Origin of the sequence: Desulfobulbus alkaliphilus (assembly GCF_016918545.1) — a bacterium.
Taxonomy (GTDB): domain Bacteria; phylum Desulfobacterota; class Desulfobulbia; order Desulfobulbales; family Desulfobulbaceae; genus Desulfobulbus; species Desulfobulbus alkaliphilus.
Genome location: NZ_JAFFQC010000012.1, coordinates 1 through 113,036 on the forward strand (window position 1 = coordinate 1; position 113,036 = coordinate 113,036).

Below are 113,036 nucleotides of genomic sequence, written 5' to 3' on the forward strand. Positions count from 1 at the left end.
CCCCCATATCCCCCCCCGCCGATTCGTCCGCCGATTCGTCCACCGATATCATTGATCTCCTCACCCTGCTCAAAGGGCAACCCGCTTCCGACTCTCTGTATCTGGGGTTGTGGAGTTGGCACTTCATCAACAATGACGACAACTACCGAAGTCGCCATGACCTCATTGGTCTCTCTCTGCAAGGTATCTTCCTCGGAACTTTTCTCAATTCCCACAACAATCGAACATGGGCGGCAGGTTGGCAACGGGATATTTATTCCCAGTGCTATGATAAACTATCGCTGCAAACCGGATATCGCATCGGCCTGATGCACGGCTACGAAGAACTCTCTTTGGGAAACAGCAGACTGTTTCCTCTGCTGCAGGTGTACAATGACATCAGCTACCGGAATATAGGCGTCCAGTTTTCCTGGGCCGGCAGCGTTATTTTAGCTGGATTCTTCCTCCGCATTTAAGATATCCATCAGGAGCTGTTCCCCGGATCCGTGAGCATCGGGATAAAAAAGTGTTCATCGCCGTCCTTTTCCTGTAGTATTTCCGGGGAGAAAGGGGGGAGGGTAACCGATCAGGGTGTTTGACCTGCTTGTTTTATAAAGCTCCGGCATTGTAAACGGTCACATGTGCTCCAGATTTGTGCAGACGCGGTTGCCCGATCTAGCCCTTCTATGCGGGCAGCCGTGTTCGTGCAAAGATGGGGGGTGCCTGTCATCGCTTACGCGGGAGGAGCTGATACTGTTGCCAAGCAAAAGAAAGAGGAACCATGACTGCTGTATTGCGAGTGTTGATCGTTGACGATGAGGACGATTTAAGGGAAACTATGGTCAAGAGACTGAAAGCACGGAAAATTATCGCCGAGGGCGCCAACAGCGGTCCACAAGCCTTGAAGATCCTGGAAGACAAGAGCTTCGACGTCATAGTCCTTGATGTCAAGATGCCGGAAATGGATGGCATCGAAACACTGCGGCGTATTAAAGACATGAAACCGGAGATTGAAGTCATTGTACTCACCGGCCACGCATCTGTAGAATTTGGTACTAAAGGGATGCAACTGGGGGCCTTTGACTTTATGATGAAACCAGCTCCTCTGAGCGAACTGCTCGATACCATTGAGCAGGCTTATAACAAAAAACGTACTATGGACCGATAAGACACAGCACTCGCTGCAACCATCCGTCCAGCGCAACGCCGGACGAACCTACCGCTTTCCTCCTCAACGACGTGGAGCCAAACGGTGAGAGCCTCGGACCGGTTTCGTCCTGGAGAAGACGATGAGAGTGTTCGACACCAGTCATCTGCAAAAACATAAGGCAACAGATGATCAACCAACCTATGAGCATGTGTACGACTATGCCGACAGCCAGGCCAACATTGCTCGCATCCGACGGCATTTTATAAAACTGCGGACCAGGTTGATCCTCGGCCTGGTCGTCATTTTCCTCCTGCCCAGTACCCTGCTGTCCTTTTATTTTCATTTTCAATTTGCCCACACCTTGAAAAAAAGCGCCATACTGAACCTGGCCGCTGTTGCCGAAACCCAGAAAAACACCATCGATCTGTATCTGCAGGAGCGGGTTATCAACCTGTACAACCTCTTGCACAGTCGGGAATTCACCCTGTCCCCGACCCCGGAGAACATGGATAATTTCCTGCAGAGCCTCAAGCACTTCAATGACGGTTTCATCGATATCGGCTTCATCAACCCGCAAGGTATACAGACAGACTATGCCGGGCCATATCCCTTTCTTCGAGACACGGATTACCGTCAGGAATCCTGGTATCAGACGCTGGTTACGGAAAACAGAAATTATATTATCAGTGACATCCGCCCTGGAATACGAGGAATTCATCACTTTGCCGTCGCCATCAGACAATTGATCGATGGCCACACCTATGTTATTCGGGCGGCTCTCGATCCCGAAAAACTCTCGTCATTGCTCAAGACGATCAGCCAGGGCAAGGAGGTCGAATCGATTCTGATCAATCGCCAGGGACAATACCAGACGTTGGCCTCCGGCCAGAAAAGGTTTCCGGATCACAGCGACTATGTCCCCAGCCATGCCCTCACCTCGGGAGTGGAGGAAGTAGAGCATGGCCAGCAGACGCTGTTTGTTGCCCATGCCTGGCTCAAGGAACCCCAGTGGGCCCTGCTGGCTATGCAGCCGATGTCTACCGCCCAGGCCGGGATGCAGCAAGCCCGCCTGACCCTTCTCATCAGTCTCGCCGGATTCAGCATGTTGATTTCCGCCATTATTTATTACACCATCAACAAACTCGTCGATAATGCCCGGCGTATGGCGGAAAAAGGGCAACAGCTCGAAGAAATGCTCGCCCATGCCGCCAAGCTCGCCTCCACAGGCGAACTGGCCTCGGGGGTTGCCCATGAAATCAACAACCCTCTCGCCATCATCATGGCCACCAGCGGAATTATCCGGGATATGCTCAACCCCGAATTCGGTCTTGACCACAGCCCTGAGGCCATTCGTAAAGAATTGACCACCATCGATACAGCTGCGGTCCGGATCAAGGGAATTACCCGCAAACTCCAGGATATGGGTCGAAGTCGAACCCTCAGCACAACCCACTGCGACGTCAACGCCCTTCTCGACGAAACCCTGGCTCGCCTGAAAAAAGTCGAATTCAAAACAAAACATATTGAAACCGCGACCCGGTACCTCCCCGACCTCCCTCGGATTCCCGGCGAGCCCAATGCCCTGCGCCAGGTGTTCAGCAATATTCTCATCAATGCCGCCGACGCCATCGATCAGAAAGGCACTATTACCATTTCAACAGCAATGCAGGAAAGCATGGTCTCCGTCACCATTGCAGATACCGGCAAGGGCATTCCGCTTGAAAATCTGAAACGTATTTTCAACCCATTTTTCACCACCAAAGAGAACGGCAAGGGAACGGGCCTGGGGCTCAGTATCGCTGCCAGTATTGTCAAATACATGGGTGGCACCATCAAGGTCAACAGTGTCCAGGGTGCAGGAAGTTCGTTCACCATACTGCTGCCCAGCAAAGAACGAAGCGAGTGATATGCACATGGAAAAGAAAAAAGGTATCAAAGTACTTCTGGTGGATGATGAAGATGTCTTCCGTGAAACAACAGCCCGTCAACTCGCTATTCGCGGTTTTGACGTCCTCACCGCGGAGAGCGGCGAGGCCGCCCTGGCCTTAGTGAAAAACGACCCTCCGGAGGTCGTGGTGCTTGACCTGGAGATGCCGGGAATGCATGGATCGGAAACCTTTGTCGAAATCAAAAAAAACGATCCTCATGTGGAAGTGATCATTCTCACCGGTAATACCAATGTTGACAGTGCAATTGAATTGATACAGCAAGGCATCTTCGATTATTTGATGAAACCGATCAATATCGATGAGCTTCTCTATAAAATTGAAGACGCCTTCACCCGTAAAAAGCTCAAGGAAAAACAGCACTATGATTTTGGTATGTAACCAGTACCTATCCAAACACGAGATATTTTACGCTCAATCGAGACGCGCTGACGGATTGAGCCGCAGGCATAGGCGTATATGCCGAGAATGAATTTAAAAGCGCAACAAGAAGTCAGGGGAATAGAGCCGCTTCCGGTCAGGCACGGATCAGCAGAACGGCATAACGCTTTCTCCACATTGTCTTTCCTTTTTTCGGGCCTCAGGAGCACTTCATGCTGAAAGCAATCACCTCTTTTTCCAGGCAGCTTCTGGCCAGGTTCCGGGAACCGGTGCTACCGGCGCCTGACCCCCCTGAAGTGGAAGCACTGCGACTCACCTTCAAATCTCGTTTTCACAGCTTCAAATTACTGCTGGCGGCCAATACCAGGGTGCTTGAGTCCATGGCCGACCTCCAGCGGGCTCTCCAGGGAGAGGAACCATTCAGCACAGCCTTTGTCCAGGCGAGATGCACCTCAATTTCAGTCAATGTTTTCCGTATGATCAATGACATGGAAAACATTGCCCCGGCAAAATACAGCGAACTTCGCCAGAGCTTTGCTGCCATTCAACGCCGGATAGACGCCCTGCTCAGCGCCAGAAAACATCACAGCGATCCCCGTCTTGTTATCCCGCTCGAAGCGGTGAACAGTGACATGGCCGACCTGGTTGGTGGTAAAATGGCGAATCTGGGTGACGTGAAAAACCGTTTACACATGAGGGTGCCCTCAGGCTTTGTGATTACTGCCGCAGCCCATGAGATGTTCATGGCCGCCGACGGTCTGCAAAAGGAGGTGGACCGACTCTTCCAGGTGGCCGGAAGCGATGCGGACCGGAATCTTGATCTGGTCAGCTCGCAAATCCGTCAACGGATCATGTCGGCCGATGTTCCCGAGCCCATTTATCTGGCCGTGGTTGAAGCCTACGAACAGATGAAGAAGCAAACCAATGGCCAGGAGGTTCGGATGGCTGTTCGCAGCAGCGCCCACGGTGAGGATGCCGAAAACAGTTCTTTTGCCGGTCAGTACCGCAGTGAACTTAATGTCACTTTCCATCAATTTTTTTATTATTACAAACAGATAATGGCCAGCAAATACAGTGTGCAGGCCATTGCCTATAAATTGAACCGGGGCTTTCGGGATGAAGATATCGCCATGTGTGTTGGCTGCCTGACCATGATCGATGCCGTCGCCGGCGGTGTCATCTATTCGAAAAATCCTTTAGACAGCTGGGATGACGCTATCTATATCAACTCTACCTGGGGCCTGCCCAAATCGGTGGTTGATGGCGATGATCTCAGTGATCTCTTTGTGGTGGCAAGGGATGAACCCCTCACTATTCTCCGGCGGGAAATACAGGAAAAGGGATATCAGATTGTCTGTTTTGAGGATGAGGGCTGCATCAGAAAGCAAACCAGGGACGAGTTGAAGAACAGACCTTCGCTGACCGATGACCAAGTGCGAATGCTCGCCGACCATGCCATCCGCATCGAACAGTATTATGAAGGACCTCAGGACATTGAATGGACCCTGAACAGTAACGGCGATATCTTCATCCTCCAATCCCGACCTCTGCAACAGGTGGAATCAATCCAGCCGCCAGCTGATTTGGACCTCCAACCCTTTGCAACCTCCTTGCTGATCGATGGGGCCATCAATGTCAGCCCCGGGGTGGCCAGCGGCAAGGTGTTCAAGGTTGCCAAACGCGTTGACATTCTTCAATTTCCAGAAGGTTCGGTACTGGTGGTGGAACAGGCCCTTCCCGCCTGGGCGCCTTTGATCGCCCGAGCCGCTGCCGTGATTTCCGAGCAGGGCGGTTTTGCCGGCCACCTGGCCAATGTCGCCAGGGAGTTTGGCGTTCCGGCCCTTTTCGGTGCCCGTGGCGCCATGACTACTCTGGAGAATAAGGAGATTATCACCGTTGCCGCCGATCTCGGCCGGGTCTACCGTGGCAGTCTGGACGTCCTTCTACAATGGCGCCGTCCGACACCCAGACTGATGATCGGCAGTCCGGTGTATGAGATGCTCCGGGCGGTCAGCGACCATATCATTCCCTTGCATCTGCTTGATCCGGAATCCCCTGATTTTTCCCCGAATAAATGCCAAACTTTCCACGATATCACTCGTTTCATCCATGAAAAATCGGTCCTGGAAATGTTCAGTTTCGGCAAAAACCACAGTTTCTCGGAACGGTCCAGCAAACAGTTATATTACCACGTCCCCATGAATTGGTGGATCCTGAACCTTGACGATGGATACACCCATGAAATCAAAGGAAAGTACGTCAAACTGGAAGAGATCGCCTCCATTCCCATGCTGGCCTTCTGGGATGGTTTTGCCGCCGTTTCCTGGGATGGCCCCCCGGCTATGGACGGCCGTGGCCTGACCTCGATCATGTTCAGATCAACCATGAATCCAGCCCTGGCTCCCGGGATGCGGTCCAAGTACGCTGATCGCAACTATTTCATGATTTCAAAACACTACTGCACCCTAAGTTCACGACTGGGCTACCACTTCTCCACCATGGAGGCCATGGTCAGTGAACGTTCAAGGGAAAATTACCTGGGATTCAAATTCAAGGGAGGAGCAGCTGATTTCAAACGCTGCCTGGGACGCCTGCATTTTATCAAAGAGATCCTGGAACGATATGGATTCCAGGCTGTGGTAAACGCCGATAATCTCAATGCCCGCATGGAAGGTCATGACATGGAATACATGCTCAGTCGGCTCAAAATCCTTGGCTACCTGACCCTGCATACACGACAGTTGGATATGATCATGAACAACACCGCTGCGGTCAACTATTACCTCACCAAACTCACCAAAGATATAGACACTCTCCTTGGCGAGCACCTGAATCCGTGACGGGTAATGATTGTTGAAAGACAACCGCCTCTCCCCCTTGAGGGCCATACGGAAAAGGGTCTGCTCCCGGATGAAGCCCCGGTCGCAGACCCTGAAAAATTCTCTGGCCTTTGCGAACGTCGATCAATGTTCGAGTTTTATCCCCCAACCCTCAAACATGAACAGAATGGAAAAACCAAACCACAAGGTGTAGAAGACATAACCAGCCAGGGAGAGAACCACTATGAGGATATTGCTTTGAATCGGCTGGGCCTCGATCCCATAAAAATTAAAGGCCGGCTCGATTGCCCGGCTCATTACCGTAAAAAAGACCTTACCCTCGGCAAACAATTCCCGATGATTGAGGTCGTCTTGACCTCTCTTTAAAACGGTCCACCAGTCATAGAGTACCAAGCGCTCATGTGTACCATATTTCTGCGCAATGGGTGCTCCATTGTTATGATACATCAGGGTGGCATCTTCAAGCATGGCGGTCAACATCCTTCCCATGTCTCCGGTGATCTTGACCGAGTTGCCCACAGCCATGGCCTGCTCGCCGATCGTCACAAAATTTCTTGCTATGCGCGCCGCCTGATCCTCATCCTTGGCCTTGACGGTGAAGGAAATTTCCCTGCCGATATGTGCGGTAGCTCTATCCCTGGCAGCGGGAATGTAGTACGCGGAATGCTTGGAGATCGAGTTAAACAGATTATCCATGTAATCAAGCAGATTCTGACCGGCAAACACCGGTGACATCAGGACCACGAACACGACCCAGAAACCGGCAAACAGAACCAGACCCAAGCTGAATTCTTTTTTATTATAAATCATGTCAATGCCCTCCTGATTCTTTTACTGCCTTCGCATCGGGTTTGCGTTTCAATGTTTTCAGATTGGTGAAAAACACCCAGAAGACCCAAAGGGAAAAGACCGAGATAACGACAAAGAAGAGATAGATCCCGATCTGCTCCAGTATGCGTCCGGTTTGGGTCGTAATATCAAGATACCCCATGGCTGCCAGCTTGGATGGCAGGGCAAAGAACCGGTTGACAAAACCGGCCAGGACCGCCACAGCATAAAAACCACAGATTGTGGTTCCGGACACCACTTTGGTCACCACCGAGCCGACCTGAATGCCAATCAGGGAGCCGAGCAACATCCCCATCGCCAGGGTATAAAAAATGAAACCGTAAATGGCGTACTGCACCAATCCAGCGTACCCGGCGGTGAAAATGATCTGGAAAATATCAGTACCCACGGTGGTGGACGAAGAGACCCCAAGAACATAGACAAAAATAGGGAACGTGAGGAAACCGCCGCCTACTCCCATGATGGCCGCTGCGAGACCGACAAGGGCACCTGAGAGAATGAGAAACACGGCTGAAATTTTCCGTCCGCCGGGGACGACAGCCTGATCAAAATGAAGCATCGGCGGGATGCTGACACTCTGTAATTTCTTGGAGAGTGCCGTCATGGCCTGGACATCGCGCTCACCAGCGCCCGCGGATGCCTCCCTTCTTCGGGATTTGAAAAAATCCATTAATGCGTAAAAACCAAGAAATCCGAGCATAAACACATACACGGTGGTGATGAAGGCATCACTGAGCACCGGATTGAGTTCATACAGGGTTCGGTTCAACAGCCCTCCCACGGTCGCACCGCCGATGGCGCCGATGAGAAAGGTCAGCGCCAGGGAGACGGAAATATTCCCCAGTTTTCGATGCAGCACGCTGCCCATGATAGCCTTGGCAAAGATATGGAACAGGTCCGTGCCAACCGCCATGATGCCTCTGACACCGGCGCTCATCAACGCCGGGGCAATGATGAAGCCGCCGCCGGCACCGATACAACCGGTGATCAGACCAGCACCCAAACCGATGCCTATGGAAGCGAAAAAAATGGTCGGCGTATAGAATGCCGGACTGTAGGCCATTTTCCCCCCGAGAATAGCCGGTAACGAGGCCGTAAGATCATCGGCGTACACTATTCCGCCCAGGAGAATGGGCAGTAGCAGCAAACCGAGAATAATCAAGCGTTTGCGATCACCGAGAATGCGATCTGACATCTCTTTTTCCCATTTGGCATGGGCCCTGGCGCCAGCCATCATAAACTGACCGGCTAACTTGAATTTACTCATAGCACGTTCCTCCTTTCAAAATGTTATGGTCCAAATTTAAACTGAGCGATCAGTCAGTTTGACTATGACACAAAAGAGCCCCCGTTATCCCTCACCCGCATGACACAGACAGGACTCGATAACCTCCACCCGCCCCAAGGAGTCGGATGAACCCCTGCTACCTATCTTGCAAACAACATACAGCTCTTAAGAACCGATAAAACAAGCCCACCGGAAAGCACACGAAAAATCCTGAAAAAGTTTCTGCTCCGCCTGTCCAGGGAAGGACGTATCGCTTTCCCCCGCTTCCTTAATCAGATATCAAACCGTTGATTGTGTCGATCAGCACATCTATATCCACTGGTTTAACAAGATAGGTTAATTTTTTACCAATCCCACGGAATTCATCCTGCAAGGCAGCTGTGGCTCCGTGACCAGACATGAAGATAAACTGCAGCCAGGGGCAATGGACCTGCATGGTGCGCATGAGCTCCCTGCCATTGACTTTGGGCATTTTCATGTCAATTACCGCAATATCGTAGCGTTGCCGCTGCACCATATCCAAGGCGTCTGCGGGTGAGCTTGCCCAGTCGGTGTTAATACCACGCAGGGTAAGCCGCTCAGCCAAAGTGGACACCAGTTCCACCTCATCGTCGACCAGTATAATTCGCATGCCATCTCCTCGTCCCTCTTTGGTGCGCTGGGATTACTGACCATATCGGTGTGACCAGGGCAGCCACCACTGGCATTTCTGTTCTCTGTCCTCTGGACTACAACTTCAGCAAGAAACGTCTGCAGGAATGATGGAATTTGCTACCTCTTTTCAGCCCTGCAACGGCAGAGACAGGTAAAAATCCGTACCCCTCCCTACAGTACTTTCCACCCATATTTTGCCATGCAACTCATTGACCAGTCCATGGGTGATGAAAAGTCCCAGACCGGTACCGCCTTTGCCCGATTTGGTTGTGTAAAACGGCTCAAAAATTCTTTGTAAATTATCCTCACTGATTCCATGGCCATTATCACTGACGACAATTTGTACCTGACCCTGCCCCTCCCTGGTGACGGTTATACGCAAACGGTCACCATCGGCCAGGGCGGCAAAAGCATTACTTATCAGGTTCAAAAAAACCTGCTGCAGTTTGTTACGGTCACTGGACAAGGGCGGCAGATCATCGGGGATTTGGACCTGTAAATCAATATCGCGGTGTTCAGCTTCCTTTTGGAAAAACTCCAGTACTTCTGTGATAATTGCCTGCAGATCGACTGCTTGATTTCTTTTTTCTCCCGGCCGAGCAAAATCCAGCAACCGATGGGTGATGCTTGCGCAACGTTCCACCGCACGCTGAATGGAATCGATCAGTCCGAGCATTTTAACCGTCTGGCCATCATCCTCCGCCTGCTGGCTCAGCAGATCTCCCAACAGTCCGGCCTTCTCATTAATGATAGCGAGAGGATTATTGATCTCGTGGGCGACTCCAGCAGCCAGTCGACCAATGGAAGCCAGTTTACCCGCATTTGCAGCCTCACGCACGGCCACAGCAGCCTCACGCATGGCCACAGTGCGATCAAGATCAGCATGATAAATATCATTGACCAGACTGGTGGCCACCCAGGGAATGACCAGCAGGATCAGTAAGCTGCTGCCCAGCAGGAAGGCAATAATTTTCATGCGGGCACTGTACCAGCTCCGCATCAGTTCATCCTTGTTCCCGACTACGAGAAGAATGAAGGAGGTATAGGGAATATAAGAATAGCCCATGATGATATCCCTTCCATGCCAGTCCGTCGTGTCCAAAGGCTGATTTTCTTTGGTGACCAGAGGAAAAGACAAGGCCAGACGTTTCAACTCTCCCGTGGGAAACACATCCAGCACCTCGCCATAGAAAAGAGACGGCGTTTGTAACACCCCTTGATGGTTAATCAGAAAAGAATCACCAAAAGCACTTTCCTTGGCATAAACAAGCTGATCATTAAACGTGGCCGTGTTCAGGGTAGCCCGCAGGATAAAAAAAGTTCCGTCAGCCATATCTTTTCTGACGGCGATAACCATGTGTGGCTCTTCGCGAAAGCCCAGATACACATCGCTGATATAACTGCCGACATTCAACACGGCCTGAAACCAGAGTTCCTCACCGTAATACCTGTCTTTCAGGTCATACGGTCCAATATAGCGGACCTGACGGCCAGTCGAATCGAACAGGCCCAGGTCGATGAATCCACCGATGGTTTTGCTCAATCTTTGAAGAATGCTGTTGAGACGCTGATCGTTATCAAGTTCGGCGAAACTGTTATCCTGGACGATAAACTGCAAGGCAGCCTTCCGTTCCTCAAGAAAAAAAGAAACATTTCTTTTGGTATTGGAGACAATACGGTCAGTTCGCAGAAGAATTTCATTTTCCAGATGCTGCCTGCTGATCCGGTAGTCAAAATAGGCAAGGGCCATCAGGGGCACAAGGGCAACGCAGAGCATGAGAAGGATAGCCCGTTTCCAAATTCGCCGAAAGTCGAAAGAGGAATCGGTTAACCGTTCTGGCCCCATTTCACTACGCCAGAACTCCGGGAGAATCTTCAATTTCCTTGCCATATTGGGTGCTCTTTATGAGTTTGCCCTGCTGTTTTTCACCCGCTCATGCGCTTCCGTGAGCTTGCCGCTGAGCAGATCAATATCAACAGGTTTCTGCAGATAGGCAAAAGCCCCCAGTTCCATACAGGCTTTCCGGTCGATATCTGATCCATGGCCGGTGAGAATGATCACCTCAACGGCAGGACGAATTTTCTTGACCCGGCGTAACACCTCGATCCCATCCATCCCCGGCATTTTCAAATCAAGGACCAGAACATCAGGATCGTCATCCACGAGCATTTCCAATGCCGATCGGCCATCATGGGCCACGGCAGTCCCCACGTTACGAAAGAGCAGCCGCTCGGACAGCGTTTGCACAAACTCCTGTTCATCATCCACCAGGAGCACCTTTGAGGGAACGTTCTGGTCATATTTGCGATACATGCCAGCGTTTCGAGCTTCGGGTTCTATCTGAACCTTCACCGATTTCACACCCGGCAGAGAATGCAGCAGGGTGTGCAACTCTTCCTGAAGGCGATTGAACATCAGCACTTTCATGGAAATTGAAACAGTGAGCACGCCATCATCCGCTTTGACTTCACCGTCATGTCCGGCCCGAACCAGGACAACGGAAGCCCTTGCCGCCAATTGAAAATCGGCCAAGGCTTGCCGTGATGCCTGCGAAGGCTGCATACCTTGTCGGTTCAATTGATCACAAAGCATGGATACCGCTTGCTCAACGTCAAATTGTCCCATGGGCAGCAATATATCGTACAACTCCGCATCCCAGGGGTTGTTATTTTGCAGGTAGGTGGCTGTCCACTGGGACTTTTCCGCGTCATCGGCGATGATGCGCGCCTCTGCCTCTGCCTGTGACATTGTCCCGGCCCGGATGGCCTGTTGGACCCTGAACGGGGTATTGGCGATCAAACAGGACCGAAGCAGATGGGTGAGTCCCCAGGGCACAAGATGCGTACAATAGCCGGTCAACAACAATCGGGACTCATCCATCAATTCAGCCAGGACCAGGCGCAGATAAGCATGAGCACGTTTTTTTTCGTGGGTAAATTTATCGAAAACCGATTGTTTGGAGGAAAAAACCCGTGCAATAGTCGACTCGGGAAACCCGGAACGATTTGCCGCCGCCAAGATGAGATCATGGTCACCAACCACCCGTAACCCGGTTTCTCCAGCAAGGGCCGAAACCACTTCTTCGCCGAGGCAATACAGGCCGCTGAAAACAGCAAGGCTCGATTCAGTTTTGCTCATCACCATTTTTCCACCCATATCAATCCTCTGATGGCAGATTGTTCAGTCTTTCTGTACTCAAGACCATCCGAGGCAGCAAGGTAGACGGTCTGTATTCTCACGGGTTCCGCCGACAACGATTGTTCACGCTCCTTCCTTTTTCTCGAGCATACGGCGACAGGATGCTGTCAGCTCCTCGTACAGGGCGCTGGGTTGATACAACCGGAAAGTTCCGATTCGCACCAGACCATCGACCATGGTAAAGAGAATCAAGGCAACTTTGTGAGCCGGTATCTCGATAATGGAATCATCCCTTTGCCCAGCAAGGATGGCGTCCTCAAAAACCCTGGTGAAAAAATCATAAATATCTTCAAGATGCCGCCGACATCCCGGGTTATCCTCGGCGAGTTCATACGGATAGTGCCGGTGCAACAACAAAAAACGCTGCTCCAGTTTTGCTGCCAGGCTGATATAAAATGAAATCAATCCTTCAATTCGCTCCAACCCGTTGACTTCGCCCCGACCAGCCAGATATTCTCTGGTTTCCCGGATGAGTTGCTCTTTAAAATTCTCCATAACGGCGACAAACAGGTCTTCTTTGGTCTTGTAGTGATAAAAAATCGTCCCATCCGCCACTCCAATCATGCGGGCTATATCGCCTATGGCTGTATCGCGAAAACCTTTCTCAGCAAAAAAAACGGTTGCCATCTCTAGAATAGCTTCTTTTCGGGAAGCCCCCCCTGCTTTCCTTCGTCCCATCAGCAGATCCTGTTACGATTGATTGCCCCATCTATTTTTCCGCCCTGAACAAACTGAGCGATCAGTTAATTTTTTATATATCCACCTGCGCATCCTGTCAATAATATTTTACTCCCCAGACTTCAATTATTGCTTTCAAGCACAGCACGGCTCTCTCCGGCAAAAGCCTTCTCTGACAGGAATACAGGAACAAAAAGACCACATCGTGGTTCAATTTCACATAAAAAAGCAGCAGCGCCCCAGCATTTATTCAACTGCTTTTCCTTTCTTTTTTTTACTATGGCATAATATTGAATATATGCTTATAAGTTGAAAATATTTTTTTGCAACAGATTGTCTCCGGACAGCGCATGACCCGGCCGCAAGGCAATCCACAATCCAATCCAGGAGTCAAAGCGAGATGACCGATTCCAGCGGCACGCCCCCCAACCCCCTGCTGGTCAGCCGTAATTACTTTACCTTTGCTCAACCGCCCAATGAAATGATCCTGGATTGCGGCTACCGGCTGGGGCCGATTACCCTGGCCTACGAGACCCTGGGTGAACTCAATGCCGAAGGAAGCAATGCTATCTTAATCCTCCATGCCTTCTCCGGCGACTCCCATGTAGCCGGCTACCTGCACGAAAACGATGACCGCCCCGGCTGGTGGGACAACATGGTCGGTCCTGGCAAGCCGGTGGACACCAATCAGTATTTCGTCATCTGCTCCAATATTCTTGGAGGCTGCTCCGGCTCCACCGGCCCTTCGTCCATCAACCCGGAGACCGGCAGACCCTATGGCCTCGGTTTTCCCATGGTCACCATCAAAGATATGGTTCGGGCCCAAAAACACCTCATCGATCACCTTGGCATCAACAAATTGATGTCTTTGATCGGCGGCTCGGTGGGCGGCATGCAGGTGCTGCGCTGGTGCGCTGATTATCCGGAAATGATCGCATCCGCCATCCCCCTTGCCACCACCACCCGTCATTCCGCTCAGGCCATTGCCTTCAACGAGGTGGCCCGGCAGGCGATCATGGCCGACCCCAACTGGAATAACGGCGATTATTACAGCGGTCCGGGGCCTGTCCATGGCCTGGCGGTGGCGCGCATGATCGGCCATGTCACCTACCTCTCCGATGAGGCGATGCGGGATAAATTCGGCCGCCGCCTGCACCGCAGCAGCCTGTCCTTTGATTTCACCGGCGATTTTCAGGTGGAGAGCTACCTTCATCACCAAGGGAAAAAATTCGTGACCCGCTTTGATGCCAATTCTCTGCTGTACATCACCAAGGCAGCAGATTATTTTGACCTGGAGCGGGGAAACGGCAGCCTGCTGATTAACGAAACCCTGGCTGATGTCTCTTTCCTGGTCATCTCGTTCAGCTCTGACTGGCTCTACCCCACCTACCAATCCAAGGACATCGTTTCCTCCTTGAAAAAAAACGGCAGTGATGTCAGCTTCTGCGAAATCGAAGCCCAGTGGGGCCACGACGCTTTTCTTCTTCCCAACAAACGGCTGAATGGGTTGATCAGCGGCTTTCTTGATCGGGTCTATCATGAACACTGTCTTTAATCAGGACCTGGGCACCATGCGTTTTGACCTCCAGGTGATCGCTTCCTGGATTGATCCCGGCTCCCGAGTTCTCGATCTGGGATGCGGCAACGGTGATCTGCTCGACTATCTCAAAAAGCACAAACAGGTCAACGGCACGGGCATTGAATACTCAGAGGACAAGGCAGCACGCTGCATCGAACGGGGTCTCACTGTCCTGCAAGGTGACTTCCGCAAGGAAGTTCTCGATTACCCGGAAAATCGCTTTGATGTCATTATTCTCAGCCAGACCCTGCAACAGGTCCACGACCCCAAGGAACTGCTAGTTGACCTGCTCAGAATCGGCAAACGGGTGATCGTCAGTTTTCCCAACTTTGCCCACTGGTCCGCTCGCCTGCAGATCCTGTTCACCGGCATGGCACCGGTCACTGACCAATTACCCTACGAATGGTACAATACTCCCAATATCCGGGTCATATCCATCAAGGATTTTAAACGTTTTCTTCGTATCACCGGGATTCGCGTCGTTCGCGAGGTCGCCATCAATACGCATCATCACGACTACAAAGGCCACATTGTCCGCTCTTTGACCAACCTGCGGGCTACCTACGGTATTATGATGCTGGAGCGTGTGTCATGAATCGTCTTCTTGAGGAGCACTACATCATGGGTCAGAAAGAGATACAGGACGGTTCCTGCGGCACTGAAACCAGGGCCGCAATCACCACGGTGCGCAACCCCATCCCCGAAGCAGTGAGCGCTTTGAGCAAGGGATTCAAGCAGGGCCGCTGGGCCAGCCACATCGAACCGGTACCGATTCCCTCGAAAAGCGAGGTGATCGACCTGATTGAACAACTGCAGCGCATCCTTTTCCCCGGTTTTTTCTCCCCGGTCATTCTCCGGCCGGAAAATCTGGACTACCATCTAGGGCAGCAGGTCAGCCTGCTCTATGAAAATCTGGCGGAGCAGATCAGTTCCGCTGTCCGTCATGACTGCTTTCGCCACGATCAGTCCTGCAGTCGCTGCGGCGAACGGAGCTACGAAACCGCCGCGGACCTGATAGAAAGTCTGCCGGAAATCCGCAATCTGCTCGAATCGGATATCGAGGCCACCCTGACCGGTGATCCGGCGGCAGCCAATTCCGATGAGGTTATTTTCAGCTATCCAGGCCTGTTCGCCACCATGGTCTATCGCCTTGCCCATCGCCTTCATCAACTGGAGGTGCCGCTTATTCCCCGGATCATGAGCGAACATGCTTATCACCGCACCGCCATCGATATCAATCCCCGGGCCAATATCGGCTCCCATTTTTTCATCGATCATGGCTCCGGCGTGGTGGTCGGCGCGACCTCCACCATCGGCAACCGGGTGCGCATCTATCAGGGGGTCACCCTGGGTGCGCTGTCTCTACCCAGGGATGCGGGTGTACGACTCCGCGACATCAAACGTCATCCCACCATCGAAGATGATGTCATCATCTATGCTAATGCCACCATCCTCGGCGGCGAGACCGTGGTCGGAGCCCGCTCGATCATCGGCGGTAACGTCTGGTTGACCGAATCGGTCGGCCCGGATACCCGGGTGATGCTGGAACCTCCCCGGCTGGTTTATATCGGCCCTGATCGGGAAACAAAATGAAAACAAAACTGTATAGCGATTTCACCGCCACCGTTGGCGGCACCCCCCTTGTGCGCCTGCCTCGTTTGTCAGCCGAATTCGGCGTCCAGTTGCTGGGTAAGGTCGAGTCCATGAATCCACTGGGCAGTGTCAAGGACCGGGTGGCCGCCGCCCTGATCAATGATGCGGAACAAAGGGGCCTGCTCCAACCTGGCGGCACAGTCCTAGAACCAACCAGCGGCAATACCGGCATTGGCCTGGCTTTTGTCTGTGCCAACCGCGGCTACAGACTGCTGCTCACCATGCCGGAAAGCATGAGCATCGAGCGGCGTCAACTGCTGGCCCACCTGGGGGCGGAATTAATCCTGACCCCGGCTGGCGAAGGGATGAAGGGTGCCATTAACAGGGCACGGGACATTCAACAACAAGTCCAGAATGCCTGGATGCCTGATCAGTTTGCCAATCCAGCCAACCCGGCCATGCACCGACGAACCACCGGACCGGAAATCTGGCAGCAAAGCGGGGGCCGGATCGATGTCCTGGTGGCGGGTGTCGGTACCGGCGGCACCATCAGCGGCACCGGAGGATTCCTTAAGGAACAACATCCCACTCTGCACATCGCGGCGGTGGAGCCGGCGGCATCTCCAGTCCTGTCCGGCGGGCAGGCAGGACCACACAAGATTCAGGGCATTGGCGCCGGGTTTATTCCGAAGAATCTTGACCGATCGGTGATTGATGAAATAATCACCGTGGAGAATGATGAGGCCATCGGGCAGGCGCAAATCCTTGCCAGAAAGGAAGGCATCCTCTGCGGTATATCCGGTGGCGCAGCTTTGGCCGCAGCCCTGCGGCTCGCCGGCCGTTCACAATGGACGAACAAAAACATCGTGGTCATCCTGCCGGACTCCGGCGAACGATACCTGAGCACTGATCTTATTGCCTGAGAGATTCGACAATGGGGAAAATTATCTCACTGAACATCAGCCGGGAAAAAGGCGTCCACAAGGAACCGGTGGAGCGTGCTGAACTGAAAATCGATCATGGCATGGTCGGCGATGCCCACGCCGGCGACTGGCATCGGCAGGTCAGCCTGTTGGCTGAGGAATCCATCGCGCTCATGCGTGCCCAGGGCCTGGAACTTGACCCTGGCTCTTTTGCCGAGAACATCACCACTGAAGGCCTTGCGCTGTCCTCCCTGCCCATCGGCACCCGCCTGGGCAATGGCGAGATAGTCCTTGAGGTCACCCAGATCGGCAAAAAGTGTCACCATGGCTGTGCCATTTTCAAACAAGTCGGCGATTGCATCATGCCCAGGGAAGGTATTTTTGCCAAGGTGGTTACCCCCGGAATACTTCATCGGGGCGACAGCCTGGATATTCTCACGTAGCCGAGTGTTTCAGCGAGAAGCGCCTCCGGCAACAATCGCAATCACTCCCCGTACCATCCGTCGGGCAAGCCTGAGAATCGAGGCTCTGTTCGAACCTCATCGGCGAACCTGTACCAATCCGGGGCCGGTACGCTGATATCCGCTGATTAATTCCCCCCTTTCAGTGTATCGGGCCTCCTCGCCGGCATTGTTCCATCCGCTTCTTCTTCCACTCTCTTTTCTTCGGTAACGCTTTATCCATTGCGATCCATTGCGCCGGGGGTCCAGGAAAGCAGGAGCCACCTTGAGGGAAATACCCCGCAACACATTGACGTCAGAAGAAAAAATAGGTATCTTGCCCCACTACAAAAAGAAGGGCCAATACAATCCCCACCCACAGCATCCTGAAACAAAGCAATGAAAAGCTCCAGTTCGCGGAAAAAAACATCAAGACCCGTATGCATCGAAGGACCTCTCGACGTGGGCAAGTGGACCGAATCCGTGCAAGCCGGTTTTCATGCCATCGGCCTGGCCTCCACAGTGCATTACCATAACGCCATTGACCCTTTGTCGCGGATTTCCAACCGGGTCCACGCTTTTTTCAAACGCCGCGGTCTCCCTGGCATTTTTGTTACCTGGAAACAGATGTCCAGCCATCGGCTGCAAGCTCTTGTCCGACGCCACAAACCCAAAATCCTCATGTGCCTGCAAAGCACTATTGAAGCCAAGGATGCAGAGGAGTTACGGAAAATCAGTCCTGAAATAAAAATCATCTACTGGTGGGGACCGCCGGTAGACCAGGAGGATCAGATTCCCAGGTTGCTGGAACTGGCCTCTTTTGTCGACATCCTGGCACTGACGCACAAAGGGGATTGTGAGCACCTCCGCGCCCAAGGCGCCACCGATGCCATCCACCTCCCCTTTGCTGCCTGTCCCTATGCTCATCGGGTGCAGCTCACCCCGAGAATTCAAAAAAAATGGGGCCGTGATGTTGTCCTGGTTGCCCCCCATGATGCATACCTGGAGAATTTGGTCTGTAAAACAAGCGAGGCGATACAACAACCGGTGGATGTCTGGGGATCAGGATGGACCAGCAGTCGGTGGGTCAAATTTAATGGCCAGGTTCACCCCCCAAAAACTCAATATATCTATGCGGCTTCGACCATTGTTCTCAACCTTTATAGGGCGGCAGGCACAAAGCATAACGGTTTGAATGCGGCTTGTTACGAGATCGCGGCCGCTGGTGGATTTCAGATCACCGAAGAGCAACCTGTCCTTGCAGGTCAACCATTGAACCGCCACCTTGCCACCTACAACGGGGTCAAGGAACTGGGCAAAAAAACGCGTTATTACCTGGAGGAAGCCGGAGCACGCGAGTCCATGCGCACAAAATTGCAAAAGCATGTTCTTGAACAGGAAACATACGGGCACCGTATGTTTGCACTGCTCAAGTCCATGGGGTACTCCTGACCCTGTACCGTAGCTGACAAACGATGGCCGTCCAGTGATGGCCGGTATGTTTACATCCTCCAGACCGGGCAACCCGGAACGCGACCCGATCAAGCAGCAGGGCAAAAAGCCTTATCCGCCCGCGGATCGGTTTGAAAAAAACCAGGAAGATTTCAACAAACAACTCGTTGAAATAAAATTAATAAAACGGCTTCGCCCCCTCATGCCAGCCCTTTGAGTTTGCCTGCATTTCTTCAGAGAACGACTTGAATTTCTTGACTTAAAGTTTGTTGTATTGTATGACAGGGCCCGTTGTCCTGCAGGCACTCACACCTGTGAAGTAGTGTATTATCTGATCGGGTTCTCTTGGGAGCCCGCGCCGGCAATGCAATCGAGCATGAACTCGAGCCTGAGGCAGCAGGTTCCATCGTTTAAAGACTCCTTTGGGTTCCACTGCCAGGAAGGGGTTCCTTACTACCAAAACCGATAGCAACCACCATGTCCGTTATCATTACCTTTTGCGTGATGTTCGCTCTCTGGATCGTGATGTCCGGAAAGTTCGACCTGTTTCATCTTGGGATGGGTGTGCTTTCCACCGGTCTGGTCACCTGGCTGTCCCATGATCTGCTTTTCAGCGGTCGTCCCCGGAAATTAGGAAAACTGCTTGCGGAAATCGGGCGATTTCTCCGCTATATGCTCTGGCTGTTTTGGCAGATTGTCCTGGCAAATATCCACATCGCCTCGCTGGCACTATCACCTCGCAGCAACGAGACCCTCGATCCCCGGATCATCAAGTTCAAGACCGTATTGAAAACCGATTTCGCCCAGTTTGTCTTTGCCAATTCCATTACCCTGACCCCTGGCACAACCACTATCCGCATCCAGGACGGCTTCTTTTATGTGCACGCCATCACCGTGCAATCGGCCGGTGACCTCGCGGGGGGAGAGGGACCCGGAGAAATGGAGCGCTGGGTGGCCTGGGTTTTTGAAGGAGGCAAACGCTGATCATGGAACAATTCTTCATCACCATCGGCGTGGCCCTGCTGCTTCTGATGCTGGCCACTCTGTATCGGGTCATCCTGGGCCCCACGGCCATCGATCGGATCCTCGGGGTGAATATCATCGGGATCAAGACCGTTGTCCTCATTATCCTGGTCGGTATCCTTGATGGCCGGGTTGAGATGTTCATCGATATCGCCTTTGCTTACGCACTGCTCAATTTCATCACCACCATCGCTGCTTCTCGATTCTTCCAGCGTCACTCGCAAAAAGCCCTGACCAAGGTCGAAGAAAAGGACAGTGCCCCTTCGGCCCCTCTGGAACGCCCGGGAACGGAAGGATAAAGGAGGAACTTCATGTTGCTTAATACCGTGGTCATTATCCTCATGTGCAGCGGTCTGGTGCTCTTTCTCGCCACCACCGTGGGCCTGCTTCGGTTCCCTGATTTTTACAGCAGGGTCCACGCCGCGGGCAAAGGAGACACCCTGTCCACCGCCTTGCTGCTTGCCGGACTGATTCTCTATATGTTGCGGGACTTCAACGGTGAAACCCTGCTGACAGCCGTCAAGCTGTCCCTGATTGTCTTTTTTGTTTTCATCGCCAGTCCAACGGCCACCCATGCCATTATCGATGCCGGTTACGAGGCTCGGGTTCCCTACTGGTCAAAGACCGGAGAGAAAACGGATGCCGAGCATTCGATTCCCGATGAATCCGTGGAACATCGGGAAAATCGCTAGATTCAAGGGGGAGTTATGTTTTGGGATTCGAGTCTGCTCTGGCAATTTGACCTGCTCATTCTGCTGATGATGGTTATTTGCGCCATTGCCGCCCTGTCTATCAAGGATCTGGTCAGCAGCGCGGTGGTCACGGGCGCTTACAGCTTTCTGATTTGTCTGATGTGGACAGAGATGCTGGCCGTGGACGTGGCCTTTACCGAAGCAGCGGTTGGGGCTGGAATCAGCACGGTCATCATTCTCGGTACCGCCCAGTTCATCAAGCGGAGGAGTAAGGATTGAAGCAGCTCACTTTCATCATTTTAATAGTCTGCGCCCTGCTCATGCTCAAGGCAGCGGCGGATCTCCCGGACTGGGCCGATCCCGCCTCACCGGCCAGTACACACCTGTCCCCGGATTTTCTTGAACAGGGCTATGTAGAAACCGCCACGCCCAATATCGTCACCGTGGTCCTGGCTGATTACCGAAGCTATGACACCATGTTCGAGGCGGTGGTTGTCTTTGCTGCCGCTCTCATTGTCATGGTGATCCTCCGCCATACCCCGCGGAAACGAGGCAAAACAATTCTGTACCGTCCCAAAAGGGAGGGGAGAGACACCATTCTGCAGGGTGCGGCCCAGCTGATCATTCCGGTTATGCAGATTTTCGCCCTCTATGTTGTCGGTCATGGGCATTACAGTCCCGGCGGTGGGTTTCAAGGTGGCGTCATCTTTGGGGCCAGTTTCATTCTCATTGCCCTCTGCTTTAATCTGCGATTCGCAATACAGCGTTTTCGGGAACAGGGCGTCCTGGTGTGCGTTGCCGGTGGCGTCCTGCTGTACGCGGCCATAGGTGCCATCTGCCAGGTCATGGGCTATAATTTCCTTGGATACACCGGGCTGGCCAGCATCCTGGGAGCAAGTGATGTCATGGCCCGCTCCTACGGGATTCTCGCTGTTGAAGTCGGCGTCGGTATAACGGTCATGTCGGTTATGGTTTCGCTCTATTACGATCTCGCTTCCAGCGGAGATCTTGACGAGGGTCTGTAAAATCATGGATGAGCTTTTTCACTATATCATCGCAAAATATAACTATTGGGCCTCCCTGGTACTGCTCTTCATTGGCTTGTATGGGATGATTGCCAAAAACAACCTGATGAAAAAAATCATCGGCATGGTCATCTTTCAGACCGCGATCCTGCTTTTTTTCGTCTCCATTGGTGCCAAACGGGGGGCGTCGGTGCCCATCATCAAATTTACCGCGGACAAGCAACCCTTGCTTGAAGCCACGGCCTATGCCAATCCCCTACCGCATGTGCTGATCCTCACCGCCATCGTTGTTGGCGTGGCGACCCTGGGTGTGGCACTTGCCATTCTGCAAAAAATCCAACGGGTGCATGGCACCATCGAAGAGGATGAAATTCTGGAGGATCAACGCTCATGATGGATCAGGCCCCAATCCTCATCATCATCATTCCGCTTTTCGCCGCCCTGTTCCTGACTCTGGTCGGGCCGTTGGGTCCCCGTTTTGCGTACGGCCTGCTCATCACCGGCCTGGTCGGGTCGCTGGGATGCTCTCTCCTCTCCCTTGGTCTGGTTCTGGATGGCAATCAGGCGGTGCAATACCGTTTAGGAGACTGGCCTCCCCCCCTGGGTATCGAGTTGGTCATCGATCATCTCAGTGGCGTGGTGCTTGTACTCATAGCAGGTTGTGCCTTGCTCACGGCCATTTATTCCCTGCGCACCGCGGAACAGGACAACCCGGACCGACTCAACCACTACTATGCACTTTTCTCGCTGCTGGTGACCGGGCTGTTGGGGATGGCCGCCAGCGGAGACGTTTTTAACATCTACGTACTGCTGGAAATCTCCGCCCTTTCCAGCTACGGCCTGCTGGCCCGGGGACAAGGTCCAGCCTACTTCGCCACCTTTAAATACTTGATCGTCGGCACCATTGGGGCCTGCTTTTACCTGCTGGGAGTCGGTTACCTCTACATCATGACCGGCTCTCTCAATATCGCCGACATGGCCGCAATACTCAGCCAACCTGAGTTGCAGGAATCGGTGAGCGTGCGCATCGGCTTCACCCTGATTATTCTTGGAGTCTGGATCAAAATGGCGCTCTTTCCACTCCATGCCTGGATGCCCAACGCCTACAGCAAGGCAGGGACCACAACGGCTTGCCTGATTGCGCCCCTGATGACCAAGGTCAGCGTCTACATCATGCTGCGCATGATGTTCACCCTCTTTTCCGCGGATTATGTCTTCTCCGCCATTGTCTGGAGCCCCTACGTTATTTATCTGGCCTCCGCGGCTGCAGTGATCGGCATGATCGCTGCACTGGCCCAGAGGGACCTGCGTAAGATGCTGACCTTCATCATTGTCGCTGAAATCGGTTACATGACTGGTGGTGCCTGGATCGCCACCGCCAGCGGCTTTATCGGCGCAACCTACCACATCCTGGCCGATGGGTTGATGACCCTCTGCCTGTTCATGGCTGTGGGGGCCATCATCTACCGCACCGGTGAAACCAGCATGGCCGCCATGCGCAATATTTTTCAGAAAATGCCTGTTACCGCGGTCATATTCGTGATCGGCGCCGCTTCAATCATTGGCGTCCCCCCCACCTGTGGATTTTTCTCCAAGTGGTACCTGATCCAGGGGGCGGCTGAAGCTGAAGCCTGGGTGTTTGTGGCCGCCCTGTTGATAGCCAGTCTGGTCGCGGCCATCATATTTTTTCGGCTCCTTGAAATCGCCTTTTTCGGCGATCTCGATACCACTGGTGCAAGCGGAGACCACGGCCATTCCCATCAACCCGTTGCAACACTTCGTGCCGAAGCTCCACTGTCCATGCTTATCCCCATGGTGATCACCGCAGCCAGCGTCATCATCCTGGGACTGTATACTAAGGAAGTGGTGAATTATTTCATCAGCTGGTCGGTTCCCCTAGGAATTTAGGGCTTTGTCCGCACTGCTTATTTCGCGAGGTTACAAGACAGGATGTACTCTCCATCATTTTATCAAATAGCGCCGGTTATCGCCGTTTGTGCATCTCTGGCCGCGGTCCCTCTGATCGCACTCAGTGGCAGCCGACCCAATCTGCGCGAATTCTGGACTTTCCTTGCCGCCGGAACCAAGTTTGCCATGGTCTTCTCCCTGGCGGGCTATGTTCTGGCCGGCAATGTGGTCGAAGTGGACTTGATTCGTGTGCTCCCCGAACTGTCCATCAGCTTCAGGGTGGACAGCTTTGGCATCGTTTTTGCCTTGGTCTCATCCTTCCTCTGGATTGTTGCAGCGACCTACACCATCGGCTACATGCGGGGACTCGATGAGCATGCGCAAACACGATTCTTTGTCTGCTTTGCACTGTCGCTCTGTGCGGCCATCGGGGTCGCCTTTTCCGGCAATCTGCTCACCATGTACATCTTTTATGAGATGCTCTCTCTTTCCACCTATCCACTGGTCGCGCATCATCAAGACCTGGAGGGTCGCGCCGGAGCCAGGAAATATCTTGTTTTCCTCCTGGGAGGATCTGTCGGCCTGGTCCTGCCGGCCCTGATCATTCTGTTCGCCCTCGCCGGTACCCTCGATTTCGCGTACAACATCCAATCTGGAATCGTTCCCGAGGGCACCGGGCCCACCATGGTGGTCATTCTCTTTTTCGCCTTTTTGTTCGGATTTGCCAAAAACGGTGTCATGCCGATGCATGCCTGGCTTCCCGGCGCCATGGTCGCCCCTACCCCGGTATCGGCCCTGCTGCATGCCGTAGCAGTGGTCAAAGTCGGGGTCTTCTGTACGACCCGCGTGATGCTCTACGTTTTCGGGATCGACCTGATGGCTGACCTCAACCTCGGTATAATTACCGCGTACATCGTTTCCTTTACCATTATCATGGCCTCGATCATTGCCCTGACCAAGGACAACCTCAAGGCAAGACTGGCCTACTCAACAGTCAGCCAGCTTTCCTATATTATCCTCGGGGTCGCTCTGCTGGCGCCCGCGGCCATTCAGGGCGGTATCATTCATATCGTCAACCACGCTTTTGCTAAAATCACCCTCTTTTTCTGTGCCGGAGCAATTTACGTCGCTACCCACAAGAAGAACATTTCCGAAATGGGTGGACTGGGCAGGGTTATGCCCTTCACCTTCGGCGCTTTTGCCGTGGCCTCGCTATCGATGATCGGAGCACCACCGGTGGCGGGATTCATCACCAAATGGTACATACTTGTCGGCTCGCTGGATGCCGGCCAGATGGCCATCATCCTGGTCCTGATTGCCTCCACCATGCTCAATGTCGGCTATTTCGCTCCGATTACCTACAAGGCCTTCTTTGGCAAGCCTCCTGCCGGTGTCTCCTATGAACCGGGAATCAAGGAAGCGCCTCTTATCATGGTTGTGCCCATAATGGTCGCGGCTACTATCTCGGTCTTCATAGGCATTTTCCCAGGTTTCATGATGCAGTTCGTGCAAATGGTGATCCCATGATTGTCAAATTTATCGATTATTTGCGTGATCGACTGAAACTTGTCATTCGCCTCTGTTTTGGGGTGCTGGTACTGCTTGTACTGTATGACGCATTGTTGCTGGACAAAAGTTACGCGCACACCGCGGCTGAAAAGCTGCCGGGGTTCTGGTCTCTTTTCGGGTTCATTGCCTGCATCCTGCTCATTGTCTTTGCCAAATTGTACGGTTATCTGGGCATCCAGACCCGCGAGGATTACTATGATCGGTAATCAACGACCGTCATTCCATATTTTCCACACCAGGGCCAATCGTCACATGCCTGCGCAGACCACCTGTCTGCCAGAAAAAAATGCGGCGTTGGCAAACATATACTTTTCCCCGGTGTGGGAAAGTAGCTAACTTACCTGTTCGTAGAGGGATTTGATGTTTACTGAACTCTGGTTACATCCTGCTCTGATTTTGATTGTCGGGGCGCTGATCTTGCCCCTGGTTAAAGGAGTGGCTCGCAAACCTTTCCTGATGCTGGTGCCTGTGCTCGCCTTTGCCGCAGTCCTGCTGATGGAACAGGGCACCTACGGAGTCTTCCCCTTTCTTGACTGGAACCTGACCTTTGGGCGGGTAGATAAGCTCAGCCTGGTCTTTGCCTATATCATGACCCTGATGTGCATCATCGGCACCTTGTTCGGTCTGCACGTGGAAAATGATTATGAGTACATGGCCGCCTGGTTTTATGTAGCCGGCTCCCTCGGGGTTATCTTCGCCGGGGACTTCCTGGTCCTGTTCCTGTTCTGGGAAGTCATGGCCTTTTCCTCCGTGTTTCTGGTCTGGTTCCGCGGACGGCAGCAATCCCTGGCCGCGGGATACCGCTACCTGCTGGTCCACACCGCCGGGGGGCTCGCTCTCCTTGCAGGTATCGTTCTCCAATATCAGGCTACAGGCGACCTGAGTTTCAATCTTCTCGATGTCAGCAACCCTACGCTGGCGCTCTACCTGATCCTGATAGGTTTTATCCTCAATGCAGCAGCGCCGCCTTTCCATGCCTGGCTGCCCGATGCCTATAGCGAGGCAACGGTGAGCGGTGCGGTCTTCATGTGTGCCTTCACCACCAAAACTGCGGTCTATGCCCTGGCTCGGGGATTTGCCGGTATGGAAATTCTTATTGCCCTGGGCGTCATGATGACCCTGTACGGGGTTATCTACGCTACACTGGAAAACGATGGACGCCGATTGCTCTCCTATCATGTCATCAGCCAGGTAGGATTCATGGTTGCGGGAATAGGGATCGGTACCGAATTGGCTATTAACGGGGCCTGCGCACATGCCTTTGCCCACATCCTCTACAAGGCGCTGCTTTTTATGGGGGTTGGATCGGTCCTGTACATGACCGGTAAAAGTAAGCTCACCGAATTGGGTGGCTTATACAAAAAGATGCCTCTGGCCTTTCTGTTTACCCTGATCGGTGGTTTGTCGATCTCCGGGTTCCCCCTGTTATCCGGTTTTGTCAGCAAGTCAATGATTATTGCCGGTGGATTCGACGATCATCTGTACTGGGCCGCCTTTTTAATGATGCTGGCATCAGTGGGCACCTTTCTCTCCGTTGGCCTCAAAATGACGTACTTCATCTGGTTCGGCAAAAACAACTGTTCTCAGGAGACCTGGGATAAGGCCGCTGACCCCCCCATGCACATGAATTATGCCATGGGGTTCACCGCCTTCCTTTGTTTCTTTATCGGCGTATACACACCCTATCTCTACAATATGCTGCCCTATGCAGTCGAGTACCGGCCTTATACCGCTTATCATCTTGCCGAAGTGATACAGATTCTCCTCTTCACCGCGCTGGCTTTTTTCCTCGTTGTCAAAAAGCTGGCCCCTAAACCGATGATCAGCCTCGACGTCGACTGGTTCTATCGGATGAGTGGCAGCGTGTTCAAGGTCACCGCCGATCGCAGCATGACGTATGTCAACCAATGGGGACAGGAAACCCTGGCCGAAGCCATCCCCCATCGTCTCAATCGATTTTTCCTTGAAGGACCGGCCCGCCTCTGTCTGCTGGTGGTCAAGCCGATCTGGCAGTTGACTGGAGTTCGCATCGACGGTCCTGATGGTGCTGAACATCGCTTTCTGGAAACTTTCAGTCGTTCTCTGTTCACCATCGGTTCCAGTGCCATCTTTACAGTGATCGTGTTGCTGGTGCTGCTGTATTCAATTATGTAGACCAATAGGCCGTACTGTATTGGGCTGAAGGAGACGGACCAGATAACTGACCGTCTCCTTCAGCCTTCTTCTGCCCGAATAAAACACTTGGTCTTCTTTGCTCCCTCTGGCCCCACCATGACACAGGCAGCTTATCGCGAGTGTGGTGGGTTACCACATCCTCCATCTCTCAATTTAGCAAGAAATAACTCAGCCTCTCCAAAGGACTTTTTTTTTACCCAGTTGCATACAATCCCGCCGATCCGACAATCCTGACTCCGGTCGGCCGGTGCTACCGCTGAGCGACAATAACAGAACCAGCGTCCACCAGACCGAGCGTCAAAGCCATACCCCTGCCAATAAGCACCTGTCGACCGACAATACGCTGCTACTCCTACTCTTATCCTTCCACCACCCTTTTACTATTCCCAGAGACTGTTCACGGTCACTCCGCCGTTTCCTTGCACTTTTTATCGCAAATGCCTCTTTATCGCCCTACCGGTTACGACTGAAATCCTTCACCATGGCAAGGGAATGGCAAACTCGTTTCTTCTAATCCTATACTTGTTGTTCCGCGTTTCTTATCAGGGCATGCAGACACTTTAGTTCAACTTACCCCAGGCACGACAGGCTTGATGGCAAAGTTTCAACCAATCTGCTCTGGAAAGTTAACGGCAACATGGGCAGTAAATAAAAAAAGGGATGCAGAAAGGCTGCCTGGCAGCCCTCCGCATCCCAGTCTCAATCATGGTGATAAGGGGGGTGAGGATTTCAGGGCCCGATTATGCTCGGCCTCACAAAGTCCTTTACTCCCCCTTTATGTATTAAAAACTAACTATCCCCGATGCAGCGATGAAGATAAACACTGCAACAAAAATACAAAACCCCGCATAGAGATAAATTTTCTCCATCGCATAGACAATGGCGGCTATGATCAGGGCAAAACCTGCCGAGGAGCACCCCAGAGCCAGTCCGAACTGGGTAAACCCATCACCGGTGAAAAAATTGTCCATCCAGAAGTGACCACCAGGAAAACCGCCGGCGACTATCATCCACACCTCTTCGGCAGAGTGTCCCTGGAAGATAGCTGCAAAGGTAAAATAAGGGTTCATCACATTGTCGTCAGGGTTGATCAAGGCGATCAACGGTCCGACTATGCAGATGAGGCAGGCAACAACGGTCAGGTAGTAGACGGCTTCGCCGTACACAATCTGGCCCTTGGGCATAATAGGTCGATCCGAACTCATAACAATATCCTCCTAAGAAGTAACGCACTTCAAATGGCGTTATAAATCAGTCAGTTGACTTGAGCACCTTGACAACATTGAAGATGACCCAGGTAAAAATAACAACAAAGACAACTCCGGTCATCCAGTTCGGTACCGGTTGAATGTAATCCAAACCGGTCAAACCTCTGGTCACCAGACCCCAGCAGGAGAATATCATAAAACCAATAAGCAGGTAGCGGACAAATCCAGCCTTGACCCGAATGAGGACGATAGCGCCCAACAAGCCACCCATAACCTGGCCGACGAGCCAAGGAGCAGCGAAGATGGGAATGATGGCGCCCATCATGATGTAGGGCCAGACCGCGATGCAGTCACCCATGCCCAGTAACACACCGGAGTTGGCTGCAGCCACTTTCAAGGGCACACCCATGACCAGATTCTGGGCCGGGACAATGGCCCAGCCGGCACCCAGGCCGAAAAAACCTGAGAGGAGGCCAACACCGATGATACAGAGGAAAGCCCAGGGAGAACGTTTCAGGCCATAGTCCACGACCTTATTCAGGGACGGCTCGTAAAAAGGTTGGCGTAACTGCAGCGTTTCGGTAAGTTTGTCGGACTTGTCAACCTGTGGCCATTCGATCTTTTTACCGCCAAAGATAAAATAGAGCGCCAGAGTGAAGAGGATGACACCCAGAACGATGCGGACAAATCCCTCGCCAGCCTCACCCATGTGTTGCGCCACCAGAATGGCACCGTTGGCACCGCTAAAAGCACCGATGGCGAAAGCGCAGCAAAGAAAAACGCAGATGCGCATATTGGCAAGACCACTACGCATAAAAGGTCCAGTGGAGATGAGGCCACTGAACATGGCCACGATGAGACCGGTACCGCGGATAATCAGGCTGTCCACCGGGGTAAAGGCCAGCATGACCGGGGTGAACATGACCCCGCCACCAATGCCGCCCAACACGCCCAAAAGAGCGATCACCAAACTCAATACGAAAAATGCGAAAAGCCAACCAACCACCGCTCCAGTGGCCATGCCCCCTTCAGGGGCCTCCGAGACGAACGAGATGGTCGTCATAGCGGTGTACGTCAAGACCGTGACCAGAACCATTACAAATGTTTCCGGCCAGGGCGATTTCAACATTCTGCCCATAAACTTACCTCCAACTGTCATGTAAAATTTTATTTCAACCTGTCAAAAAAATCACCGTGGTTGTCCACATCCGCTTGCACCTGTTCCGCTCGACGAATGCCTCTGCCCAAGGCGATTGCACGCTGCTCATACGAACACCTCCAACTGATTAATCTTTCGTTTCTAAATAAATTTATAATGAATATCCATTCATCTTTTACCGTAATTTGCGTAATTATCTTTTTTCACAGAGATTTGCAACGCAAAAAATGTCTTGTGTAAATATTCGCAACTTAACATATAAATATTTGATGTTTTTTTACTTGTCTTAAGTGGTTGTTTCTGAAAGCCCACTGGAGCCAACCCGCCATGCCGCAGTCCAGCAGCCAGGCAAAATACTGCTTAAAAAGTGCCGGGCCATTGATCACATATTGCGGCCCCCGTTGATTGTCTGGATTTGCTAAAGCGAGGCAACCTGATCAGGCTCAAAAAAAAAGGACGCAGAGAAGCTGCCTGGCAGCTCTCTGCATCCTGGTCTCAAGCGTGAAAAGTGTGTAAAATACTGGAAGGACTATGTCCTCCGCGCAACACCCCTTGCCTGCTCTTTATGGATTAAAATTGAACCAGCCCCGATGCGGCGAGAAAAATAAAGGCTGACACAAAAAGACAAAATCCCGTATAAAGATAAATTTTCTCAAAGGCATAGACAACGGCGGCCACGATCAGGGCAAAACCCGCCGAGGTGCACCCCAGGGCCAGACCGAACTGGGTAAAACCGTCACCAGTGAAAAAATTGTCCATCCAGAAATGACCGCCCGGAAAGCCTCCGCCCACAATGGTCCAGACCTCCTGAGCGGAATGCCCCTGGAAGATGGCGGCAAAGGTGAAATAGGGGTTCATCACATTGTCTTCAGGGTCGATCAAGGCGATCAATGGCCCGACGATGCAGACAAGACAGGAAACAACGGTCAGGTAGTAGACGACTTCGCCATACACAATCTGACCTTTGGGCATAATGGGTCGATCCGAATCCATACCAACGTCCTCCTAATTAATAACGTATACTTAATGTGTTAAAGATCAGTCCTTTGCCTTGAGCATTTTGATAACATTGTAGAGCACCCAGGAAAAGATAATGGCAAAGACAATTCCGGTCATCCAGTGCGGTACCGGCTTAATGTAGCCCAAACCGGCCAGACCTCTGGTCACCAGACCCCAGCAGGAGAATATCATGAAGCCGATGAGAAGGTAGCGGACGAATCCGGCCTTGACCCGGATGAGGACGATGGCACCCAAAAGGCCTCCCAGCACCTGACCCACAAGCCAGGGAGCGGCAAAGATGGGGATAATGGCACCCGTCATGATGTAAGGCCAGACCGCGATGCAGTCCCCCATGCCCAGCAGCACACCGGAGTTGGCCGCAGCCACTTTCAAGGGCACACCCATGACCAGGTTCTGGGCCGGGACAATGGCCCAACCGGCACCCAGCCCGAAAAAACCGGACAGGAGGCCAACCCCGACGATACAGAGAAAAGCCCAGCGGGAACGTTTCAGACCATAATCCACAACCTTATTCAGGGACGGCTCGTAAAAAGGCTGTCGCAACTGCAGCTTCTCGGTAAAATTATCCGCCTTGTCAACCTGCGGCCACTCGATCTTTTTGCCGCCAAAAATAAAATAAAGGGCCAGGGTGAAGAGGATGACTCCCAGGATCAGGCGGACAAATCCCTCACCAGCCGCGCCCATGTGCTGCGCCACCAGGATGGCGCCGTTGGCACCCGTAAACGCACCGATGGCAAAGCCGCAGCAGAGAAAGACGGAGATGCGCATATTGGCCAGACCGCTGCGCATGAAAGGCCCGGTGGAGATGAGACCGCTGAACATGGCCACGATGAGGCCGGTGCCACGAATAATCAGGCTGTCCACCGGAGTAAAGGCCAGCATGACCGGGGTGAACATGACCCCGCCGCCAATGCCGCCCAGCACAGCCAGGAGAGCAATCACCAGACTCAAAATGAAAAAAGCGAACAGCCAACCAACCACCGTACCGGTGGCCATACCCCCTTCAGGGGGTTCCACGACGAATGAAATGGTCGTCATGGCAGTGTACGTCAAGACCGTGACCAGAATCATGATAAATGTTTCCGGCCAGGGCGATTTCAACACTCTTCTCATATAATTGCCTCCAACACTCATGTAAAATTTGGTTATCAACCTGTTGAAAAAATCGTCACGGTTGGCCACATCCGTTTGCTTCTGTTCCGCTCAACGAATGCTTCTAGCCAGGGCGACCGCTCACTACCCATGCACTTTCCTCCCTTTGTTAATTTTTCTATTGAGTTATCCATCCCAAAACGGATCCGTGGTTCTGTCTCTTGGCTGCGCTTGCAAATTGAATCTCGGGAACAGCAAGCAGATACCCGTGGTTCAATGCATCCGCGCGCCTCGATTCAACATGAAGCGTGCGGACGGACGCCCCGAAGGACGAATGATAAAGGGTACCATCAAGGATTCCACTGCAATTACAATGTGATTACAGCAAGATATTCCCAAAACAAGCGTCCAGCCGTCACGGATTCAGAGCGTGAATGACAGACGACAAATTGCAAAGATCAATCCTGACGAAGATTTCTCGGCAGGTCGGACGACCAACACCGCCCGTGACGCACGGTTTTCAGTGGTTTGTCCGATCACAACAAGAGCCAGATCTGAATCTTCCCCGGCGAGGGGGCACAGGCCTGGCTGCATTAGACTTGCGTCAATGGAGAATCGGTTCCCGTTTAAAAACGGGAACCGTTGTTCCTCCACGATAGCAACCGTCACAGACATCGAGATCGCGGCATGAATTTACATGTTGACCGCGTTTTCGGATGTACTGTACAAATTTTTAGTAGTGGGTTGTTACTCGATCCGCTTGAAGAAGAGTTCGACCTACCATCAACTGCGAGGTACGTGGGCTAGGGGTAAGGTCGAAAAGGTGAAATTGTTGGTCAGGAAAACCAGTATGTTGCCCGATTGCGGATCGTTGAATTTGATAGGTCTGAGTTACACGGGTTCATCCGCGACCAGGCCATTGTGCTCAGCGGCCTGGCTGCGGATGAACCCGGTTGCCCGATTACTTGAAAGAGAGTACTACCTCCGACAAATCTGCAGAGTTATAAACCAAACGGCATAAAGTTTTTTCGTTTTTTATTACCATCGTCGGTCGTTGGCGCGAACCGCAAATGAATCGCGATTCAGATATTTAGGTTTTCGCCTTTTAACGATAAATTACCTTTTTCCAAGGAAATTAGCAAGACATAAAAACACGATTTCCAGCAGCAACGCCCGGCATAAAACCTTTTGAAATTATTGCTTTTTTAACTGCCACCCTTTTTACCTTGATCGTTTTCCGCCAGAAGCCAACATCTCCTTTCCCGGAATCCGACGGGTCTAGGGAAAAACCATGGGCATCAAACGAAAAGCAGCCACGGGCACCCGCAAATTACAATTGCAATATATTGATTTGCATGCTAATCATTTGCAACCATGATGCCGGTGCCGCATTGACGGTCATCCTTCCTGCAGTGCGACCACTGCCTGAGACCTCGACAACGTAGCCCCTGACGCAACCAATTTCGACGACAACCATTTCCAACCGTTTGGAAGAAGGAGGCTTTATGCCAGAAATCAAAAGAATACTTTTGCCCCTGGTGTTTTCCGAGCATGACACATACGCCGCCGAATACGCCCGTCAAATCGCTCTGTGCGCCGGGGCCGAGGTCGACCTTGTCCACGTGACGCCTGAGGTCGATTTCGTCTATGGTCATGAGATGGCGTTGCAGGCCCTGCACAAGGATTTCAAAGGCTATGAAAAAGAGGTGGCCGATAAACTCATGACCGCCTTTGCCGAAAAATCCCTGGCCGGGGTAGCCGTTGGGAACAAAGTCGTTCTGCAAGGCAACCCTTTTGATGAAATCATCAATTACGCCACCCACAACGATATTCAAATGATCATTATAGCCACCCATTGCCGCAAGGGCCTCGAAGCCCTGACCGTCGGTTCCGTTGCCGAACGGGTGATCAAAGGCTCCAGCATCCCGGTCCTGGCCGTCCATCCGCCTTGCCGTATTGGAGATTGAGGCAGCCACACCCTTCATCCCCTGCAGTCAATCGATCCATCAACAGGCCTGACCGTGTACTATTGCATGGTCAGGCCTGTGTTCATCCAGGATCTTCAAGCGGCAGGAGGTCACCGGGGAGCTTTCCCGAAAAACACCGATAGACCTCCTGCGCGGATCACGTCCATGGATCAACTCCTTGACTGCTTCCAGCAAAAATATCACTCCTGAATCCAGGACGGAGGGACTCTGTTTTAGGATATATCTTGCCGTAAGCAAGTTATAATTGCAACTGAATCCTTGGCAATAAATATCAGCAGCCGCCCTTCGGGGCATCCGTCCGCACACCATTTTCATTGCCCGTAGCCGTCCGATGAAGTGTCCATTACTCGAACGGCCACGAACAACGAAGATGACGTACGGACGAACGCTCACGGATTCAGGCACTGTCCCGGACTCCGCGTCCTTTCCCTGTCCACAGAGAGGCCCACAGGCATGAGCAGTACCGATATCCAGACCCTGCTTGCGAATTTTGATCGACTGAGCGACACCTATATGCGGGAGGAGGTGGAAACCGCCCTGACCTGTCAGGATGCCATCACCCCTCACCTGCTGGCCATCATCGAAAGCGTGGCGGCAAACCCGCTGGTATACTCCCTGGAAGGGCACAACGGCCATGTCTATGCCGCGGCATTGCTGTCCCATTTTCAGGAGCCCGACGCCCACCTGCCCCTCATTCGTGCCTTTTCCATCCCCGAGGAACTGTTGGTGGAACTCTGGGGGGATCTCACCACGGAAACGTTGCCCACGATGCTCTACCGAACCTGCAACGGGTCCACGACAGCCATCAAGGAGCTGGTTGCCAACCGGGATGTCGATCAGTACGTCCGCTGTGCCGCCATGGAAGCCCTGTCCTATATTGTTGCCTTCGATCCATCCAGGCGGGACGAGGTGATCTCCTTTTTCCATGGGCAGTTCACCGGGGAAGAAGCGGACAGGGAATCCTATTTCTGGGGCAACCTGGCCGCAACCCTTTGCGACCTCCACCCAGGGGAATCCATGGAGGTTCTTCGCAAGGCCTATACCAAAGACATTATCCCCACCCGTTTCATCGAACAAAGAGATGTTGATGAGGCCAACGACAAGGACAAGGACGCGACCCTGACCGCCCTGCGTTCCTGGGTCATCAAACGGATGCCCGCGGATGTCCACGGCTATATCTCCTGGTTCGCCGAGTTTCAAGACCAGGATGCGACCCGGGCCTTTCCTGTACCGGATAACCAGAAAAAATCACCGGCTGGTGCTAAAAAAACTGGAACTGGAAAAAAGAAAGATAAGAAGAAAACCGGTAAGAAAAAACAACGGTGAGCGGGGACGCGCCACCTGAAAATTTCGACAACATTAAAATCCTGTGCCTCCAGGAGACGCAGGATTTTAACCAGACAATCAAGGAGGGATACGGCATCATTTTCTCTTGCCGTATCCCCCCTTGATTTAGTCCTGAATCCATGAGCGGCTGGTGAAGGGTATTATCAAGGATTCCAATGCAATTAGAATCTGATGACAGCAAGATACCCTCAAGACAAAAGTCCAGCCATCACGGATTCAGGGTAGTTTTTTACCGATTGCACGAGCACTGAGTGGGCCTATTTTTTCCGATGCGCCTCAATTGGTGATTTCTGCCCGCTATCGCCTGAAGTAACCACCGCATAATGACCAGTGCTGCGTATCACCAGCGTTTTTTATGGCTCCCACTGCACAACCAAGTCTTGCGCAGGTTCGCTTGTAACAATGTATCCTATTGCCTGCAAACAAAACATCTCATCACATATCCTACTGGTGCATGAGCTGGTCGACCCTGCCCTTCAGGTGGGTATCAAAACTGACCTGATTGGCAATGGCATTATAGGTCCCTACATCCAGCCCCACACCGTTGACGGCTTCCACCATCTTATCGTTCATTTCCTGATGTATTTCAACGGCTTCAGCCTGATCCTGAATCCCTTCTAATTTTTCTGTATAATCATTTCTTATATCTCTCACCTCACTGTTCGCTGCCACGAACTGATGCAGCTGGTCATCCGAAAAATCCTGGGCAGTATGGGCAGGAGGGGTACCGGCCGGACCTTGCCCGGCGTCACCACCGTAGCCCTGCTCACCATAACCTTGTTGGGCTAGTGCAGTGCCACTCATCAGTAAAATAAGTATGGCTAAGACAGAACCGGCAAAGGGTAAGCTATTGTTGATTCCATTTGTTCTTTTCATGTCAATCCTCCAATAATAAGATTTCTCCAAGACGTTTTCCATCATGGTTAAACGCCGAAAGTCGATGTACCGCTGACAATGCATCGGACCATTGTTCGCAGTGGTACCGATTCAGCAACAAGAGTGCCATTCCACCAATCTTCGTTTTTATTTCAAGAAAAAAACCAAAAAACAGATAAATGAATCGCTTCTGAACCTTTCTTGTTTTCGTTGCTATTCTCCTGAAAATTGTCTAAAAACGATACATGTACAAAATAATACGAAACAGAGGAGGTCTGGATGTTTTTTCGGTCAACCACACAGAGCTTAAGTATGCAGGTATCTTTACTGCTCTTTTTGGTATGCCCCTTGATAGGAGTTTTTGCTGGTGGTGGGTTTTACAGCTTGAAGTATATGGAGCGTGAGGTGGAGAAACGCATGCAAAAAGACATAGAGCTTATTGCGCGCGCTATTCGAGGACCGTTGGAATATGCTCTTGAGCATGGACGTTCAGGAAGTTTAGGGCAGACAGTGACCTCGGTCTTTCACTTCGGGGAAGTATATGGTGCCTATGTGTATGACAAAGAAGGGAAACGGATTGCCTCAAGTGGTGACAGGGATCTTATGGTTGCACATGACAAATTCGACGAATTAGCCTCCGAAGGAGCCCGTAAAGGTACCTATAAAGGTTCGGGTGAGAGGCAGGTCTACTCCTATTTTGTCCCTTTGGCTGATTCCGTCGGACGTAATATTGGCCTCTTGCAACTGGTTCGCGAACGAAATGATTTCCATGCATATATCCAACGTGTCCGCAATCAGATTCTTGGTGTTATGATTTTGATATTATTCCCTCTGCTTGGCGTTGTTGTTTATGGACATCACAGGGTGATCGGACGACACCTTGGCCGGCTGGTGGAGAGCATGGCACATATCGAAGGAGGTGCCCATGACCACCGCCCTGTTCCCTCCGGGCCACGTGAATTGCGTCAATTAGCAGAGGGTATGAAAACCATGCTCGATAGTATTGAGCGTGTTGGATTGGAAATTGAACTGAAACGAAAAGAACAAGAACGACTGGAACGTCAATTGCATCAATCGCAAAAAATGGCGGCCATCGGCCAATTGGCGGCAGGGGTAGCGCATGAATTGGGCACGCCGCTCAGTGTTATTTCCGGTAAAGCCCAGCGCATGTTACGAAAAGAAGACCTGCCCACTCATGTCGTCAAAGTGTTTCATGAAACACGCGATGCTGTCCAACGTATGGAACGTATTGTTCGCCAATTGCTTGATTTCGGACGGGACAATCAACTGCGGTTGCGACCCGTGGCCATCGATGACATGGTCGAGTGCGTTGTGGCTCAGATCTCCGATGAAGTGCATGCGCAATCGATCCAACTCACGATCCGCGGATCGCGACCGGCACCGGTACACTGTTTTGATAGAGTACGCATGGAGCAGGCCCTGGTTAATCTCCTCCGAAATGCCTTCCATGCCACAGGAAGTGGTGGGAAAGTGCGGGTGGGTTGGTTTGATGACGGCCGCTATCTTGGATTATTTGTTGCCGATAATGGTTCAGGAATTCCCAAAAAACAATATACCAAGGTATTCGAGCCCTTTTATACAACCAAAATGGTGGGAAAAGGGACTGGATTGGGTTTGGCCATAGCCCAGGCAGCTGCCAGTGACCATGGCGGGCGCATAGAGGTGGCAGAATCAGAGCTGGGTGGAGCATTGTTTACAATACTCTTCGGAAAAGGAGAGAATACGATGCGGACCCCGGACCCGTCAACGTTGGTTCTTGTCTCCCCGAAGGGCGACGGATAACGGCAGAGTATGAAAAAGTCGCCGAACCTACTATCCGGAACAACAGCCCAGCGGTCATGGATTGAGGTGGAAAGCTATGAATAAAATATCTCAAATACCAGAAAAAATACTAATAGTCGAGGATGATGCCGCTTTACGTGCCTTGATCGAAGAAGAATGTGGAGATGCAGGATTTGAAGTGCAGGGTGCAGCTGATGCTGATCTCGCCTGGAAGATGGTACAACGCCGGCTACCCGATCTTATCATCAGTGATGTACGCCTGCCGGGGCATGATGGTTTATGGCTTCTAGACCGCATCAATGAGCTTACCGAACCACCAGGGTTTATTTTGATGACAGCTTTTGGAACCGTTCCCCAGGCAGTGCAAGCTCTTAAACAAGGAGCCAATGATTTTCTAACCAAGCCTCTGGACCTTGATCATCTGATGATTTGCGTCCAACGTACTATCGAAAACCGCAGAATGCGCATGGATATGCTGCGGTATCGCAAGCTGTTGGGTGACAATGGTTTCCATGGAATAATTGGCCACAGTGCGGTCATGAGAAGGCTGTTTGCCTCTTTGAAACAAGTTGCCAAGGCTTTGGGCCCCGTATTGATCACCGGTGAAAGCGGCACCGGTAAAGATTTGGTGGCTCAAGCCATTCACCAGGAAAGCCCACGCAACAATGGACCTTTTATCGCTGTCAACTGTGCGGCAATCCCGGGCGAACTGCAGGAAAGTGAGTTTTTTGGCCATGCCGCTGGTTCTTTTACCGGGGCTGAAACTTCTCGCAAAGGGCTTTTTGCTGAAGCTTGTGATGGTACTCTTTTCCTCGATGAAATTGGCGATATGCCACTCAGGCTTCAAGCAAAATTGCTCCGCATTTTAGAAGATGGCCTGGTCAGACCGATTGGTGTCAATCATGAAACCCATTTCAACGTACGCGTGATCGCAGCGACAAATCATGACCTCGAAGAACGTGTGGCAGCCGGCCTGTTTCGTGAGGATCTTTATTTCAGGCTGGAAACGTTCATGTTGCATGTCCCGCCTCTCCGTGAACGAGACGACGATATCGACCTGTTGATTGCTCGATTTATGAAGGTGCTGAGTGCTCAAATGGACCGCAATGTCAGTGCCGTCTCCGGTGCAGCTCTCAAATTGCTGCACGAGTATCCATTTCCCGGCAATGTTCGCGAATTACGCAACGCTATTGAACGGGCTGTTGCCTTCTGCAACGGGACGGAAATCAAACCTGACTGCCTTCCGAAGCGAATTCGCAAACACAGATACACTCAACGCCATGACGATCCTTTATTGTTTTCCACTTTTTCAACGGAGGAAGAATTCCTCACTCTCGACCAAATGGCGAATAAATACACCTCGTTCGTCCTTGAACGTCTCAATGGCAACAAACGGCGGGCAGCGCAACTCCTCGACATCAGTCGAGCAACCCTGTATCGTCGCCTCGGAGTTGACAGCTCGGGTGCTCTCAACTCCAGGACAGTAAAAAAATAACAGCAGCAGACTACAACCTATGTTCTGACCACGGGCTTCACGCCTTTCTCGCGGTGATCACCCTGGATCATGAGCGTTCGTCGTGCGTCAGCTTCATTGCCGGTGACCGTTCGATTAAAGTAGCCTTTATCGGATGGTTACGGGATGTAAAGAGACCGGCAACATCCATCAGTTACCAACCTCATTCCCTGAGCTGGATGCGCAGACTGCCTTCACCGACCTCAACCGCGGCCACACCATCGGCAAACCCCTGCCAGAATCCGGGTTCCGCACCGAAGACCTCGACCAGATCGATATTTTTCAGGCCACCGATCCAGGCATTGGGCAGGGGAATGCCCATAACCGACACCCCTCGAAGTATGAATACAGGGCGATCGCCACGGAAGGCCAAGGTAGCCCCAGCCCTGACCCTGAGGGTTTTCCCGCCCACAAACGGCAGATCCGGATCCATGGGGATGAGGAGGTGGAGACTGATGAGATCCGTGGTGAAGCCGACAGCAACCTTACGGGCCAGGTCGGTGTTGCGGGCAATCATGGCATTAATCTCCCGCTCGGTGAGCATGATTTCCCGGGCAAGGTCATCCTCGGTGTAGGGTTCTGCCCGCAGCTCGCCAACGCCTGGTCGCTCTGCCTCGGGCTGGTGCATGGGACCGGGGTCGCTCCCCTGTTCAAAGCGGGCCAGCTTCTGTTCAAGACGCTGCGCTTCCGCTGGAGCAAGAACGACTGGTTCAAAAGGTTTGGCAAAAAGCCAGCTCCTGACCACCAACAGGGTAACCACCATGGTCAGCAGCATGGCTGCGATGACAAGACCGATCACCTGGGGCGTTGACAGCCCCGCTTGTTTTCTGGGCGTTTCCATTATCTTCTCCTCTTGTTGCAGACTGATGTTGTTTGTATACGTCAGCTGTTCCGGCCTGTCAAACGTCGAATGCGGGACAGCGCGGCACAGGGATCACCTCGGCACGGCCTTTGCCACGGTCACTGCAAGCTCCTGCATGGCCCGGACCTGGATCCGTGAGGGATCCTGTTGAAATAAGAATTTTATTACAGAAAGATATATTCAAAACAAGCGTCCAGCCGTCACGGATTCAGGCAGGAAACACTCCGGTGAGTCAAGCAACCCATTTTTACCTTGCACCACCAGCCAAACTCCTGTATCTGCATCGGCATTGTCCCTGCTAACTCCTGATGATGACACCCACAGCATGATCAACGGATACCTTGTTCTTATAGTTGCCATTCTCCTGTCCGTGTACCTGCTCAACCTGACCACGGCGCTGCTCAATCTCCGCTCTCTTCGTTCGGACCTCCCGGCAGAATTTGTCGGCATCTATGACGTCGGGCAGTATGCTCTCTCACAGGAATATACCCGAACAACCACCCGTTTCGCGCTGCTGGAAAGCACCATCAGCCTTCTGGTCACCCTGACCTTCATTTTCGCTGGAGGCTTCAACCTCATCGATCTGGCAGCACGGAGTTTCGGTTTTGCCACCATCCCCACCGGTCTGATTTTCACCGGTCTGCTGGCCCTTCTTTCAGCAGTTCTCAGCCTGCCCTTTACCCTCTATGGAACCTTTGTCATCGAAGAGCGCTTCGGTTTCAACACCACCACGGTGGCGACTTTTTTCCTCGACCGCCTCAAAGCGGCCCTGTTGGCCGTGGTCCTTGGTGCTCCCTTGCTTGCCGGTATTTTCTGGTTTTTTGAGACCAGCGGCCCGTCGGCCTGGGTGTATTGCTGGATCGCCACGGTAATTTTTCTCCTGGTGGTGCAGTTTCTGGCTCCAGTGGTGATCATGCCCCTGTTCAACACCTTCACCCCCCTGGCCGATGGCGAACTCAAAGAGGCCATTACCCGTTATGCCGCCGCCCAGCAATTCGCCCTTCAGGGGATCTATACCATGGACGGCTCCAAACGCTCCACCCGGGCCAATGCGTTCTTCACCGGTTTCGGCCGCTTCCGTCGTATTGTTTTTTTCGATACCCTCATCGACAAACTCACCACCAGCGAAATCGTCGCTGTTCTCGCCCACGAGATGGGCCATTACAAACATCGGCATCTCCTTGGCATGCTGGTGCTGTCCATTCTCCAGACCGGGCTGATGTTTTTCCTTCTTTCCCGCCTGCTCGACAACCCCGGCCTGTTCGCGGCTTTTTCCATGGAGCATATATCGGTGTACGCCGGCCTGGTCTTTTTCGGCTTTCTCTATACCCCCATCGCCACTCTGCTCGCCATTGCCATCAATGCCTTTTCCCGACACAACGAATACCAGGCCGATCGTTTTGCCCTGGACAGTGGCAGCCATGGTGAAGCGCTGATCAGCGGCCTGAAAAAGCTCAGCCGCAGCAATCTCTCCAACCTGACCCCGCACCCTGTCCATGTCTTTCTCAACTACAGCCACCCGCCGGTCCTGGCCCGAATTGAGGCGCTGCGCAAGGCTGCGGGTGACAGCCGGGAGCAATGAAGCATGACAACTATCGACACCCGCATGCATCAAAGCTGGCTCTGCCAGCTTTCAAGGGAATACGATGACATCCGCTACCAGTACCGCCTTGCCTTGCGTCCGCCCATTTTGACCATCAACATGCACAGGAAACAGATGGGCAGCTGGTCGGCGGCCAACCGCACGCTGACGCTGAGCCATTTTCTCCTGGCCGGCTATCCCTGGACCACAACCCTGCAGGTCCTCAAACATGAAATAGCCCACCAGGTCTGCAGTGAAATCCATCTCCGGGACGATGCTGGTCATGGCCCCCTGTTCCGCGAGGCCTGCAACCGAATCGGTCTCGATCCTGTTTTTCATCGCCCCTCGGCGGATCTGGCGGACGGGCTGCAGACGACGCCACAGGGTTCCTCCGCAACCCAGAGGGGCCGGCACATTATTGACAAGGCGCGCAAACTCATGGCCCTGGGGTCCTCGGAGAATGAACATGAGGCAGCCCTGGCTGTTCGCCGGGCCACCGAACTCCTCGCCCGTCATCGGCTCGACTTCGCTGCCCTGGCCGCTACAGCCGACCTGGAACACCGAACCATCAATACCGGGATTCAAACCCTGCCCGCCCACCGTCGCATGATCTGCGCCATCCTGGAGGCCTGTTTTTCCGTGCGGGTGATCTGCGCCTCCCTGTATGACCCCCATGCCAATGTTTGTCACAGGACCATCGAAGTATTGGGCCGAGCGGAACTGGTGGCCATGGCCGAACATTGCTACCATTTCCTCGAAGACCGACTACAGGTCCTCTGGAAAAAAAACCGTTCCCTCGTCCGCGGTCAAGGCGACAACGGTCGCATTGCCAAAAAAAGCTATTACCTCGGTTTGTTGGCCGGATTTCGCCAGACCCTGGAGTCTGCACCCATGCAGGTTCCACCGGTCCACGGCTGTCAACCGGCAAGCAGTATGCCCGCATGCCGCGAGCAGCAAGCCCTGGACACCTTTGTTGCCTACCGCTTCCCCCGACTGCGGACCATGCGGAGTCAGAGTGGTTCCTTCCATAACGGGGCCTATCAACAGGCTCTAGCAGCCGGCCGCGAGTTGACCCTGCACCCGCCGGTGCAGGATGGTCCCGGCGCGAACCTTCGGCTTCCGCCCAAAACGCAGCCCAGTTGAGGAGACCCTGAATCCGTGAGCGTTTGTCCGTGCGTCAGCTTTGTTGTCCGTGACCGTTCGATTAAAGTGAACTTTATCGGACGGTTACGGGCAATGAAGATGGCGTGCGGACGAACGCCCCGAAGGGCGGCGGGTGACGACTTGTTGCAAAGGAAATCGCCGCATTTATAACCTGTTTACAGTAAAATGTACTCCAAACAAGGCTCCAGCCGTCACGGATTCAGGGACACCAAAAGCGACGGCAAATTTATTCGGTTTGTGATAAAAATGGCCTGGTCGTCTTGACGTCAAGTTGGACCTTTTGTACAGAGAACGTCATTGTTTTTTTTTCAGAGGAGCCAGGCGGATGAATTATACCATGGAACGCTGGAATATCGGCAAGTCGATGGATCTTTTCGGGGTGAACGAATGGGGTGGCGGCTATTTTTTCATCGCTGAAAACGGCGACATGATGGTGATGCCCGAACCCGGCGCCGCCGACCGGGCGGTGAGCATTGCCGCCATTGCCGACGGTATCCGGGAACGCGGTTTTGACATGCCGGTTCTTCTCCGCATCGAAAACATTCTCGACTCCCAGATCACCAGCCTCAACGAGACCTTCCGTGCCGCCATGGAGGAATTGGGGTATAACGGCACCTTCATGGGGGCCTACCCCATCAAGGTCAACCAGCAGCAGCAGGTCGTGGAAAAAATCACCCAGTTCGGCTCCCGCTACCACCATGGCCTGGAGGCCGGCTCCAAGGCGGAACTGATCGCCGCCATGGGCATGCTCACCGACAAGCAAGCGGTGCTGATCTGCAATGGCTACAAGGACGAGGAATTCATCGACCTGGGCCTCTATGCCACCAAGATCGGTTATACCTGCATCCTGGTGGTGGAGATGCCCGATGAATTGCCGCTGATCATTGAACGATCGAAAAAACTGGCAGCCAAGCCCATCCTCGGTATCCGCATCAAACTCTCGGCCCAGGCCGGCGGACATTGGTCCGAATCCGGTGGCGAGCGCTCCATCTTCGGCCTCAACACCAGCCAGATCATCCAGGCCGTGGATCTGCTCATCGCCGCCGGCATGCTCGACTGCCTCAAACTGGTCCATTACCATCTCGGCTCCCAGATTTCCAATATCCGCGAAATCCGCACCGCGGTCAACGAAGCCTGCCGGGTCTACGCCGGCCTGGTCAAGGAAGGCGCCCAGGTGACCTATCTGGATCTTGGCGGCGGCCTGGCCGTGGATTACGACGGATCCCAGTCCAACTTTCTCTCCAGCCGCAATTATACCCTCAAGGAATACTGCACCGACATCATCGAGGCGGTGATGACCTCGCTGGACGACGAACAAATCCCCCATCCCATCATCATCACCGAATCCGGCCGGGCCCTGGTTGCCTACTACTCGATCCTGCTCTTCAACGTCCTCGATGTGACCCGTTTCCAGTCCGGCACCCTGCCGGCTACCATGCCCGAGGATTGCCCCCCGCAGCTGGAATATATGCACCAGGCCCTCAAGGACATGACGGTACGCAACATTCAGGAGGTCTTCAACGACGTCATCTATTATCGGGACGAAACCCGGAGACTCTTTCAGATCGGCCAGATCAGCCTCCGCCAGCGTTCCCTGGCGGAGCAACTGTTCTGGGCCACCATCAGCGAGATCAACCGACTGTCCAAGGAACTCAAACACGTCAGCACCGATCTCACCGATCTCGACCGGGTACTGTCGGATTTTTATTATTGCAATTTCAGTGTTTTTCAGTCCCTGCCCGATTCCTGGGCCATTGGCCAGCTCTTCCCGATCATGCCGATCCACCGTCTCAACGAAGAACCGACCCGCAAGGGTATTCTCGCTGACATTACCTGCGACTGCGACGGCAAAATTGATCAGTTCATCGATAAACGGGGGGTCAAGCGCTACCTGCCGCTCCATGAGTTGAAACCCCACGAGGAATATATCCTGGGAACCTTCCTGGTGGGGGCCTACCAGGAAACCCTTGGCGATCTGCACAACCTGCTGGGGGATACCAACGTGGTCACCATCCGTATCCTGGATCAGGGAGAGTTTGAATTCGTCACCGAGCAGGAGGGCGACACCGTGGCCGAGGTCCTTTCCTATGTCCAGTATGACCCCAAACGGCTCTTTATCCGCTTCCGCAAAACCGCGGAGCAGGCTATCCGCGCCGGTCGCATCACCGCCCAGGAACGCCGCGAGATTGTTCAAGCCTACGAGGCCGGTTTGCGCGGATACACCTATTTTGAACGGTAACCCATCATCCTGCAGCCAGAGAACCTGAACTCCACCATCTTGAGGAGAACATCATGGCCCATGTCCTTATCATCGGCGCCGGCGGCGTCGGCAGTGTAGTCACCCATAAATGCGCCCAGGTCAGCGAGGTTTTCTCGTCCATCACCCTGGCCAGCCGCACCCTGGCCAAATGCACGGCCATAGCCGCCCAGGTCAAGGAACGGACCGGGGTCACGGTGGCGGTGGAACAGGTCGATGCCGACAACGTCGCCGAAACCGTGGCCCTGATCAAACGACTCCAGCCGGATCTGGTCCTCAACGTCGCCCTGCCCTATCAGGATCTGCCCCTGATGGATGCCTGCCTGGAAACCGGGGTCGATTACCTGGACACCGCCAATTACGAACCGCCGGACGAGGCCAAGTTTGAATATAAATGGCAGTGGGCCTATCGGGAACGTTTTGCGGCCCGCAACATCATGGCTCTGCTCGGCTCGGGATTCGACCCCGGGGTCACCAATGTATTCTGTGCCTGGGCGCAGAAGCATCATTTCGACGAGATCCACCAGCTGGACATCATTGACTGCAATGCCGGTGACCATGGCCAGGCCTTTGCCACCAATTTCAACCCGGAAATCAATATCCGCGAAATCACCCAGCGGGGCCGCTACTGGGAGCATGGTGAATGGGTGGAAACCGACCCGCTCTCCTGGTCCATGAGCTTTGATTTCCCTGAAGGGATCGGACCGAAAAAATGCTATCTCATGTACCACGAAGAATTAGAATCCCTGGTACATAACATCAAGGGGTTGAAACGGGCCCGTTTCTGGATGACCTTTTCCGAGCAGTACCTCACCCATCTCAGGGTTCTCGAGAATGTCGGCATGACCCGGATCGATCCGGTGGTCTACCAGGGAACCGAGGTTGTCCCCCTTAAGTTTCTCAAGGCGGTTCTGCCGGAGCCCGCCTCGCTGGGTCCCCTGACCCAGGGGCGCACCTGTATCGGCTGCCTGTTCAAGGGGGTCAAGGATGGCCGGGAAAAACAGCTCTATGTCTATAACATCTGCAGTCACGAAGAGGCCTACCGCGAGGTCGGCTCCCAGGCCATCTCCTACACCACCGGAGTGCCGGCCATGATCGGGGCCATGCTGATGCTCACTGGGGCCTGGAAACGACCCGGGGTCTGGAATATGGAGGAGTTTGATCCTGATCCCTTCATGGCAGCGCTCAACCGCCATGGCCTGCCTTGGCAGGTGATCGAATCGTGAACGGACGCTTTGCCTGCCGCTTCGATCCGGGCCGGGTGAGCACCCCGGCCTTTGTGGTCGATGAGGGCCTGTTGCAAGACAACCTGACCATTCTCGGCCAGGTCAAGGAACGGACCGGTTGCCGTATTCTCCTGGCGCTGAAATGCTTTGCCATGTTCCGGGTCTTTCCCCTGCTCCGCCGGACCCTGGACGGCATCTGCGCCAGTTCACCCCACGAAGCACGCCTGGGCCGGGAAGAATTCGGTCGCGAGGTGCACAGCTTTGCCGCTGCCTATTCCAGCGGCGACATTGAACAGTTGGCCCGCACCAGCGATCATCTTGTGTTCAACTCCTTTGCGCAATGGGACCGATTCCGTGATCTGGCCACCCGCACCGCTCGCCAGACGAGACATTCCCTTGAGTTCGCTCTGCGCATCAACCCCGAGCATTCCGAGGGCGCGGTGCCCCTCTACGACCCCTGCGCCCCCGGCTCCCGGCTGGGCATCCGCCGGGCCGATTTTCAGACCGACAACCTGGATGGCATCAGCGGCCTGCACTGGCACAACCTCTGCGAACAGGATGCCGACTGTCTGGAGCGTACCGTGGCGGCCGTGGAAAAGGCTTTTGCCGATGTCCTGCCACGGATGCGCTACGTCAATTTCGGCGGCGGCCATCACATCACCCGACCTGGGTATGACCTTGACCTGCTGATAGCGATCATCAACCGCTTTCAGGATCGTTGGGGCACGGACGTCTATCTGGAGCCGGGGGAAGCGGTGGCCCTCAACAGCGGCTACCTGGTGACCACGGTCCTTGATGTGGTCCAGGCCGACATTCCGGTTGCGATCATGGACGCCTCGGTGCCGGCGCACATGCCCGATGTGCTGGAAATGCCCTACCGGCCCCATATCATCGGCTCGGGCCTGCCCGGCGAAAAACCCTTCACCTGTCGCATCGGCGGCCTCTCCTGTCTGGCCGGCGATATTGCCGGTGAATACTCCTTTGCCGCACCGCTTGTGCCGGGAGACCGGCTGGTGTTCACCGACATGGCCATCTACACCATGGTCAAGACCAATACCTTCAACGGCGTCCAGCTACCGTCGATCATCCTCTATCAACCGGCAACCGACACCCTGAACACGGTGCGACGCTTCGGATACGAGGATTTCAGGGACCGGCTTTCCTGAAGAGCCTGCCTTTATCTTCCCCCGGGTTGCCCGACCAACCCCCCAACCCCGGGGAACTCGCACTGCCCGCGATAGTTGAACGACTGCATGGGCGGAAGAGTCGTTCACGGCGGCGCACGCTGTCCCCATTGACAGAAACTGTTTCGTTGCCTACCATGTGCGGTAACGTGACCGCTCAACCGCCACCGTATCCTGAATCCGTGACGGCTGGACTCTTGTTTTGGATATATCCTACTGTAATCATGTTTTAATTGTCACGAAATCCTTAGCACTACATTTCACCAGTCGCCCTTCAGGGGCGTGCGGACGAACGCTCACGGATATAGAAGTATCACTCAAGCACAGGGAGACCAATCCATGACGGACATGCTGTACACACCGAAACATGAAATTGACACCCGCATTCAGGCCCTGCAGACCACCTTGGATCAACGGGGCATGGATGGCGCTCTGATCGTCCATCATACCAACCTGTTCTACCTGACCGGCACCTCGCAAAGCGGTCACCTCTTTGTTCCCCGTTCAGGAGCGCCCCTGCTGATGATCCGCAAGAGCTACGACCGGGCCCGCAGGGAATCTCCCATTGAAGATATTCGTGAAGTCAAAAGCCTGAAAATGATTCCCGCCCTGCTCAAGGAGAAAAACTATACCATCAACAGCCTGGGTATGGAGCTGGACGTCATCCCCTATACCACCTGGCAGTTTTATTCTCAGGTCTTTGCCGACAGCGAGCTGATTGATATCTCCGACTCCATCAAGAAAAATCGGATGATTAAATCCCAGCATGAGATCTTCCTGCTCCAGGGGGCCTGCGCCATCCTTGATCAGGTTTTCGCCGAGGTCCCGGCCATGCTCCGCGAGGGCATGACAGAGGTGGAACTGGCCAGCCTGTTTGAGGCCGCCATGCGCCGCCGCGGCTATGCCGGTTGTTCCAAGATGCGGGCTTTCAACCAGGATTTCTTCCTCGGCAATATCACCTCCGGCAGCAGCGGCGCGGTCTCCTCCTACTTCGATGGTCCGGTGGGTGGCAGCGGCCTGACTCCGGCCAACAACCCCCACGGGGCCGGCTGGAAACCCATTGGCCGCAACGAAGTGATCTATATCGACTACACCTGTCTGATCAATGGCTACACCGCCGACGGTGCACGGATGTTCGTCATCGGCGATGTTTCTGAACGACTCCGCCAGGCGCACGCTGTTGCCCTGGATATTCAGGCGGATCTGACAGCCATGCTCAAACCGGGAACGGCCTGTGAAGACATCTATGCCAGAGCGGTGGAACTGGCCGAGCAGACTGGTTTCGGGGATCACTTCATGGGCATTGGCAAGGACCGGGTACGCTTCATCGGCCATGGTGTCGGTCTCGAGCTGGATGAATACCCGATCTTTGCCAAGGGTGTGAAAATGGAACTCACCCCTGGTATGACCTTTGCATTGGAACCGAAATTCGTTTTTCCGGAAGGTGCCATCGGCATCGAGAACACCTATGTTCTCGACAACGACAGTGCCCGGGTCCTGACCCATGCCCCGGAGGAGATTATCCGGGTGTGAAAAGGTGCCCGCGCACCAGCGCTTCTTCCGAGGTCGCAAAGATGATCCTGGACGAAAAAAAGTGGACGTCCTGCAAAAACTCTTGACATCAGGTGCAAACCTGCGAAACTGAAGACAATCATTGTTTTTTCTTCAGAAATCCTGCAACGTCTTTTCATCAACGAACAGGCCCCCTCATGGCGCACACTTTCTCCTCTCAACCCGATGAAGCCATTGCTCTGGAAGGCGATATCGCCGTTATCGCCATAGAAAACATTTTCCAGCTCTTTGATTTCGCTGCCCTGACCGGTAAACTGGAAGTCTCGGCGCCAACCAACAGCGGTGTATTTTACTTTCAAAATGGTGCTCTTATTCACGGTCTCCTGCAAATCAGTCCCCGGCGGATAGGGCAAATTCTGCTTGAGTCACGACTGATCAACAGTGAACAGTTACAGGAGTGCCTCCGTCTCCAGGAACAGCAGCACCCGCAAACTCGATTCGGCCAGATCCTGATTGAAAAAGGGTACATCTCGGCCGACCGGCTGGATGAAACCCTGCTCAATCAGATCAAGGATTCTTTTTTTGAAGCTTTATCCTGGCAGGAAGGATGGTTTCGCTTTTACCAGAGCCAGAAACCGGACCCGGAGGACATCAAGCTGCATGCCCGTATCGACCACCTGCTGCTCGAGGGAATGGTCCGCATAGACGGTCTTCACTCGCAAAACCTCTGAATCCCGCGCCCTGAAACTCTTTTTTGCCCGTGTCCCTTCACAAGCAAGGTTCTATTGTTCAGAATCAAGTCACGCTGCGAATTTGTTCACCGCAGCAGTCCTCTGTGCACCCCCAACGGGCTATTTTCTGTTCGATTATCCTTTCCCCTTGGTGTATAGAGCAATCACTTTACAGATTGCCGGATGGCCCTGGCTATCTGGAATCAATATCCCGGCCATGGCCATCGTTGACAACGGCGAAACCTGTGACGATGAAGTCATCGTGAGAAAAACAGCAAGACGGCTACGCCTCTATCTGGCTGTTATCCTGACACCTTACCATGACCTGAATCCGTGACGACTGGACTCTTTTTTTTGGATATTTTTTGCTGTAATCAGAGTATACATGCGGCGACCTTTTGGACAATACATCGTCAACCGCCGCCCTTCGAGGCGATTGTCCACCCATCAGCTTTATTGTTTGTGACCGTTTGACCCAGAGTATCTTGACAGAAGGCCATGAACAACAAGGCAGACCCGCGGACGGACGCTCACCGATCCAGGTTGCATCTTGACCGGTACAGGGAGTATTCACAGGACCTATGGAGCAGGAAAAAATCTTCGAACGTCTGCTGCAGATCTTAAACCGCTATTATCACGAGCGGGAAACAGGTAATTTCGTCACCTACCTCGATCCCGAAGTCCTTCGCCGGGAGCTGCATTTCGAAGACAGTGCGGGCAATCAGGACTGGGAGGAAATTTTCTCCTGGGTGGAGCAATACCTGGCCCATGCCGTTAAAACCAGCCACCCTGGTTTCGTCAACCGAATGTGGGCCGGTGCCAACCTGCCTTCGGTGATCGGCGAAATAATCACTGCAATCACCAACACCTCGGCCTGCACCTTTGAAACCGCACCGGTGTCGACGCTGATGGAAAAATACATGCTGCGGACCATGCTCGACCTGGTTGGATTCACCAACGGCTCCGGCCAGATGACCACCGGATCAAGCAACGCCAACATGATCGCCATGATGGCGGCCCGCAACAGGACCGACCCTGTCATCAAACAGAGCGGTTTGTTCCGGCAGCGGGAGCTGTTCGCCTTTGTCAATCAGGACGCACACTACTCCATGGACCGGGCGGCAAACATTCTCGGCCTCGGCACTGATCATCTCATCAAAATCCCCCTAGATGACCATGGCCGCATGCATGTTCCGACTTTGCAAAAATCCATGGAAGAGATCGCGGCAGCAGGTGGCACCCCCTTTTTTGTCGGTGCCACCGCCGGGACCACGGTCCGCGGGTCCTTTGATCTTCTCGAACCGCTGCTGGCCCTGCGCCAACGCCATGGATTCTGGCTGCATGTCGATGGTGCCTGGGGTGGAGCGGTCATCTTCAGCGATCGGCTCCGCTCGCGGTTTCTGCCCCATCTCAACCGGGCCGACTCCTTTACCCTCGATTTCCACAAGATGCTCGGAACGGCACTGATGTGCAATGTCCTTCTGTTTAATAACGAGCTCTCCCTGTTTCGGGAAGTCTGCAGTGCCGGTGATGAAAGTTATATCTTTCGGGAAGGACCGGATCATGAAGTCCGTGACCTGGGCACACTATCTCTGCAGTGCGGCCGCCGGGTCGACAGCCTCAAGTGGTTTCTTGACTGGCGTTTTTACGGCCAGGCCGGACTAGCGCATCGGGTGGAACATTATCTCGAACTCTGTCGCTACGCCGAGGAATGGATCCGCCGGAGCGATGTTCTGGAGATGGTTGTCCCCCGTGAATCCTTTAACATCTGTTTCCGGTTTCGCACTCCGCAAGGCTGGCCTTCCGGTTCTTTGAATTGCGAGTTGCGAGACCGCATGCATCGACGGGGGGTGACACTGGTCGGCACCGGATATGTCAACGGAGAAGTGACCCTGCGCCTGCTGATCACCAATCTCAATGTCGACAAACCGGAGCTGGACAGCTTTTTTCAGACGGTGATCGCCACCGGCCGTGAACTATTGGCCGAAGGCCGCACTGTGCCCTCTACCCAGGATCGATATGCCGAGCATAAGTGAAACCGATGCCACCATGCCCCGGAAAGAAGCAGCCGAATTTATCAAGCATGGATCCGTGAGTGTTCGGGAAGCGGGACAAAGGAGATCAGGTCCGCCACCCCGATCAGGAACACGTGGATGACGGCCCTCACCTGCCGGCCCCCACCGGTTGTGAGGGTGGTGAATCGACCATGAACCCTGCTGAAACCAACAGTGTCGTTCAGAACGATTGCCGGAACAACGACCGCGCTGCTGACCGGGACGTGTTCACGGAACTGCTCACTGCGTACAAGGAGCAGATCGAAATTCTCCATGATCAGATCGAGGATATGCGTGCACAACTGGTTCAAAGAGACCGCCAGATCGATGACCTGATACGGTTCATGGCCGGTCCGCGGCTTGCAAGCAAGCCCATGCCTGTCAACCAGCAACAGGTTGACCAGGCTATGACTGCTTCTTGTCAGGCGACCAGGACGAAAACGGTCAGTGATATCGTTTGTCACCCTGCTGCGGACCCGACCAGGGACAAGGATCCCCATTCCAGGCCGGGCCCGGTATATGCCCAACAGCGTTTCAGTCCGGCGCAATTGTCTGCCGCGATCCTGCACCTGCGCCGTAAGGGAAAAAGGTACGAGGAGATCGCCCGCGGACTCAACCAGTTGCAGGTGCTTCCCCCCTCCGGCGCCTGCCAATGGACAGCCGCCATGGCCAGAACGCTGCTCCCACCTCTTGTCGACCTGAATACAGAGCACCTGACCATTGACGGCGACCTGTGAAACTGACCAGAAAGCCGGCACAGAGAGGGCTTTTTCCAGTGGATCGGTGATTCACGGCTTGACTTCACCAACAACGACAGGTACGATGTTGCCCATCGTCGTTCAGGTGTCCGTATCAACGGATGAAAAGGGAATCCGGTTTAATTCCGGAACGGGCCCGCCGCTGTACCCGGGGACAAATTCCGCACAATGGCCACTGCTTCGAACGCGAAGCGGGAAGGCGCGGAAGGAGAATGATCCGGAAGTCAGAAGACCTGCCTGAACAGCTCCCTGTCCTTGCCGGCATGCAAGGCAGGAACACGGACTCCAGCGGTACAAAAAGGGACATCCTGGACCAAGATGACAACGGTCCGGGATTTTTTTTTGGCCGGCCTCCAGTGGATTTGAAAACGTTTACCGGAAGCAGGAAACGGGGGTTTTATCCGGTCCCGTTGCCAGCGGATCAGGTGGCGTTGCGACTCCACCCCGCCGCGGCAAACCAAGGAGCACACACGATGCAACAGACACAGGCAATTGTCCTGGCCATGTTCGGAACAACGGTGGAGGCTGCTCTGGGGGCGCTGCTCGCCATCAGAGACGCGGTTAGGCAAGCGTTTCCGCAAACGCCGGTGCGGCTCGCCTTCACCTCCAACCAGATCCGCCGCATCTGGAACCGTCGTGCCGCCGATCCTGCCTATCTGGCGGCCCATCCGGATATACCCGCTGAGATTCTCCAGGTCCAGGGTCCCCTGGCGGCCATTGCCAACCTGCAGGACCGGGGATACGATACCCTGATCGTGCAACCCACGCACATAGTTCCGGCCGAGGAATTCCACGATCTCAGATCCTATGTCAACGGCCTCAACTCCATCCGGACCTTGAAACCGCGCTGGCAGCCATTCAAAACCATTGCCCTTGGCCGACCGCTGCTCGGTGCCTACAGTCTCAAACACACCTATGCCGACGACATTCTCATCGTGGCCCGCGCCCTGGCCGAGGATGCGGCGCTTGCCCGCCGCCACGATGCGGCCCTGGTATATATGGGTCACGGCAACCATTATTTCCCCTCCGGCGGCCTGTACCTGGAATTTGCCGCCCGAATGCGGCAGCTCTATCCCGATGTCCGCACCCTGATCGGCACGGTGGAAGGCTTTCCCTCTCTGGAAGAAATACGCGAAGATCTTCACCTGCATGGCCTGCGGCGAGTCCTGCTCAAACCTTTTCTTGTCGTCGCCGGTGACCATGCCCGCAACGACCTCGCCGGACCGGAAGAGGATTCCTGGCAATCGATCCTCATCAGGGATGGGGTCGAAGTGATTCCGGTCCTCACCGGTCTGGGCGAACAACCGGCGATCGCCGGTATTTTTGTCAACCATATCGCCGAGGCGGCGGCCGATGCCGGTCTGAAATTATCCTGATGCCAACCGCACGCGGGAAAGCAGTCATCCCCCTGCTGGCAGCAGCCCTGACAGCGGGGATCGCTCTGTCAGCCACCATGGGCTTTCTCCACATCCCGATCACCGATGTCGTTGCCATCATCCTGGCAAGCCTGACCCCGAAGCCCTTGCCCGAGGGCATCGATCCCATTGCCGTCACCGTGGTCACCGACGTCCGTATGCCCCGTATCCTGGCGGCGGCTCTGGTCGGCGGCATGCTCGGGGTCAGCGGTGCCGTGTTCCAGGCCATTCTGCTCAACCCCCTGGCCGACTCCTATACCCTGGGCATCTCCACCGGGGCCGCCTTTGGCGCTTCCCTGGTCATTGTCCTGCAGATCTTCGGCCTGACCCTGCCGCCGGCCGTCTCCGTACCGATCTTCGCCTTTGCCGGCGGGGTCGGTACCCTGGCCGTGGTGCTCTACCTGGCCGCCGGGGACCGCAGTCTCTCCTCCACCAGTCTCATTCTGGCCGGGGTCATTGTCGCCGCTATCCTTTCAGCAGCCATTGGATTTCTCAAATTTCTCGCCGACGAGCAGGTGGGCATCATCATCTTCTGGCTCATGGGCAGTCTCTCGGGTTCGTCCTGGCAGAACATCTTCCTCTTGACCCCCACCGCCCTGTTCGGCATTCTGGTGGCTTTTTGTTACGCCCGCGACCTCAATATCATGGCGACCGGTGATCGGGCCGCCACAACCCTGGGGGTGCAAACCGTCCGCCTGCGAACCATACTCCTGGTGACCTGTACCCTGATGACCGCCCTGGCGGTTTCCGTGTCCGGCATTATCGGCTTTGTCGGCCTCATTGTGCCCCACATGCTGCGCCATCTGGTCGGCCCGGACAACCGCCTGCTGGTGCCGCTGTCTTTTTTCACCGGCGGCCTGCTGCTGCTCTTCGCCGATACCCTGACCCGGGCCGTCCTGCCGGTGGAAGTACCCATCGGCGTGCTCACCGCGCTGTTGGGCGGACCTTTTTTCTGCATCATCTTCAAAAAGAGGCAGCAGCATGGCAAAAGCGATTTCTGATCGTCGGCAAGACCGCCTCTGGGCGTTGCAGGACGTCCACTTCAGCTACGGCGGGGTGCCGGTCCTGCGCGACATCAACCTCGAACTCCGCCCCGGTTGCTGCTACGGTATCCTCGGGCCCAACGGCAGCGGCAAAACCACCTTGCTCGACCTGCTCAATGGCCTGCTCACCCCGCAAAACGGCACCGTCGAATTCCTGGGCCATGCCATGCGCTCCTGGCCCAGGAAACAGTTGGCCCGCCACATGGCTCTGGTTCCCCAGGACTTCATGGTCCGCTTCGGCTTCACCGTCCGTGAAGTGGTGGAAATGGGTCTGCATCCCCATCTGCATCGCTTCGCCAGTCCAAGCCCCGAGGACCTGGCCCTGATCGATGAAATCCTGACCGTCACCGGCATAGCCCATCTCGAAAAACGCTCGGTCACCCGCCTTTCCGGCGGTGAAAAACAGCGAGTGGCAGTAGCACGCGCCCTGGCCCAGAAACCCTCGGTCCTGCTCCTGGACGAGGCCACTTCCAACCTCGACATCCACCACAGCCTGGAAATCCTCCACCTCACCCGCAGCCGTTTCGAACAAGGACATCTCCAGGTTGTGGCGGTCATGCATGACCTCAACCTGGCTGCCTTCTTCTGCGACGAGCTGATCTTTCTCAAAGAGGGCCGGGTGGTCCGTCAGGGAAAAACAGAACAGGTCCTGACCGCGGAAACCATTGCCACCGTCTACGGTGTCGAGGCCGAGGTGACCACCAGTACCTTCACCAAGTGCCGGCAGGTCAGTTTCAGGCTGCCGGTCGCATCATAACCATCGCTCTGAACCAATGAACAGCAAAAAAACTGCCTCCATTCCCTTTCTTTTCATTCCCCTTGTTCTTTTCCTTTCCGCCGCACCGCTCTGCGCCGCGATCAGTATCACGGACAGCGAGATGCGCACCCTGGTTTTTTCCCAACCCTTTCAACGGATCATCTCCCTGTATCCAGCCCACACCACCAACCTCCTCGACCTTGGCCTCAGGGAGGAAATCATCGCCATCGGCGCCAGCGACAATCAGTTGCCGGACCGGCCCCGGGTGCAGTTCCAGGATGATCCCGAGCGACTTCTGGCCCTTCAGCCCGATCTGGTCCTGATCCGGCCGATGATCAGCCGGGGCTACCCGCATCTGGTCCGGATCCTGGAGAGAAACAATGTCCGGGTGGTTTCCCTCCAGCCCACGACAGCCCCTGAACTGTTCAGCTACTGGGAAACCCTGGGTAAACTCACCGGCCGGGAGGAAGAGGCCAGGACCATGATCAAGACCTTTGGCCAACGCCTGGCCGAACTCACCGCCGATGTCCAGCGACGCCCCAGGGAGGAGCGGAAACGGGTCTACTTCGAGTCCATCCACCGGCAGATGAAAACCTTTGCCCCCACGTCCATGGCCATGTTCGTGCTCGAGGCCGCCGGTGGGGTCAATATCGCCACCGACGCCATGCAGATGCGCGAAACCAACATCGCCGCCTACGGCAGGGAACGCTTGCTGGCCAAGGCCGATGAGATCGATCTCTATCTGGCCCAGTACGGCCGCATGAACCCGGTCAGTGTCGACGAGATCATGCGGGCACCCGGGTTTCAGATTATCAAGGCCGTACGCCAGCGTCAGGTCTTCCTGGTCCCCGAGGAACTGGTGTCCCGGCCGACCATGGGCCTGCTCGATGGCATCGCCTTTGTCAAGTCGCTGCTCTACCCGGACTACAGTCAGAACGGGCTCACCGGTCTATGAACCGGCCTGCCCTGCTCATCGCCGGCACCCATTCCGGCTGCGGCAAGACCACCCTGACCCTGGGGATCATGGCAGCCCTTGCCCGGCGCGGACTTGTGGTACAACCCTTCAAATGCGGCCCGGATTTCATCGACCCCACCCTGCATCGGATGGTGACCGGGCGTATATCCCGTAATCTCGATGTGCGGATGTGCGGCGCGGATTTTGTCCGCCACACCTTCACCGCCAACAGGCCGCCGGAAAGTTGCGCGGTGGTCGAAGGGGTCATGGGGCTTTTTGACGGCGGAGAAGGCTCGGCCGCCTTTCTTGCCCGCACCCTCGGCCTGCCGGTCTTCCTGGTCATCGATGTCCGTTCCGCGGCGGAGAGCATCGCCGCGGTGGTCAAGGGCTTTGCCGGCCTGGATCCCCACCTCGATCTGGCCGGGGTTATCTGCAACCGGGTCGGTTCGGAAAAACATCAAAACCTGGTGGCCGGGGCTATCCGGGAACACTGTCCGACGCCGATCATCGGTTTTTTCCCCCGCCGGGACGAGGTACACATTCCCTCCCGCCATCTCGGCCTGCACATGGGTGAAGAACACCCGCTCAAGGGCGACGGCCTGGAACATCTGGCCCAGTTGACCGAACAGCATCTCGACCTGGATCTGCTGCTGCGGATCGCCGCTGAGCATTGCGCCGGCATTGCGCCAACCCCGGCAATGGAACCGTCGGCTCCCATGTCCACCGGTCCCCGCGTGCGGCTGGGCGTGGCTCGGGATGCGGCCTTCTGTTTCTATTACCAGGACAACCTCGATCTGCTGTGTCAGGCCGGTGCTGAGCTGGTTTTTTTCAGCCCCATTGAGGATACGGTCCTGCCGCCGGGCATCGAGGGGCTCTACCTGGGGGGTGGATATCCGGAGCTGCATGCCCGGCAGCTCAGCGCCAACCTGGGAATGCGGGAGCAGATCCACTGCTTTGCCCGGGCAGGGCGGCCCGTGTACGGTGAGTGCGGCGGTTTCATGTATCTCTGTCGCGCCCTTGTGGACCTGGAAGGGAATGACTACCCCATGGTGGGCCTGTACCCATGGCGTACCCGCATGCAAACCCGCCTGCGCAGTCTCGGTTACCGCCGGCCGACCGTGACCCGTGACTGCCTGCTGGGCGAGCAGGGCACGGTGCTCCATGGGCATGAATTTCACTATTCCACCCTGGACCAGGAGCAACCTTCCACGGAATCCGTTTTTCGCCTCGACGACAACCGATCTGAGGGGTATATCATCCACCACCAGACTCTGGCAGGGTACATCCACCTCCACTGGGGCCGCACTCCCGAAGCAGCGTCCCGTTTCGTCCAGGCCTGCCGTCAATCGAACGGAGACCTGGATCCGTGAGCGTTCGTCCGTGCGTCAGCTTCGCTGCTCGTGACCGTTCGATTAAAGTGGACTTTATCGGGCGGTTACGGGCAATGAAGATGGCGTGCGGACGGATGCCCCGAAGGGCGGCTGGTGAAGGCGAATTGTCAATAATGTCATCAAACCTACCCCCTGAGTAAAGCATAATATGTCCCAAACAAGAGTCCAGCCGTCACGGATTCAGGAGAACACCATGGTCACCATCCAACAGATCGCCCCCGGCGAGATCGAAGCGGAGAGTTTCCGCATCATCGAGCGTGAACTCGGCCCCACAGCTTTCGCGCCCGAGGAGTTCGCCGTGGTGCGCCGGATCATCCATGCCACCGGCGACTTCAGTTTTGCCCAAACCCTGCGTTTTCATCCCCGGGCGATCCAGGCAGGCCTGACCGCCATTCGCTCGGGAAAAAATATCCTCGTGGACGTCAACATGGCGGCCAGCGGTATTTCCCTTGCCCTGCTCACCCCCTTTGGCGGCCGGGTGATCTGCCGGATCAAGGAACCGGAAACCGCGGAACTGGCCGCCAAGAACGGCGTAACCCGTTCCGATGCCGCCATTGTCCGGGCCGCAAGCGACAACATCGGCATTGTCGCCATCGGCAATGCCCCCACCGCCCTGCTCAAAACCATGGAACTGATCGATCAGGGTCTCTTTGCCCCGGCTCTTGTCATCGGCGCACCGGTGGGTTTTGTCAACGCGGTGGAATCCAAACAGCTGCTGACAAAACAACCTTACCCCCATATCACCACCCTGGGCCGCAAAGGCGGCACCCCGGTGGCCGTGGCCGCGGTGAACGCCCTGCTTCGCCTTGCCTGAAACCTGAGTCCGTGAGCGTTCGTCCGTGCGTCAGCTTCGTTGTTCGTGACCGTTCGATTAAAGTACACTTTATCGGACGGTTACGGGCAATGAAGATGGCGTGCGGACGGATGCCCCGAAGGGCGGCGGGTGAAAGTTACTGCCAAGATTTCAGCTGAAATTATAAAATGATTACAGAAAGATATGTCCGAAACAAGCGTCCAGACGTCACGGATTCAGGTGAAAGAAATGGCCCCTCGATCCGGTACCAAGAAAACCCTGCGCAGCGGCTATACCACCGGGGCCTGTGCCGCTGCCGCCGCCAAGGGAGCGGTGCTCTGCCTGCTGGGCCGGGAACATCCCATCCAGGTGAGCATTCCCTTTCCCGATGGGTCACGCCACGTTTTTGATCTGTGCCGTTTCGGCGGAAAAACGGCCCTGGCCACGGTGGTCAAGGATGCCGGAGACGATCCGGACGTCACCAACGGCGCCGAGATCGGCGCCGAGGCCCGCTGGCTGGAGCCGAGCGAAAAGGAACCCATTGTCCTGGTCAATGGACCAGGGGTGGGTGTAGTCACCAAGCCCGGCCTGCCGGTGGCAGTGGGAGAACCGGCAATCAATCCGGTGCCGTGCCAAATGATCCGCACAGCGGTGCGGGAGGCGCTGCATGGTGAAGCCTGTTGCCGGCCAGTTGAGGTGAAAATTTTCGTCCGGGACGGTGAAGCCCTGGCGGCAAAAACGCTCAATCAGCGCCTGGGGGTGGTGGGCGGCCTTTCCATTCTCGGCACCACCGGTATTGTCCGTCCGGTCTCCGCCAAGGCCTGGACCGAAACCATTGAGGCCTCGATGCGGGTGGCCCGGGCGGCCGATCTCGATGCGGTTCTGCTGGCCACCGGGCGGACCTCCGAGGCAGCGGTGCAGGCACGGTTGCACTTACCAGAGGAGGCTTTGGTGATGATGGGTGATTACCTCCGCTACAGCCTGGAAGCGGCCAGACGTCATGGATTCAGCCGGATTCATCTGGCCGGCATGTGGGCCAAGCTGGTCAAGGCTGCCCTGGCCGTTCCCCAGACCCATGTCCGCAACGGTGTCCTTGAAACCCGCCAGGCAGCGGATCTGCTCGCCCGCCTCGGACTGGAGGAAACAATGGCCGTAGAGATGCGCCGGGCCAATACGGCCCGGGAGATCCATGATCGGCTACAGGCCATGGGACGTCATGATCTGGTGGCCGCGGTCTGCAATACGGCCCGGTTGCAGGCCGAATGCTGGTCCAACCTGCCCGTCCGGGTTTACCTGGTCACCGCCGAGGAAGGGGTGGTTCATGTCACGGATTGAATTGATCGGCATCAACGGAACCATGCTCACCGACGAACAGCGCGGGCTGGTACGCCATTGCGCCGCCGTGGTGGTCTCGCGTCGGCACCGGCCCCTGGTGGATGGACTCAATCCACGCCTCCTGGACATCACCCCGGTGGCAGCCATGCTCGACCAGGTCGCCGGGGCCCTGACCAGCGGGACGGTGGCGGTCCTGGCCAGCGGCGATCCGCTCTTTCACGGCATTGGTCGATCCCTGATCAACCGCTTCGGTCGGGAGCGAGTCACCATTCACCCGGCCCTTTCCGCCGTGCAACTGGCCTGTGCCCGGTTTGGTCTGCCCTGGGACGATCTTGTCCTGCTCAGCCTCCATGGGCGATCCGGACACAACCTCCCCGGCCGGATACTCGGCCATGACCGGGTGCTGCTGCTCACCGACCACCACAACAGTCCGGATCAGGTGGCCGCCAGCCTGCTGGCCGCCCTGGAGGCCTGCAACGATGGCGAACGGATTGCCGCCATCCGCATCCGGGTGGCGGAAAACCTGGGTCTTGACGAAGAACGGTTGATCAGCGGCACCCTGGCTGACATCGCGGCGCAGTCTTTTGCGCCCCTCAACATCATGCTGGTGGAACAGCCGCCCCGGACCGTTCCCTTGTTTTTTGGCCTGCGTGAATCGGAAATCCGCCATTCCCGGGGATTGATCACCAAAGACGAGGTACGGGCCGCCACCCTGCACCGGCTGCGACTGCCCGCCGGCGGAGTCCTGTGGGATATCGGCGGCGGCTCGGGGTCCATTTCCCTGGAGGCAGCCCGTCTGGCCCCGGACCTCTCTATTTACACCATCGAAAAAAAATCGGAAGAGCAGGAGAATATCCGGGCCAATATCCGCACCTACGCCGCCTACAATATCCGCCTTGTTGCGGGAGAGGCTCCGGAGGCCCTGGCTGATCTCCCTGCCCCGGACCGGATCTTCATTGGTGGCAGCGGCAAGCGCCTGGAGGCCATTTTCGACACGGCGGCAGCCCGACTACCCGCCGGCGGCCGCATCGTCCTCAACGCTGTGCTGCCGGCAACCGCAACCACGGCCTTGTCCTGTCTGCTTCGCCTCGGGTTCCAGGTGACAAGCGCCACCCTTGCCGTGACCAGGACAGCGTATCCCGAAGGTAGCCCCCAGGTTTTTAACCCCATAACCCTTATCACAGGCGATAAATGAGCACAGCAACTCCATCCTCGCACCCGGGCCATCTGTACCTGGTCGGCGTGGGTCCCGGCGACCCGGAACTCATGACCTGCAAAGCTGTCCGCATCCTGAGCAATACCAAGGTCTGGGCCGTCCCCACGGCAAGGGAAAACGGCAGCAGCAGCGCCCAACAGATTGTCGACGCCATGGTGCCGGCCAATGATCGTGTCATCCTCTCGCTCTGCTTCCCCATGAAAAAAGTCTTCCTTGGCCGGGACACCGACGACCAGCTGCTTCAGGCCTGGCGGAAATCGGCCGACGAGGTCATCACCCACCTCGATCAGGGCCGGGATGTCGCCTTTCCCACCCTCGGCGACGCCACCCTGTATTCCACCGCATTTTACCTTCTTGCCATGATCCAGGAACAACGCCCGCGGACCAGGGTGACAGTGATTCCGGGTATCACCGCCATGTCGGCCTGCGCCGCGGGTCAGTCCAATCCCCTGGCCCTGGGTGACGATGTCCTGGCCGTGGTGCCGGCGGCCTTTGAAGACGACCGCCTGCGCCAGATCCTCACTACCCTGGACTCGGTGGTCCTGATGAAAGTGCACCGGCGCATCGATGCCCTGATTGACCTGCTGACCGAACTCGACCTCATCAGCCATGCCGTGCTGGTCGAGCGCGCCGGTCTGCCCGACGAACGGGTCTATAACGATGTCCGCGAGGCACGGGGACGACAACTCCACTATTTTTCCACCATGCTGATCCGCAAAAAACAGGTACAGGTCTGAGATGGAACCAACAACACCAACACCCGCTGCCCCTGGCCATCCCGTCATCTTTCTCGGTGCCGGACCGGGTGATCCGGAACTGATCACCCTGAAAGGACGCCGTCTGCTCGATACCGCCGACCTGGTGGTCTATGCCGGCAGCCTGGTCAATCCAGCCCTGCTCGATGGTATTCAAGCCAAGTGCCATGACAGCGCCGCCATGAACCTGGACAGCATCATGGACCTCCTTGCCCAGGGGTATCGGCAGGGGTTGCGGGTCATCCGCCTCCACACCGGCGATCCCTCCATCTACGGTGCGATCCGCGAGCAGATGCAGTGGCTGGATCAAGCCGCCATTCCCTACGAGGTGGTTCCGGGAGTCAGCTCTGCTTTTGCCGCCGCCGCGGCCCTGCGCAGAGAGCTGACCGTCCCCGAGGTCACCCAGACGGTTATTTTGACCCGTCAGGCCGGCCGCACCCCGGTGCCCGAACGAGAGTCCCTGCGGCACCTGGCCCGGATCCAGGCAACCATGTGTATCTTTCTCAGCGTAGCGATGATATCCCGGGTGGTCGATGATCTGCTCGCCGGCGGTTATGGCCCAGACACTCCGGTGGCGGTGGTGGAACGGGCCAGCTGGCCGGACGAACAGATCCTTCAAGGCACGCTCACCGATATTGCCGCCCGGGTCCAGGCCTCACGGATCAAAAAAACCGCGATGATCGTGGTGGGCCCTGCTCTGGCTGAAGACAGCCGCATCGCCTCCAAACTCTATGACGCCGGCTTTTCCCATGAGTACCGCTGATGACTGGTGAGGAGGCGCCCCAGCGAAATAGCTGTGCCGTGCTCGCCCTCAGCCGCGGCGGCTGTCAACTCGGTCGGCAACTGGCCCAGGCCCTGGGAGGAGATTTTTTTCCCTGCAAAGGGCGACTGACCACGGTCTTTGCCCAGGTCTGGTCCCAATATCAGCACATTGTCTGTATCATGGCCACCGGCATTGTGGTCCGCGCCATCGCCCCCCTGCTCAAGGATAAATACCGGGATCCGGCCCTGGTGGTCTGCGATGAACTGGGCCGATTCGCCATCTCGCTTCTTTCCGGCCACCTGGGCGGCGCCAATGCGCTGGCCCGGCGGGTCGCCGAGGCAAGCGGAGGTCAGGCGGTTCTCACCACCGCCTCCGATGTCCTGGGGCACACCGCCCTTGATCTCTGGTGTCGGGATCTGCACCTCATCCCGGCCGAGTCAACCAGCCTGACCCGAGTCATGGCCCGATTGGTGGATCAAGGTTCCATCGCCCTCTGGAGCCGCTATCCCCTGCCCCCGTTGCCCCATGATATCATGGTTGTAGAGGAGCGGGCGGCCGCCGACCTGATCTTCGATGCCCGGACCGCCGCTCCTTCCCGGGCGACCCTGCTCCACCCCCGGGCTTTGGTGTTCGGCATTGGCTGTAATCGAGGGACCCCGGCCGCGGCCATTGCCGCCGCGGTGGGCGCAACCTGCCGGACGCATCATCTGGCCCCGCAGGCCATAGCCCGCCTGGCCTCCATCGATCTGAAAAAAGACGAACAGGGACTGTGCGCCTATGCCCGGCAGGCAGGATTGCTCATAGATTTTTTTACCAGCGATGAACTCAATCGGGTCGAGGGGCTTGCAAGTTCGGCGGCAGTTCTCCGGGCCACCGGCGCCAAAGGGGTGGCGGAACCGGCGGCACTGCTCAGCGCCGGCGCGGACAGCACCCTGGTGGTCGATAAGATGAAATGGACGGATGTGACCACCGCGGTGGCGGAGATCCGCCGTCCATGGGGAAAGCCGACCAAGGGGAATGAAGAGGCCTGTGGCCCATGAACGATGCCGGCTCCTCCCGACCCAAACCCACGGATACTACAACAGGAAGACAACAGACATGACAACGTCACAGGACAGAACAAGAGGATCCCTGACGGTAACCGGCCTCGGCCCCGGCGCACTCGACCTCATGGCCCCCCGGGCCAGGCAGGCCCTGGCGGAGGCGGATATCGTCGTTGGCTACCGCACCTATCTCGACCTGGTTCGCGACTGCCTCAACCCGGCCAGCGAGGTAATCTCCTCGTCCATGATGCAGGAGATCGATCGCTGCCGCAAGGCCCTGGAACTGGCGGCAAGCGGTCGCACCGTGGTGCTGGTCTGCGGCGGTGATCCAGGCATCTACGCCATGGCCGGCCTGGTCTTCGAACTGGCCCGATCCGTGGACACCACGGTACCGATCGACATCATCCCCGGCATTGCCGCCCTCAATGCCTGTGCCGCCATCCTCGGTGCCCCATTGATGCACGATTTTGCCGCCATCAGCCTCTCCGATCTGATGACCCCCTGGGAACTGATCGAACGCCGCATTGAGGCAGTGGCCCCGGCGGATTTCGTGGTGGTGATCTACAACCCGAAATCGAAAAAAAGAACCAGCCAGATCGTGCGTACTCGCGAGATCATGCTCCAGCACCGCTCCCCCGAGACCCCGGTCGGCATCGTCAGCGGAGCCACCCGCGAACACGAAACCGTGCGTCTGACCACCTTGGGGTCGATGCTGGACGAGGCAATCGGCATGCAGACCACGGTCATCATCGGCAACAGCCAGACCTTTGTCTGGCGGGACCGGATGATCACCCCCAGAGGATACAGTAAAAAATACGGCCTGTAAGGCCCCCGGGCAGAAAACATCCAGGTGCCGCCAAATATGGGTCTTTCGGCGACCGATAGCCACAAATTTCAGGCCTGAGCAGGCTCCTCCTGCTCCTCCGGGACGACGCTGTCCCGGGATGCAGCGTGATCCCCGTCGGCCAGGCGCTCAAATTGCCCGTCCTCCTGTTCTCGCTCCCGCAGGTACATTTCGGCAAGGGATAAAAACGCGGTGACAATCAGTGGGCCATAGATAATGCCCAGAATGCCGAACAGACTCATGCCGCCCAGGATGGCCAGCAGGACGAGCAGGGTATGCATCTGGGCCCTGTCACCGATAAATTTCGGTTTGGCCAGGTACTCCACCAGCAAGGTGAGCAGGCCGTACAAAACCAGGGTGCCCACCGCCGCGCCCACCGATCCATTGACAAGAAGAATGATCGCGGTGGGTAACAGGACCAGACCGATGCCGAAGATGGGCAGAAAAGCCAGGATGCCCATGACCGCCCCCCAGAGGACAGGGGCCTTGAAGCCAAGCAGCGCAAAAAAGATCCCCCCGACCGTCCCCTGGAACAGACCGCTCAAGCCGTTGCCAACCAGGATGACGCCCGCCAGTTCCACGAACTTGCGCACCAGCAACCTGTTCTCCACCTCAGGCAGAGGGGAAATCCTGGTGAGGAAATCAATGAGCAGGTCAATCTCCTTGAGCAGAAAAAAGATGACGATAATCAACAGACAGAACTGAAACACGAAACTGACAAGATTGGTTGCCCAGGCCGAAACCTGATTATAGATGAACAACCCCGCGGTTCGGCTCAGGTCAGAAACAAGAAGCATCACATTGGCCGGTTCAAACGAGATGCCGAAACCGGCAAGGAATGCCTGCCCTTGAACGATCAGGGGGTTGTTGGGCAGCGCCTGTTGCAATTTGAACAGGGCATTGCTGTCGCGAACCAGTTGATACAGCCCTGCCGCCTCGGAGGAAAGAGCGGCGATGAAGAACACAAAGGGCACAAAAACAATCAGGACGATCATCAAACAGGTGAGCAGCGAGGCCACCCAGGGATAGAGCCATCTGCCGAGCCAAGTGTAAACGGGACGAAAAATGCCCGCCAGCAGAAAGGCGAGAACAAGAAACTGCCAGAAGGGCCACAACACCAATCCCAACATAAGGGCGGAAAAGACAAAGACCAGGGCCAGAAATCGTGTCCGGGTGATATGTTCGGAATTTTGCCTTTGCTTGGGTGCGATTGAATCAGCGGGATGCATGGTGGCGTGAGAATCTCCTCAGGTTAGCCTGAATCCGTGAGCGTCCGCTCACCGATCCAGGTGAAAAAAAGATATTGACAGTATCCTGGCAATGCAATACAAAGGAGCCCAAGTTGCATCCTGGTCAGGCAGATTGACAAGCCCTGCCGGCCTCCTCTTAACCAACCTACTGACAAAAAAAAATGGACGAAGGACCGAGTACAATCCCTCACCCCTCCTCAAAAAAGGGGAAACAGACCAGCCGGACACGCACGGCGTGGACGGAGGTCATCGCAGTATCCGCACACCTTTCCTGATCTAAGGGCTGTCGGACTCGTGGCCCGTCCATTGCGGACGGGTGCCGGCAAGGAGACGAGTCATGAAAAAGCCCTACATTTTCCAAGCCGTTCAAAAATTTCTTACTGAAAACAGAGAGCCGGAAACCCGGGAGTATTGCCGTTCGCTCCACCCGGAAGACCTGGCCGCCCTGTTGCCCGATTTAACCACGGAAGAACAGCTCCGGCTCCTGGAGATCATCGGCCACGATGCCGCCGCTGATATTCTCAGCCGGAGCACCGCCGATGACCAGGATCGAATTGCCGCCATGCTGCCGGACAGCGATCTGGCGGCCATTATCACCGCCATGCCCTCGGATGACCGGGTTGACCTGTTCAAACGCCTGCCCGAGGAACGGGGTGAAAAACTGCTGGGCCTCATGGCCCGGACCGAACGGGAAGATATCCGCAAGCTCGGGTCCTACAAGGAAGGGACCGCCGGCAGCATCATGTCTTCTGATTATGCGACTCTCACCCCGGAATTGACCGTCCAGCAGGCCCTGGAAAAACTCCGTCTGGAAGCTCCGGACAAGGAAACCATTTACTCCGTCTACATCATCGATAGCCAGCGCCGCCTACAGGGTGTTGTTTCGCTGCGCAATCTGATAACCAGCCGCTCCGGCGCCCTGGTCAAGGACATCATGCTCACCAACCCGATTTTTGCAAGAGCGGACGATGATCAGGAAGAAGTGGCCACCAAACTGAACAGGTATGACCTGCTGGCCATCCCGGTGATCAACGGCAATGAGGCCCTGGCCGGCATCGTCACCTTTGACGATATCCACGACGTCATGATCGAGGAGACCACCGAGGACTTTCATCGCATGGGTGGTCTTGCCCACAAAGCCTCTCCCGACCTGGCCAACATCAACATGCTCGATGCCGGCTGGTGGCTGCTGATCAGTAAACGATTGCCGTGGCTGCTTCTCCTGGTGTTCATGAATATTTTCTCCGGCGCCGGTATTGCCCATTTCGAGGGCACTATCGAGGCCGCCGTGGCCCTGGTCTTTTTCCTGCCCCTGCTCATTGACAGCGGCGGCAACGCCGGCAGCCAGGCGGCCACCCTGATGGTGCGCGCCCTGGCCACCGGCAAGGCACAGCTGAAAGACTGGTTCGCCCTGCTGCGCAAGGAAATATTTATTTCCGCTACCCTTGGCCTGGTCATGGGCCTGGCGGTTTCCGCTATCGGTATTTTTCGCGGCGGACCGGAGATTGCGGTGGTGGTGGCCTTGACCATGGTGTGCACCGTGCTGTTTGGCAGCCTGGTGGGCATGTCCCTGCCCTTTATCCTCAGCAAGCTCAAAATGGACCCGGCAACGGCCAGCGCGCCCTTGATTACCTCCATTGCCGATATCGGTGGGGTTCTTATCTACTTCTCCATCGCCACCTATGTGCTGCGCGACATGATCGCCCTTGCCGGTTGAACCCGGGCAGCTCCCAGGCAAGGCAGATTTTTTCCGCCCACGGTATATTCTACTCCAGCATGCGGCTGCACAGGGACGTCGGTCAGGACGACGTCCCTGTGCTCCCTTTCCCCTCCTCGGCCCGCGGTGCTTCACGATGCTCCAGGGGCAGTTCAACGATGAAGACGGTTCCAGGCCCGAAGGTTTCACCCGGTTGAAACCCCATGGGCAGGTACTGCGGCGGTGGGGGACTGTGGGCGGTAATCCGACCGCCATGTTCCCTGATGATCCCAAAAGAGACCGAAAGGCCCAGCCCGGTCCCCTTGCCCACCTCCTTGGTCGTGAAAAAGGGATCGAAAATTTTACTCAGGTGTTCTCTTGCCACCCCCTTGCCGGTATCAGTGAAGCTGATCTCCACCTTTTGCCCCTTGTCGCCCAATCTTGACTGCACATAAATGAGACCATCCTGGCCAATGGCATCGGCGGCGTTATTGAGCAGATTCAGCCAGACCTGCTTCAGTCGTTCCCGGTCCCCGGTCAATGTGGGGACATGCTCGGCCAGGGCATGGAGGATACGAATGCGGTTGAGGAAGAAGACATGTTCAACCAGTTTGATGACTTCCTGCAGCGAGGTATTGACGTCCACGGCCTCGCTGACGGAATGGGAATGCCGGGAAAAGCCCAGCAGATCGGCAACAATCTTCCGGCACACCTTGGTCTGCTTTTCAACGATTTTCAGATCCGCCAGGAGTTCTTCATCCTTGATATCATCCATCAACAGCTGAGTGTAGCCGAGAATGATGCCCAGCGGCGTATTGATTTCATGGGCAACCCCGCCGGCCAGGCGGCCCAGATCCTCCATTTTCTGTGACTGGATCAGCTGCTCCTGAAACTTCTTGAGCACGGAAATATCCCTGGCCGTCAACAGCAGACCCATGATGCCGCCATCCTGATCCTGTACCGGCACCTTGACCACATGGAACCATCGCTGTCCTTCGGGACGCTTGAAGGTGATCTCCTTGGTCAAAGGTTGCCTGGTGATCAGGATCTGTCGGTCTTCATGATAATTGAGATCCGCCTGTCGTCGAGAAAAGATATCGAAATCGGTCTTGCCGACTATGTCCTCTTCACTGAGATCGAAATAATCACAGAAGGCCTTGCTGGCAAACCTGTACACCAGGTCCTTATCCTGCAGGGTGATAAAATCCGGAGTGACATTCATAATGGTCTTGAGCAAACCCTGCTGCCTGGCAATGGTTTTCTCCCGCTCGGTCAACTCTTCGATGTGTTTTTTCACCGTAATGGCCATGGCATCAAAGGCCTCGGCCAGATCCTGAATTTCATCACCGAAATTATGCTTGAAAACCAGGCACTGCCGACAGCTTTCCATCTTGTGCGGATAGCTCTTCCCGTGGCAATCAGGGCAAAGTGTTCCGGCCAGGTACCAGCAGCGCCGCCGGGTATCGCCATAAGCGGGACATTGGGCCTGATCGCAGTTCATGATCTCCCAGCAATTCTTTTCCAGGGAAAATCCGGCATGGACATCGAGATTACCCTTGACGATTTCTTCCGCTGACTGCCTGAGCCGGTTGAGGCGCAAGGTCACGGTCCGGGCAAACCAGAGGGAGAGCAGGATGCCCAGCCCCACCACCCCCGCCGTGCTCAACAGGCTGGTCAGACGCTGGCGGTTGATCTGGGCGTCCATGGCACTTCTCGACAAACCCAGCCTGACGATACCGAGTTTATTTTCCCCCAGGATGATCCTGCCCCGGAAATCATAGACCAGGCCGTGTTCGGTGGCCAGGAGGATCGGTTGAAGCGTGTCCTCGTCGAGATTGACCGCCAGCAGATCCGTGGGGAATCCACCGGAAAAAGTATGGGAGACAATATTACCGCTGGCATCGGTGAGAAATATATAGAGCACATCAGCATACTGGGTGTGGACATTATCGATGAGGTTTTTCATCTGCAGAAAATCCACCGCCAGGATGGGTTCGGCCAGACGGAAAGCCAGCCCCGAAGTCAGAGCCATGCCCCGCTTCCGTCCTTCCTCGAGCAGCGCCTCTGACGACATGGCAGAGAGCATCAGGCCAAGCCCCAGGCCGGTGAAGATCAGCATGAAGGTCATCCCCAGGGTGATCTTGGTGCTGAATTTCAGCCCACGAAAAAATCTCGAGATCAAATTATTCAAGGTCCAACCCCACTTTGTCACTGAGATCCCGGATCAGGTCGAAGTCCCGATCATCCGAGGGCATAAAACCTATGAACCTTGCCGCGGCAAGAATTTCCCGATGCCGGGGATTGCCAGCATAGTCGAGCCTGAGCATGGCGTCCCGGATGGCTTCCACCACCTCCCTGGGCAGCCGGGGGCTATGGGCGTACACCCATCCCGGATACCAGGCGGAATAATCGATCACCCTGATCTGATCGATATCGATTTTGTCCGCCACCACGGCCAGGGAGCCTTCACGAATAGAGCCGATATCATGGAGGCCGGCATACACCCCCAGGATCACGTTTTCCTGTCGCCCACCGGCAAAAACCACTTCGCTGAAATCATCAAGCTGCAGGCCATGGGCAATAAAATGGCCGAGGGGAAACAGATACCCACCAGCGGAAGAGGGGTCAACGGCAACCCAGGACCGTCCCCGGGAGTCGGCAATGGTCTGGATTTCCTTGTTATCCCGACGAGCGATAATCTGGCTGCGGAACTCAGCCCTTCCGTCTTCCTCGATTATTCTCGCCATGGCCCTGGCACCGAAACGGTTGGCCAGCTTGACATAGACAAAAGGGTTGGAAAAGGAGATATCGATCTTGCCCTGGCCGAACATGTTGATGTGATCATCAAAGGTGTCCGGAAACACCTGACGAATGGACAAACCGGTCTCTTCGGCAAGATACGCCACCAGGCGATGATGGCGTTGAAAAGACTCTGTATGGGAGTACTGGGGGAGATAGGCATAGGTGATGGCCGGAACCTGGGGCCGGAAAAAAATCTCCTCGCGTTTGTCCAGGGACACCTTGATGGCCTCCTCGCCTTCCCCGCAGGAGAAGAGCAACAAGGCGGTTACAAGCAGAAAAAAAGAATGAAATCGTCCGGTCATGGGGATGTCGTGTTCTCTACCAATGTACTCATGATGAAAAATATCCTGCTAGACAGGTATAATCAGCCGTGATCGATTTTGCTTGCGAAACCCGGGAGAACCGGCACGGGGCACGAAAGGAAACGGAGGCCAAGACTCCTCCCGCAACCGAAAAGAAGCACGCGGTCAGCGGTTTGCAGACAACAGCCGAGGTGACCGCCGCTCACCCGTAGCCGAGATTTTCCAGTTCTCTCTCGCCGAAACCAAGGAAATGGGCAATTTCATGGACCACCGTGATCTCGATTTCATCCATCAGCTCTTCATGACTCCCGCAAAACGCTTCCAGAGGTTCCTGGAAGATATAGATGACATCGGGATATAACGGGGGGTCAGCCGGGCTCCGTTCGGTCAGCGGTACTCCCCAATAGAGGCCGAACAACGGCTCACCGCCCCCTCCCAGATCCGCAAGCAGCTCGGGATCGGGCCGCGGCTGCACCGTGATGACAACATTGTCCAGATGCCGGCGGATCTCCCAGGGAATACGGGCGATGGCCTGTTCAACGAGACGATCAAAGGCCTTGGTGGTGAGTCTGGGACGATTGTCTGTCATTGCAATACGTTGGCGGCCCGGCTTGCTTGCGGTGAAATGTTCCTGAACTTGTCCTGAATCCGTGAGCGTTCGTCCGTGCGTCAGCTTCGTTGTTCATAACCTTTCGATTAAAGTATATTTTATCGGACGGTTACGGGCAATGAAGATGGCGTGCGGACGGAAGCCCCGCAGGGCGGCTGGTGCAAGGTATTTTCAAGGGATCAGCTGCAATTATAATGTTATTGCAAAAAGATATATCCAACACAAGCGTCCAGCCGTCACGGATTCAGGATGTTGTCTTTCCCCTGCTGGTTCGGGTATAATGGCGGTTGTAATCCCTGCTCTGTTGAACCGGGCCTTTCTCCTCGCGGGCCGGCCCGCGGAGACAGGCCGGGCGGATCAACAGGCGACCATCACCAACGACTACCGGAGGTACCATGGAATTCAACGAGGTTCTGACAACCCGCAGAAGCATCCGTTCTTTTACCGACCAGGATATTCCCGCGGATACGATCACCGCGATTCTCGAGGCGGCCATGACCGCGCCTTCCGCCGGCAATCAACAGCCATGGCGATTTATAATCATTCGGGACCGGCAGATGCTGACAGCCGTCCCCACGGTACACCCCTATGCGGGGATGACAGCAAAAGCCCCGGTCGCCATTCTGGTCTGTGGCGCCCCCACGGGTTTGAAATGGCCGACTTTCTGGCCTCAGGACTGCAGTGCCGCCACCCAGAACATCCTCCTGGCCGCCCGCAACCTCGACCTGGGATCGGTCTGGGTGGGCATCTACCCGGAAGAAGAGCGGATGAAGGGTTTTCGCCGCCTTTTTTCCATTCCCGAGGAAATCGTTCCCTTTGCCCTCATTCCCCTCGGTTGGCCCAAGGAGGGCTTCACGAGCGTTGACCGCTTCAATCCGGCACTGATCAGAGAAGAACGCTGGTAAAGCAGCTTGCTCTTGCTCATGCTCATGCTCTTGCTCATGCTCATGCTCATGCTGCTGGCGGCTGGTCCGTCCGGTCCTCATCCTTTTTTTCCGGCTCGTGGTCATAGAGTTGTTTTGCCGCCAGCAGCAGCAGGAACATGGTGACCACCGGAGCGATCGTCGGCCCCGCCGCCAGCAGACCGGCCAGAGTCGGATTGTGCGGCTGGTACATGGGGGCGAGATAGCGCAGGCCCACGTAGGCGGCTATCGCCAGCAGGGCACTGACCCACCAGGGCCTGCGTTTCTGTTTTGCCGATCCTTCAGCCACGAATCCGCTTCCTCCTTCCCGCTGCTGCAGTGCCGATGATGCAACCCAGCCTGTCGCCGGCACGAACCTTGTTGCCGTCAGCCCTCTGGCAGTGCCGAATTGACCCTGCTCGATGCCAGGACCACTCCAGTCTCATTCCCCTGAATCCGTCTCCCTGAGCAGAGAGCGCCAACGGAAAAATATCTCTTCATTGAATGCGCGCTCTTCCTTCTCGGTCAGCACCCGGTCCTCGGTCTGCATTCCGCAAGGGTCTGCAATGGAGCCAAGCGTCAGGCTCACCCCGGTGTGCATCCAGGCATGACCGAAGGGCAAGATGCGCAACCCGGCAAGAAGCCCTGTTGCCTCCACCTGCGGCAGGGCCATATCGAGAATAAAGAAATCCTTGCCGCTGATAATGTCCAGGGCGAGAAACCCGCCGGCCGGTATCAATTCCCTGATCCAGAAAAGCGAAAAACGGGCTTGCACCATCCCGGCCAGCAACCGCTGTTCATCGCTTTCCGCTGGAAACCGTTTACGATTGAACATCTGTCGAACCAGGCTGATCCCCCGGGGCCGATACATATAGAGCAGATAATCCTGAAAAACCTCCATTTCCAGCTCATGGCCGAACTGAATACCCGGCCGGCCGCCCTGGCTGCTGATCATCCGCAATCGTTTGCCGCAGGCTTTGATGGCATCCTTGCCGGCCAGTTTGCTGATCGCGCCGTGGAGCACCGGCATCAGCGGCATGACCCGTTTGTATTCCGCCACCAGGGCTTCGAGGTCCTCGGGAAGGGTCTGTTGCCCGCTATCCGCTCCGTTTATCATGTGTCCATCCTGCTCGTGGCCATGGTCCTCATGCAACATCCTGGTCATGATTGCAGCACCTTGTGCAGGGCCATCCCCAGGCTCTCCAGGGTGTAGGGTTTTCTGACATAGGCGCCGACCCCTGACCGCAGGGCCTCCTCGACCCGTTCATTTTCGGCAAACCCGCTGGCAATCACCGCCTTCTGCCCGGGATGGAGAGCGCAGACCTCTTTATAGGTGTCAAGTCCGTCCATGCCCGGGTCCATAATCATGTCCAGGACAAGAACATCAACGGATCGTTCGCGCAGCCAGGCCACCGCCTCTTCACCGCTGGCGACCGATGCCACCTGATAGCCAAGATGTTCGAGCATGCCGGTGGCAATCTCACGTTGCTCCCGGACATCATCCACCACGAGAACACGCTCCTGGTTACCCTGATACAGGGCTATCGGCTGCGGGCCGTCACCCTGGACCGGTTCATCCCTGGTAATCGGCAGATAGAGTTCCATGGCTGTCCCGCCGCCCACAACGCTGTGGATATCAATGGAGCCCTGGTGGTCCTGAACAATGCCCCAGACCACGGTCATACCCAGTCCGGTCCCGCTCCTCCCCATAACCTTTTTGGTATAAAAAGGCTCGAAAATCCTTTTGAGGTCGGCGGCGCTGATACCCGGCCCCTGGTCGCGCACTTCGAGCACGACATACTCCCCGGGGGCGACCTGTTCGTATCCACTGACGGGACGATCGAGGTACCGGTTGGAGGTCCGGATCAGGACCCTGCCTCCATCGGGTTGCGATTCCACGGCGTTGGAGACGAGATTCATCAGGGCCTTGCGCAGATGCGCAGCGGAGCCTTTGACATCGAGCAGCTCAGGATCGAGGTCGCTGTCCATGACCGTATTGGTATACTGCTGCCGGAGTTGTTCGTGTTCTGGAGAAGCGAGATAGTCCCGCACCAGTTGATTGAGATTGAGCACTTCCATGCTGGTCACACCACGCCTGGCCATGGCCAGCAGATCCTGAACGATGGCCGCCGCCCTTTGACCGGAATCACGGATGGTGACCAGGGATTTACGATAGGGACTTTCCTTGGGAAGCTGCAGCAGGAGCAGGTCCGGATAGCTGACGATCCCGGAGAGGACATTGTTCAGGTCATGGGCAACCCCCCCGGCCAGCAGCCCAAGGGCCTCCATTTTCCGCGATTGGGCGAGCTTCTCTTCAAGTTGCTGTTTATGCTTCGCCATTTCCTGACGTTCATATATCTCCCGCCGCAGTTGTTCATTGCTGGCGCGGAGATCGGCAGTCCGGGCCTCGACCATGTCCTCCAGGCGGGCATTGAGGCGCTCCAGGCTACGATTGGACTCGGCAAGACTCGACGCATAGGCCTCCTTGGCCTCGATAGCCTCGTTCAGGGCAATATGCTGCTCCCGCAGACGCATGGACATATCATTGAAAGCCGCCGCGATCTGGCCGATTTCATCGCTGGTGGTCAGGTCCACCCGTTCCCCGAAGTGCCCCTGCCGCACCTGATGAATGGCGGCCCGGAGCAGGGAGGCGGGACGAATGACCGACCGGTACAGCTGAACGTTGAGGAGGAACAGCATGGTGCCCAGCATACAGATAAACAAACCGACGAAAAAAAACCTGGTGGCGAAAACCTCCCGCTCCAATGCTTTCAGATCGTAGCGAATATGGAGATAACCGATTTTCTCGCCGATGACCTGAATCAGGGCCAGGTAGTCGAGATAGTTCTGACCATCTGACCTGCTCTGCCGCAGAACAGGACCGTACTCCACTTCTGCTCGCAGATCCTGGGCAAGAAATTGTTCGCCTGCTCCGGCAACGGGAAGCACAGGTTCCCCCTGGAGGGTATAGGCAACGACCCTGGCAACGCCCCGCACCTGTTCCATGGCGGCCAGCGTGTGTGCCAATGCAAGCTGCTGGCCGGCGAAAATCTCATTGGCAAGCTCGTTGCGATTCTGCTGATACAAGGTGTCCACAAGGACATGGATATCCTCATAGCGAGCATTACGCCGGTTTTCTTCAAAAAAATACAACAAGGATCCAAGGACCAGGACAAGAACCACCCCGGTAATGAGAATGGCGATATTTATTTTCAAGCGGAGTGTCTTCTGCATCATCCCCGAATCCGCCCCGGAAATATCCCCTCGGTCCGTCCCATGCCTTGCGTCGTTCTCATCGCCCCATGACCTCGACCAGGGCCGTATTGTCTGGGGTGAAGGTGAGCATGAACGTCTCTTTTGCTATGGGGTCGCCGGTAGCATCAAAGGTTATGGTGCCGGTGGCACCCTGGAAATCAGCTGTGGCGGCAAGAGTCCGGCGGATGGCTTCCCGGTCCAGCTCCCCGGCCCGGCGGGCGGCATCCGCAAAGAGCAGGATCGCGTCATAGGTCAACGGGATCAGGTTCATTTGGATCTCCTGGCCGAACCTCTGCCGGTACAGCCGCTGCAAAACCCGATTTTCCCCGGACGGGACATCCGGGTGATAATGGGCCATGTAATAGGCCCCCACCACGGCCTCGCCGCCATACCGTCGCATCGGCTCCCCCCAACCATCTCCGCCCAGAAAGACGGAACGGATCCCCATCTGCACCGCCTGGAGCATGAGCAGGCCACTGTCCCGGTGATAACCGGGAATGAACACCACATCCGGCCGCAGTTCCCTGAGCGGTTCGAGGAGCGCGGTGAAATCGGCATCACTCCCCTTGTACCCTCCCCGCCGGATCACCTTTCCCCCGGCCGCTTCGAAGGATGTGCTGAAGGTGTCGGCCAGGGTCAAGGAATAGGCCTCATTGATATTGGTCAAAACGATCGCGGTGCGGGCAGAGAGTCTGGTACGGGCAAAGCGGGCCACCAGGAGGCCTTGCAGGTCATCGGTGATACAGACCCGGAAGATACAGTCACCGATCCGGGTAATTTCCGGTTGGGTGGCGATGGGGGTGATCATGGGAATGCGGGCTCCTTGCAGTACAGGGGCCGCGGCCAGGGCATGGGAGCTTCTGAAAGGACCAATCACCCCCAGGACCCCGGCCTGAACCGCCTGCTCCGCGGCCTGCTTGGCACCCAGCGGTGTGCTCTGATTATCGAAAAAAAGGATCTCCAGCGGATGGCCGAGAATCCCGCCGGCACGGTTGATCTCCTCCATCGCCAGTTGGGCGGCCTGCATGGCGGGAAGTTCCGCTTCCATGGCTATCCCGGTTTGTGCCAGCACCAGGGCAAGGCGCACCGGCCGCGGCTCCTGGGACTGGAGCGAAGCAATGCCGGCAAGGGGACAGCACAGAGCCAACACAAAAAAAACAAGTACCCACGATGATACCAATCCTGCCTGCATACTGTTTTTCTCCAATACCTGAATCCGTGACAACTGGACTCGTGCTGTGGACATATCTTGCTGTGCTCATTTATAAGTACAGCAGAATCCTTGGCAATACCTTTCACCCGCCGCCCTTCGGGGCGTCCGCTCACGGATTCAGGCAATACCCACCTGCTGGTGCTGGTGGCTCAGCGTTCCGCCCGTTCCGGCGCCTCGATCTCCGGGGGCACCCAGGTGAAGAAGGTGCTGGTTTGGCCGACAATCTCCATGATAACAGCACCTTTGATGGGATCGCCATGCTCGTTGAAATGGAGTTCGCCGGTGATGCCGGGAAATCCTCTGGTCTCGGCCAGGGCCCTTCTCAACTCGCCCCGATCCGTGGTTCCGGCCCGCTCCAGCGCGTCGGCAAGTAAATACACGGCGTCAAAGGCCAGGGCCGTGGCCGAACGCCACCCAACCGGCCAGGTTTCGTCCAGGAAGGCACGACCGGTCGCAAGGATCTCGCGGGCAGCTGCTGGAGTCACCTTCTCGTGCCAGTGATCGCAGTGATAGCCCCGTGCCGAGCCGGTACCCCCTCTGTCGATGAAATTGCCCGCCGTCCAGCCGTCGCCGCCGAGAAAGGGGCCGGGCAGGCCGGCGGCCAGGGCCTCGGCAATGATGGCAGCGCTCTCATCGTATCCGGGAATGAACACCACATCGGCCTGAATCCCGCGGGCACTGGCCATCGTTTCCCTGAAACCGTCCTGGGCGCGCTTGTAATCGACCTCGAGCAGCACCTCGCCGCCAAGACGTGCAAAGGTGGTCCGAAAGGCCTGGGCCAGGCTGATACTGTACTCGCTGCTCACATCCCGAAAGATGACCGCGGTTGTGGCGCCCAGTTCTCCCGCGGCAAAACGAGCCATGACCCGGCCCTGAAAATCATCGGTGTAACAGACCCTGAACACATAGGCACGCGATCTGGTGACCTCCGGGTGGGTTGAAATATTGGTCACCATGGGGATCCTCTGCTCCTCGGCCACCTGGGCCACGGCCATGGAATGAGAACTCCAGGAGGATCCGACAATGGCGGTGACCCCCAGTCGCGCGGCCTCATCCGCAGCGACCTTGGCGCCAATCGGGGTGGAGCGGTTGTCGATCTCCACCAGTTGGATCGGCCGGCCCAGGACTCCCCCCTTGTTGTTCAACTCCTGGACCGCCAGGCGCGCCCCGGCAAGGGACGCAGCGTTACCCGCGGCCGCCGGCCCGCTCTGGGCATAGATCGCCGCGATGGTAATGGCATCCTCCCCCGCCAGCGCCTGACCGGGAAAATGAAGCCCGACAAGACAACCCAGCAAAATGATCAGCAAACTGTACCGTCGACGCATGTTCCCCTCCCTGGATCATGGATCCCGAATACAACTTTATCATGACCTAAATCCGTGACGAACGGACACTTATTTTTGATATATCATGCTGTTATCACCATACACTGGCAACGAAATCCTTGAAAATCACCCTCACCTGCCGCCCTTCGGGGCATCTGTCCGCACGCTATCCTCATTGCCCGTACCCCTCCGGTAAAAATCTCCTTTTAAGCGAACGGTCACCGATAATAAAGCTGACGCACGGAAAAACACTCGCGAACCCTTGTATAAATTCTATTCCATCGTGGACAACCAGGCAAGAACTCCCGCGCCGACACCGGCAAAACCGTCCACGGCCGGCAACGATTCGCCCCGCGGGGTGGCAGCCACCGGGGACAGTGGGGAGAATCAACGCCGCTTACCCCCGATCACAACGGCCACCTCCCGGGCAATGGCCAACTCTTCGTTGGTGGGAATGACAAACACCCGCACCCTGCTGTCCTCCTGACTGATGCAGCGCGCCTCGCCGGTATGTCGACGGTTCCTGTCCGGATCGAGCCGCACCCCGAAGGCCTCCAGGCCCTCGAGGGATTCAGCGCGGACCACAGGATCATTTTCCCCGATACCGGCGGTGAAGACAATGGCGTCCACCCGGCCGAGCACCGCCATGAAGGCGCCGATATATTTACGATTGCGGTAGGTCTGCACCGCAAGGGCCAGGGCGGCCCGTTCATCCCCGCCGGCGGCGGCCTTGTGGATATCGCGCATATCATTTAACCCGCAGAGTCCCTTCAACCCCGACTCCTTGTTGAGCATCGCATCAATGGCGGCCAGGTCCATCCCCTTATGTTGTTGCAGAAAAAGATGAAGCGCGGGGTCGACGTCGCCGGAGCGGGTCCCCATGACCAAGCCCTCCAGGGGGGTCATGCCCAGAGAGGTGTCCACGCTGACTCCGTTTTCGATCGCGGTCATGGAACAGCCGTTACCGAGGTGCACGGTGATCAGATTGCACTGGCTCAAGGGCTTGCCCAGCAACCGGGCGCATTCGCCGGCCACAAAACGGTGCGAGGTGCCGTGGAATCCATAGCGCCGCACCCGATCCTGCTCGTAGAGCGCATAGGGGAGCGCGTAGAGGAAGGCGCGGGGCGGCATAGTCTGGTGAAAGGCGGTGTCAAACACCGCTACCTGCGGCAAACCGGTGAAAATCTCCATGGCCACGCGGATGCCGTCGAGGTTGGCCGGGTTGTGGAGGGGGGCCAGGGGGATGTTGCGCTCGATCGCCTGGATCACCACCGGGGTGATCAGGGTGGAGGCTTGAAAATCCTCGCCGCCGTGCACCACCCGATGGCCGATGGCGGCGATTTCCGAGGGCTGGGTGATGATCCCCTGCTCCTGGTCGGTCAACAGCGCCAGCACCGATCGCATGCCGCTGCCATGGTCGGCAATGGCCTGCTCAACAACCGATTCCCGCTCCCGGGCCGTACCCGGATAAAAAGTGGTCTGCACACGGCCCGAAGCCTCGCCGATCCGTTCCACCAGGCCGGTGGCGAGCACGCTTTCCGTGGTCATGTCGATCACCTGGTACTTGATCGAAGAACTTCCTGAATTAATGACTAAATATTTCATAGCTGTTTCCTGGGTGCCGGCGAATACGGTGCCTTCCGATACCGGGTACCGCTGTGCCCTGTTCCGCCGTGCGACCGGGTCATGGGGTTTTACTCTTGGCCACCTGGGCCTGGATGGCGGTCAGCGCCACGGTATCGACGATATCCTGGACCGTGCAGCCCCGGGACAGGTCATTGACCGGCTTGTTCAATCCCTGGAGCACCGGGCCCATGGCCACCGCATTGGCAGCCCGCTGCACCGCCTTGTAGGTGTTGTTGCCGGTATTGAGATCAGGAAAAATGAAGACCGTAGCGTGCCCGGCCACCGAGGATCCGGGTGACTTGTAATCCGCCACCTGCTGATCAAAGGCGGCATCATACTGCAACGGTCCTTCCAGAGGAAAATCAAGTCCACGCTCCTTCATCATCTCCTTGGCCAGAGCGGTGGCCTGAACCACTTTTTCCACATCCTGGCCTGAGCCGGATATGCCGGTGGAATAACTGAGCATGGCCACCCGCGGCTCGATACTGAAGATCGAGGCGGTTTCCGCGGAACTCAGGGCGATCTCCGCCAGCTGGCGGGCATCGGGATTGGGCACCACGGCGCAATCGCCAAAGGCCAGCACCTTGGACTGAAAACACATGATGAAAATCGAGGAGACCACCGACACGCCGGGTTTGGTCTTGATGAACTCAAAGGCCGGCCTGATGGTCTGGGCTGTCGTGGTAATGGAACCGGAGACCATGCCATCGGCCAGATCCTTATGGACCATCATGGTACCGAAAAAGGTGGGATCGGACATCCGGTCCCGGGCCACATCCATGACGATACCGCGATGCTTGCGAATATCGTAGTAGGTCTGGACGAAATCTTCAAAATACTCGGATCCGGCAGGATCGATAATCCTGGCGCCCTCGATGTTGAGATTGAGGGCCGAGGCCTTGGCCTGAATATCCTCGGCCTTGCCGAGCAGGGTGATATCGGCGATCCCACGACGAAGAATGATGTCGGTGGCGTTGAGAATCCGCTCCCCCGTCCCCTCGGGCAGGACAATGTGCTGTCGGTTACTGGAGGCCTTCTCCACCAGGGAATATTCGAACATCCGCGGGGTGATTTTTTGCGAACGGCGGGCAACGACTTTGGTGGTCAGTTCCGGGACATCGACATACTTGGAAAACCACCCGAGAGCCGTGGCGATCCGCTTGGTATCGGTGGGCTCGATGCGACCGTAGAGTTCGTTGACGCTCTGCACCGTGTCAAAGGTATGGGACTCGACAAACAGAACCGGCACCGGAATACCGGTCCACCCCTGGATGAGCCGCTGGACGCTGAGGCTGAGATCCAGACCGCCGGTGACCAGGATACCGGCGATATTGGGGTAGGCCGAGGAAATCCGGCTTGCCAGGCTGGCAATAATAATGTCGGAACGGTCACCGGGGGTGATGATCAGGCTGCCTTCCTTGATATAATCAAGAAAGTTGCTGATCTGCATGGCCGCGACCAGGTAACTGTCCACCAGGTTGAGCATGCTCGGTTTGCCATAGAGGACCTCCGCTCCCAGCCAGCGTTTGACATCGTCGATGGTCGGGTTGCCCAGGGACTTGTTTTCCGGAATCACATACAGGGGCTGGGGCCGTTTGAACTGCTCGCGGCACTTGGTGCTGCCGGCGGTATCGCGGAGAAAACTCTCCGGAGCCCTGTTGATGATGCAGCAGACGACTTCCACTTCTTTTTCTTCCAGGGTATCGATGGTGATGGCGGTACTGGTGCAGATTTCCTCGGTGCTCTTGTCGCGCCCGGTAGTCACCACCAGAACCGGGGCTCCCAGGTTGGCGGCGATGTCGGCATTGAGATCGAACTCGAAGCCGGGATCCTTGCCCCGGAAATCGGTCCCCTCACAGACAACGAAATCGTACCTGCTCTCCAGCTGTTTATACTTCATGAGAATCTTCTCATACAATTGCTCTTCCTGACCGGAGGTGATCAGCTGTCGGGCCTGACTGAGCGTGAAGGCATGGGTATCGCTGTATTCGATGTCGAGATGGAAATATTTGAGAATCAGATTGAGATCGTGGTCAACACGACCAAAAACATGATCATTGATGATCGGCCGGAAAAAAGCGATGCGGCTGATCTCCTTGTGGATCATCTGCATGACCCCAAGAACGATGGCCGACTTGCCGCTCCGTTCCTCCGATGCGGTGATATACAGATTGTTCGCCATAAAAAAACCTCATGGTACCGCCAATTCGCGGCATAAAGTGAAAAACGGCCCCCAGTTGAGGACGATCGATGCCGCCTTGTCTTTCACCTCGATCGGTGACGGCAGGACTCTTGTTTTGGATATATTTTGTTGTTCGCAGATCCTGGTTTCAGTGTAGAACCCTGGAAAATTTTCGCAAATCAAATCGAAACCGCAAGGCCGGCAACCGCGCCGGAGACCGGCGGGATCGAGCGAAAAAAGCTCTTTCCCTCATCCCAAGCGGAAAAAACGCAACCGATTGGCATTGGCGACCACGGTCACCGAGGACAGGGCCATGGCCGCGCTGGCGAACATGGGGTTGAGCAGCCACCCGGTGAAGGGGTAGAGCAGACCAGCGGCCAAAGGGATACCGATAGCGTTGTAGATGAAGACCCCGAACAGGTTCTGGCGGATTGTACGCATGGTGGCGGCGGAAATGGCGACAGCCTGGGCAACGAGGAGGAGGGAATCGCCGTTGAGGGTGATATCGGCGTTCTCGATGGCCACATCGGTGCCGCTGCCCAGGGCAAAGCCGGTATCGGCCCTGGCCAGAGCCGGCGCATCATTCACCCGGTCACCGACCATGCCCACCTTGCCGCCCTGCTCCCGCAGGGTGTGAATCACCTGGAGTTTCTCCGCCGGCAGCAGCTCGCTGTGCACGTTGACGATCCCCAGTTGTCGCGCCACCGCCTCGGCCGTGGTTCGGTTGTCGCCGGTGCACATGACCACGGTGATCCCCATGCCGTGCAGGGCACGGATAGCGGCCGCCGCATCCCCGCGCACCGGATCCTTGAGGATGAGCAGGCCCAGAACCCGCCGGCTCTCCCCCAGCCATACCGGCGTGCCGCCTTCACCGGCCTGCCGTCCGGCCTCGGTGACCAGATGCTCGGGCAGTGCCAGCCCCTGTTCGATGAGGAAATGATCGTTGCCAAGGAAAAAACCGATCCCCTCCCGCTCGGCGCGGACACCCCGACCGGCGACCGCGGTGCAATTCGCCAGGTCAAACAGGGCTCCCCCGGTCCGCCGCTGCGCCGTGAGCACGGCCTCGGCCAGTGGATGCCCGGAACCACTTTCCAGGCTGGCGGCCCATTGCAGCACTTCCTGCTCCGTCAGGTCGGCGGCCGGAAAGACCGCGGTGACCGCCGGCCGTCCCTCGGTGAGGATGCCGGTCTTGTCGACAACCACATGGCTGAGGGTGGCGGCGGTCCGCAGGGCATCGCTGTTGCGGATGAGCACATTGCTTTGCGCGGCCCGGCTGGTCCCCACCATGACGGCCACGGGGGTGGCCAGCCCGAGGGCCCAGGGGCAGGCGATGACCAGCACCGCGATGGCGGTGGTCAGGGCATGGGCAAGGCGGGGCTCCGGCCCCATGGTTATCCAGTAGGCAAAGGCGACGACGCTGATGAGGATGACCACCGGGATAAAAACTGCCGCGAACCGATCGACCAGGCGGCCAATGGGCGGCTTGCTCATCTGCGCTTCCCGAACCAGCTTGATGATCCGTGCCAGGGCGGTCTCGTCGCCAAGCCGGGTGACCCGCAGCATAAAGGTCTCGGAACGGTTCATGGTCCCGCCGGTGACCGCATCACCCTCCTGCCGCTTCACCGCCAGCGGCTCACCGGTGAGCATGGACTCGTCGATGGTGGTCGAGCCGGAGATGATGACCCCGTCCATGGGCACCTTCTGCCCGGGCCGCACCAGGATATGGTCGCCGATCCGCAGCAGCGAGACCGGGACTTCCACCTCGCCGGCCGCCCGAAAAACCCGGGCGGTTCTGACCCGCAGGCCGACCAGGGCCCCGATGGCCTTGTTGGTGGTCTGTTTGGCCCGGGTTTCCAGGATGCGGCCAAGCTGGAGAAAGGCGAGAATCATCACCGAGGCGTCGAGATAGAGATGATTGCCGGCGGTGGGCAGAAAAGCGGGGTCGGCAATGACGATCACCGAGGACAGCCAGGCCGCCCCGGTCCCCAGGGCCACCAGGGTGTCCATGTTGGCGGACCGGAGCCGGAGCTGTCTCCAGGCACCGATGAAATAATTGCGGCCGCAGCAATACATGACCAGCAGGCAGACCAGGGCGGTCAGCGCCCAGAAGAGCCGCCCTTGGGGCAGTTGGGGGAAAAACCCCGACATATCGCCCACCATGATTGCCAAGCCCGCTGTCCCGGCGAGCAGCGCCCGCCTCCAGGAACCACGAATCTCCATCCGGGTTTCCCGTGCCTGACAAAGCAGCGGGTCGGCTTCCCTTTCTTCCAGCTCCGCCTGAAAACCGATGTCGGTAAGGCGCAGGAGTACGTCCGCCGGATGCTGTTCCGTGGTCAGGCGCAGACGCCCTTCCTCGAAGATCACTTCGGCGTCCACATCCCGGGCCTGGAGGATATCACTTATCAGTTCCAGGTCTTCCCCGGTAGGCCGGGGCTGCAGCGTGACGAAAAAAGTGTCCGGAAACCCGTCGGGAGTCGTCATAACGGCAGAATATGCACTTCCTCGCGCAGGGGATAGTTGCCTTCGATGAGCAAACCATGGCGACCGTCAATGGCAATGGGATCACCGAAACCGATGCGGCGGCCGTTGATCTCGGCATACTCATCGGTTTCGTAGACCTGCATGTCCCGACAACCGACCACGCAGGTCTTCTCCAGTCTGGTCGCCACCACCGAGGCATGGGAGGTCTGCCCGCCCCGGGAGGTGACTAGGCCGTCGGCCAGGGATATTTCCCGGATATCCTCGGGCACGGTGTCCTGGCGGATGAGGATCAGATGGGTCTTGGGTTCTTCCCGGCGCAGCTGGCGGATATTCTCCTCGTTGAAGACCGCCCTGCCGGACATCGCCGAACCGGAAACACCGATGCCTTTGGCCAGGATCGCCTTATGAGCCAGATCGGAGTCGACAAAAACCGTGAGATGCTCCTTTTTCTTGATGGTGATCATGTCCCTGGTCTGGAGGATATAGAGCTGATCAGGTTCCGGTCCCTCGAAGGTAAACTCGATTTCCTGCGGATTCCACTCCTTATCATAGACCAGGTCACGGCTGATCTCGAGCAGGCGCTGATAAATCCTGGGGAAGAGACGCTCCAGACTCCTGTCTTCGTCACGGCCGTCGATTTCCGCCTGTTCCACCGAAATCGGAAAACTGGTCACCAGGCCGGAGACGATATCCTCGCCCTGATCCCCGGGGGCATAATCACCCCACAGAGCCACCCGCCGCACCTTGCGGTAGGGGTGGGCGGTGAACAGCACGCCACTGCCTGCCTGGGTGCTCAGATTGCCAAACACCATGGTCTGGACAATGACCGCAGTGCCCCAGTCGTCGGAGACCCCCATGAGATGCCGGTACTCCCGGGCCTTGGGGGTGTGCCAGGAATCAAACACCGTGTCCACCGCGCCGATCAGCTGCAGCCAGGGATCCTCGGGCATGCCGTAGCCCCGTTTGCGCACCGCCTGTTGGTAGCTGAGGGCCAACTGGCGCATCTGCTCCGGCGAAAAATCCTTCTTGTAGAGGACCTTATGGGTTCGTTTATGGGCATCCATCAATCCTTGAAAATCATCGCGCTCCATGCCGCTGGCCATGCCCCAGGACTGGAGAAAACGGCGGAAATTATCCCAGGCGAAATACTTCGCCTCCGGATGGGCAACGACGTACTCCTCCACCAGTTCCTCGTTGGCGCCGACATTGTGGATGGTGGACATGATGCCCGGCATGGAAATGGCCGATCCGGAGCGGACGGACAGCAGCAGGGGGTTGTCCGGCGAACCGAACACCAGCCCGGTCAGCTGCTCGATGCTGGTGATCGCCGCCCGCACCCGCCGCATGAATTCGTCCCGGGCGCGGTCAAAGGTCCGCACCGCCCGGTAGCAGCGAAATATTTCGGTGGTGATGATAAAAGCCGGCGGCACCGGTTTCTTGTCCCGCGACAGGACAACCAGGTTAAACCCTTTGTTGCCGAGATGGATCAGGTTGTGGGTGCGCAGGTTTTCGTCATGAAGGCTGCTGATGGCCTTTTCCGGGTTGTAGGTCATGAGCAGATCCAGGGTCTTCTCGTCGAGAATGTCCTTCTGGGCCTCGAGGGTGCCGATGATCTTGCCGATGAAATTATCGAGATGCTGCAGCCCGAAGGTGGTGGAGATCAGGTCACGGAAAAAAGTCTCGGAAAGGCGGAGGACATTTTCCGGCATGTTCTTCTCGTCCCAGGAACCGTGGTACTTTCTCAGCAGGTTTTCCTTGCCGATCTGGGGAACAATGATGGAGAGGTTGTTCTGGTGGACATTGGTGTAATAGGCGTAGATGATGTCCTTGACCCCCTCCGACAGGCCGCGCATGATATCAAGATGCTGGGTGTAGGAGAAACGCTTGATGCCGATGGAGGAGGCCAGCAGACTGATATAGGTGTCCAGGCGGCGGCTGGAGATGCCATCGACCTGCAAGGCCCGGGAAAACAGCCGCAGACACTTGAGGATGCGGATAAAAGTCGCCTGGGTGATAAAGGACAGGTTGACCGTGTCGAACAAGCGCTCCAGGTAGACATTGGCCAGGCTCTCCAGGCGGAAGGTCAGGCCCAGGGCATCGAATTTCCGCTCGCTGTAGCGTCCGTAGACGGATGGGATGTCCACGGCGATGTGCCGTTTGTGATAAATTTCCTCCTTGGGCTCGAACCTCTCCTCACTGAGGATAATCCGGCGCAGGTGTTCCAACTGGTCCAGCAGGGCCTCCAGACAGTGAAAGGGGTCGTCTTCCCTGAGGACCTCGAGCAACCGGTTCAGCTCGGGAAATCCGGAATGAATGGCCTGATGCAGCTGACTCTGGATTTCAGGGAGGCTGAGATTGTATTTGAGATGGAGCAGTTTATACATCCGCACCAGCAGGGAAAAACGACGCCGCTCCACCTCGGAGAGATCGCTTTGCGCCTCCAGATAGCGCTCACGCTCTTCATCGCGCCAAGCCAGGATCTGGGCCATATGATTGAAACGCAGATCTTTTTTGATACGCTGCGCCAACTGGTGCTGTTCATCGACAAACGGCCCTTCGGCCCGTACCTGATGGAGGACTTCCTCGGGGAGATATTCCCGGAGATACTCGCGCTCCAGGGTAATCCAGAAGGTGAAAATGGCCTCAATGAACCCGACGATGAGATTGTTGGATTCAACATGGGCCTGTTTACGGAGAAAATGGATGAGCGGGTCACTGCGCTTGTGAATTTCGTCGAGTTCGGTGGACACGTCGCGCAGTTCGCCCTCGGCGCCGATTTCGTTGAAAAAAACCGGCATCAGTTTGGTGAACTGCTTGGCAAGATTATAGATCGGGCCAATGGGGTGATTGAGCAGATCGGTGATATCCCGCTGAAAAAGATCGGTATCGCGAACACAGGTTCCCGAGAGGCGGATATTGATGATCAGGGCCGAAAAGAGCGTGGAACACCACTTGGGCTCCTGCTGGATCAGGTTGAGCCAGACCCGGATATTGGTGAGGTGGGCGGGGTTGGCAATGGGTTGCCAGTCTTCGTCCACCCCCTGGACGTTGGCGTACTGAAAACCGAAACGCACCGCTTCCCAGAGGAAGGCCTCGACCAGGCGGGAATTACCCCGCTTGAAGACCTCGTTGCCGATGACCTGAATGCACTGCAGCGAGGTGTGCGGATAACGGCGGACATTGGCCTTGAGCAGATGGAAGGTGGTGGTGAAAAATTGCTCGATCTCCTCGAAGGTCTGTTTGCGGATTAGTTGCACCAGGGAGCGATTGATCTCCCGCAGGGTCTCCTCGTGGATGAGAAACAGGCCCTTGGTGTCCATAATGCGAAAGAGAAAGAGCAGCTTGCGGTTTTCCAGGTACTGGGCATCAACCTCGCTGCTGGCCGCGGCGACGATTTTGGCCGGGACCTCCTTGTACAGGCGGACGATATCCATGTGGTTGGGCAAGGCCACCAGCACTTCCAGGGCGGCCAGGCAATCCTGGTCGATATCGATCTCCCCCAGCGCCTGGAGAGACTCCTGCAAACGCTGGTGAGAGATAGCAACAAGCAGGTTCTGATCGTGCCAGTCCCGGCAGAGTTCGCGGCAATGCTGCTCAAACCAGGGCAGCGGGTCGTCCTCGCTCAACCAGTACTGGTAATTGCGCAGGAGAATAATTTTCATCAGACCGGCCAGAGCATGGCAGTTGAAGGGTCGTTCAGGGATCTGATTGCGCAGGCTGATCAAATGAAGGGCCATTTTACGGACGGGATGATGCCCCTGCACCATGGACAGCATCAGCAAGGGTTCCCTGCTGTCCAGTTTCTGTAACTGTTCGAAAAAAAGACTGAAGGACTGCTCGAAGCGAAACAGGGCCGCTGCATCCAGGGATTGGATGAATTTATCGGCATAGGCCAGCATGGCCTCCATGATCCTTGGCACCAGCTTTTCATTCTTGCTTGCATCGCCAAGGGCATCAAGGAAGATGGAGGTGAACAGGGTAAACGCTTGCGGTCCGAGCTCATGGTCCCGGTAATGATTGATATTTTTGAGGACAAAGGCGCGCAGCTCGGGAATGATCAGATTCCAGTTGCGATACGGATGGCTGATTTCATAGAGCAGCGCCTCTATTTTCACCGACAGGCCCTGATATCGGCTGACCACCTCCTGAAGAGGGGCATAGGCGGGGTCAATTACCACTGGAGCAGCGGTTTCCCTTAAATTGGCTTTAAGGGCATCGGAGGAGAGAACCGGCGAAGAGGAATAAACAGACATGGACTACCTCGAAAAAAACAACGGAATGATAGGAAATGCAAACAACAGAGAGTCTGGGGACAATAACCGTGTCCGGATGGGTATGAACAAACTGCTCTGCTCCTATTGTAGGGAAAATGAAGGGGAAAGTCAGCAGGAGTTTTCAGGAAGGGGGCAATCGCCCGTCTCCTGCCCGGCGGAAACCCTGCTGCATCCCTTGCCTATCTTCCTCCTTGCCTGGATCCGTGAGCGTTCGTCGGCGCGGACGGACACCCCAAAGGGGGCGGGTGAAATGTATTATTATCAAGTACTCAACTAAAGTATAACGTAATTACAAAAAAATAAAACGCAAACAAGAGTCAAGCCGTCACGGATTCAGGCCTTGGAAAAGTACCAGGCACTTGCTATCATGGGTCCATACCCCTGATAATCGGCAACATCCATCCATTATTCGAGACCATGCACACCGACCCCATCAACACCCACCCTGCATCGCCGCCGCACCTCTTGCTCGATCTCCCCACCTGGGCCGGCCGGGAACTCGAGCGACTGCCGGCGCGGCTGCCGACCCTGGAAGCGAGGATGGCCGCGGTCCTCCACTTTGCCCGCCGCAACGTCCGCGAGGAAAGCGGCGGCCCTTTTGCCGCCGGCGTTTTTGAACGTGATTCGGGCCGGGTGCTGGTGATCGGGGTCAACCGGGTCGTGCCCCTCAACTGCTCCTCGGCCCATGCCGAGATCATGGCCCTGTCCCTGGCCCAACGGCAGTTGGGGGTCTATGACCTCGGCGGCCCCGGGTTGCCGGCCCATCAGCTGGTGGTGAACTGGAGCCCCTGCGCCATGTGTTTCGGTGCCGTGCTCTGGTCCGGCGTCCGCTCCCTGGTCATTGCCGGGGCCGGTCCGGAGTTGGAAGACATCACCGGATTTGACGAGGGGCCGATGCCGCCCCTGTGGCGGCAGGAACTGGCGAATCGGGGCATTGAACTGACCGAGGATATCCTCCGCCAAGAGGCCCTGGCGGATTTTCGCCAATTTGCCAGGGACCAGCCGTTGATCTACAATGCCCGCCAGGGCGGGTGAGGTCCTCGCCGTCCCGCTCATGAATCCGTGACGGTTGGCCCCGCACCGATCCAGGCGCTTCTTCCTGGAAATTTATCCCTGAAAAGATGGTATTTTTGCTCATTTTGGCTATGATAGCCGCCACCACTCTCCCGGATCCCTTTCAACCGCACAGAGAACCCATCATGTACAAAGGTGTCTTTCTCGGCCTGGCAACCGCCGACAGTATCTTCTACCTGCCGCATCATCCCCGCAACAATGAAAAAATAAAAGCGGAACGGCAGCTTTCCTTTGCCGGCGGACCGGCGGCCAATGCCGCCATCGCTTTTGCCGCCTTCGGCAACCGCACCACCCTGATTACCGGGCTCGGTGTCCACCCCCTTGCTTTTGTCGCCAAACAAGACATTACCGATCATCAGGTCCACCTGATCGACTGCACCGACCAGCCACGAAGACCGCCGATCCTGGCGGCGATCATGGTTGACCTGTCCACGGGTGAACGGGCGGTGGTCTACTCCAACACCGATGTTCGCAAACTCCGCCCGGAGGCGGTCAGCGAATCGATCCTCGAAGACACCGACATCCTCATGCTGGATGGCTACTACCTGCCCCAGGCCCTGCAGATGGCGGAACTGGCCCGCTCCCTGCATATTCCCGTGGTCCTCGACGGCGGCAGTTGGAAAGAGGGGCTGGACGCCCTGCTGCCCCTGGTGGATTTCGCTGTCTGCTCCAGCAATTTCCAGCCTCCGGGCTGCACCACCGCCGAGGAGGTGTTCACTTGCCTGCAGGGCCACGGTATCAACAGCATCGCCATCACCAGGGACGGCAACCCGATTCTCGCCTGCGCCCGGGGCACCATCAGCGAAGTGCCGGTCATGGATGTCCGGGTCATGGATACCCTGGGGGCCGGCGATATTTTTCATGGTGCCTTTTGCCATTACATCCTCTCCAGCGATTTTCTCCTCAGCCTGGCCCGGGCCGGCGAGGTGGCCAGCCTGGCCTGCACCTCCCTGGGTGCCAGGGCCTGGATCGAACAGGAAAAGTTTGCCTGAGCCCTGGATCCCCGGGCGTTCGATGCAAGGACACTGCACCGGACGGGTCCGGCAATGAAGAGGACGTGCGCACGGATGCCCCGAGTGGTGAATGGTGACAGGTCTTGTCCAGGACTCCGCGGCAAGGAACGACCGAAAGAATTACCGCTGACGAAAGGGGATCTGGCAGTATTCGATGCCCCTCTTGGGAATGATATTGTTTTTCCCTAAAAACATCTTCAGTGAATTCATGGAAATATTGACATTGGGAGTCGGGCCGAGAAATAGATGATCCATGGCGATCGGCTCCTTGTCCATGCAGATGGCAAATTCGATATACGGTACCAGCATGGCATGCCCTTCGCGAAACAGAATCCGCGCCTCGGCATCCTCGGTAATCACCGGCGAAACAATCCGCCACTCCCGTTCCTCGCGGAATGACGGGTGCTTGAGGATTGCCGCCAGGCGGAGCAGGTCGGTTTCCACCTCGGCAAAGGCCTGCTGGAGAACCGCGGCCCGCTCCGCGGCCGACTCGGCCCGTGCCGCCTGACGGGCGGCCAACTGCCCCACGGCATCGACCACCTTGCGAATCAGCATCCGCTGTCGGGATGGTTCGTAGATGCATTTACCGACCATGAAGCGCTGTTGGTGAGCACTGCGGAGAATGGATTCCGACGAGAAGCCAAGACTGACCCCCCTGCCAGGGGTACTGTAGCCCCGCCACTGACTGAGCAGGTTACCCTGGGAGCGGAACGAGGCCCCGAACAGCAGGTGCCCGTTGGTGATCCGATGCCGTACCCAGTCGACAAACTGGGTCAAGAGACCTGAATCAGGGTGACCAGCCTCTATCCGTTCCCGAACCTCCGCCCTGATGAGATCGGCTGTGTGCCGCAGTTCGGCGGAATCGTTCATATAGCGGATATCACTGGCCCACAGTGCCCTGCTCTCGACAATACCCAGCAGGCCGGTGAAGGTGGTATAATGATAAAGGGTCCCCTGGGGGATATCCGCATACAACTCCCTGGTCAACTGCTCGATTTCCTGCATCGCTTCTCCTGCCCGCCCGCAAGGGGCTCTTTGTTCGTCCCCGTGGACCGGCAATCCGCCGGCAAGGCGACCCGATCACCGGACCTGGACCTTTCCCCGGGTGCCGTGTCACCCTCCCGCATTCGCGGCGGAGGGCAAATCCCTGTTGAGTTTTCCCCCCGTCTCTGGTAAACAGAAACCGACCCTGTAACCTGCCGGAATTGAGGCATTTACAGCCTTCCTCATCCCGGCGGCCCCCTCCATGGGATGCTCGGGAATCCACTTCCGCCACCGTGACACCACCTCACCACGGTCAAGCCCGCAATAACTCCTGGATCCATGACGGCGGGGTTGCCGCACACACGGATCCAGCTAACTTTTACCCAGGGAACCTACCCGATGTACAGAAATTTCAAAATAGTCCCCAATATCATCTTCGGCCGCGGCTCCTTCAATCAATTGGGGGACGTGCTGCGGAGCAAACGCCCCACACCCGACTCCACCATGGTCTTTGTCCTTGACGATGTCTTTGTCGGCAAGGAGCTGGAACAGCGGCTGCCGCTGGAAAAGGGGGATCTGCTCCTGCCGGTCAATGTCGATGACGAACCGAAAACCAGCTATATCGACCAGCTGGTGGCCCAGATCCGCGCCACCAGCCCCCGGCTCCCGGACGGCATCATCGGCCTGGGCGGCGGGTCGGCCATGGACATTGCCAAGGCGGTGTCGCTCATGCTCACCAATCCCGGCTCCGCTGCTGACTACCAGGGCTGGGACCTGATCAAAAACCCGGCGGTCTACCATGTGGCCGTCCCCACCCTGGCCGGTACCGGGGCGGAAATCTCCCGGACCACGGTCCTCACTGGCCCGGAGAAAAAACTGGGCATCAACTCCGATTACACCCTGTTCGACCAGATCCTCCTCGATCCGGAACTGCTGGCCGGGGTGCCCAAAGACCAGTGGTTCTACACCGGCATGGATTGCTACATCCACGATGTCGAATCGCTGGAAGGCACCTACCTCAATGAATTCAGCCGGGCCTACGGGGAAAAATCCCTGGACCTCTGCCGCCAGGTCTATCTCGAGGACCATGCCGACAAGGACGATAAACTGATGATGGCCTCCTATTTCGGCGGCATGAGCATTGCCTACTCCCAGGTGGGGGCCTGTCATGCCCTCTCCTATGGCCTTTCCTTTGTTCTCGGCACCCATCACGGCATCGGCTGCTGCATCGCCTTTGATCAACTGGAGGAGATCTATCCCCAGGGGGTGCGGGAATTCCGCGCAATGATGGCCAGACACGAGATCCATCTCCCCCGCAATCTGACCCGGGACCTGGATGACCAGGCCCTGGAGACCATGGCCACCGTGGCCCTGGGTCTGGCGCCCCTGTGGGAAAACTGCTTTGGCGCCAACTGGCGCGAGGTCATGACCCGGGAGCGGGCCCTGGACCTGTTCCGCCGGATGTAGCACCATACCGGGGCGGCGGCCCTCACCGCTTCCCCTTATGGTCCTTGGTCATCGATTACGAGGTTGACAAAACTGCTTGGTTTATCAAGCTCCTGATTGTACGCGGTGACAGGTGCCCCAGGTTTGTGCAGAGGTGGCTGCCCGCTCTAGCCCTCCTCTGCGGGCAGTCGCGTCCGTGCAAAGATGGGGTGCCTGTGGCCGCGTACAGTGCTTCAGATGAAGCGCTGCATGAGCTGACCGACAATCCGGTCGACATTGGCCGGGGTGACCTGCCAGTGGTCGACATACTCCCGGGCCTGCCGGCGGAGGGAAGGATCGTGGCGGTCCGCCAGGCGGCGAAACAGGCCGGTACGTCGGCCGATCTGGTACAGCACCTGCTCCTCCGGCGCCATATCGAGAAATTCGCGGACCACCGCGAGCATCCGTTCCCTGTCCGTTGGCAACACCCCGTCCACCTCCTCGAACAGGTTGAGGATATGGTCGCTTTTCACCCGGCTGGTGATGCCGGAGAGGTTTTCGAGAAAGAGCAGCAGCTCCTCAGCTGTTTCCCGGTCGCCCAGTTGCTCGAAGGCGCCGCTGGCCACCTCCCCGGCCAGATCGATGGTGGAGGGAATGGCCAGGGTGCGCAGGCGGATGAAATGGGGGTTGATCTGGTTGAGGACCTCGGCGCTGCCCAGGGCGTGTTCTCGGGACAACCGCCGCCCCCCCAGGCCGGGCATATAGTACTCGGACAACTCGATACCGGCGGCCACCACCTTGCGCCCGGCATCGATGTGGGCCTGCCGGTCCGCGCCCTTGCGCACCTGGGCCAGCACTTCGTCCGCCCCGGACTCCATGCCGATATGGATGCGGTTGAGGCCGGCAGCGGCGATCCGGCCCAGATCCGCGTCACTGATCCTGGCCACGGTCTGGGAACGGGCATAGGAGGTGATCCGCTCGATCCCCGGAAAGGTGGCCCGCAGGTGCGCCAGGATGGCCACCAGCTCATCGGGCTTGATGATCAGACTGTTGGAGTCCTGGAGAAAGACCGACCGCCCCCCAGCCAGGAGCCAGTTGCGGGCCGCGTACCAGGCCATGGGCTCACTGTCGCGCAGCGATGCGCCACCGCCTGCCCCGCCGCCCTCATCGCCCTGCCGTTGCAACTCCGCCACGCAGCGAGCAACCGTGTCGATATCGCGACAGACATGGGCCACCGGCCGCCGACTGAAGACCTCCCCCTTGTACAGCCCGCAGAAGGTACAGCGGTTCCAGGGGCAGTTCCTGGTCACCCGGATAAGCAGACTGCCGCTCTCGCTGGGCGGCCGGATCGGCCCCTGCTCAAACCCCTGGTAGACTTCCCTGTCCTGCCGCATCTCTTCCTCCCCCAGAAATTAGGGACACTTCCCCTATTTTAATGAGAAAAGCAGGAACCTTCACCAAGGCGTGGGAAATAGGGGAAGTGTCCCCAATTTCCTAATTTCCCGCTAAACCCCCCTACCGCCGAGGCCGGCCAGCCCTTTTCGTCCTAATCGACCGATTCAGCTCCTTTTCAATAACCCCGACAAAACCCTCCCCGCCCAGGGGCCGGCCACTTTGGGTAGCCTTGCGGATGGCGTTGTCCTGCCCGTCATCCTCACCCCGACAAAACTCGGCATAGGCCCGCTGCTCCGTCGGATCAAGCCAGTCCGGCTGATGCAGCAAGGCGTTCTCCACCCCGGCGACATGGCAGCTGCCACTGGACCAGCGGTAATCCTCCACCCGCTTGACCAATCCGGCCTTGAGCGGATTGCGCTCGATATAACGCGCCACCGCCCACAGGTAGGCCTGATGTTCAATCACGCAGGAGAAAAACCGGTTCTGCCAGATCCGGCCCGACTGGCCCTGTTTACGGTTGAAATACTGGGTATAGACCATATTGGTCAAGCCGATACCGCGCGCCAGCCCGCTCTCGGTCGCCGGCACCACCAGCAGATGGACATGGTTGTCCATCAGGCACCAGGCCCATATCTGCAGCCCATATTTTTTGGCATACGTCGCCAGCAGCTCCAGATAGGTCTGCCGGTCCTCGTCATCATAAAAAACCACGGCACGGTTGTTGCCGCGCTGAGTGATGTGATGCGGATATCCAGGCGCAATGATACGGGCGATTCTTGGCATGGCACTATAAAATTAGGGACACTTCCCCTATTTTTATGAGAAAAAGCTTGAACCTTCAACAAAGCGTGGAAAATAGGGGAAGTGTCCCTAATTTTCTCCTAATTTCCTGTCTCTGTTCATCCGCGCATGAAGGACACGGATAATTTCAATGCCATCGGCAATGGGTTTGTAATAGATGACATAGTTGTGAAATTGTTTGATGGGGTAGAAGCGGATGCCATTCAGCCATAACCGCTTGGGCTGATAGAGGGTGCCGATTTCCGGCATGGCGACGAGTGAAGCAAAGGTTTGCTCGGCGGCATAAACTTTATCGGCAGCCGAGCGATTGTCACGGGCAATGTACATCCAAAGATTGATAAGATCGTCTTCAGCCGCTGGCGTTATGAGAATCTTGGGCATTATTGACCCTGCATGTTTTCAAAGGCGGCCTGGGCCTTCTCATGCAGGGTGTTCATATTAAGAGGTTGCGACGGCCCGCTTTCGAGCCCTTGAAGCAAGTGCTGTTCTGTTTTTTCGCGGTCATGCCGGATAAGATCACGCAGATAGTCGCTGGCGCTCTGATATTCACCGGTTTTGACGCGGGCTTCAATGAAGGCGCGAAGCTCATCGGGCATGGAGATGTTCAGTGTTGCCATGGTGGGCCTCATCATTGTTATCGATTTTTTGGTAATATAGCCACCTAGAAAATTAGGGACACTTCCCCTATTTTCCGCGCTTTGTGGAGTATTCCTGTTTTTTCCCATAAAAATAGGGGAAGTGTCCCTAATTTCCTCGACAGAACCAGCACCGTACGCTCTGAAACCCTTTATTGGACTCTCCATGGAGTTATGACAAGTTCCCGATACAGTAGAATTCCTTGCCTATGCAACTCCGGTACGAAGCGTCCGCGATGCGGAGAGTGATTAAGTTCAGATACTGCTTTTTTTATTTTCAACAGTGTCTGTCTGGCGTTGGCGGGACTTTGCTCACCGATATAAGCAACTATACTTGCCAGGTCCTGAACGGCAGACCTGGCCCAAACAACCTTGAAGTCTTGCGTCATCCTTCTTTCAATTGTTCTTCTATATTTTTAAAAACGACTTCTTGCTCCAAAAAATTTTCATTCTTCAGATCTTCTTCCCCCATGGAAATCAGCTTCAAGATTCCAAGAGCATTTCGCATATCCTCGAAATTTTGTGGATCTTGAATGACTGCTCTGGGTTCACCATTTTGTGTTATTATTACAGGTCGATGCGTATCGTTAATTTGTTTGAGCAATTCCGCGGTCCTGGATTTCAGGTACGTTACCGGCCTGATGTCGTTTGATATATTCACACCTTCACCTCTATCCTTTTAAGGAAATTGGGGACATCCCTAATTTTATGGGAAAAAAGCAGGAACCTTCAACAAGGAGTGGAAAATAGGGGAAGTGTCCCTGATTTCCCTGATTTCCTAATGATGAGCTGTATATTCATCCAGCAGCCTGCGAATCATTTTTTGGTATTGCGTATTATATTTTTTTGCTTCTTTCTTAAAAAAATCAACACTCGCCTTGCTGAGGGTAATGGTAACCTTAACCGTTTCATCTTTCAAAGCAAGTTCTTCTGGCGTTGGAAGGAAGTCAGAGACGACCTGAACGTTGCCCATCGGTTCATCCGTGAACTTTATTTTCTCTTTCATACACTCTCTTTCCTTTCCGCCAGAAACCGGGGCCGATTATTCTGATTTTGTTCATTCTGTATGTAAAACGGACCGTCATTATCCCTCCTGAAACCCGTCCAAGACAGTAGAAACGTTTTTCATGTTCACTGTGGTCAAGGTCTTCAAGAAGAACACGCTCAGGATCCAGAAAAGCAAATTGTGCCAGTGCGAAAGAAACCCCATGTTTCTCCTGGTTCTGCTTATCTTTTTTTGCATCCCACTCAAAATCTGATCGTTTGCTCATGCAGGGAAGGTAGCTAAATGAAGAAAACTTGTCATTATAATTATATGGCTATAAATATGGTAAATCAAGGACACTTCCTCTATTTTTAAGAGAAAAAACAGGAACCTTTCGCAAAGTTCGGAAAATGGGGGAAGTGTCCCTAATTTTCCCAGACAACCCAAAAAATCGGCATAACCTTAAATCGGTATCGGCTGTAACCGATCGTTTACCGGCAACAATTTCACTGATTCGTTGCGCGGGGACACCAATCTCCTTGGCCAAACGATATCGGCTAAGACCCATGGGGTTCAGGAATTCTTCAAGCAGAATTTCACCTGGTGGAATGGGGTCTAATGTTTGCATTGTACTTACCTCGGAGAAAATTAGGGACACTTCCCCTATTTTTATGGGAAATATCAGGAACATTCCACAAGGTTCGGAAAATAGGGGAAGTGTCCCTAATTTTACGGTAGAAGCAACTTGACACGACAAACAACCATGTATTACATTGTGTATTACGGAGGTGACAGTATGATCACTGTACGACTTGATCCGGATTTAGAAAAAGAAATCAGTACCGTTGCAAAAAATCTCGGGCTCACCAAATCCGATCTGATTCGTCAAAGTTTAATAGAATATCTCGGCAAGCTCGAACGTCCCAATGCCTGGGAATTGGGTCAAGATTTTTTTGGTAGATATTCCAGCGGCCTGGGAAATTTGTCGGTCGATCGAAAAAGAATTTTAAAAGAAAAAATCCGGGCTAAAAGAACATGAAAAAAATTCTCATAGACTCAGGCCCTTTAATTGCCTTGTTTGATGCATCCGATAGATACCATAAAGAATCGGTTGATTTTATCAAACAGAACAAACATCCTCTTATCACAACGATAGCCTCCATATCGGAGACACTACACTTATTAGATTTCAACCGAAATGCGCAGATCGATTTTTTAGAGTGGATTGGCAGAGGAGGAGTTGAGATTCATGATATCCACAATAAAGATTTTCACCGACTAAAAGAGCTCACCGAAAAATATCGTGACGTACCCATGGATTTTGCCGATTCATGTCTTGTCTATATGGCTGAACAACTCAACATACATACCATTGCAACGATTGATCGTGATTTTACAATCTACACGATCAAAGGAAGAAAAAAGTTCGAAATAGTCCTTTAGAAATTAAGAAATTAGGGACACTTCCCCTATTTTTATGGGAAAAATCTGAACATCCCGCAATGCATGGAAAATAGGGGAAGTGTCCCTAATTTCCCCCCCCTAATTTCCCTACTTTCCGGTAGAAGTCGAAGGAGAACGCTATGGAGAGGCTCATTTCCATTCATGTGGAAAAATTGCCCGGAGGTGTCTATCTCGCCACATCCGACGATGTTCCCGGTCTCGTAGCCCAAGGCCGGACGGTCACCGAGACGATGGAAATCGCCCGCGATGTCGCCAGAAAACTCTTGGAAGCCCAAGCCGAGAGGCGCAATAGCCCGTCCCTGCCAGTTATCGGCGATTCATTCGACTGCGCCTTGGTGGTGGGGATGTAAATGGGGCGGTTGTGAAAATTAGGGACACTTCCCCTATTTTCCGCGCTTGATTGAAGGTGCCTTTTTTGTCCCATAAAAATAGGGGAAGTGTCCCTAATTTTCCGGGGAAGTGTCGAAAATTTATTGGTTTCAGCTTATGATCGCCCGCACCTTGGCCAACACTTCGTTCAAGAGGGCTGTTTCTGCTTTTTCCGCGAAAAAAACTCCGCACGCAACAAAATCGATGGTTTTAACCTGCTGACACAGAACCACGCCGGCCACTTTTTGTCCAGGCAAGGGAACCTCGAAGGCATGGCCGCGCACCCTGCTGGTGATCGGTGCGACCAAGGCCAAGAGAATCTTTTTGTTAAACCTCTCCGGTGACAGAACCAAAGCTGGACGTTTGCCTTTCTGCTCGTGCCCCGCCGCCGGATCGAAATCGGTCCAGATAATGTCCCCCCGCTGAGGGATATAGCGTTTCACAGGATTTCCTTGCCAACTGGTTGATCCTGCAACCAGGCACGATCTTCATCGTCCAGCACTAATGATTCTTCCGGGCATTGGTCGAGCAGCTCCTGCAGGGAATACTCCTTGGCCGAGGCCACCGGGGTGATGATAATATTGCCCTTTCTCACCTCTATGTTGACCTCCTGGTCTACCTTGAGTTTGCTGTGTTCAGCGATATTTTTCGGGATGCGCACTCCAAGCGAATTCCCCCACTTCTTTATTGTTAACACCTGCATGCCGGCCTCCTTAACAATAAATTATACATTGTATATACACATTACCGTGCACCATGTCACGTGTCAACGAACAAAAATTAGGGACACTTCCCCTATTTTCCGCGCATTGCGGAATGTTCAGATTTTTCCCATAAAAATAAGGGAAGTGTCCCTAATTTTCTAAATTTTCCCCGAAATCACCTGTTGCCGACAAGCTCCACGATGTCCTCTCGCTGCATCAACCGGATTCCGTACGGTGTCTCGCCGAGGGCAACCATGTCGTCCAGGGTCATTTCCGGATACAGTGTTCGCAGGGTAGCCAATTGCCTGCCGGCATGACCCGGCGTATTGTTGAACTGGTGGATGAAAGCGGTAAAAAGAAGCATTCGCTTATCGCTTGCAAACTCCTCCGCAGTGTCGCGCAGGGTGGCAAGCGCCTGTTCCACCTTACCGATCCTGAACAAAGCATACGCGAGATGTATCGTTGCATGGTACCCGCCCCGGGAAAAATTGTACGCATTTTCCAGAAAAGGCAACCCTGCGGCATACATCTCCTGGCGAAGGTATATCACCCCTTTTATAAAATTGTATTCGTCTGAATGAGGCCTGAAGCGCAGTAAAACATCCACCGACTGCTCGGCTTGCTCATACTCATGCAACTGCACCAAGGTTCTCGTTTTATTGGCCCAACACCTTGGGTCATCGACAATGATATCGAGGCAGGCGTTAAATTGTTGCAAGGCGTGATCATATTGTTCCAACCGGAAGTGCGCAATCCCCAGTCCGTTGAACAAGGCTGCCTCGGTGAGGGGTCGATTCTGGGCTCGGTGGATATAGTTCTGACCGATCCCATACAACTTCTTGGCCACCTCTATTTCCTGGACATCGAGGTACAGGTTGCCTAATTCCAGGGCGACCCCCGGGCTTCGTTCATTATGACGGCCTTCCTTATGCCAGAAAACCGCCCGATCGGTCCATTCATGGTTCCGCTGCATGGTGTTGAACATTGCCACGGCAATATATGAAGCGATGAGAACAAAACAGAAAGATCGTACAATCCTTGGCCATTGGGCGGTATATGCCATTTGCACCAGCACCGCGGCTATCGGTGTAAAAAGAAACAGGGAAGGAATATAATTTCTATGCTCAAATGCCAGTTCCAACGGAATGATGGTGGACTCGATGGAATGATTGACAAAAAAGAACACCACGGCAAAAGAGAACAGGCGATATTTTTGTATCGAGGCAACAGCCGCGGCAAACAAGGCACCAAGAAAAATAAAAGCGGCCAGCGTTGCCGGCGGCTTGAGCCAGGAGGTGGAAATGGGCACATCGTGCACCAGGGTCAAATTCTGGGCATTGGGCACAAGGATCTGAAACAGATAATAAGTAACGATCCTGAACTCGGTGAGCAGTCGTTCATAGGTGGTGAAGGGCCTGTAATCGCCGCTGGTAAACAGGGAAAAGATATTGACCCGACCTGTCACGAGGGCGGCAATCAGGTAGATGAGCACAAGAGAGAGCAGCAGGTACAGAGTGTTTCTGCTGGTCCAGCGAGATTCCTTGAAAAAAAACACCTCGATCAACAGCAGATTGAGCGGAATGAGGACAGCGATTTCCTTGGAGCCAAGGCCAAGAAGAAACATGAGAACAAGAGCAACGACGTAGCTGCCCCGGATCGTATCCGGGTGCCGCACACGCATCCGAATATACAAATACATGGCCAGGACGGAAAACATCCCGGCCAGCGATGTCATCCGTTGAATGATATAGGTAACCGCCTGGGTTTGGATAGGGGCCAGACACCACAGGAGTGTCGCGACCACGGCGATGGTCGCAGCCCGTTGCTGAACAGCCGGCGGCATCTTTGCACTTTGCAGCAGAAGCACCAAGGTGAGATACAAGAACGAAGCGGTGATAATGTGGATGGCGATATTGACGATACGATAGGGAAAAGGATCTGTTCCGGAAAAGACATAATTGACCGCAAAGGTGAGCATTGCGGTTGGTCGGTACAGATTGTTCGCATCAAGCGGCGCCCCAGGCTTTGCGGTCGCGGCGGCAACAAGGGAAGCGGGGGATAAATCCTCGACATGCAATTTGATATTATCGACGATATTGACAGTATCATCAAGGTACCAGCCACCTGAGGTAGATCCTGCATAGGCAACCACAATCAAGAAAAAAACAGCACATAAATGCAGCAAATTCTCATATTTCTTATGCACGCCAGTTCCTCAAAACCTGTTCCCAGCAATCAAAGTCCAACAAGGTGCACGCCTTAACCACGCCCCTGCTGGTTGATTTGATTGAACTGATTGATCTGCTTGATCCCCTGTTCTCCCGCCAAGATGACAACCATGCTCCTGGACCTCAGCCGCCAGGCACCAGACGGCTCCGCACAGGTTCCGTACCGACCTGATGCTCAGTTCCCTGGCAATGGTACCCGGGGCAGGTCCAGGCAAGGCAAATGCGGCAGCTGATAACCAGCTTTACTGCCCACTCGCACTTATATGCAAAAACCATACAACCTTACCACCCAGGTTGTGGAAAGTCCGAGTCATCATGCAGCCAATGAGCGGGTATCAGAATCATGTCGCGGGCGGAGGGCAACGATCGTTTTGTGGCCCCGCGCCTCTTGCGCCTCATGGGTGGCGGCAGGTTGCAACCGACAGCCACCGCGGGATCGCATCCCCGGTGGTCAAAACAGAACATTGTGCCTTAAAAACACGAGCCACCGTCATTCAGGTACATATCGTGCATGAGCATGGTACAGACACATATTTTTTTCGTTGAACTGAACCCTACAGGGATTGCATTTGACATCTCCTGTCATTCCTATAGCAAACGCTCGGTCGCAAGCAAAGCAGCTGACTCAAGCTCGCAACGGACCGCCGCCCTCGTTTGCACCACACCTGGCTGTTGAACAGGCTGACACCCTGTTGCGGCAAACAGACCAGTACGCCCGCTGGCAACTGATCCGTCAAAATACCGACATCGAAGCAGGGCGTATTGCCGAGCTGGTGTTGACCCGTGAAGCTTTATTGAAACTGCACCACCAGGAAGTGGCACTGGATTGGCAACATTTTAACCAGTTGACAGAAGAATTGCGCCAAGCTGGCATCGCGCTGCCCACAGCTACGGATATCAAAGGAGGCCAAGCAGGGGTAACAGCGGTTTCAATACAAGCCACCACGCCGCCGCGGTCGATCCTCCCCGCCGGCGCCCTACTCAACGATGAGTACCTGCTTATCCTGAGCTTGATCTGCCGGGAAGTGGGCCTCAACCAGACCATCATCGCCTATGGTGACGGCGAGAAAACCCTCCTCCCCTTGGGCGACATAGCCCAGGCCCTCGACCTTGCCCTTGATGTGGACGTGGAGCAGGGGACCGTCTCGGGCTGGTTTATTTCCGAAGACCGGACATTTTCCGTGGATACCGGCAGACAGACCATACGGATCGAAGGGCAAAACTACCCGTGGGATGATGGCCTCATCGCGGTTGGCGATGATGATATCTATCTCGATGCCCAAGTTCTGAGCCGATGGTTGCCCCTGGATGTCAGCATATCCTATGGAGCACTCACCGCCACCATGATTCCCCGGGAAAAGCTCCCGTTGCAAGCCAGGTATGAACGGGAACTGCTCCGCCAGCGCCTCGGCGAGCACACGGATTCAGGCCTGAAATTCGACCTGATCCCATCCCCCTATGCGATGTACTCCTTTCCGGTGATGGACTTCAACCTCTCCGGCAGATTCAACAACGGCAACAATTATCAGCTCACGCACTCAATGGTCGCCGAAGGTGACCTCGCCCATATGGGCGCCCAGCTTTTTCTCACCGGCAGCGACCAGTCCCCCCTCGACACGGCCCGCATCAGGCTGGAACGAAAAGATCTGGAAGGGCAGTTGCTGGGACCGATGCAGGCCAGCCAGGTAACAATGGGTGACCTTTCTCCGGTTGCCCTGCCCCTGCTCGGCAGCAGCGGGTCGGGCATCGGGGTGGCAATCAGCAACAGCGACATCCATGCCAGCCAAGATTTTGACACCACCCGGTTCGAGGGCAACATGCAACCCGGCTGGGATGTGGAATTGTATCGTAATGACATCCTGATCGACTCCATCCGGGTCGGCCAGGACGGCCGCTATCTTTTCGAAGACGTGCCGATCAATGTCGGCACCAATGCCTTTCAGGTGGTGGCCCACGGCCCCCAGGGGCAGCAACGCGTCGTTGAGAGCAAAAATCTGCGGATCGGCGGCGGCATGCTCCCGCCCGGAGACTTCAATTACAGCCTCTCCGCTACCCGGAACAACACCAGCGTGTTCGGTCTTGACCAACAACAGCTCAACACGGACGAAAAGGGCCGGCTTGCAGGCCGGTTCAACTACGGATTGACGGAACGGCTCTCGGCAAACGCCGGTTTTGCCGGCATCGACGTCGGCCAGAGCATCCAGAACTACCTGCAGGCCGGTTTGACCGGCACAATTTCCTCCTTCTACGGCGCATTCAACGGCATCCTTGACAGTGAAGGCGGCAGCGGTCTCGCCCTGCAGGGGCAGACCAGCCTGGGGCCTTTCAACCTGCGCGCCAGCCATGAAATTTTCTCCGATTTCATCATTCCGGACCGACCGACCAGCAACCTGAAGGCGAGAACCTCATACGGGATCAGCGGGGGGATTCCCCAGCTGAGTTTTTTACGTCCTGTCTCCTACTCCCTGTCAAGGATAGAGAATACCTTCGATGACCGGCAGACCGGTCGCACCAGTGCCCGTCTCTCCGGACGACTCCACAATATCAGCCTGACCAATACCACCAACTGGTATGATTCGACAGCGGGTTCCCTAGCTCCCATCGACGGTCAGTTCCAGGCTTCGGGCCGCCTGGGCAAAGGACGGCTTACCGCGGCCATGCAGTATGAACTCGGCAAGGAGGATCCCACCAGCAGGTATCGACTCTCCGCCATCCATCCCTTTGGCCGAGATATCACCGCCGGAGCCGATCTCGTCCACACAACCGGTAAGATAGAAACGACTGAAGCGGCCCTCAACATGTCCTATGACACCGGCAAGGTCATCCTCTCGCCCCAACTGACCTATAACAGTGAAGGCGATTACGGCGCCTTCCTCTCTCTCTCCTTTTCCCTGGGTCGGGACCCGATCAGCAACAAGATGCAGGTCCAGTCAGAAAGAAGAACCGGCACGGGAATGGCCACCGCCTTTGTGTATCACGATGCCAATAATAACGGCATCTTCGACGAAGGCGACACTCCCTTGCCGGAGGTCCAGGTCATTGCCGCCCAGGCCGCCGCCAGGGCAACCACCGATGAACAGGGCTTGGCCCTGCTCAGCAACCTGCAGGCTTTTGCCCCCACGGATGTACAATTGAATCCCAGGACCCTGGAGGACCCTTTCTGGCAGCCGGCCAGTCCGGGGGTGGCCATGATGGCGCGCTCAGGAACAATCCAGGCCCTGGAGTTCCCCATTGTCTCCACCGGTGAAATTGACGGGTCCCTCTACTATCAGGACAGCGACGGGAACAGAATCCCTTTATCCAGGGTGCGCCTGGAACTGCGGGACGAAGCCGGCGAACTCATCCAGACAACCGCGTCTGAATTTGACGGCTTCTACCTCTTTGAGCAGGTCTTCCCCGGCACCTACACCCTGCATGTCCGCAGTGAGGACCCGCGCATCAGTTACCTGGCCGAGGAGCTGCGTCAAGAAATCGTCATCGGCAGCGAAGGGACTATTGCCGGGGGCAACGATATTATCTTTCTGGCGCCCCCAGCCGACCCCCCGGGCAATGATGCCGTGATTCCTCCATCTTCCCTGAAACATCCCGCTGACAACAGCGAAACAGAGGACACAACCGCACCCACTGTTGCTGCCACCCAGCCGAACAGGTCCGCACGCCTCGACATCCGTCCCTTGCGCGTGATCGAGCCATCCCCCACAACCGTTGCCATCCAGCCCCTCAAGGTGGTCACTGCACCCGCTCCTGCAATCAACATCCAACCATTGCAGACGGTTGCCAGGGCCGACGTCCAACCTGGTCAACAAACCGAGAAGCAAAACCTGCAAACACCGAAGGCGAGTACCCCCCCGACAACAAACCCAACGAACAGTACCAGGGGTTCACTTACCGGCCCCATTACGGCTCCCGTTCCGATACCCACATCTGAGCGCGGAACACTCACAACCACGCCGGCACCGGCCACCAGCGGCCAATTGACCCTGAATGCCGGTAACCCGAGCGCTCCCGGCGACAATCAAACGGAGACCGCGACGGTCACAGGGACAGATCCAGGCAGCTATTCCAACGCAGGCACTGCTCAACTGAGCCAAAACAGGCAGAACATCTTCAGGCCCATTGACCACCCCGTTATCCAGCCCTTTGCTCCGATCGAGGAACTGGTTAATGCCCCCCCCCAGTGGACAAGGACAACCGGGTATGCAGTGGGAACGCTGGGGCGCCCCATTCTCAATGCCGCCGGGGTCGCCGGCAGGTACGCAGCCATGCAACGACGGCAGAAATAAAGCTCGGAAAGAAAAGTACGGCTTGGCGGAGAAGAAAAAATCCCGGGAGCACCACGGAAGGGTGCCCCCGGGCTGTGAAGAAAGCCTTTCAGGGCAGAGGAAAATCCTTGATGGCTGCGGCTTGGCCCCTGCCAACGGAATCAGGGAGAAACTCAACCCGGATCGTACCGGAAGAGAGATCAAGGGAAGAAACATTGTGCATTGGCACGGAATATTCTCGTTCCGTTTCCGGCCGATAGAGGACGATCCCTTCCAGATGGCCGACCTGTCGCTCGGCCCGCGGGTTATCGGCGGGTAAATACCGAAGAACGAGCCTGCCAAAAGCGCTGCCTTCACCGTGACGGCCCAATCGCACGCTGGCCCGCAGGTTCTCGGGATCGGCGTTCTGCGCCGGCAGGGTCAGGGCGATCGGGGTGACTTCCGGGGCAATGTCACCATGCTGTATAATCACTGGTATGGTGGAGGTGACCAGAACGTCAACAAGAAAGGTCATGTGCTCATCCGCTCGGATACCGGACAGCGTTGCCTGCCCCTGGGCAGGGTCTTCAAGTGGACTGATACTCAGGCGGGTTTGATACTCCCCCGGAGGCAGATCCTGGGGTTTACGCACCATCAACTTGATGGACTGCTGTTCCCTCGGTTTGATGGTCGCCCGGCGCGGCGAAAAACGAATCATGTCCTTGACCAGCCGTTCTTCTTCGGTCTCCATCTCATCCTCGACCTGGTACAATTGCCCCTCGGCATCACGGCGCATGCTGACCAGGGAAATTGCATAGGTGATCGATTCATCGGAGAGATTGCTGACCCGGACTTCGACCGCACGTTGCCGATCCGTGAAAACAGCCCGTATGGGGGTCACCATCAGATTCTTGGATGCTGCCTGGCCAAAATCAACCAGACCGACTACCACCAACAAGCAAAAAATGCCTGGCAAAAAAAACAGGGACAATGATCGTCCCCGTCGCAATGAACATTCTGAAAGCATGAAGCAACTCCCATCTAGAAAAAATGAATATGCAGGGTCAAGGTACCGCTGTAGGTGCCCCGTGCTGCATTACCCGGCAATTCGAGGCTGCCGCCGATGCTGAGGTCACGCCTGACACCGCCGCCCGGCAACTCGGCGCTTGTCTGTGACAGGGATGAAAAGCCCCTGACAGTCACAGTATGACCTCCCGACGTTAAGGTGACCGATGCAGGATAAAGCACCTCCACCAGGCAGGGTTCACTGGAGGTGAGGCTGATACGCCCACTGCCGCCGCCGGTCACCAGCGACCGACCGGCCGTTGATTTCTCCGTCGGGCCATCCTGGGCGGCAATGGTGATCGTATCCCCTGCGGGATACAGATCAATCTGACCAAAATGGAGCCCAGTAACCTGGGCCACCACCCCCTCCGCCCAGGCGATGGGGGTGGTGAACAGGGACACCAGGAATATGCTGGTCAATAACCACCCAAAGCGGCTTATGTGTTGCCTTGGACTCGAGAACATGTCAGCGACAGGTCTTTGATTACAGATAATTGATGGTTACTTGTACCGTGCCGACATAGGTATCATTGGGCGAGTTGGCGGGAATGTTCAATTGCCCACCCATATGAATATAAAGGGTTTCGGTTGCCCCCTTATGAAGGGTAGTTCCTGCACCGCCCCAGCTGTTATTCGCCATATCGGTGATGGTGAGTATGTTCCCGGTTACTTGCCCAATTAAGTCTTGGGGTGCCACAGGATATACTACTTCGACATTGTTTAGCTCAAAAGCCGCCGCAACGCTTATCAAGCCAGTGTCGTAGGTAAATGCGGAAACTGTTGACCCACCGGGAACTGTTTTTGCCGATGTATTATCGATCCCGGTTGATGCTATAGAGCTTAAGGAACTGGCGTCCATAACAACTGTTTCAGTTTTACCGGGAACCAAATCTATGGTACCAAAGTTAATCCCTCGCACCACGGTTTCAACCAATGTGGTCGTGATAGTGGCCTCCACCTCAACGTCATGGCTCGCTGCCTCAACCTTGGCCCCGGAAAGAGCCAGTGCCCCCAGCATTGCCGCGCCGACAAAAAGTGCAGAACCCGTCCATAGTTTCTTTTTCATATCCTTCCTCCTACGTGATTAAATTAGCACGATCCCCAAAGAACCGCACGTGTTTTGATAGCGGCAAGATCTTCATGTTCTTACCGAATGATATGTTATCGGCGCCTGCTTGTAAAATATTTATCTAATTTTTTTATCAGCAAGCATTATATTGCCGTTTACCGCCCAATCCCCATGGCGATCCTCATTGCCCCAAAAAAAATTCAACGTAAAAAAAGATACATAGCGAAAAAAGCCGTCATCACAAATACATTTCATTTTAGTCACTCAACCGGCTTGTCAGTTGATGGATAACAAGGGACACCCCTGTGCACCATATTCTACATCTTTTCATCTTTTCGCCGCGGAGGCTATTGCGGACGGCGGTTTTCATTACCAAGTGTTATGATAATAAATACCATTTTCAAAACTTTTTGCGCTCGCCGTACTTATAGCAGACAGCGTGCCAGTAAGGGCAACAACCTTGCCGACCCATGTTCCTCCGGATCGCATTTGAACTTATTTGCATGTAATAATTCAATAATATTTGTGCTTGCCGCGCAAAAGACCGTCCAGTTGTTCCCTTGGAGCGCCCTGGGCCGCACCCCCTCATTTTGCTCGTAACTGTCTGAAAAATGAAAATTATACAAAAAATCACCGCCGAAAAAACAAACACCTGGACGACCACGCACGGCTTCAGGTGAATATTTTCACCTTCCTTCTGCCAGATAGAGAGAAAACCCCGGTACAACTTCCCATCGGGTAACTTTTTGGTATTTCAATGACACTACCAAAACGCTATTGCTCCGTTAAAAATTAGGAAATTAGGGACACTTCCCCTATTTTAAGGGTAACAATCAGGAACATTCCTCAAAGGGCGGAAAATAGGGGAAGTGTCCCTAATTACTGGGGAAGTGTCCCTGATTACCTTCCCCTCGCCTCGTGGCGGGAAATCTGGTATATATATTAAGATGAACTCGCCGCAATCGATCACCATCAGCGAGGCCGCCGTGGCCACCATCGTTACCTGCCGACCGGTGCCGGAGGTGCTGGTGCTCAAGCGCAATGCCAATCCCCAGGACCCCTGGTCCGGCCACTACGCCTTTCCCGGCGGCCGTCGGGACCAGGAGGACCCCTCCCTGCTGGCCACCTGCCTGCGGGAGACCTTCGAGGAGTGCGGCATCGAGCTGTCCACCGCCCACCTGGTCAAGGAGTACCCCTGCCGCCCGGCCGGTAACCACCTCAACCAGCCGGTGCCGGTGACCACCTACCTGTTCGAACTGCCGGAGCAGCCGCGACTCCGCCTGCAGACCTCGGAGATCAGCTGCGCTGAGTGGCTCTACCTCGACTATGTCGCCGACCGGGAGAACATCATCGAGCGACCGATGAGCCCCCGCTGCCCCGAAGTGCTCTTCCCCTGCATCCCCGCCACCCGCGGCTTTGTCTGGGGCTTCACCTACGAGACCCTGATGATGGTGATAGCCGACCGATATCGCCATATTGGCGACAAAAACAGGGAGGCGGCGGTCGCAGGCGGAAAAGGAAAGAGCGCTTGACTTTTTCCCCGTTGACCGGTATCAATACCAACGAATTTGAACGGTGATCAGGCGCAATGGGCCGGGACGGCCAGGCAATGCAGTGCCGGCGACAGGGCAACAGATGCGCCCGGGCCCATCCTTCTGTTCATCTCCGTCCCAGATCCCACGACCCGGAAACAAGGCGATATCTTTGCGAGCAGTCTGCCTTGCCGGGCCAAGACGAGCCAGGACACAGCCAAAAGGGACATTAAAAGGCACACCAAGAGGTATTGAAAGGTATAGAGAGGTATTGGTATTGGGAGCCGCCCCTTGCCGGGGCGCTCTTTTTTCAATGTAAAGGTTCAACCCAAGGAGAACGTCAATGAAAGCACCCGTACGTGTAGCGGTAACCGGAGCTGCCGGTCAGATCAGCTATTCCCTTATTTTCCGTATTGCCAGCGGCAGCATGCTCGGTCCCGACCAGCCGGTCATCCTCCAGTTGCTGGAAATCCCCCCGGCCATGAACGCCCTTCAGGGTGTACTCATGGAACTCAATGACTGTGCTTTTCCGCTGGTTGCCGGCGTTATCGCCACCGATGATGCCAATGTCGCCTTCAAGGACGCTGATTACGTCATGATGGTCGGTGCCCGTCCCCGTGGACCGGGCATGGAGCGCGGTGACCTGCTCAATGCCAATGCCGCCATCTTCGAGGTGCAGGGCAAGGCACTCAATGACCATGCCAACCCCAATGTCCGGGTGCTCGTGGTCGGCAACCCGGCCAACACCAACGCCCTCATCACCCTGAAGAACGCCCCGAACATCAATCCGCGCAACATCACCGCCATGATGCGTCTGGACCACAACCGGGCCATGTCCCAGATCGCCGAGAAAACCGGCAGCCACTCCACCAAAGTCGAGAAGATGGTTGTCTGGGGCAACCATTCCGCTACTCAGTATCCGGACATCAGCTACGCCACCCTGGAAGGCAAGCCGGTAAAATCCCTGGTCAGCGAAGATTGGAACGTCAATGAGTTCATTCCTGTGGTCCAGCAGCGCGGCGCCGCCATTATCAAGGCCCGCGGTGCTTCTTCTGCTGCTTCCGCCGCTTCCGCCGCGGTCGATCATATGCGCAGCTGGGCCCTGGGCAGCGACGGCCAGTGGGTCAGCATGGGTGTGTACAGCAAGGGCAACCCCTACGGCGTGGATGAGGACCTGATCTTCTCCTTCCCGATCACCACCGCCGGCGGCGACTGGAAGATCGTCGAAGGCCTGGAAGTCAGCGACTTCAGCCGTGAGCGCATCAAACTGACCGAGGCTGAGTTGGTCAGCGAGCGTGATGCTATTGCTGAGCGGCTTAAATAAGGTTTTTTTTAGTGGTTATTTGGGGGTGCTCTTGGAGCACCCCCTTTTTTTTTGCTTTCGATCAGGGGTAATTCGGGATACCTTTCCTATTCTGGGCGGTTTCTTTAACGACGGGTTGTTTGCACGGTAGGTGTCGGGTAATTAGGGACACTTCCCCTATTTTCCGGCCCTTTGAACCGCAGAATGGTTTCAGTATGGGGCTTTTTCGTGGGTGCCAACATAGATAACCTCGGTAGGTGGCGGGTAATTAGGGACACTTCCCCTATTTTCCGGACGTTGTGGAATGTTCTTGATTTTTACCCTCAAAATAGGGGAAGTGTCCCTAATTACTTTCAAAAATTGGGGGAGCATTACTAGTTGCTGTAAGTATCCTTAATTACTGGGGCAATGGCTATCTCGTTGGTCCAGGCGTAATTCCGTGCCCACGTTCAGGTGATCGGGGTCGGTGATCACATCGCGGTTCTGCTCGTAGATATCCCGCCAGGCCCAGAAGCGGCATAGTTGGGCTGCAGCGATGGCGCCAAGGGTGTCCCCCGGTTGGACAGTGTACAAGAAAATGGTTTCCTCAGGGGCCTGCGTATCCGTTACATCGGCGACATCAGCGACATCTGTGTCAGCCGCGGTATCGGCGGTATCCGCTTCCCCTGCCGCAGGGGCCACCAGGTCCGGTTCAGGCGGGGTGCTCTCCCCGGTGCCGGCCAATTCGGTGGGTTCGGGTTCGGGTGCCGGTAACGGCTCCTCCACCACTTGGTGGGCGACAACCGGCGCGGGGTCCCCGGAAGGTTGCGGTGTTGCCTCGGGTTCGGCCGGTTCCACGGGCTGGGCCAAAGGCACCGGCGCCGCCTCCTGCCCGGATGGTGCTGCCAACACCGGTTCGATGGCGGCCGCCGGGGCGACCTCGCTCCGCTCGCTTGCCGGTGGCGAGGCTGTTTCGCGCGGCTCCTGGCCAATCCTGGCGCGGTCCGGCAGCAGGACAAAGAACATGGTCGCCACCACCACGCCGCCGAGCCCAAGGGCCCAGATCGGCAGGCGCTTTTTTTTTGGCGCGATCGGTGCGATCGGCGCGGCCCCGGGCATGGTCGAACGGACTCGCCGGCTGCGGTGCCGCACGGCCCGGGCCAGGAACAGGGAATCGTCCAGCCGCTTGACATGCTCGGCGATTCCGGGGAAATCGACCGCCATGGCCTGCACCGCGCCATAGCGCCGGCGTGCCTCTTCGATATGGCCGGCCTGTTCCAGTTGGTCGGCCTCGGCAAGCAGGACCTCCGCCTTGCCGCGTATCTGCTCTATTTCCTGGTCCAGCTGCCGACGTTCCTCGGCGGACAGGGTCTCCCCGGCCATGACCAGCAGGGTGCCGGCCTCGATGAGCCGACCGGCTTGCAGGGTTTCCCGAATTGTTGTGGCTGTCACCATTGGTTACCTCGCTGGGGTACTTCCCGTGAGGGGTAATTAGGGACACTTCCCCTATTTTCCGCATTTTGCGGAATGTTCTTGATTTTTACCCTCAAAATAGGGGAAGTGTCCCTAATTACTTCGGATTAGCACTGGGGTACACTATACAATTTGATCGAATTTCCATCAACTTGAAAGACCGTAAAGCAAATCCCGGGTGGGCAAAGGGTACGGGGCAATTAGGGACACTTCCCCATGTTTTCCTGTTTTCATTGGGGATACCGCCCGGGTAATTAGCGGGTAATTAGGGACATCCATGATAAGTATTGTCAAGGGGAAAACGGAGGTTTCCCGTTTCGCCCAGGAGTACGTCAGCGCCTGCCTTGCCTCTCCCCCGATCTCGATTGTTCCTCGGCGGGAGCGGAAGCA

The 113,036-nt window shown here is 55.8% G+C and carries 99 protein-coding genes, 1 pseudogene and 1 riboswitch; of the genes and pseudogenes, 58 read left to right on the top strand and 42 right to left on the bottom strand.

Annotated elements, in window-relative coordinates; all coding sequences use genetic code 11:
- From JWG43_RS07950 to JWG43_RS07970, 5 genes and pseudogenes are all read left to right on the top strand, one after another.
- Nucleotides 1-455: pseudogene (locus JWG43_RS07950) on the top strand (hypothetical protein); the annotation flags it as partial.
- A gap of 305 nt (nucleotides 456-760) precedes the next feature.
- The gene (locus JWG43_RS07955) at nucleotides 761-1,147 is read left to right on the top strand and encodes a response regulator (RefSeq protein WP_205242377.1); all 387 of its coding nucleotides are present in this window, start codon (nucleotides 761-763) and stop codon (nucleotides 1,145-1,147) included.
- A gap of 121 nt (nucleotides 1,148-1,268) precedes the next feature.
- On the top strand, nucleotides 1,269-3,035 hold the full coding sequence (locus JWG43_RS07960) for a sensor histidine kinase (protein ID WP_205242378.1): 1,767 nt from the start codon (nucleotides 1,269-1,271) through the stop codon (nucleotides 3,033-3,035).
- Nucleotides 3,036-3,042: 7 nt separating this feature from the next.
- On the top strand, nucleotides 3,043-3,456 hold the full coding sequence (locus JWG43_RS07965; protein WP_205242379.1) for a response regulator: 414 nt from the start codon (nucleotides 3,043-3,045) through the stop codon (nucleotides 3,454-3,456).
- A 212-nt stretch (nucleotides 3,457-3,668) separates the two neighbouring features.
- Nucleotides 3,669-6,296, top strand: coding sequence for a PEP/pyruvate-binding domain-containing protein (locus JWG43_RS07970; protein WP_205242380.1), 2,628 nt, complete (start codon nucleotides 3,669-3,671; stop codon nucleotides 6,294-6,296).
- Nucleotides 6,297-6,419: 123 nt separating this feature from the next.
- On the opposite strand, the gene JWG43_RS07975 is transcribed toward JWG43_RS07970, so the two are convergent.
- The 6 genes from JWG43_RS07975 to JWG43_RS08000 all read right to left on the bottom strand — a co-directional run bounded on the left by JWG43_RS07975 (nucleotide 6,420) and on the right by JWG43_RS08000 (nucleotide 12,964).
- Nucleotides 6,420-7,106, bottom strand: coding sequence for a hypothetical protein (locus JWG43_RS07975; RefSeq protein WP_205242381.1), 687 nt, complete (start codon nucleotides 7,104-7,106; stop codon nucleotides 6,420-6,422).
- A gap of 1 nt (nucleotide 7,107) precedes the next feature.
- Nucleotides 7,108-8,412, bottom strand: a complete 1,305-nt coding sequence (locus JWG43_RS07980; RefSeq protein ID WP_205242382.1) for a sulfite exporter TauE/SafE family protein — start codon at nucleotides 8,410-8,412, stop codon at nucleotides 7,108-7,110.
- Nucleotides 8,413-8,701: 289 nt separating this feature from the next.
- Nucleotides 8,702-9,064 (bottom strand): response regulator, encoded by a 363-nt coding sequence (locus JWG43_RS07985; protein ID WP_205242383.1) that lies wholly within the window; start codon nucleotides 9,062-9,064, stop codon nucleotides 8,702-8,704.
- Nucleotides 9,065-9,214: 150 nt separating this feature from the next.
- Entirely contained in the window at nucleotides 9,215-10,978 is a 1,764-nt protein-coding gene (locus JWG43_RS07990; RefSeq protein WP_205242384.1) for a sensor histidine kinase, read from the bottom strand.
- 12 nt (nucleotides 10,979-10,990) lie between these two features.
- Complete coding sequence (locus JWG43_RS07995) at nucleotides 10,991-12,226, bottom strand: response regulator (protein WP_240193466.1); 1,236 nt, start codon at nucleotides 12,224-12,226, stop codon at nucleotides 10,991-10,993.
- A 123-nt stretch (nucleotides 12,227-12,349) separates the two neighbouring features.
- Complete coding sequence (locus JWG43_RS08000; RefSeq protein ID WP_240193467.1) at nucleotides 12,350-12,964, bottom strand: TetR/AcrR family transcriptional regulator; 615 nt, start codon at nucleotides 12,962-12,964, stop codon at nucleotides 12,350-12,352.
- Nucleotides 12,965-13,364: 400 nt separating this feature from the next.
- Here JWG43_RS08000 and metX point away from each other — a divergent pair, with 400 nt between their 5' ends.
- The 16 genes from metX to JWG43_RS08080 all read left to right on the top strand — a co-directional run bounded on the left by metX (nucleotide 13,365) and on the right by JWG43_RS08080 (nucleotide 27,322).
- Nucleotides 13,365-14,519, top strand: coding sequence for a homoserine O-acetyltransferase MetX (metX, locus tag JWG43_RS08005; protein WP_205242386.1), 1,155 nt, complete (start codon nucleotides 13,365-13,367; stop codon nucleotides 14,517-14,519).
- Nucleotides 14,503-15,138, top strand: coding sequence for a methionine biosynthesis protein MetW (gene metW, locus JWG43_RS08010; RefSeq protein WP_205242387.1), 636 nt, complete (start codon nucleotides 14,503-14,505; stop codon nucleotides 15,136-15,138). The genes metX and metW overlap by 17 nt, the downstream gene beginning before the upstream one ends.
- Complete coding sequence (locus tag JWG43_RS08015) at nucleotides 15,135-16,136, top strand: serine O-acetyltransferase (RefSeq protein WP_205242388.1); 1,002 nt, start codon at nucleotides 15,135-15,137, stop codon at nucleotides 16,134-16,136. The genes metW and JWG43_RS08015 overlap by 4 nt, the downstream gene beginning before the upstream one ends.
- Entirely contained in the window at nucleotides 16,133-17,059 is a 927-nt protein-coding gene (gene cysK, locus JWG43_RS08020) for a cysteine synthase A (RefSeq protein ID WP_205242389.1), read from the top strand. The genes JWG43_RS08015 and cysK overlap by 4 nt, the downstream gene beginning before the upstream one ends.
- Before the next feature lie 11 nt (nucleotides 17,060-17,070).
- Nucleotides 17,071-17,502: an MOSC domain-containing protein gene (locus JWG43_RS08025; RefSeq protein ID WP_205242390.1), complete on the top strand. Its 432-nt coding sequence runs from the start codon at nucleotides 17,071-17,073 to the stop codon at nucleotides 17,500-17,502.
- 459 nt (nucleotides 17,503-17,961) lie between these two features.
- Nucleotides 17,962-18,951 (top strand): glycosyltransferase family protein, encoded by a 990-nt coding sequence (locus JWG43_RS08030; RefSeq protein ID WP_205242391.1) that lies wholly within the window; start codon nucleotides 17,962-17,964, stop codon nucleotides 18,949-18,951.
- A gap of 477 nt (nucleotides 18,952-19,428) precedes the next feature.
- Complete coding sequence (locus tag JWG43_RS08035; protein WP_205242392.1) at nucleotides 19,429-19,935, top strand: Na+/H+ antiporter subunit E; 507 nt, start codon at nucleotides 19,429-19,431, stop codon at nucleotides 19,933-19,935.
- A 2-nt stretch (nucleotides 19,936-19,937) separates the two neighbouring features.
- Entirely contained in the window at nucleotides 19,938-20,273 is a 336-nt protein-coding gene (locus JWG43_RS08040) for an MrpF/PhaF family protein (RefSeq protein ID WP_205242393.1), read from the top strand.
- A gap of 12 nt (nucleotides 20,274-20,285) precedes the next feature.
- Nucleotides 20,286-20,666: a monovalent cation/H(+) antiporter subunit G gene (gene mnhG, locus JWG43_RS08045; RefSeq protein WP_240193468.1), complete on the top strand. Its 381-nt coding sequence runs from the start codon at nucleotides 20,286-20,288 to the stop codon at nucleotides 20,664-20,666.
- A 15-nt stretch (nucleotides 20,667-20,681) separates the two neighbouring features.
- A complete protein-coding gene (locus tag JWG43_RS08050) occupies nucleotides 20,682-20,945 on the top strand; it encodes a hydrogenase subunit MbhD domain-containing protein (protein WP_205242394.1) in 264 nt (87 codons plus the stop codon).
- Nucleotides 20,942-21,691: a hydrogen gas-evolving membrane-bound hydrogenase subunit E gene (mbhE, locus tag JWG43_RS08055; RefSeq protein WP_205242395.1), complete on the top strand. Its 750-nt coding sequence runs from the start codon at nucleotides 20,942-20,944 to the stop codon at nucleotides 21,689-21,691. The genes JWG43_RS08050 and mbhE overlap by 4 nt, the downstream gene beginning before the upstream one ends.
- 4 nt (nucleotides 21,692-21,695) lie before the next feature.
- Nucleotides 21,696-22,085, top strand: a complete 390-nt coding sequence (locus JWG43_RS08060) for a cation:proton antiporter subunit C (RefSeq protein ID WP_205242396.1) — start codon at nucleotides 21,696-21,698, stop codon at nucleotides 22,083-22,085.
- Nucleotides 22,082-23,599, top strand: coding sequence for a complex I subunit 5 family protein (locus tag JWG43_RS08065; protein WP_205242397.1), 1,518 nt, complete (start codon nucleotides 22,082-22,084; stop codon nucleotides 23,597-23,599). Before JWG43_RS08060 ends, JWG43_RS08065 begins: the two co-directional genes overlap by 4 nt.
- A 42-nt stretch (nucleotides 23,600-23,641) precedes the next feature.
- Nucleotides 23,642-25,126: a monovalent cation/H+ antiporter subunit D family protein gene (locus tag JWG43_RS08070; RefSeq protein WP_205242398.1), complete on the top strand. Its 1,485-nt coding sequence runs from the start codon at nucleotides 23,642-23,644 to the stop codon at nucleotides 25,124-25,126.
- Nucleotides 25,123-25,374, top strand: a complete 252-nt coding sequence (locus JWG43_RS08075; protein ID WP_205242399.1) for a hypothetical protein — start codon at nucleotides 25,123-25,125, stop codon at nucleotides 25,372-25,374. Before JWG43_RS08070 ends, JWG43_RS08075 begins: the two co-directional genes overlap by 4 nt.
- A 154-nt stretch (nucleotides 25,375-25,528) precedes the next feature.
- Nucleotides 25,529-27,322, top strand: a complete 1,794-nt coding sequence (locus JWG43_RS08080) for a Na(+)/H(+) antiporter subunit D (protein WP_205242400.1) — start codon at nucleotides 25,529-25,531, stop codon at nucleotides 27,320-27,322.
- Nucleotides 27,323-28,125: 803 nt separating this feature from the next.
- Here the strand turns inward: JWG43_RS08080 and JWG43_RS08085 are convergent.
- The 4 genes from JWG43_RS08085 to JWG43_RS08100 form a co-directional block, all read right to left on the bottom strand.
- Nucleotides 28,126-28,548 carry a hypothetical protein gene (locus JWG43_RS08085; protein ID WP_205242401.1) on the bottom strand — a complete coding sequence of 141 codons (423 nt, stop codon included), beginning with the start codon at nucleotides 28,546-28,548 and terminating at the stop codon, nucleotides 28,126-28,128.
- Between the two features lie 46 nt (nucleotides 28,549-28,594).
- Nucleotides 28,595-29,689 carry a sulfite exporter TauE/SafE family protein gene (locus JWG43_RS08090; protein ID WP_205242402.1) on the bottom strand — a complete coding sequence of 365 codons (1,095 nt, stop codon included), beginning with the start codon at nucleotides 29,687-29,689 and terminating at the stop codon, nucleotides 28,595-28,597.
- A gap of 591 nt (nucleotides 29,690-30,280) precedes the next feature.
- Nucleotides 30,281-30,703: a hypothetical protein gene (locus JWG43_RS08095; RefSeq protein ID WP_205242403.1), complete on the bottom strand. Its 423-nt coding sequence runs from the start codon at nucleotides 30,701-30,703 to the stop codon at nucleotides 30,281-30,283.
- 45 nt (nucleotides 30,704-30,748) lie between these two features.
- A complete protein-coding gene (locus JWG43_RS08100) occupies nucleotides 30,749-31,843 on the bottom strand; it encodes a sulfite exporter TauE/SafE family protein (RefSeq protein WP_205242404.1) in 1,095 nt (364 codons plus the stop codon).
- 1,484 nt (nucleotides 31,844-33,327) lie between these two features.
- On the opposite strand from JWG43_RS08100, the gene JWG43_RS08105 reads away from it, so the two are divergent.
- A complete protein-coding gene (locus JWG43_RS08105; protein WP_205242405.1) occupies nucleotides 33,328-33,789 on the top strand; it encodes a universal stress protein in 462 nt (153 codons plus the stop codon).
- Between the two features lie 474 nt (nucleotides 33,790-34,263).
- The gene (locus JWG43_RS08110) at nucleotides 34,264-35,136 is read left to right on the top strand and encodes a DUF1186 domain-containing protein (protein ID WP_205242406.1); all 873 of its coding nucleotides are present in this window, start codon (nucleotides 34,264-34,266) and stop codon (nucleotides 35,134-35,136) included.
- Between the two features lie 465 nt (nucleotides 35,137-35,601).
- On the opposite strand, the gene JWG43_RS08115 is transcribed toward JWG43_RS08110, so the two are convergent.
- Nucleotides 35,602-36,033, bottom strand: a complete 432-nt coding sequence (locus tag JWG43_RS08115) for a DUF4168 domain-containing protein (RefSeq protein ID WP_205242407.1) — start codon at nucleotides 36,031-36,033, stop codon at nucleotides 35,602-35,604.
- Between the two features lie 312 nt (nucleotides 36,034-36,345).
- On the opposite strand from JWG43_RS08115, the gene JWG43_RS08120 reads away from it, so the two are divergent.
- Complete coding sequence (locus JWG43_RS08120) at nucleotides 36,346-37,836, top strand: sensor histidine kinase (RefSeq protein ID WP_240193469.1); 1,491 nt, start codon at nucleotides 36,346-36,348, stop codon at nucleotides 37,834-37,836.
- 76 nt (nucleotides 37,837-37,912) lie between these two features.
- A complete protein-coding gene (locus JWG43_RS08125) occupies nucleotides 37,913-39,331 on the top strand; it encodes a sigma-54-dependent transcriptional regulator (RefSeq protein ID WP_240193470.1) in 1,419 nt (472 codons plus the stop codon).
- Between the two features lie 181 nt (nucleotides 39,332-39,512).
- Here JWG43_RS08125 and JWG43_RS08130 read toward each other — a convergent pair whose 3' ends face one another.
- On the bottom strand, nucleotides 39,513-40,190 hold the full coding sequence (locus JWG43_RS08130) for an arginine N-succinyltransferase (protein WP_205242409.1): 678 nt from the start codon (nucleotides 40,188-40,190) through the stop codon (nucleotides 39,513-39,515).
- Nucleotides 40,191-40,536: 346 nt separating this feature from the next.
- On the opposite strand from JWG43_RS08130, the gene JWG43_RS08135 reads away from it, so the two are divergent.
- The 21 genes from JWG43_RS08135 to cobJ all read left to right on the top strand — a co-directional run bounded on the left by JWG43_RS08135 (nucleotide 40,537) and on the right by cobJ (nucleotide 64,971).
- Nucleotides 40,537-41,793, top strand: coding sequence for a M48 family metallopeptidase (locus tag JWG43_RS08135; RefSeq protein ID WP_205242410.1), 1,257 nt, complete (start codon nucleotides 40,537-40,539; stop codon nucleotides 41,791-41,793).
- A 3-nt stretch (nucleotides 41,794-41,796) separates the two neighbouring features.
- Nucleotides 41,797-42,936, top strand: a complete 1,140-nt coding sequence (locus JWG43_RS08140; protein WP_205242411.1) for a DUF2786 domain-containing protein — start codon at nucleotides 41,797-41,799, stop codon at nucleotides 42,934-42,936.
- A 346-nt stretch (nucleotides 42,937-43,282) separates the two neighbouring features.
- Nucleotides 43,283-45,196: a biosynthetic arginine decarboxylase gene (speA, locus tag JWG43_RS08145; RefSeq protein ID WP_205242412.1), complete on the top strand. Its 1,914-nt coding sequence runs from the start codon at nucleotides 43,283-43,285 to the stop codon at nucleotides 45,194-45,196.
- A gap of 53 nt (nucleotides 45,197-45,249) precedes the next feature.
- Nucleotides 45,250-46,440 carry a saccharopine dehydrogenase family protein gene (locus tag JWG43_RS08150; RefSeq protein WP_205242413.1) on the top strand — a complete coding sequence of 397 codons (1,191 nt, stop codon included), beginning with the start codon at nucleotides 45,250-45,252 and terminating at the stop codon, nucleotides 46,438-46,440.
- Entirely contained in the window at nucleotides 46,437-47,606 is a 1,170-nt protein-coding gene (nspC, locus tag JWG43_RS08155; RefSeq protein ID WP_205242414.1) for a carboxynorspermidine decarboxylase, read from the top strand. The genes JWG43_RS08150 and nspC overlap by 4 nt, the downstream gene beginning before the upstream one ends.
- A gap of 357 nt (nucleotides 47,607-47,963) precedes the next feature.
- Nucleotides 47,964-49,157, top strand: a complete 1,194-nt coding sequence (locus tag JWG43_RS08160) for a M24 family metallopeptidase (protein ID WP_205242415.1) — start codon at nucleotides 47,964-47,966, stop codon at nucleotides 49,155-49,157.
- Between the two features lie 176 nt (nucleotides 49,158-49,333).
- Nucleotides 49,334-49,867, top strand: coding sequence for a DUF4388 domain-containing protein (locus tag JWG43_RS08165; protein ID WP_205242416.1), 534 nt, complete (start codon nucleotides 49,334-49,336; stop codon nucleotides 49,865-49,867).
- Nucleotides 49,868-50,448: 581 nt separating this feature from the next.
- Entirely contained in the window at nucleotides 50,449-51,903 is a 1,455-nt protein-coding gene (locus JWG43_RS08170; protein ID WP_205242417.1) for a pyridoxal phosphate-dependent decarboxylase family protein, read from the top strand.
- 59 nt (nucleotides 51,904-51,962) lie between these two features.
- Nucleotides 51,963-52,658 carry a hypothetical protein gene (locus JWG43_RS08175; RefSeq protein WP_205242418.1) on the top strand — a complete coding sequence of 232 codons (696 nt, stop codon included), beginning with the start codon at nucleotides 51,963-51,965 and terminating at the stop codon, nucleotides 52,656-52,658.
- 87 nt (nucleotides 52,659-52,745) lie between these two features.
- Nucleotides 52,746-52,934: riboswitch (cobalamin riboswitch) on the top strand.
- Nucleotides 52,935-53,152: 218 nt separating this feature from the next.
- On the top strand, nucleotides 53,153-54,055 hold the full coding sequence (locus JWG43_RS08180; protein ID WP_205242419.1) for a sirohydrochlorin cobaltochelatase: 903 nt from the start codon (nucleotides 53,153-53,155) through the stop codon (nucleotides 54,053-54,055).
- Nucleotides 54,055-55,095, top strand: a complete 1,041-nt coding sequence (locus JWG43_RS08185; RefSeq protein ID WP_205242420.1) for a FecCD family ABC transporter permease — start codon at nucleotides 54,055-54,057, stop codon at nucleotides 55,093-55,095. Before JWG43_RS08180 ends, JWG43_RS08185 begins: the two co-directional genes overlap by 1 nt.
- Nucleotides 55,076-55,894 (top strand): ABC transporter ATP-binding protein, encoded by an 819-nt coding sequence (locus JWG43_RS08190; RefSeq protein ID WP_205242421.1) that lies wholly within the window; start codon nucleotides 55,076-55,078, stop codon nucleotides 55,892-55,894. The genes JWG43_RS08185 and JWG43_RS08190 overlap by 20 nt, the downstream gene beginning before the upstream one ends.
- Nucleotides 55,895-55,910: 16 nt before the next feature.
- On the top strand, nucleotides 55,911-56,849 hold the full coding sequence (locus tag JWG43_RS08195; RefSeq protein ID WP_205242422.1) for an ABC transporter substrate-binding protein: 939 nt from the start codon (nucleotides 55,911-55,913) through the stop codon (nucleotides 56,847-56,849).
- Nucleotides 56,846-58,219, top strand: coding sequence for a cobyrinic acid a,c-diamide synthase CobB (locus JWG43_RS08200; protein WP_205242423.1), 1,374 nt, complete (start codon nucleotides 56,846-56,848; stop codon nucleotides 58,217-58,219). Before JWG43_RS08195 ends, JWG43_RS08200 begins: the two co-directional genes overlap by 4 nt.
- Before the next feature lie 214 nt (nucleotides 58,220-58,433).
- On the top strand, nucleotides 58,434-59,054 hold the full coding sequence (locus JWG43_RS08205; RefSeq protein ID WP_205242424.1) for a precorrin-8X methylmutase: 621 nt from the start codon (nucleotides 58,434-58,436) through the stop codon (nucleotides 59,052-59,054).
- A gap of 183 nt (nucleotides 59,055-59,237) precedes the next feature.
- A complete protein-coding gene (locus JWG43_RS08210) occupies nucleotides 59,238-60,368 on the top strand; it encodes a cobalt-precorrin-5B (C(1))-methyltransferase (RefSeq protein WP_240193471.1) in 1,131 nt (376 codons plus the stop codon).
- Nucleotides 60,355-61,563, top strand: coding sequence for a precorrin-6y C5,15-methyltransferase (decarboxylating) subunit CbiE (cbiE, locus tag JWG43_RS08215; RefSeq protein WP_205242425.1), 1,209 nt, complete (start codon nucleotides 60,355-60,357; stop codon nucleotides 61,561-61,563). Before JWG43_RS08210 ends, cbiE begins: the two co-directional genes overlap by 14 nt.
- Nucleotides 61,560-62,321: a precorrin-2 C(20)-methyltransferase gene (cobI, locus tag JWG43_RS08220; RefSeq protein WP_205242426.1), complete on the top strand. Its 762-nt coding sequence runs from the start codon at nucleotides 61,560-61,562 to the stop codon at nucleotides 62,319-62,321. The genes cbiE and cobI overlap by 4 nt, the downstream gene beginning before the upstream one ends.
- 1 nt (nucleotide 62,322) lies before the next feature.
- Entirely contained in the window at nucleotides 62,323-63,102 is a 780-nt protein-coding gene (gene cobM / locus JWG43_RS08225) for a precorrin-4 C(11)-methyltransferase (protein WP_205242427.1), read from the top strand.
- On the top strand, nucleotides 63,102-64,142 hold the full coding sequence (locus JWG43_RS08230) for a cobalt-precorrin 5A hydrolase (RefSeq protein ID WP_205242428.1): 1,041 nt from the start codon (nucleotides 63,102-63,104) through the stop codon (nucleotides 64,140-64,142). The genes cobM and JWG43_RS08230 overlap by 1 nt, the downstream gene beginning before the upstream one ends.
- Before the next feature lie 58 nt (nucleotides 64,143-64,200).
- Complete coding sequence (cobJ, locus tag JWG43_RS08235) at nucleotides 64,201-64,971, top strand: precorrin-3B C(17)-methyltransferase (RefSeq protein WP_205242429.1); 771 nt, start codon at nucleotides 64,201-64,203, stop codon at nucleotides 64,969-64,971.
- Between the two features lie 68 nt (nucleotides 64,972-65,039).
- On the opposite strand, the gene JWG43_RS08240 is transcribed toward cobJ, so the two are convergent.
- A complete protein-coding gene (locus JWG43_RS08240) occupies nucleotides 65,040-66,218 on the bottom strand; it encodes an AI-2E family transporter (protein ID WP_205242430.1) in 1,179 nt (392 codons plus the stop codon).
- A 358-nt stretch (nucleotides 66,219-66,576) separates the two neighbouring features.
- On the opposite strand from JWG43_RS08240, the gene mgtE reads away from it, so the two are divergent.
- The gene (gene mgtE / locus JWG43_RS08245; RefSeq protein ID WP_205242431.1) at nucleotides 66,577-67,956 is read left to right on the top strand and encodes a magnesium transporter; all 1,380 of its coding nucleotides are present in this window, start codon (nucleotides 66,577-66,579) and stop codon (nucleotides 67,954-67,956) included.
- An 82-nt stretch (nucleotides 67,957-68,038) separates the two neighbouring features.
- Here the strand turns inward: mgtE and JWG43_RS08250 are convergent, their stop codons facing one another.
- The 3 genes from JWG43_RS08250 to JWG43_RS08260 form a co-directional block, all read right to left on the bottom strand.
- Nucleotides 68,039-70,126: an ATP-binding protein gene (locus JWG43_RS08250; protein ID WP_205242432.1), complete on the bottom strand. Its 2,088-nt coding sequence runs from the start codon at nucleotides 70,124-70,126 to the stop codon at nucleotides 68,039-68,041.
- Nucleotides 70,119-71,039, bottom strand: coding sequence for a phosphate/phosphite/phosphonate ABC transporter substrate-binding protein (locus JWG43_RS08255; RefSeq protein WP_205242433.1), 921 nt, complete (start codon nucleotides 71,037-71,039; stop codon nucleotides 70,119-70,121). The genes JWG43_RS08250 and JWG43_RS08255 overlap by 8 nt, the downstream gene beginning before the upstream one ends.
- 202 nt (nucleotides 71,040-71,241) lie before the next feature.
- Nucleotides 71,242-71,628: a metallopeptidase family protein gene (locus JWG43_RS08260; protein ID WP_205242434.1), complete on the bottom strand. Its 387-nt coding sequence runs from the start codon at nucleotides 71,626-71,628 to the stop codon at nucleotides 71,242-71,244.
- A gap of 416 nt (nucleotides 71,629-72,044) precedes the next feature.
- Here JWG43_RS08260 and JWG43_RS08265 point away from each other — a divergent pair, with 416 nt between their 5' ends.
- Complete coding sequence (locus JWG43_RS08265) at nucleotides 72,045-72,554, top strand: nitroreductase family protein (protein ID WP_205242435.1); 510 nt, start codon at nucleotides 72,045-72,047, stop codon at nucleotides 72,552-72,554.
- A gap of 46 nt (nucleotides 72,555-72,600) precedes the next feature.
- Here the strand turns inward: JWG43_RS08265 and JWG43_RS08270 are convergent, their stop codons facing one another.
- The 9 genes from JWG43_RS08270 to JWG43_RS08310 all read right to left on the bottom strand — a co-directional run bounded on the left by JWG43_RS08270 (nucleotide 72,601) and on the right by JWG43_RS08310 (nucleotide 88,886).
- A complete protein-coding gene (locus JWG43_RS08270; protein WP_205242436.1) occupies nucleotides 72,601-72,861 on the bottom strand; it encodes a hypothetical protein in 261 nt (86 codons plus the stop codon).
- A gap of 132 nt (nucleotides 72,862-72,993) precedes the next feature.
- On the bottom strand, nucleotides 72,994-73,716 hold the full coding sequence (locus JWG43_RS08275) for a DUF7986 domain-containing protein (protein ID WP_240193472.1): 723 nt from the start codon (nucleotides 73,714-73,716) through the stop codon (nucleotides 72,994-72,996).
- Nucleotides 73,713-75,788, bottom strand: a complete 2,076-nt coding sequence (locus JWG43_RS08280) for a hybrid sensor histidine kinase/response regulator (RefSeq protein ID WP_205242437.1) — start codon at nucleotides 75,786-75,788, stop codon at nucleotides 73,713-73,715. Before JWG43_RS08280 ends, JWG43_RS08275 begins: the two co-directional genes overlap by 4 nt.
- 55 nt (nucleotides 75,789-75,843) lie before the next feature.
- Nucleotides 75,844-77,052: an ABC transporter substrate-binding protein gene (locus tag JWG43_RS08285; protein ID WP_205242438.1), complete on the bottom strand. Its 1,209-nt coding sequence runs from the start codon at nucleotides 77,050-77,052 to the stop codon at nucleotides 75,844-75,846.
- Nucleotides 77,053-77,168: 116 nt separating this feature from the next.
- Nucleotides 77,169-78,344, bottom strand: a complete 1,176-nt coding sequence (locus JWG43_RS08290; RefSeq protein ID WP_205242439.1) for an ABC transporter substrate-binding protein — start codon at nucleotides 78,342-78,344, stop codon at nucleotides 77,169-77,171.
- A gap of 387 nt (nucleotides 78,345-78,731) precedes the next feature.
- The gene (locus JWG43_RS08295) at nucleotides 78,732-79,949 is read right to left on the bottom strand and encodes an acetate/propionate family kinase (protein ID WP_205242440.1); all 1,218 of its coding nucleotides are present in this window, start codon (nucleotides 79,947-79,949) and stop codon (nucleotides 78,732-78,734) included.
- A 79-nt stretch (nucleotides 79,950-80,028) separates the two neighbouring features.
- Nucleotides 80,029-82,152, bottom strand: coding sequence for a phosphate acetyltransferase (pta, locus tag JWG43_RS08300; RefSeq protein ID WP_205242441.1), 2,124 nt, complete (start codon nucleotides 82,150-82,152; stop codon nucleotides 80,029-80,031).
- A 249-nt stretch (nucleotides 82,153-82,401) separates the two neighbouring features.
- Entirely contained in the window at nucleotides 82,402-84,633 is a 2,232-nt protein-coding gene (locus JWG43_RS08305; RefSeq protein ID WP_205242442.1) for a copper-translocating P-type ATPase, read from the bottom strand.
- The gene (locus tag JWG43_RS08310) at nucleotides 84,630-88,886 is read right to left on the bottom strand and encodes a PEP/pyruvate-binding domain-containing protein (protein ID WP_205242443.1); all 4,257 of its coding nucleotides are present in this window, start codon (nucleotides 88,884-88,886) and stop codon (nucleotides 84,630-84,632) included. Before JWG43_RS08310 ends, JWG43_RS08305 begins: the two co-directional genes overlap by 4 nt.
- Before the next feature lie 82 nt (nucleotides 88,887-88,968).
- Here JWG43_RS08310 and JWG43_RS08315 point away from each other — a divergent pair, with 82 nt between their 5' ends.
- The 3 genes from JWG43_RS08315 to JWG43_RS08325 all read left to right on the top strand — a co-directional run bounded on the left by JWG43_RS08315 (nucleotide 88,969) and on the right by JWG43_RS08325 (nucleotide 90,973).
- A complete protein-coding gene (locus JWG43_RS08315; RefSeq protein WP_205242444.1) occupies nucleotides 88,969-89,184 on the top strand; it encodes a hypothetical protein in 216 nt (71 codons plus the stop codon).
- A 140-nt stretch (nucleotides 89,185-89,324) separates the two neighbouring features.
- Nucleotides 89,325-89,942, top strand: a complete 618-nt coding sequence (locus tag JWG43_RS08320) for a nucleoside deaminase (RefSeq protein WP_205242445.1) — start codon at nucleotides 89,325-89,327, stop codon at nucleotides 89,940-89,942.
- Nucleotides 89,943-90,106: 164 nt separating this feature from the next.
- Complete coding sequence (locus JWG43_RS08325) at nucleotides 90,107-90,973, top strand: PfkB family carbohydrate kinase (RefSeq protein WP_205242446.1); 867 nt, start codon at nucleotides 90,107-90,109, stop codon at nucleotides 90,971-90,973.
- Nucleotides 90,974-91,114: 141 nt separating this feature from the next.
- On the opposite strand, the gene JWG43_RS08330 is transcribed toward JWG43_RS08325, so the two are convergent.
- Complete coding sequence (locus tag JWG43_RS08330) at nucleotides 91,115-91,999, bottom strand: DUF2971 domain-containing protein (protein WP_205242447.1); 885 nt, start codon at nucleotides 91,997-91,999, stop codon at nucleotides 91,115-91,117.
- Nucleotides 92,000-92,377: 378 nt separating this feature from the next.
- On the opposite strand from JWG43_RS08330, the gene JWG43_RS08335 reads away from it, so the two are divergent.
- Nucleotides 92,378-93,445: an iron-containing alcohol dehydrogenase family protein gene (locus JWG43_RS08335; RefSeq protein WP_205242448.1), complete on the top strand. Its 1,068-nt coding sequence runs from the start codon at nucleotides 92,378-92,380 to the stop codon at nucleotides 93,443-93,445.
- Nucleotides 93,446-93,657: 212 nt separating this feature from the next.
- Here JWG43_RS08335 and JWG43_RS08340 read toward each other — a convergent pair whose 3' ends face one another.
- From JWG43_RS08340 to JWG43_RS08380, 9 genes are all read right to left on the bottom strand, one after another.
- The gene (locus JWG43_RS08340; protein WP_205242449.1) at nucleotides 93,658-94,797 is read right to left on the bottom strand and encodes a radical SAM protein; all 1,140 of its coding nucleotides are present in this window, start codon (nucleotides 94,795-94,797) and stop codon (nucleotides 93,658-93,660) included.
- A gap of 121 nt (nucleotides 94,798-94,918) precedes the next feature.
- A complete protein-coding gene (locus tag JWG43_RS08345; protein WP_205242450.1) occupies nucleotides 94,919-95,581 on the bottom strand; it encodes an REP-associated tyrosine transposase in 663 nt (220 codons plus the stop codon).
- Nucleotides 95,582-95,668: 87 nt separating this feature from the next.
- Complete coding sequence (locus JWG43_RS08350) at nucleotides 95,669-95,980, bottom strand: type II toxin-antitoxin system RelE/ParE family toxin (RefSeq protein WP_205242451.1); 312 nt, start codon at nucleotides 95,978-95,980, stop codon at nucleotides 95,669-95,671.
- Nucleotides 95,980-96,216, bottom strand: coding sequence for a type II toxin-antitoxin system ParD family antitoxin (locus JWG43_RS08355; protein WP_205242452.1), 237 nt, complete (start codon nucleotides 96,214-96,216; stop codon nucleotides 95,980-95,982). The genes JWG43_RS08350 and JWG43_RS08355 overlap by 1 nt, the downstream gene beginning before the upstream one ends.
- A gap of 170 nt (nucleotides 96,217-96,386) precedes the next feature.
- Complete coding sequence (locus JWG43_RS20215; RefSeq protein WP_205242453.1) at nucleotides 96,387-96,623, bottom strand: type II toxin-antitoxin system RelE/ParE family toxin; 237 nt, start codon at nucleotides 96,621-96,623, stop codon at nucleotides 96,387-96,389.
- Entirely contained in the window at nucleotides 96,620-96,895 is a 276-nt protein-coding gene (locus tag JWG43_RS08365) for a type II toxin-antitoxin system prevent-host-death family antitoxin (protein ID WP_205242454.1), read from the bottom strand. Before JWG43_RS08365 ends, JWG43_RS20215 begins: the two co-directional genes overlap by 4 nt.
- Nucleotides 96,896-97,012: 117 nt before the next feature.
- A complete protein-coding gene (locus JWG43_RS08370) occupies nucleotides 97,013-97,240 on the bottom strand; it encodes a CopG family transcriptional regulator (RefSeq protein WP_205242455.1) in 228 nt (75 codons plus the stop codon).
- Nucleotides 97,212-97,505, bottom strand: coding sequence for a BrnT family toxin (locus JWG43_RS08375; RefSeq protein ID WP_205242456.1), 294 nt, complete (start codon nucleotides 97,503-97,505; stop codon nucleotides 97,212-97,214). The genes JWG43_RS08370 and JWG43_RS08375 overlap by 29 nt, the downstream gene beginning before the upstream one ends.
- A 48-nt stretch (nucleotides 97,506-97,553) precedes the next feature.
- Nucleotides 97,554-97,847: a HigA family addiction module antitoxin gene (locus tag JWG43_RS08380; protein ID WP_205242457.1), complete on the bottom strand. Its 294-nt coding sequence runs from the start codon at nucleotides 97,845-97,847 to the stop codon at nucleotides 97,554-97,556.
- 168 nt (nucleotides 97,848-98,015) lie between these two features.
- On the opposite strand from JWG43_RS08380, the gene JWG43_RS08385 reads away from it, so the two are divergent.
- The 3 genes from JWG43_RS08385 (at nucleotide 98,016) to JWG43_RS08395 (ending at nucleotide 99,033) form a co-directional block, all read left to right on the top strand.
- The gene (locus JWG43_RS08385; protein ID WP_205242458.1) at nucleotides 98,016-98,258 is read left to right on the top strand and encodes a ribbon-helix-helix protein, CopG family; all 243 of its coding nucleotides are present in this window, start codon (nucleotides 98,016-98,018) and stop codon (nucleotides 98,256-98,258) included.
- The gene (locus JWG43_RS08390) at nucleotides 98,255-98,662 is read left to right on the top strand and encodes a type II toxin-antitoxin system VapC family toxin (protein ID WP_205242459.1); all 408 of its coding nucleotides are present in this window, start codon (nucleotides 98,255-98,257) and stop codon (nucleotides 98,660-98,662) included. The genes JWG43_RS08385 and JWG43_RS08390 overlap by 4 nt, the downstream gene beginning before the upstream one ends.
- Before the next feature lie 140 nt (nucleotides 98,663-98,802).
- Nucleotides 98,803-99,033 carry a type II toxin-antitoxin system HicB family antitoxin gene (locus tag JWG43_RS08395; protein ID WP_205242460.1) on the top strand — a complete coding sequence of 77 codons (231 nt, stop codon included), beginning with the start codon at nucleotides 98,803-98,805 and terminating at the stop codon, nucleotides 99,031-99,033.
- A 129-nt stretch (nucleotides 99,034-99,162) separates the two neighbouring features.
- Here JWG43_RS08395 and JWG43_RS08400 read toward each other — a convergent pair whose 3' ends face one another.
- The 3 genes from JWG43_RS08400 to JWG43_RS08410 all read right to left on the bottom strand — a co-directional run bounded on the left by JWG43_RS08400 (nucleotide 99,163) and on the right by JWG43_RS08410 (nucleotide 101,962).
- Entirely contained in the window at nucleotides 99,163-99,495 is a 333-nt protein-coding gene (locus tag JWG43_RS08400; RefSeq protein WP_205242461.1) for a type II toxin-antitoxin system PemK/MazF family toxin, read from the bottom strand.
- Nucleotides 99,492-99,755, bottom strand: coding sequence for an AbrB/MazE/SpoVT family DNA-binding domain-containing protein (locus tag JWG43_RS08405; protein WP_205242462.1), 264 nt, complete (start codon nucleotides 99,753-99,755; stop codon nucleotides 99,492-99,494). The genes JWG43_RS08400 and JWG43_RS08405 overlap by 4 nt, the downstream gene beginning before the upstream one ends.
- Before the next feature lie 176 nt (nucleotides 99,756-99,931).
- Nucleotides 99,932-101,962 (bottom strand): tetratricopeptide repeat protein, encoded by a 2,031-nt coding sequence (locus JWG43_RS08410; RefSeq protein WP_205242463.1) that lies wholly within the window; start codon nucleotides 101,960-101,962, stop codon nucleotides 99,932-99,934.
- Between the two features lie 714 nt (nucleotides 101,963-102,676).
- Between JWG43_RS08410 and JWG43_RS08415 the strand changes: the two genes are divergently transcribed.
- Entirely contained in the window at nucleotides 102,677-106,267 is a 3,591-nt protein-coding gene (locus tag JWG43_RS08415) for a stalk domain-containing protein (RefSeq protein WP_205242464.1), read from the top strand.
- 88 nt (nucleotides 106,268-106,355) lie between these two features.
- Here JWG43_RS08415 and JWG43_RS08420 read toward each other — a convergent pair whose 3' ends face one another.
- The 3 genes from JWG43_RS08420 to JWG43_RS08430 form a co-directional block, all read right to left on the bottom strand.
- Nucleotides 106,356-107,183 carry a fimbrial biogenesis chaperone gene (locus tag JWG43_RS08420; RefSeq protein ID WP_205242465.1) on the bottom strand — a complete coding sequence of 276 codons (828 nt, stop codon included), beginning with the start codon at nucleotides 107,181-107,183 and terminating at the stop codon, nucleotides 106,356-106,358.
- A gap of 83 nt (nucleotides 107,184-107,266) precedes the next feature.
- Nucleotides 107,267-107,710 (bottom strand): DUF4402 domain-containing protein, encoded by a 444-nt coding sequence (locus JWG43_RS08425; protein WP_205242466.1) that lies wholly within the window; start codon nucleotides 107,708-107,710, stop codon nucleotides 107,267-107,269.
- Between the two features lie 64 nt (nucleotides 107,711-107,774).
- Nucleotides 107,775-108,356 carry a DUF4402 domain-containing protein gene (locus tag JWG43_RS08430; RefSeq protein WP_205242467.1) on the bottom strand — a complete coding sequence of 194 codons (582 nt, stop codon included), beginning with the start codon at nucleotides 108,354-108,356 and terminating at the stop codon, nucleotides 107,775-107,777.
- A gap of 950 nt (nucleotides 108,357-109,306) precedes the next feature.
- On the opposite strand from JWG43_RS08430, the gene JWG43_RS08435 reads away from it, so the two are divergent.
- Together JWG43_RS08435 and JWG43_RS08440 are read left to right on the top strand one after the other, a co-directional pair.
- Nucleotides 109,307-109,891: an NUDIX hydrolase gene (locus JWG43_RS08435; RefSeq protein WP_205242468.1), complete on the top strand. Its 585-nt coding sequence runs from the start codon at nucleotides 109,307-109,309 to the stop codon at nucleotides 109,889-109,891.
- 343 nt (nucleotides 109,892-110,234) lie between these two features.
- Entirely contained in the window at nucleotides 110,235-111,215 is a 981-nt protein-coding gene (locus JWG43_RS08440) for a malate dehydrogenase (protein WP_205242469.1), read from the top strand.
- A 372-nt stretch (nucleotides 111,216-111,587) separates the two neighbouring features.
- Here JWG43_RS08440 and JWG43_RS08445 read toward each other — a convergent pair whose 3' ends face one another.
- Nucleotides 111,588-112,628 carry a LysM peptidoglycan-binding domain-containing protein gene (locus JWG43_RS08445; protein WP_205242470.1) on the bottom strand — a complete coding sequence of 347 codons (1,041 nt, stop codon included), beginning with the start codon at nucleotides 112,626-112,628 and terminating at the stop codon, nucleotides 111,588-111,590.
- Nucleotides 112,629-113,036: the final 408 nt, after the last annotated feature.

Coding starts and splice junctions, on each gene's coding strand:
- JWG43_RS07955 (WP_205242377.1), top strand. CDS start 761: ATGACTGCTGTATTGCGAGTGTTGATCGTTGACGATGAGGACGATTTA.
- JWG43_RS07960 (WP_205242378.1), top strand. CDS start 1,269: ATGAGAGTGTTCGACACCAGTCATCTGCAAAAACATAAGGCAACAGAT.
- JWG43_RS07965 (WP_205242379.1), top strand. CDS start 3,043: ATGGAAAAGAAAAAAGGTATCAAAGTACTTCTGGTGGATGATGAAGAT.
- JWG43_RS07970 (WP_205242380.1), top strand. CDS start 3,669: ATGCTGAAAGCAATCACCTCTTTTTCCAGGCAGCTTCTGGCCAGGTTC.
- JWG43_RS07975 (WP_205242381.1), bottom strand. CDS start 7,106: ATGATTTATAATAAAAAAGAATTCAGCTTGGGTCTGGTTCTGTTTGCC.
- JWG43_RS07980 (WP_205242382.1), bottom strand. CDS start 8,412: ATGAGTAAATTCAAGTTAGCCGGTCAGTTTATGATGGCTGGCGCCAGG.
- JWG43_RS07985 (WP_205242383.1), bottom strand. CDS start 9,064: ATGCGAATTATACTGGTCGACGATGAGGTGGAACTGGTGTCCACTTTG.
- JWG43_RS07990 (WP_205242384.1), bottom strand. CDS start 10,978: ATGGCAAGGAAATTGAAGATTCTCCCGGAGTTCTGGCGTAGTGAAATG.
- JWG43_RS07995 (WP_240193466.1), bottom strand. CDS start 12,226: ATGAGCAAAACTGAATCGAGCCTTGCTGTTTTCAGCGGCCTGTATTGC.
- JWG43_RS08000 (WP_240193467.1), bottom strand. CDS start 12,964: ATGGGACGAAGGAAAGCAGGGGGGGCTTCCCGAAAAGAAGCTATTCTA.
- metX (WP_205242386.1), top strand. CDS start 13,365: ATGACCGATTCCAGCGGCACGCCCCCCAACCCCCTGCTGGTCAGCCGT.
- metW (WP_205242387.1), top strand. CDS start 14,503: ATGAACACTGTCTTTAATCAGGACCTGGGCACCATGCGTTTTGACCTC.
- JWG43_RS08015 (WP_205242388.1), top strand. CDS start 15,135: ATGAATCGTCTTCTTGAGGAGCACTACATCATGGGTCAGAAAGAGATA.
- cysK (WP_205242389.1), top strand. CDS start 16,133: ATGAAAACAAAACTGTATAGCGATTTCACCGCCACCGTTGGCGGCACC.
- JWG43_RS08025 (WP_205242390.1), top strand. CDS start 17,071: ATGGGGAAAATTATCTCACTGAACATCAGCCGGGAAAAAGGCGTCCAC.
- JWG43_RS08035 (WP_205242392.1), top strand. CDS start 19,429: ATGTCCGTTATCATTACCTTTTGCGTGATGTTCGCTCTCTGGATCGTG.
- JWG43_RS08040 (WP_205242393.1), top strand. CDS start 19,938: ATGGAACAATTCTTCATCACCATCGGCGTGGCCCTGCTGCTTCTGATG.
- mnhG (WP_240193468.1), top strand. CDS start 20,286: ATGTTGCTTAATACCGTGGTCATTATCCTCATGTGCAGCGGTCTGGTG.
- JWG43_RS08050 (WP_205242394.1), top strand. CDS start 20,682: ATGTTTTGGGATTCGAGTCTGCTCTGGCAATTTGACCTGCTCATTCTG.
- JWG43_RS08060 (WP_205242396.1), top strand. CDS start 21,696: ATGGATGAGCTTTTTCACTATATCATCGCAAAATATAACTATTGGGCC.
- JWG43_RS08065 (WP_205242397.1), top strand. CDS start 22,082: ATGATGGATCAGGCCCCAATCCTCATCATCATCATTCCGCTTTTCGCC.
- JWG43_RS08070 (WP_205242398.1), top strand. CDS start 23,642: ATGTACTCTCCATCATTTTATCAAATAGCGCCGGTTATCGCCGTTTGT.
- JWG43_RS08075 (WP_205242399.1), top strand. CDS start 25,123: ATGATTGTCAAATTTATCGATTATTTGCGTGATCGACTGAAACTTGTC.
- JWG43_RS08080 (WP_205242400.1), top strand. CDS start 25,529: ATGTTTACTGAACTCTGGTTACATCCTGCTCTGATTTTGATTGTCGGG.
- JWG43_RS08085 (WP_205242401.1), bottom strand. CDS start 28,548: ATGAGTTCGGATCGACCTATTATGCCCAAGGGCCAGATTGTGTACGGC.
- JWG43_RS08090 (WP_205242402.1), bottom strand. CDS start 29,689: ATGGGCAGAATGTTGAAATCGCCCTGGCCGGAAACATTTGTAATGGTT.
- JWG43_RS08095 (WP_205242403.1), bottom strand. CDS start 30,703: ATGGATTCGGATCGACCCATTATGCCCAAAGGTCAGATTGTGTATGGC.
- JWG43_RS08100 (WP_205242404.1), bottom strand. CDS start 31,843: ATGAGAAGAGTGTTGAAATCGCCCTGGCCGGAAACATTTATCATGATT.
- JWG43_RS08105 (WP_205242405.1), top strand. CDS start 33,328: ATGCCAGAAATCAAAAGAATACTTTTGCCCCTGGTGTTTTCCGAGCAT.
- JWG43_RS08110 (WP_205242406.1), top strand. CDS start 34,264: ATGAGCAGTACCGATATCCAGACCCTGCTTGCGAATTTTGATCGACTG.
- JWG43_RS08115 (WP_205242407.1), bottom strand. CDS start 36,033: ATGAAAAGAACAAATGGAATCAACAATAGCTTACCCTTTGCCGGTTCT.
- JWG43_RS08120 (WP_240193469.1), top strand. CDS start 36,346: ATGCAGGTATCTTTACTGCTCTTTTTGGTATGCCCCTTGATAGGAGTT.
- JWG43_RS08125 (WP_240193470.1), top strand. CDS start 37,913: ATGAATAAAATATCTCAAATACCAGAAAAAATACTAATAGTCGAGGAT.
- JWG43_RS08130 (WP_205242409.1), bottom strand. CDS start 40,190: ATGGAAACGCCCAGAAAACAAGCGGGGCTGTCAACGCCCCAGGTGATC.
- JWG43_RS08135 (WP_205242410.1), top strand. CDS start 40,537: ATGATCAACGGATACCTTGTTCTTATAGTTGCCATTCTCCTGTCCGTG.
- JWG43_RS08140 (WP_205242411.1), top strand. CDS start 41,797: ATGACAACTATCGACACCCGCATGCATCAAAGCTGGCTCTGCCAGCTT.
- speA (WP_205242412.1), top strand. CDS start 43,283: ATGAATTATACCATGGAACGCTGGAATATCGGCAAGTCGATGGATCTT.
- JWG43_RS08150 (WP_205242413.1), top strand. CDS start 45,250: ATGGCCCATGTCCTTATCATCGGCGCCGGCGGCGTCGGCAGTGTAGTC.
- JWG43_RS08160 (WP_205242415.1), top strand. CDS start 47,964: ATGACGGACATGCTGTACACACCGAAACATGAAATTGACACCCGCATT.
- JWG43_RS08165 (WP_205242416.1), top strand. CDS start 49,334: ATGGCGCACACTTTCTCCTCTCAACCCGATGAAGCCATTGCTCTGGAA.
- JWG43_RS08170 (WP_205242417.1), top strand. CDS start 50,449: ATGGAGCAGGAAAAAATCTTCGAACGTCTGCTGCAGATCTTAAACCGC.
- JWG43_RS08180 (WP_205242419.1), top strand. CDS start 53,153: ATGCAACAGACACAGGCAATTGTCCTGGCCATGTTCGGAACAACGGTG.
- JWG43_RS08185 (WP_205242420.1), top strand. CDS start 54,055: ATGCCAACCGCACGCGGGAAAGCAGTCATCCCCCTGCTGGCAGCAGCC.
- JWG43_RS08190 (WP_205242421.1), top strand. CDS start 55,076: ATGGCAAAAGCGATTTCTGATCGTCGGCAAGACCGCCTCTGGGCGTTG.
- JWG43_RS08195 (WP_205242422.1), top strand. CDS start 55,911: ATGAACAGCAAAAAAACTGCCTCCATTCCCTTTCTTTTCATTCCCCTT.
- JWG43_RS08200 (WP_205242423.1), top strand. CDS start 56,846: ATGAACCGGCCTGCCCTGCTCATCGCCGGCACCCATTCCGGCTGCGGC.
- JWG43_RS08205 (WP_205242424.1), top strand. CDS start 58,434: ATGGTCACCATCCAACAGATCGCCCCCGGCGAGATCGAAGCGGAGAGT.
- JWG43_RS08210 (WP_240193471.1), top strand. CDS start 59,238: ATGTCCGAAACAAGCGTCCAGACGTCACGGATTCAGGTGAAAGAAATG.
- cbiE (WP_205242425.1), top strand. CDS start 60,355: ATGTCACGGATTGAATTGATCGGCATCAACGGAACCATGCTCACCGAC.
- cobI (WP_205242426.1), top strand. CDS start 61,560: ATGAGCACAGCAACTCCATCCTCGCACCCGGGCCATCTGTACCTGGTC.
- cobM (WP_205242427.1), top strand. CDS start 62,323: ATGGAACCAACAACACCAACACCCGCTGCCCCTGGCCATCCCGTCATC.
- JWG43_RS08230 (WP_205242428.1), top strand. CDS start 63,102: ATGACTGGTGAGGAGGCGCCCCAGCGAAATAGCTGTGCCGTGCTCGCC.
- cobJ (WP_205242429.1), top strand. CDS start 64,201: ATGACAACGTCACAGGACAGAACAAGAGGATCCCTGACGGTAACCGGC.
- JWG43_RS08240 (WP_205242430.1), bottom strand. CDS start 66,218: ATGCATCCCGCTGATTCAATCGCACCCAAGCAAAGGCAAAATTCCGAA.
- mgtE (WP_205242431.1), top strand. CDS start 66,577: ATGAAAAAGCCCTACATTTTCCAAGCCGTTCAAAAATTTCTTACTGAA.
- JWG43_RS08255 (WP_205242433.1), bottom strand. CDS start 71,039: ATGACCGGACGATTTCATTCTTTTTTTCTGCTTGTAACCGCCTTGTTG.
- JWG43_RS08260 (WP_205242434.1), bottom strand. CDS start 71,628: ATGACAGACAATCGTCCCAGACTCACCACCAAGGCCTTTGATCGTCTC.
- JWG43_RS08265 (WP_205242435.1), top strand. CDS start 72,045: ATGGAATTCAACGAGGTTCTGACAACCCGCAGAAGCATCCGTTCTTTT.
- JWG43_RS08275 (WP_240193472.1), bottom strand. CDS start 73,716: ATGACCAGGATGTTGCATGAGGACCATGGCCACGAGCAGGATGGACAC.
- JWG43_RS08280 (WP_205242437.1), bottom strand. CDS start 75,788: ATGATGCAGAAGACACTCCGCTTGAAAATAAATATCGCCATTCTCATT.
- JWG43_RS08285 (WP_205242438.1), bottom strand. CDS start 77,052: ATGTCCACAGCACGAGTCCAGTTGTCACGGATTCAGGTATTGGAGAAA.
- JWG43_RS08290 (WP_205242439.1), bottom strand. CDS start 78,344: ATGCGTCGACGGTACAGTTTGCTGATCATTTTGCTGGGTTGTCTTGTC.
- JWG43_RS08295 (WP_205242440.1), bottom strand. CDS start 79,949: ATGAAATATTTAGTCATTAATTCAGGAAGTTCTTCGATCAAGTACCAG.
- pta (WP_205242441.1), bottom strand. CDS start 82,152: ATGGCGAACAATCTGTATATCACCGCATCGGAGGAACGGAGCGGCAAG.
- JWG43_RS08305 (WP_205242442.1), bottom strand. CDS start 84,633: ATGACGACTCCCGACGGGTTTCCGGACACTTTTTTCGTCACGCTGCAG.
- JWG43_RS08310 (WP_205242443.1), bottom strand. CDS start 88,886: ATGTCTGTTTATTCCTCTTCGCCGGTTCTCTCCTCCGATGCCCTTAAA.
- JWG43_RS08315 (WP_205242444.1), top strand. CDS start 88,969: ATGAACAAACTGCTCTGCTCCTATTGTAGGGAAAATGAAGGGGAAAGT.
- JWG43_RS08320 (WP_205242445.1), top strand. CDS start 89,325: ATGCACACCGACCCCATCAACACCCACCCTGCATCGCCGCCGCACCTC.
- JWG43_RS08325 (WP_205242446.1), top strand. CDS start 90,107: ATGTACAAAGGTGTCTTTCTCGGCCTGGCAACCGCCGACAGTATCTTC.
- JWG43_RS08330 (WP_205242447.1), bottom strand. CDS start 91,999: ATGCAGGAAATCGAGCAGTTGACCAGGGAGTTGTATGCGGATATCCCC.
- JWG43_RS08335 (WP_205242448.1), top strand. CDS start 92,378: ATGTACAGAAATTTCAAAATAGTCCCCAATATCATCTTCGGCCGCGGC.
- JWG43_RS08340 (WP_205242449.1), bottom strand. CDS start 94,797: ATGCGGCAGGACAGGGAAGTCTACCAGGGGTTTGAGCAGGGGCCGATC.
- JWG43_RS08345 (WP_205242450.1), bottom strand. CDS start 95,581: ATGCCAAGAATCGCCCGTATCATTGCGCCTGGATATCCGCATCACATC.
- JWG43_RS08350 (WP_205242451.1), bottom strand. CDS start 95,980: ATGCCCAAGATTCTCATAACGCCAGCGGCTGAAGACGATCTTATCAAT.
- JWG43_RS08355 (WP_205242452.1), bottom strand. CDS start 96,216: ATGGCAACACTGAACATCTCCATGCCCGATGAGCTTCGCGCCTTCATT.
- JWG43_RS20215 (WP_205242453.1), bottom strand. CDS start 96,623: ATGACGCAAGACTTCAAGGTTGTTTGGGCCAGGTCTGCCGTTCAGGAC.
- JWG43_RS08370 (WP_205242455.1), bottom strand. CDS start 97,240: ATGAAAGAGAAAATAAAGTTCACGGATGAACCGATGGGCAACGTTCAG.
- JWG43_RS08375 (WP_205242456.1), bottom strand. CDS start 97,505: ATGAGCAAACGATCAGATTTTGAGTGGGATGCAAAAAAAGATAAGCAG.
- JWG43_RS08380 (WP_205242457.1), bottom strand. CDS start 97,847: ATGCAAACATTAGACCCCATTCCACCAGGTGAAATTCTGCTTGAAGAA.
- JWG43_RS08385 (WP_205242458.1), top strand. CDS start 98,016: ATGATCACTGTACGACTTGATCCGGATTTAGAAAAAGAAATCAGTACC.
- JWG43_RS08390 (WP_205242459.1), top strand. CDS start 98,255: ATGAAAAAAATTCTCATAGACTCAGGCCCTTTAATTGCCTTGTTTGAT.
- JWG43_RS08395 (WP_205242460.1), top strand. CDS start 98,803: ATGGAGAGGCTCATTTCCATTCATGTGGAAAAATTGCCCGGAGGTGTC.
- JWG43_RS08405 (WP_205242462.1), bottom strand. CDS start 99,755: ATGCAGGTGTTAACAATAAAGAAGTGGGGGAATTCGCTTGGAGTGCGC.
- JWG43_RS08430 (WP_205242467.1), bottom strand. CDS start 108,356: ATGAAAAAGAAACTATGGACGGGTTCTGCACTTTTTGTCGGCGCGGCA.
- JWG43_RS08435 (WP_205242468.1), top strand. CDS start 109,307: ATGAACTCGCCGCAATCGATCACCATCAGCGAGGCCGCCGTGGCCACC.
- JWG43_RS08440 (WP_205242469.1), top strand. CDS start 110,235: ATGAAAGCACCCGTACGTGTAGCGGTAACCGGAGCTGCCGGTCAGATC.
- JWG43_RS08445 (WP_205242470.1), bottom strand. CDS start 112,628: ATGGTGACAGCCACAACAATTCGGGAAACCCTGCAAGCCGGTCGGCTC.